The sequence below is a fragment of the Methanolapillus ohkumae genome, from assembly GCF_032594355.1.
In the GTDB taxonomy this organism is placed as follows: Archaea; Halobacteriota; Methanosarcinia; order Methanosarcinales; family Methanosarcinaceae; genus Methanolapillus; species Methanolapillus ohkumae.
On record NZ_CP131061.1, the window covers coordinates 346,029 to 461,371 of the forward strand.

Sequence of the window (115,343 nt, forward strand, 5' to 3'; positions counted from 1 at the left end):
CCTCGTCCGGTCGGGAATGTGGTGACCAACAGACCAAAAGGAGTTTTCGTTTGTTGTTCTTAATCGTGGAAACCGGTTCAGGCCCGGAAGGGAGCAGACTTACCGCGAACAACAGTCGCTGAACGGGTTGCGGGGCGGAGAAGAGATTTTGGAAACTGTTTATGGAAAATGCAACAATCCGATGCGTGCTCACCTTTTTTTATTCAAAGGCGACCCAATCAGATCCAATTAGACCCAATCAGAAATAATCAAGATATCAAAAATAATCGAAAATAATCGAAAATGAATGAAAATAATCGAAAATGAATGAAAATCGGCTGTTTTACGGTAAACATTAAATATTTCATCTCTCTTTATAGGGGAGAGGCCTAAAGCCGTATTTTGTTATTTCATTATTTAATTCCTTTTATTGACGGCATCAGTTGTTTTTAAGCCGGCGATTTTTAATTGACGAGATAGCCTAGCTCGGTAGGGCGTAGGATTGCTAATCCTATGTTGCACTGCAACTCGGGGGTTCAAATCCCCCTCTCGTCGTTTTTCTTGTTTTAATTCCTTTTTTTTGTAATTATCTAGTTTTTTGCTTTTTGTATTTGCTTTTTGTATTTGTTTTGTTTTATCCTATGCTGCCGCCGCGCGCGTTATGGCGATACATTTTAATTTTATTCAACAAAAACGGCGGATGGGTTTTTTATTTTTTCCGGAATTGTTCGCAAATTTATAAAATCATGCAAAAATCAATAAAAAAAGCCGGCACCAAAAAGGATGCCGGCCAAATGGTTTTGTTTTTGTTTTTTTAGTTCAATTCTTCTAAGTCTTTCACTTTAACGTACCGGTTGTACAAGTAGACTGCCGGAATCATGGACAATGTGATGAGGGTGGGTAGAATGATCCACGGATCCGACAATTGACAATAGCTTGTATAGAACCAAATGCCGGAAACGACGCCCGCCAAGACAAGTCCGGCCAAAAGGAGCCACCATTTGTTTGCCAAATTGGTTTTGTATTTCTTATACAATAGTCCGCTTTGGACAATCACCAAAACTCCAAGCAAAAGATATGCCCACGTCCAACGGAATGCCGGACAACTGTCATCCGGTGTGTTTGGAATTGTTAAAGTGTAAGAATCTTCGGTCTGTGTCAGCTCAAACTCTTGTGCGGTCCGGACGGTCGAATCATCGCCGACAGTAACCGTAACCGGCTCGTTTAACATTTGATATCCGGCCGGTGCCCGTGTTTCGTAGATTTTGTAAGTGACGCCGTGGGTCAAATAGATTTTTTCGGTGTGCCCCGCGGCGTTGGTTGTGTAAATCATTTTCGGGCTGAAAGAATTGCCGTTTCCGTCACGGATTTCAAACGTTGCTGTCAATTTTTTGGACGCATCGGTTCCATCCACTTTTTCAAGAATCAATTGGGCGCCATCGCTTTCAAAACCTTTCACTTCCGGCGTGGTGTTGTTTTTTGGAATAATTTTGGGATCATCGCCGCCACCGCCGCTGCCATTTCCGCCCGGAGAATCGACCGTGACCATCGCATAGGAGGTTTTAAGAATTCCTTTAGATGGATTATCATAATCCCCAGGTTGTGACGGATAATTTGTCAAGTCCAGGATGGAAACCATATTTATGTAAGTTCCCGGATTATTAAAGTCCGAGTCATAAGTCAACTCAATGAAATCTCCCTGATCAATCCTCAAAACACCACTGGCGTAATTGAATGTACCTGACTTTGCCACATTGGAATCTTCAAGTAAATTGTTGTTGGACTTATTCAAATAGACCGCCGAAGCGCTTGTTCCACCCATAATATCAACAACACGGTCCAACTCTATTGTCGATGGCCTGTTGTTTTCAATCGTAATTCGGTATCTAACACTTCCTCCGTTTTTATCAAAATCAACGCTTTTGATCCAATTACCTTGTTGAATACCAAGGTCGTTAATTTTACAGACTTCTTTTATGATTGAAATCGAATTAATTGAAACAGTCGGTGTATTGAAAGGAACATAATATGTATTTTTAGCAGCGGGGTGGGAATAAATTGACTTTGAACTGTCGCTGGCTTGTGTTCCATGGTCCGGCACAATGAAACTGACATAACTTTTGTTATCAACACCGACGTGAAGGTGACCGCCCTCTAAACCGGAAATCGGATTAATTTGATATTTTATGACATATTTTGTTTTTGATGCAGCTGTTAAGTGTGTCCCAGCCGGCTGTTCTCCGAAATTTATATTTATTTTACCATCTGCATAATCGACGTCTGTTCCTGCAATAGTTGTCAAAACGACTTCCGGAGCTCCATTTATACTAATGTTTGCCGGAATAGCGGTGTTGTATGTGAATTTATTTGTATTAATTTGGTCTTTGATTGTCAAATCATTGACCGGGGCATAGAAGTGAGTGGAAGATTGGACAGTTTGAGCCATCATGTAATCAATCATATTCAAACGCGCTGCATCCGCATTGAAATAATGATCCGGGCTTGTCGGCAATCGGCTGAGATATTTTGCAACATCCATACAACTAGATTCAGGATTATCTTGTGTATTTCTGTTCTTCCCGGGTCCAATATATGTTCCCATATTTTCCGGAAGAATTTCATTCCCGGAGGCGGATCCGTAAGCTAACCATCCGGCATTATAGTTATTAAAACGTGTGTAAGAGACACCGATTCCGAGTGCATAAATTATAGCATTTCCATCCGTGGAATCTTTTATTTTACCAGCCATGTTTTCTGCTGCTTGATGAGCTGTTAAAACTTCATACCTGTTATATCCACTTGTTGGGATCGTTTCGTCCGAATTATAATATCTGCCGGCGTTACCATCCGTCACAAGGATAACAACACGATTTTTTTGTTCGGTGTTTGTTGTAAAATTGGCGTCTGTTTTTAAGAAATTATAAGCTGTTGTCAATCCTCCTTCCGTATTTGTGTCCTTTCCCATCGGAATATCAAGAATAGATTGATTAAAAGTATCCATGCCGCTGATCATGTTGTCAACATCAGCTTTAGTCACACGGTAATACAGATGGTTGTTGTCATTACCAAAAATTGTGCCTTTGCCAGCATTCAAGCTTGATCTAGCCGCTATCAATCCTAAATATGTTTGATTAGATGTTGAACCAATCATATAAGATTTAGGTTCCTGATTCCAAGCCGTATTGTAACTTGTGTCAGGATTGTAACTCCCGGAAGTATACATTTTTGTGTCGTTAAATTCAAAACCACCCGTCGGCAATGGTTTAAAAACATCACGTGCGAAAGGAACAATTGTAATCGAAGACTCTGGGTTTTCAGCCCAAATGGCCTCTGCCGATTTTATAATGGCTTGTTGAGCGTTTCTTAATCGGATGGGCGTATCATCTGTCTGGTCACTCGGCGTGCCGTTATCATCAATATCATCCAACATACTGCTTGTTACATCTAAAACAATAATTACATCCAATCTTGGCGGCGGATTGTAAGTCAATTCAGCCGGAAGAACGTCAACGGTTAATGTAACATTGTATTTGCCGTCGTTTGCCGTGCTTTCCACGACTTCTTTATTGATGGTCACCAAATCTTCAAGTTGTGTTTTTTGGTTATTAGTAATATTTCCATAGTCATTGACGGTAATTACACCGGATGTGACCGGTCCATTCAAATCATATGCGGATGAACCATCCGAGCACGGACCATAGGCCACAACAACGGTGTCATGTCCGTCAACTTTGAGCGAACCTCCAGCAGATGCAAGCGGCGCAGCCAAGAACAATAAAACAAAGAATAAAGCTGTTAATTTGAGTACATTTTTCATAGATTCAACCAATATTGTTTTTTAATAGGTGATAAAGGAAATTTATAATAAACAAATTTAATTTTAAAATGATTCGTATTGAAAACAAATATTCTGACAACGTTAAACATTAGTAGTATATAAAATTATTCAAAATATATTGGTAGATCATCCATATAATTTTACACTTGTAAAATATAAAACGAATAATATAAATAATGCCAAAAAATTAACAACAATTACAGAAATAATCGGTATGAAAAACATACCTGTTTGCCCATAAACCGTACCCAAATAAATAATAGATTTTGAATCCACGAACAATTGGGTGTTTTCTTAGATTAAAATTAATGTAAACTAAAGCTTCTTTAAAATTAAATAACAGTATTTTTGCCGGTTAACAATATATTTCCTGATATTTTTTAATATTTGAAATTCAATGATTACATTTATTAACAATAAAAAAATCAGTATAATTTGAGGTTATAAAAATGGACGCCAAAAATTACGTCGAAACAGTTTTGGAAGATGTCAAACGCCGAAACCCGGGGGAAGTTGAATTTCACAACGCTGTTGCCGAAGTGCTTCACTCGTTAACGCCGGTGTTTGAAAAAAGAAAAGATTTGATGGATGCCGCAATTCTGGAAAGAATTACGGAGCCTGAGCGGGCCATCTCTTTCCGTGTTCCTTGGATGGATGACGCCGGAAAAATCCATGTCAACCGCGGTTTTCGCGTCCAATTTAACGGGGCAATCGGACCCTACAAAGGCGGAATTCGATTCCACCCCTCCGTCAATCAAAGCATCATCAAATTCCTCGGCTTTGAACAAACCTTTAAGAATTCCTTAACCGGCCTTCCCATGGGCGGCGGAAAAGGCGGCTCGGATTTTGACCCGAAAGGAAAGTCGGATGCCGAAGTCATGCGCTTTTGTCAAAGCTTTATGTCCGAACTCTACAAACACATCGGGCCCGATGTGGATGTTCCGGCCGGCGACATCGGAGTCGGCGGGCGTGAAATCGGTTTCATGTACGGCATGTACCGCAAATTATCCAATTCGAGCAGTCAAGGCGTTTTGACCGGAAAAGGTTTGACGTTTGGCGGCAGTCTCGGGCGTACTCCTGCAACCGGCTATGGTCTTCTCTATTTTGCCAATGAAATGTTGGCGGACAAAGGCGAATCCTTCAAAGGAAAGAAGGTCACGATTTCCGGTTCCGGAAATGTGGCCACGTACGCCGTTGAAAAAGCGCAACAAATGGGGGCAACGGTCATCACGTGCAGTGATTCCGCCGGATATATTTATTGCAAAGACGGCGTGGATTTAGAAGGCGTCAAACAAATCAAAGAAGTCGAACGCCTCCGCATTAAAGAATATGTTAAGCATTACGGCGGCGAATATTTCGAAGGCTGCGCCAACATTTGGGATGTCCCATGCGATGTGGCTCTTCCCTGTGCCACCCAAAATGAATTAGATCTCGCGGCCGCAAAAAAATTGATTCAAAACGGCGTCAAATTCGTGGTGGAAGGCGCCAACATGCCTTGCTCCCTCGATGCCATGAAAGCTTTCCAGGAAGCCGGCGTTTACTTCGGACCTGCCAAAGCCGCCAATGCCGGCGGAGTTGCCTGTTCCGGACTTGAAATGACGCAAAACGCGCTTCGATTGAGTTGGTCCTTTGAAGAAGTCGATGAAAAGCTTCAAAACATCATGAAAAACATCTTCAAAAACTCCAAAAAAGCAGCGGAAGAATACGGTTACAAAGACAATCTCGTAGTCGGCGCCAACATCGCCGGTTTTATGAAAGTCGCCACCGCCATGATGGGACAAGGATTAATTTAAAACACGTGTAAAAGCGGAAAAAAGAAGTTTTTTAAGGATTTCTTTTTTTTCGTTTTTTCCCTTTCTTTTTTTATTTTTTTGGTTGGTTACTCTTGGCTTTTCATCCGTTTTTTTCATTTTTTGAAGCGGAGGCACATGCGCACGTTATGGCAGCCGGTTTTTTAAAAAATTGTAAAAAACCGGGGTTGTTTTTTTGTTTTCTTTTTCATTTTTTGTTTGGGAACCATCCTTTTCAAAATCAAAAAAATTTACGGGTGTCGGGTTTTTAAAAAATCCAATCTTTACAACCATTTCGGCCATGGGATGCCAAACAATTTTGCCATGCCGGCGACTTCATCATGAATCGGCCGGTCTGTTTTGAGAAGAATCAGTCCGTACAAAAGACCGCCGGCCGTGAACACAACCAGCAGCCACAAGATATTTGAAATCGGAATAAAATGTTTTACCCCCAGCAAAAACGCACACATAACGAGCGATGCGGCAACCATTTTTCCGGCGGATTTCCAATCGTAAGAGACCGGAATCACTTTTTTAAGCAAAACATAGGACAGAACGGTATTGATGGTCATGGCGATAATCGTCGCAATGGCGGCACCTTCCATTCCATAGATTGGAATGAGAACAATATTAAAAACGGCATTTGATAGAATTCCAACCGCAATCGACATAAACGCAAATTTCGGATGGCTGATCGCGTTGAGACAAATGCCTTGCAAATACATAAAAACCGTCATGATTTGAATAAATGACAGCAAGTAGAGCGAAACCACACCCGGCAAATACGCGTCCCCGTAAAACAAACCGATAAAATCCTGCCCCAATATCAGAAAACTGAAAAAAATCGGGATGGCCAACATGAGCGAAATATTTGTCCCGCCGAGCAAGCCGGCAACAATCTCTTTTGTTTTTCCGGCTTCATTCCAAGCGCTGAATTTCGGGTACAAAACCGCTTTCATGGAAATAGCGGCCAGTCCGGCCAGCATGGAAAACTGATACACGATCCGGTAAATTCCGGCGTTTGTCTCTCCCATGTATTTTCCAATGAAGACCACGTCCATATTTTGATAAACCAAGTAGCAGCTCATCACTAAAAATATCAAAACGGCATACGTCAAAAGACGTGTCAAATTATCTTTTGAAAATTTGGTTAATTTAAACGACACGTAAACTTGGGAAAAAATGGCGGCTGCAATCATTCCGGCCAAAAATCCGCCCATCAACCCAAATGTATGATAGCCCGCCCACACAAACAGGATTTGAAAAAAAGAGCGAATGGCCGTGTTAAGAAGAAGGGACACTTGAAACACATTGACTTTTCCTTCAGCATAAGCGGCGTAGATCCGGCTGTTGTAAAAATAATCGATGAGAAGCGCGGCAACAATCCACCACAAAATTCCTGTTTTCATAATGATGGATTCTGGAAACAAAAGAGATGAAAAAAGCAGCATGCTGACCGATAAAATAAAATAAATCAGGCGCAATACCATGGATGCGGAATAGTATTGATCCTGACTCTTCCCTTCGCTGATGATTTTAACACTTGCTTCTCCAATTCCGCTTTCGGAGAACAGGTAAAAAAGGGCGTTGTAGGAAAAAAACAAAAAATAAACGCCGACAATCGCCGGGTCAACGGTTCGCGTAAAATAAATCGTACTTAAAAATCCGATGGCAGTCAGACCGAATTGGGAAATAAGCGAAACCAGCGTTTGGGTTCGCAAAACATCCGGCTGTTTGCCGGTTTTTCTGAAATTTGAAAAAATATCTGCCGTCTTTGCCATCTCTTTTCAAACGTCCGTGAATGTATTTAACGGTTGGGATTTTTAACATTTCAAAAAATTTAAATTACAAACGCGAATCTGTTTTTTCGGGTGGTACAAGGCAAATAAAAACAGATAAAAATGGATAAAATTAAATAACTTGTATAAATAGTTGCATAGAATTAATTAATCGTTGCATAGAATTTATTAATCGTTGCATAGAATTTATTTATTTCCTGAGGAGCAATTCATTGTTTTTCAATCGATGCAGTCTGATGTAATCATTTTCAAAAAATTGTCGTCATGATCGTATTTTTTATTTTATTTATTTTTAATCACTCTCACATGAGGTTAAAAATTGGTCAGCAATACAGATTCTTCCCCGCAAAAGTCCGATGAAAAGAATCATTCGGCCGGCGCGCAATCCTCGGATTCCTCCGGCTCGAAAGTTTCCAAGTATTTCGGCGATAAAAATTCCGTTTTGACAAGTGTTTTTTACGGAATTTTGGTTTTGATTTCCGCGATTTTGGCATTTTTCATCCGCATTCAGCCAAAAGACGGTGTTTTTTTAAGCAACGGATTCATCCGGTTGGGCGAAAACGATCCTTGGTACCACTGGAGAAACGTAGACTATCTCCTCCACAACTATCCGCACTTGTCTTGGTTTGACCCGGCGACCACCTATCCGTACGGAACCAACCAGGCGTTCGCACCGCTTTTTGACATGATGGCGGGGACCTTCATTAAAATTTTGCAGGCTCTGACCGGAAACACATCCACCGAGTATGCCATGACGATTTTTGCTTACTGGCCCTGTCTCTTGGCGGCGCTTTGTGTGATTGTGATCTACTTTGTCGCAAAAAAAATATTTGACAGCCGATCCGTTGGGCTCTTCTCTGCTTTCTTCGTGGCGATTGCGCCCGGACAATTCTTGTCCCGCAGCATTATCGGATTTAGCGACCACCACGTGGCGGAAGTTCTTTTCAGCACTTTGGCGGTTTTCTTCCTTGTGGTCACGCTTTTAAAAGCAAAAGATAAAATTATCACGTATGACGATTTGAAAAACAAAAAAATCTCTTCAATAAAAACAATTCTTCCGTATGCAGTTTTAACCGGAATTACATTGGGTCTTTATTCCCTTGTTTGGGAAGGCGCTCTTTTGTTTGCGTTTATCATCGGTATTTTCATCACCGTTCAAATGATTACCAACCACATGAAGGGCGAGAGTACCGTTTTTATTGCTCTTACGGGTCTGATCATCTTTGCCATTGACTTTTTAATGGTGATTGTCACCCCGCAAATCGGAGAATACAAATCCCTTCACATGTTGGCGCTCGGCGCCGGCATGTTGGCCATTTTAGTGATGGCGGTTTTGTCTTATGTTTTGGAAAAGAAAAACGTTAAAAGAATTTATTATCCGGCAGTTTTGGCCGGCATCGGCATTGTTGCGGCCGGCATTGGCAGTTTGATTTCCGATTCTGTCAGAAACGCTGTGTTTGGGGTTGTTGGCTTCTTTACAAGAACTGGCGGCGCATTGACAATTGGGGAAGCTTCTCCTTACTTTGGAAATACAATTCCGCCGATCATCTTTACGGCCATGATCGCGATTTTCTTAATTGGGCTTCCGTTTTTGGGAACTTCCGTTTTTCAAAAAGACAAAAACCGGATTTATTTCCTGGTGGGTTGGACGGTCATTTTTACGATTCTGATGATGATTACGGGACAGGATTTCGTTGAACTCTTTACCGGATTCTCGGTTTTCGGCTACATTTGGATCATCGCTCTTCCGATTTTGGCCTACAAAGCGACGCAAGACAACAATATGGAAAAAGTTTTCTTGGTTGTTTGGACCATGGTGATTTTGTGGGCTTTGGTTCAGCAGAACCGGTTTGCTTACTATTTCATTGTTCCGATTACGATTTTAGCGGTTTACCTCTTGTGGGAACTGGCACATTCTTTGAAATTCGACGCGGCGGTCACGTCTTGGAAAAAGGAAATCCTCGGCAAGATAAACGGCACCGCTTCCAAAGAGCAGCCTGTGTCAAAAGCGGAAACCAAAGAAAAGGAGTCCAAGTCCTTTAAACCGGATTCCAAAGCCGCTAAGCAAGCCGCCAAATCCGAAGCGGCACGCCAATACTCCAAACCGAAACAAAAAGCGGAATCCAAACCGTATACCGCAATTGCGATCATGGTTCTTGCCGCTCTGGTTATTTTGGCGCCGACCGCCTATTTGACCGTGCAATACACCGCCGGAACCGGCGGTCCCGACATGTCTTGGATTAACGCAAGTCTGTGGCTGAGTGGCAACACGCCGGCGCCGACTCTTGACCCGTACGGCACCTACACGCAGCCGTTCCAAGATTTGGATGGCGACGGCAAGCAAGATCGTGTTTCTGGATCGGGAATTGAGTTTTATGAAAACCAAGTCAGTACGGTTCCGTTTGATTATCCGGCGGGTTCTTATGGCGTAATTTCGTGGTGGGATTACGGTCACTGGCTGGAAGTGATCGGAAAGCGTATGGTTGATGCCAACCCGTTCCAGTTTGGTGTTGGCGGCCGCCGCGGTAATGTGTCCGATCCGATGATTCCGGGAGCGGCTCCGTTCTTCGTTGCGGAGTCGGAAGCAGACGCGACCATGTATTTGGAAGCGATTGATCCGCGCGACAATATGTCCGGTGCCCGCTACGTCGTGACGGATATTGAAATGGCTTCCGGAATGAGTAAATTCTATGCGATGACAGCTTGGACGCTGGACACTTCCGGATATACGGTGACGATTCCGACAGAAATTGGAAATCAAACCATTATCGGTAGTGACCGGTATTTCAACTCTCACGTTGTTCAATTGCATTTGTTTGACGCTCAGCATTTGAAACAATACCGCATGATTTACGAATCAGGAACGGAATTTACCCGGACGCAGGATCAGGAATCTTTCTACAAGAGCGTTTACAATTTCTTGTATGGCGCAAATGTTCCGGTTCAAAATACGGGTTATGTCAAGATTTTTGAATACGTGAAAGGCGCAACTGTTTCCGGAAACGCGGCTCCGAATTCCACGGTAACCATTTCGGTTCCGATTCAAACCAACCAGGGACGCACCTTCACTTATTCGCAAACCACGACAGTGGACGCAAACGGACACTACGTTTTCACCGTTCCGTATTCGACAACCGGCCCGATTGCCGGCCAGACAAATTTCGCGGTCAAACCAACCGGATCTTACACCGTGTCGCACGATGGTGTCACATCGACCGTGGCGGTCTCCGAGCAAGCAGTTTTGACCGGACAGACGGTCAGTGTGTCTTAAAAATCGTTTTGAAATTGAAAAATATGAAATGAAAAAATATGAAATGGAAAAAAATCGTTTTTCTACTTTTCATTTCATTCCCATTTTCTTTCAATTTTTCAATTTTCATTTCCATTTTCATAATTTTTTCTTTTTTGTGTTCGCGGCGGCATATGCGCGCGTTATGGCGACATATTTTTTAAGATTTTAACAAAAATAATGGTCGGTTTTTTCAAAAAATAAAATCGATGAGATATTTTTTGTAGAAAATAATATTTCGGGTTGAATTTTATTAATTTGCTGCGATTGTCATTGTTTTAGTATTGCTGCCAACTGCCTGCTGCTTTAAGATTGCTGCCGTCCTTCCTACCAATCGATCTATTCATATTAACAATCCGAGAAATTCGAGACGCGAAGCGCGTCTCGAATTTTCGGGAGGGTTTGTGTGAATTGAAATAATAATTGATTGTTGTTTTTTTATTTTTTTTGTTTTTCTTCTTTGAGATATACTTTTTCTTTTGCTTAAAATGAAAAAGTTTATTTTATTTCAGGAAGTTTTAGCCTTCATGATTTGTCAAAAACTTTCCGATTTTCCAAAATCGGAACTTCAAAAACTCATGTCTCGGGGGAACCAGCTTTCCGATGTCGGTCCGACGGTGGACGCCATCTTGAAAAATGTTTTGGAAAACGGAGACTCCGCCATTTTGGCATATGCGGCCCAATTCGACAAGGTGAATCTTTCCGCTCTTCTCGTCACGCAAAAGGAAATCGATGACGCCATATCGAGTTTGTCTCCTGTTTTGCTGTCTCACCTCCAAAAAGCGGCGGACAATATTCGAAAATTTCATGAAGCACAGCTCCCTAAAGAGATTTGGATTGAAAATACGAAAGGAATTCTTCTCGGACAAAAACAGGTTCCGCTTTCCCGGGTCGGCTGCTATGTTCCGGGGGGACGTGCCAGCTATCCGTCTACGGTTTTGATGACGGCAATTCCTGCAAAAGTCGCGGGCGTATCGGAGGTCATTGTCTGCACGCCGGCCCGGGCGGATGGAACTGTTCATCCGCTGACGCTTGCGGCTGTCAAAATCGCCGGCGTCGACAAAGTTTTTAAAACCGGCGGTGCACAGGCAATTGCGGCCATGGCGTACGGGACGCAGAGCATTCCAAAAGTTGACAAAATTGTCGGCCCGGGGAATGTTTTTGTGACGGTTGCCAAAATGAAGGTTCGGGATTTTGCGGAAATTGATTTTCCGGCGGGACCAAGCGAGGTTTTGATTATCGCAGACGATTTCGCGGATCCGAAAATGACGGCGGCAGATATTTTGGCCCAGGCGGAACACGATCCGAATTCCATTTCGGTTTTGGTGACGCCATCGGAGGCGTTTGCAAAAAAAGTGCTTTTGGAACTTGATTCTCAAAAAAAGGCGGCCAAGCGACGGGAAATTATAGATGCGGCACTTCTCCATTCCGCCATTCTTACGGTGGAAAACTTAGACGATTGCGTTGATTTTTCCAATCAATTCGGACCCGAACACCTTCAAATTATGGTGGATCCCAAATCCGAAGACAAAGTTTTATCCAAAATCAAGAATGCCGGATCCGTTTTTGTCGGCAATTACGCACCTGTGCCGGCTGGCGATTACGCGTCGGGAACCAATCACGTGCTTCCGACTTCCGGATATGTTCGCCTCTACTCTGGGTTAAATACCATGCATTTTTTGAAATTGATCACGATTCAAAAAATCAGCAAGGAAGGGCTTTCCAATATCAAAGATACCGTGGTTGCGCTTGCGGAAGAAGAAGGTCTTTTTGAGCACGCTGAAGCGATTAAGAAAAGATTTGATTAATTATTTTGACTAATATTTGAATTGATGAAATGGTTAATGAAATGATTGATGAGATAGTTTGTAAACTTAAAGATTAAAAAAGGTAAACTATAAAACAAAGCATTTCCTTATTATATTCTATCAATTATTATAAAATAAATTTCAATATTTTAAAAGATAAATTAAAACCGGTGATGTTTATGAATTCACAAATGGATTTCAGCAAAGTTTGTACGGCTTTTAAGACCCGGCGGCTTTACGACATGTCTGATGTTCTCATGGACCAGATTTGGCTGAAAAGTCAGCCGGACCGGGTTTTATATGACATGTACCGCGAAGTTCATTTGTCCGGCAAGGATTTGACGCAAATGAAAACGCATGTTTTGCGTTATGATATTACGGTCATTCCGCCGGGAATGCTGGGTCCGGAATACATCAAAACAGCCGGCCACTATCATCCGCCTGTTTCGCATTTGTCGTGCGCTGACGCACCGTCCTATCCGGAAGTTTATCAAGTCATTCACGGGACGGCGACGTATTTGCTTCAAAAGCGGGACTTGTCGGAATTTATTGTGATTGAGGCAAAGGAAGGCGATGTGGTTTTGATTCCGCCGGACTTTGGGCATGTGACGGTCAATACGTCTCTTGAAAAACTGACGATGGCAAACTGGGTCTCGGATGCGTTTGAGTCGGAATACGAGCCGATTCGGGAAAAGGCCGGGCTTTTGTATTATCTCACGGAAGACGGGTTTTGCAAAAACAAGAATTATGAGCAGTTTCCGGAAATCGCGGTCAAGAAGCCCAAAAGTTATCCGGAATTTGAGCTTTTCTCCGGCGTTGATATGTACGGGCTTGCCTGTGATTTAGATAAATTGGAATTTCTCCGCCATCCGGAAAAATTCATGGATGCTTTTCGGCGGCCTTTTTATGAATCGGCCGTTTGAATCCTTTTTTAAAAATATAATTTTTTTAAAAAAATCATTTTTTAATTTTTTTCAGCGGATTTATTTTAAGAAATCCTTCCCGCCGATGCTTTTTGTGTGTTTTCTAAAAAAGATATTTCCATAGCGAATCGACCGGTATCCGAACCGGAGGGTGTTGGAGCTGAGAACATAAAAGTCGGTGAGAATCGTTTTTAAAAGTGGAAACCGGCTTGTGGTTTGAATCAAAAATCTTGTCAAAAAGCCAATCTCAGAAATCAGATAACGAAATTCTGAGATAATCATCGCCGGATGAATGAGTGTGAAATGTTTCACTTCCGCGGCAAACATGAATACGGCACCGAATAAGACAGAAATTCCGCAAAAAAGAGCCATGCAGACGTCTGTTAAGTAATACCTTCGGGTACCGTCGGAATGAAACCTTTTTAAGTTAACCATGTTCTTCACCTTCGTTTTTGGAATTTTTTTGAACTATTCTTAATTGCAATTCACGGTATATATTCTCTTCTATTATACTCTCTATATTCTATATATTTTAGCCGGCCGCATCTGTTTATTGTTTCCTGTTTTTCTGCATCTGTTTTTTAAAAAATACAGTTGCTTTCTTGTTTTCCGGTTTTTCTGCATCTGCCGCCACTTGCATTGTTGTCTATTTTGCAATTTTTCAATTTTGCAGCAACTGTTGCCAACACAATCTTTCCATATGCGATATTCCGAGAAATTCGGACGCGGTGCGCGTCCGAATTTTCGGGATGGTTTGCTTGATTGGGATTATAGCAGTTTTGTAATTATTTTTGTTTGCAATTATTTGCAATTGTTTGTAATTATTGTTGTTCGCAGTTGTTTTTCCTTACTGTTGCCGGTTTTGTTGTTTTGCTATCAGATGCATCGCCGCGCGCGTTATGGCGACAAATTTCTGATTCAATCCACAAAAATGACAGGCCGGTTTTTTGAAAAAATAATAAAATAAAATCGAGTAGCTGTTTTTAAAAAATAAATAAAAATAGAAATAATGGAAGGGTTTTGTTTTCATCTTTTAGAAACGTGTTGTTGTCACACGCCCCCCTCCTCTTTTTTTTGGTTATATCTGTTTGGTCAGCTTCTCGTTCATCATTTTCCAAAACGCCGGGCTTTTGATTTTACAAATTTCTTCAATGCCGATGATTTCATATCCCGAAAGGACGGCGTCTCGAACATGCCTTCCAAGCGCGGCTTCTTTGAGAATCTTGTCGGCAATCAATTGCTCGGCAGATTGGTATTTTCGAACAATTTCCGCAACAATAAACTCATTTTTAATTTTTAAGGTAAAAGTATCCGGATGATCTTTGTATTTGTCGTAAAACGATTGTGTATTCTCAACCGCCCAAACCGGCGGGCCGGTTCTTTTCTGAAGCGGCGGCAGTTTTTTGGAGGCAAGCTCAATCAAAAGAACGCAGTTGCCTTCGCTTTCGGCAAAAGCATGTGTGTTCATCACTGTAAAATCATTTGCTGTTAAAATTTCCGCCAGCGAATTTTCCAACCGGAATAATTGCGGGTAGAGGGTGTCATCCGCTTTTTTGGGGGCCGGAAATGTAACGGCCATCCAATCCGTTCCGCGCAAGCTTACGATTTTTTTGAAATCCGTTGGGGAAAGCGGCGGATAATCCGGTTTTGTGAAAAACCCGATGTCCGGATTTTTCATGTAACGTCCGGCCGCGTTGACGAACTGGGAAAATCGGGTAAGGGAAAGTGCGGCGGCAACATTGCGGTTCGGGTCGGTCGGGTCGGTCACAACCAGCGGATCCGAATGTGGCTGACTCTGATGGTTCATCAGGTCAATATTTTCTCCAAAACGCCAATAGGCCGCTTTTTTAAGAACATTTTCAAAGGAACCGTACCGGATAACCAATATTTCCGTCAGGTATCCGGAAAAGCCGCCGTTTCTGACTTCCGAGCCATAAACACCCGTCCCTTTCATAAATTGCTTGAGAAGAAGAACCTCATCCTCCTTTCCTTGGATTCTTTCCTTAATAAATCGGCAGTGAAAAGGCGTCCGGTCGACTGCGGATTTAATTTCGGACGCGCTTTTGACACGGAAACACGGCACCAGATCAATTTCAAACCCATCTTTTCGGATATGGATATACGGGTGCTCCGAATGCCGGTCTTCCCAAGAATTTCCCGTTTTCGCGACTTCCATCAACAATCGGCGGCTTCTTTTTTCCATCTCTTCCCGAGAAACCTCTTCCGGATAAGACACAAAAAGATCAATGTCATGGTTACCGGAAAGCCAAGTGGAACGTTCGGCAGAGCCGACGGAAATCGGAATAACATCGGTTTCGTTGAATTTTTCAGCCGTCCGGCAGACAATCTCTATCAATTCTGATTTAGCCGCTTCCAACCTCTGCTTTTCGGAATCATTCGGCCGGATATTTTGAAGGATCGATTCCCGGATTTTTAAAAAATCCGCCTCCGAAATCGTTTCTTCCGGAACCTTTGTCTTTTTATTCAAAACCATGATTTTTCACAAGCCCGAAAAATGAAGATTTAAAAACAAGTCTAAGAAAAAAATAAATTTAAAAATCATCATTCATTTCATTTGTATTTGAACTATTGGAATAACTTATTTCTATTAATTTTTATTGTCTTTTCTTTGTTTCGACGTCCAAATTGTTCCTATTTTTTTTTTCAGAATCTGTCCGTTTTTGTCTAATTTGTTCAAGTTTATTCTCTTTTTGTCCTATTTTGTCCGAATTTATCCTCTATTTATCCTACTTTGTCCGAAATTATCTTCTATTTGTCCAATTTTATCCAAATTAATCCTCTATTTTATCCTGTTTTGACATTTTTTATGATTCATGCGTTTCTTTCTTATACTTTGAATTCAACATTTTTTTTATCTTTTTCGATTGGCCAAAATAATTGAAAAAAAAGGACTGATATTTTTAAAAACAAAAAAGGAATCCTTGAAAACGATTCTTTTTCCTGTTTCCCCCAGATCCGGCCGGATTTTTTCGGCCGGATTGTCTTTCTCGGCGGCTGGTTTTTTTTAAAAATATTGTTAAATGATTGTCAGATGAATATGGTTGTCAGATGCAAAATGATTCTCAAATGAAAATACACGAATTGAAAAATTTGTTAATTCATCTTGCCACAAATTTGTTATATTCATCTTTGCCACAATTTTGTTATTATTGATATTTTATTGCATTTATTTATTGCATTTATTTATTGCATTTATTTATTGCATTTATTTATTGCATTTATTTATTGCATTTATTTATTGCATTTTTTCAGGAGTTTATTATGGATTATACTGTTTTATACATCATATTATTTTGGCTGATTACAATGACAGCCGTGACCCTTTTGTCGGTCCGTGTCGTTCGGAAATATCCGGTTTACGGATTTATCTTGCTGACCGCTTTTTATGTCACCTACTTGCTCAGCTCACAGGTGATCGCAACTCGCATTTCCGTCTACGATTTTGGAACTTGGTTCGGGTACAGCCTGGTTTTAGCGGCACCAACCGCCGCCATTATTTACCCGTTCATTTCCCAAGTTTTGGACATGATTAATGAAGTGTACGGCAAAAAAAGAGCGGTTGCCGCGATTACGGCCGCCCTCTTGACACAGGTTCTTTACGTTCTCTTCATCGCGATGGCTGTTAAAATTCCGGCCGCGCCGTTTTATGAACTCAACGAGGCCTGGCTTTCCATTTTCGGACTGAGTGTCGGCATCGTCTTCGCCAGCTGGGTTTCCTTTTTGGTCTGCTCGCTTTTAGACACCTACATGTTCTCTTACATCAAGAATAAACTCAGACCCCGGGAATTGGCTTTTAAAGGCGATACCTTTCTCAATCCGTACATTTGGATTCGCTCCCTTCTGACAGACGTCATCAGTTTGGCGGTGGATTCCGTTCTTTTCGTTTTCATCGCGTTTTATATCATCGGCGGAATGCCGTTTGACGTGGTGGCCGGACTTATCATCGGACAACTCATTGTCAAAGTATTGATCGGCGCGGTTGACACACCGTGGTTTGTTCTTTACAAAAAGATGATTCAAGATGCGGATTATTCCGGCGAAATGAAACAAACGGAATAAAAAGACGAAAATAAACAAATAAAAAGACGAAAATAAACGAATAAAATCGAAATAAACGAATAAAATCGAAATAAAAGAAGGTTAAAGAAAATATTTTTCAAAAAGGGTTAAAATTTTTATTTTTAAAACCCCGCCAAAATATTTTCTTTTCCTTTCTTTTTTCTTTTTTAAATGCCATACTTTTTTGGTTTTTTGTGTTACAAAACTGTTTTAAATAAAGGAAATATTCTGGGTTATTTAAGAAAAGTTGAAAATAAAATATCAGTTTGTTTTCTTCGTCTTGTTCATTTTATTCTTATTATTTTATTTTAAATTAACAACCGGAAAAGTCGAAAATGAATCATTCGGAAATACCATGGGCGAAGATTGCGGTTTTTGATCTCAATCATGGCGGGTTTGCCATAGCGGAGCAGCTCTCCAAAAAAGGGATTTACGTGACGGTCTTTGATGTTTACGGAAAAACAAGTGAAGAACAACTGAAATCCGCCTCCGAAAGGTACGGGTTTTCCGTGTCCGGAAAAGTTGAGGATTTGGAAAATCCGGATGGTGCCCCGTTTGAAATCATTTGTTCGCCCATCCATCTCTACGGACAAAACGAATTCTTTAAAAAAGCCGACGAACTCAAAATTCCGATAATCACCCACCACGACATGGTCGGGCGCCTGCTTCACGGAGACAAAAGGTTGGCCGGCAAAAAGTTATTTGAAATCACCGGCGTCCGCGGAAAAACAAGCACGGCAATTCTTTTCGCGCAAATGATTTCCGCCAAAAAAACAGTTTCCCTGCATACCTCCAAAGGACTTTCCATATGGAAAGACGGAAACTTTACCAACATTTGCGACGGCATCAGCATCTCTCCTGCCTATGTTCCTTCGATCCTTGATCTTATTTTTGATGCCGGATACGATCCCGATTTTTTTATTTTTGAAATCTCTTTGGGAAGCACAGGTGCGGAGGATGTGGGCATTCTCACCACGCTGGACCCGGAATATATGGTTTCCGGAAACACGGTCAGTTCGACCGACATCAAAACTCAAATTTTCACCCGGGCCAAAGAAAACGGAACTTTCATTGTCAACTATGATGATTGGGCTAAAATCAAATCCTACATCCGGCAAGACCAAAAAGTAATTATTTTTGACGCGTCCGGAAAAGCCATTTCGGATGGCGCAACAACGGATGCGTTTTTGGACATTTCCAAAGGAAAGGACGGAGCAAGTACGCTTGAAATCGAATCCTCCCGAAACAGTTTGTTTTTCAGCACGCTTCTTAAAGACGGCTATGATGCCGAATCCTATAAAATCGCGTTTGCCGCATCCATTTCAGCGGCGCTCGAATTCGATGTTTCGGAATCCTATATCGCCGACATCATCCGTCAATTTAAGGGAATTAACGGGCGGATGCAGGAATCTCAAAAAGAAGATCGCTTCATCTTGGATAATTCCAATTCCGGTTTGGATATTTATTCCTGTGAATTTGCCATCAAATACATGCTGGGCAAATATTTTGATAAAAAATCGGCGCATTACGATCCCAAAAGAAAACTTATCGTTGTTATCGGCGAAGAAAACAAGACGGTTTGCAGCGGTATGCTTCCTCAAGATATTGACAAATTATTAAATGTTTACAAAAAAGAAATTTCCGAGTCCGTTTTTGTCGGAAGCCGCCTTCATGATTATATGCAGGAAATATGTGCGGTGACTGAAAATCAAGACGGTGAACGCAAGACGGCACCGACGGATTTGGACGAGTCCGGTGATGTTTGTGCGCTTTACGCAGACGATTTTGTTTCAGGTTTTGAAAAAGCGCTTGAGGTTTCTAAAGAAGGAGACGTTATTGTTTTAAACGTCAAATGCTTCCGGTAATAAAATTTAAAATAAAACGAATAAAAATAAAACTAATAAAACGAATAAAAATAAAATGAATAAAAATAAAACTAATAAAACGAATAAAACCTAAATAAAAATCGAGGCAATTGATTAAAAATTAAATTAAAAATCGTTAATAAAAACGATTCGGATTATTCAAAAAAACGGAGGAAAAAAGTGTCCGGTAATAATTCTCTTATTGTTCATCCCCGCCCCAGTTCCATCGTCGCGTCTCTTTATACGCTTCGGGATTTGAATGTGGACGTTGCGATTTTGCACGGCCCGCCGGGTTGTTCCTTTAAGCATGCCCGGCTTTTGGAAGAAGACAGTCTTCATGTTTTGACAAGCGCGATGGATGAAAATGATTTCGTTTTTGGCGGGCAGCAAAAGTTGTCCAAAACCATTGAAAAAGCGGTTGAACTTTTCTCTCCCAAATCCATTGCTTTGGTCGGAACCTGTACCAGCATGATTATCGGAGAAGAACTCAAGGATTCGGCGGCGGTGGTATCCGATGATATTTCCGTTCTTTGCGTAGAAACCCATGCAGGCTACGCCAATAACACATCCGGCGTCATGGCGGTTTTAGAACCGGCGGCGGGTCTTGGCCTCATCAGCGGCGAAGAACTCAAACGCCAGCGGTTTTTGCTTCAAGAAGCCACCAACGTTGAACTCAGAAGCGGCGCCGCAAGCCGCGGGTATTTGGAGCCGTCCCGTGGAGATTTAAAATATAAAGTCGCGGAGCATCTGCTGGATTTGCTCAAATCCGGCAAAAAAGTCATGGGTATTTTAAACGCTAAAAAAGAAACAGCTTACATGTTTGCGGATGAACTCCTGGCGCTTTGGGAAACGGCGCAACTTCTCGGCGTCTCCGATAACGTCGTTTTATTTTCAAATACGGATACGAACTTAGGTCTTCCTCGTGTTCGGGAACATGCGAAAAACATCATGTCGGAATTTCAAAAGCGTGGCGTTGTGATTCATGAAATCATCGGCGGCCTGGATGAATATGCTGTAACGGGCGGTATTGTCGCGGCGCTTATTCATGAAAAATATCCGGATTTTGATGCCGTTTTAATTTCAGGCGTTCCGCACGCACTTTTTATGGAGCCGTTTGCCGGCATGGAAATTATTTCCATAACGAACGGTCCCCGCCAAGTGGCGCCGATGAAAGAAATGGGACACGATTATGTGGTGGTGGAAATTGATTTGCACCCCAAAACACTGGGCATTTCCGCAATCGTCCCCTCTGAATTCGGAGATACGCTCCGGTCAATCTGTGCTGACCAAATGCAAAAGTAATCGGCACAAAAAACAACTTTCATTGAAAAATGAACTTTGGATGAATTTCATAAAGCTTCATCAAAAACGGTCTTTCACTGAAAAAAATGAATCATATTTATTATGCCTGACATTTGTTACTTGTTATTTAATTTGTTATTTATTATGTCTAATGGTTTGTTATTTGTTATTCTTTAATTTTTATGATTTGCTTTTCTTTGAAAAAACGCAAATGATTCAATGCTTTGAGATTTTGAAATGAAAAAAGTGATTGCGATTTATGGAAAAGGCGGAATCGGAAAGTCGAGCACCGCGTCAAACGTGGCGGCCGCCGCCGCACTCCTTGGGAAAAAAGTGTTGCTGATCGGCTGTGACCCTAAAAGCGACTCCTCAATTACGCTTCTTGGCGGGAAACGGATTCCGACGGTTCTTGACCGGCTTAAAGAATCTCCCCATTTGTCCAAAGAAGACGTCATCTTTGAGGGATTCGGCGGCGTTTTATGTATGGAAGTCGGCGGACCTGAGCCGGGTGTCGGCTGTGCCGGCCGTGGCATTATTGTTGCGATTGAGACGCTCAAAAAAATCTATCCGGAGTTTATGGACAACGATTTGATTATCTACGATGTTCCCGGAGATGTCGTATGTGGCGGATTTGTCGCGCCGATTAAAAAAGGATTTGTCAACGAAGTTTATGTTTTAACATCGGGCGAATACATGCCGCTTTATGCCGCAAACAACATTTGCCGTGGTTTTTCCCGAATCGGAATGGAACTTGGCGGCGTGATTTGCAATTCCAGAAACGCGGACCGCGAGCGGGAACTTGTGGAAGAGTTTTCACAAAAAATCGGGAGCCGGCTGATTGGTTATATCCCTAAAGATCCGGTCGTTCAGGCGTGTGAGCGGGATGGCTTTTCCGTTCTGGAAAAAGCTCCTGATTCCAAAATCGCAAGCGTTTACCGGCAATTGGCTCACGATTTGATCGGAAATTCGGAGCGGGTCAAAGCAACGCCGCTGGATGATGACCAATTGCGCATGCTGTCTAAAAAATACAGCGAATGAATGTATGTACGGAATCTTTTTTTGATTGTGACAATTCAGAAATCCAAATTCAAATTAAAATACCGCCAACCGTTTTACCGAAATATTTTAAAATTGCTGCCCTAACGCGCGGGCGGCGTAGCCGACAAAACAAACAAATAAAGGCAATAAGCAGATATTAAACAGTAAACAAACGAAAAAACAGACAATAAACAAACGAAAAAACAGACAATAAACAAACGAAAAAATAAAACAAATAAAAAATAGAACAAATGAAAAACATAAATAAAACGTTTTATAAAAAAATTCAGTGAACAGGAGGAAAATACAGTGGCATTCAGTTCAAAATCCGATTCAAAATCCGGCGGTCCTTCGGAATTGGTTCCGCGAATACTTATTTCAGCCGACCGGTCATCGTCCGGAAAAACCACCGTTTCCATGGGAATCATGGCGGTTTTAAAAGATGCGGGCTACACGGTCCAGCCGTTTAAAGTAGCGTTGGATTATATCGATCCGGAATACCACACGGCAATTACCGGCCGGCGCTCTCGGAATTTAGACGGGTATTTGATGAATCCGGATGAAATCATCGATGTATTTTCCCATGCGTGTACCTCTTTTGAAAAGGACGGCAAAGGTGCGGACATTGCCATCATTGAAGGTGTCCGTGGTCTTTTTGAAGGGCTTGACGCTTTTTCCGACATTGGAAGCACGGCTCAAATTTCTAAAATTTTAAAATGTCCGGTCATCTTGGTCATTAACGCTAAAAGCATGACACGTTCCTGCGCCGCTCTTGTTTCCGGTTTTTCAACGTTTGATCCGGATGTGAATTTGGCCGGTGTCATTCTCAACAATATCGGAAGCAAACGGCATGCAGAAAAAGCGGTCGCAGCGATTGAATCCGCCACAAAAATTCCGGTCATCGGTGTGGTTTACCGCGACCCAAATATGGGTTTTTCCATGCGGGAACTTGGGTTGATTCCGATTCCGGAGGGACGCAAATGCCATTTCGGATTTATGGACAAAATGTCCAAAATCAAAGAAAACATCGCCAAGGATGTCAACATGGACCGGCTGGTTGAAATTGCGAAAACCGCCGGCTCGATTTCTTCCAAATCCGTTCTGTTTGAAAATGGAAATGAAAATGGAAATGAAAATAAAGATGAAAATAAAAGTGAAAAACAAGTTGCGGGTAACACTTTCGCTTACCGCCCAAGAATTGGGATTGCCTGCGATGAAGCTTTTAATTTTTATTATCCGGACAACATTGATCTTTTGATTTCGGCCGGTGCGAGAATTGTTCCGTTCAGCCCGCTGGCCGACGCTCAAATTCCGGAGGTTGACGCTTTATACATCGGCGGCGGAACACCTGAAATTTTCGCGGCCCGGCTTTCGGACAACAAATCCATGAGAGCATCCATCAAATCCGCGTCTGATTCCGGAATGCCAATTTTCGGAGAATCCGCCGGCATGAATTATTTATCTCGCTCCATTACGATTAAAAGCAATACCGGTTGCGACAACCATTTTGAAATGGTCGGCGCCTTTAAAGCCCGAACCGTCTATGGAAGCGGAAAACGAATCGTCACTTACACAAACGGGGTTTTTGAAAAAGACACGCCAATTGGAAAATCCGGTGAAAATTTTCTGGCGCATGAATTTCATCATTCCGTTTTGGAGGATTTGCCCAAAAATACGGACTTTGCTATTTCAATCACGCGCGGGGTCGGAATCTCCGGTAAAAAAGATGGCATAATGGTCAATAACACGATCGGCACATATGTCCACTATCATGGGGTCTCTTACAAACAGTTTGCCAAAAACTTTGTCCAAAGCGCACGGCTTTACCACGAAAGCAAAAACTCAAATCTTTAAAAGTCCATCCCTATCATTACCATCATTATTTATCTTACTCTTACTGTCAATTACTATTTTACCATCATTTACCATCATTATCATTCGATGGAATAAACCAGGGTGTTTGATTGAAAGCGAAAATCCAAGGAAATTATGTTGTTCTGGGGCCGGAAGCCGTTGTGGCTTTTTACCAGTCCGGATACATCGGGCGTCCCAAAGACGGAGCCCTTTACCTCCGGTTCGTAGAGGCTGCCTACCTTTTGTACCGGAATAAAATCGAGGTTTTCAAGGACAAACGACAACTTGATTTTGATTCTTTTTTAAAATTCGCGGCGCTTTCCGAGGATTTTTTTGAATTAAAATACATTGTCTACAAAGACCTCAAAGAACGTGGCTATTATATTCAGTCGGCAGCAACAGATTTTCGTGTGTATCCGCGCGGCGGCTCTCCCGGAAAAACGCCGGCGAAATGCTTTGTTTATGTACAGTCGGAACGCATTGACCTGCCTTTTTCGGCATTGATCCAAAATTTGAACAACGCGCAAAATGTGCACAAGGAATTCATTTTGGCGGTGGTGGACGAGGAAAGCGACATCACATTTTTTGAAATCAAGCGGCCTGATGCGAAAAACAGTTTTTACGGGAAAATGTCTTATTCCGTTCCGGATTTTAAGTCGGATGAATCCATCGAATCTTCTCCGCCTCTTTTTCCTTCTCTTCCGGTACAGGCCGTTCTTCAAAAGGCGCGGGTGGTTATTTCCGATGGCGTAGCGTCAAAAATATTGTATCAAAAGGCATTTTTTGGAAAAATGCTGGATGAGGAACGTCTTCAATTATCATTGGTGGAGGCGCTTTATTTGCTAAAGCAAAACGTGATTGAAATTTCGGATTTGGAATCCAAAATGATGTCGGAAGATGGTTTTATTCAGCACGCGATTTTGATTGAGCCGGATTTCATGAAAAAATATGTTATCTATCATGATTTAAAAGAAAGAAACTATGTCCCCAAAACCGGTTTTAAATTCGGAACGCATTTTCGTGTTTATCAAAAAGTGGAATCCTTGGACAAAATTCCGCACTCCGAGTTTTTGCTTCATGTGATTTCTTCGGATCATCCATTTAAAATGCCGATGACATCCGGTGCAATTCGTTTGGCCAACAGCGTTCATAAAAGAATGATTTACGCGGCCGACACCGGTCGAAAAATTGAGTATATTGAGTTTGAAAGAATCAAGATGTGATCTTATGCCGCAGCGTCTGCTTCCAATTGGTTTTTCATGGGTGATTTTTGGGTGATTTGTCATGTTTACGGCGGTGGCGGTTGATATTTCGGGACGGCATAAAATCAACATCGGTTATTATCCGGTGTGTTCAGCGGTTTCCGTTTTAATGACGCCGTCCGGGGTTGAAAAAGTTCATGAGATTCAATCCGGCGCATTTTTGTTGGATTATGCGCCGGAGCTTTCCGACATTGTTTTTATGATTGAGAAAACGGTCTCCAAAATCAAAGAAAAGGGACCACTGATTGTGGAGCGCGGGGATTTGTTTAATACCGATATCCGGCTGTGCCAGCCGCTTTTTTCATCCGAGCTCCGGTTTCCGGAATCTATTGGAGACAAAAAAGCGATGGATTTGGCGCACCATGTTTCTTTAAGCACGCGCAACATTTTGATGAAAGAATTGGGCATTGACATCAGCCCGGTCTCGAATAAATAAAAAATTATGAAAAATAAAAAATTATGAAAAATGAAAATGAAAAATGAAAAATGAAAAAATTATGAATAATGAAATAAGAGTGAAATAAAAATTATTGAACCGGGGGAAAAATCATGTCAAAAGATCAAAAATCCAGCTCTGTCATATTGGTTATGCGGATTTCCCCCGATTCAAATCCGGTCTCAGTTTCCCGCAAAATGGATGAATTTGTCGAGCTTGCGAAGGCACTTGATTACAAAGTGTCGGACACGGTCGTTCAGGAGCGCCATCCGGACCGCAAATATAATGTCGGCAGTGGAAAAGCACGTGAAGTGGCTATTCTTGCCCGGGATTTGTCGGCGTCACAAGTTATTTTTTATGACCCGCTTTCCACCTCTCAGATTTACAACCTGTCCAAATTATGCAATGAAGCCGGTGCCACCTGCCGTGTCATTGACCGGTTTCAATTGATTCTGGATATTTTTGCGCAGCGGGCAACGACGCATCGTTCCAAATTGCAAGTAGAACTCGCGCGTCTGCGGTACGAACTTCCAAGTGCGAAAATGTTGATTTCCCTCTCTAAAAAAGAAGAGCGGGCCGGTTGGGGTGGTCTTGGAGATTACGAAGACTCGTATGAGCAAGACGTTAAAAAACGAATTTCTCGGATTGAGACCGAGTTGTCCAAAGCGGATTTGGAAGAGGATGCCCGCCGCCTTTACCGTCACAAACGCGGGTTTTTTATGCTTTCGCTTGCCGGCTACACAAATGCCGGAAAAAGTACACTTTTTAATGCGCTCGTTGATGAAAATACGGAATCCAAAGACATGTTTTTTACGACGCTTATCCCCAAAACCCGGGCGCTTGAATTCGGCAAGCGAAAAGTGCTTCTCACCGACACGGTCGGCTTTATTGAAGACTTGCCGCACTTTTTGGTGGACGCGTTTCGGTCAACTTTGGAAGGCATCTATTTTTCCGACATCATTCTTCTGGTGGTCGATTTCAGCGAGCCGGCCGGTCACATCCGGGACAAACTCGTCACGTGCCATGAGACGCTTTTTGAAAAAGGAACGTCAACGATTGTGACGGTTCTCAACAAATCCGAATTGGTCTCCTCTAAAGAACGGAATCAAAAAATGGATGAATTATTTCATTTAATCCCAAATCCGGTTTTTATTTCCGCCAAAGAAAAAACGGGGCTGGATGATCTTCTTCTTGAAATTGAAAAAAATTTGCCGCCGCTGTATGTCAAGACGGTGTCGCTTCCAAACAGCAAAGTCGGAGCGTCCGCCCTGTCTTGGTTTTATGAAAACGGGATTGTGGATGAAATCCTTTACGGGAAATATATGACGTTTGATTTTTGCGCGACAGAAGACGTCATGGCGAAAACGGATGACATTTTAAGAAAAGCGGAAAAAATATGATTTCTCCCGGGCTGCCTTTTTCCACGGTCGAATTCTATTGTTCCTTCAATTTTATTTGCTTTTCCTTGTTCTTATTTCAAAGGACATTTCAATCTCTGCGCCAAGCGACAATTTCTCTTTTGAGCGCACTTTTGCGGGCAGGGCGATGAAATGTGTTCCATTCCCCATCGGCAATAGTGATGTCGGCCAGCTCGAATTGCCCACTTTGGCGGTCACCGCGATTAGTCCCCGATCCGCGAGATGTTCAAGCGGCTTGCTTAAACCGATCGGAACAAGAACATAGTACCAACCTTTTTCTCGTTCAAAGAGTTCAGCCTTTGCAACAAATGTATTTTCCATGTCCTTCTCCATTATTTTTTCGCAAAGTTCTTCCAAATTCCAATTTTTTCTCATTTCACAAAATATCTTTTTTGTTAGAAGGATATATAAATGTTATTCAACATTAGGACCCGGCAAAAAATCATCAAAATGTCTCTAAAAATCAATAAAAAAGGGGACTTCCTGCCACGGAAAAGTCCCCTCAGTTTTTATTTCTCGTTCACACACGAGTTTTTATTTTTTCGTTTTTGGTCACACAATTTTTCTATCTGTCTTTCAAAGGGATAAACCCGGGAAAGGATAAACATGAATTGAATTTTACATGAATTGAATTTTACATGAATACGGAAATTCACATAAAATCAGATGAATCAGTCCATGAAGTGAATCGGGCGCTTAAATATGATAAATTCGCCGCAGACGGAGGCGAATTGCCATCCTTGGGCAGCATATGTGTTGATTTGGCTCACCAGGTCGAGTTCGTCGACGACATCCATTTCATATTCATAATCCAGCAAGCTTTCATAATTTTTATTTTTTGGATGCTTTTTATGTTTTTGGTATTCGGTATTTCCTATTTCAAAAAAACCCGCTTCGGTTTCAAGGGACATGTGAAATCACCTCTTTGGTTCTTCTTCTTTCTTTTAAGAACAATCCTTCCTACGCAACACTGGGATATAAATGTCAAATAAGCGGGGTGAAAGTATTAAGGAAATATTTTTTAAACGAAAATGTTTTTAACAAAATGTTTTTCAACAAATTCTTCCCAAGAAAATATATAATTCCAAGTCCAATTTCGTGACATGCTTAAATTTGATTTGCATGTGCATTCTCAATATTCCCGGGATTCCAAAGCGCCGCTCAAAGACATTTTGCGGACCGCGTGGGGAAAAGGATTGGACGGAATCGCGATTTGCGACCATGACGCTATAGAGGGCGGTCAAAAAGCCCAAAAGATGGTACAATCATCTTCCCGCCGCGATGATTTTTTGGTCATTCCCGGAATTGAAGTCAGCACCTCCAAAGGCCATATGCTGGTGCTGGGCGTTTCTGAAATGATTCCGGCCGGGATGACGCCGGAAGAGACAGCCGACTACGCGCGGGATTTGGGCGCGTTGTCCATTTTAGCGCACCCTTTTCGAAAAAGCGCTCATGGAATCGGTTACATTGACGGAATCGGGGCGGACGCCGTTGAAACATTTAATTCCAAAAGCTTTTTTAACGGCGCGAACCTTCGTGCCCAAAAAGAAGCGGACCGGCTGAATTTGCCCAAGACCGGTGGCAGTGATGCGCACATTGCCGAATTGGTCGGGTGCGGGTACACGGAAATCGATGCCGGTGAAAATACAATGGAGGCCGTATTTCAAGCGATTCTTCACAAAAAAACAAATCCGTGCGGACAATTAACGCCGCATTCGGTGGTGGCCCGCCAAATGGGAAAAAACGTCATCCGACGGACAAAAAACATTCTGAAAGGGAATTTCGGAGAACAATAAATAATTAAATTTTGACCTGAATTATTTTGATTCATCATTTCGTTTGGAGCAATTTTTCAATGAACTCTGTGCCTTCTTCTCTCAAAATTATACACACGGCAGACACGCATCTCGGATACCGCCAATACCAAAGCGATATTCGCCGAAATGATTTTTTTGAATCCTTTTCCGATGTCATCAGGGAAGCTGTCAAAATGAAGGTGGGCGCCGTCATTCATGCCGGGGATTTATTTGATTCCCGAAATCCGTCTCTTGAAGATTTGGTGAAAACGATTGCGATTCTTCAAAAGTTAAAGGAAGCTGAAATCCCATTTTTGGGAATTGTCGGAAACCATGAAGGAAAACAAAATACACAATGGCTGGATCTTTTTGAAAGTATGGGGCTGGGTGTTCGCCTTTCTCACCACCCGTATGTTTTGCAAAAAAACGGTATTTCCGCAACCATTTATGGAATAGACAACCTGTCACAGCCGAGGCTAAACGCATTTGATTTTTCCGTTTTTGAGTCGGCGGAAAATGAATCGACCGGGGAGGATTCCGGTTCCGATTCCGGTTCCAGTTCCGGTTCCGATTCCGATTCCTGTTCCGGTTCCGGTTCCGATTCCTGTTCCGATTCCGATTCCGATTCCGGTTCTGATTCCGGTTCTGATTCCGGTTCGATTTCGATATCCGTGAAAAATTATAATCTTTTGGTGCTTCACCAGCTTCTCCACCCGATTTTGCCCGCGCAGCCGATGTCCTGCGATGATTTTTTGGATAATATTCCGATTCCGTTTGATGCGGTTTTGCTTGGCGACAATCACAAATACGAATGCATTCGATACAAAAACGCATGGATCACCTATCCGGGAAGCACGGAAAGGTGCAGCGCATCGGAAGAAGAGCCGCGCTCTTTTAATTTGCTGACGCTGGATCCTTCCGAACTGGCCGTCACGCGGTATGCCGTTTCCACACGTGAATTCTTAACCATATCCGTTCCATATGACGCATCGGAAAATTATGTGGAGGCCATTTACGCCAAAATTGACGAATATTCTCTCAAAATTCCGAATGCTGTTGTTTTTGTGGAGTTGTCGGGCATCAAAAAAACCCTGATTTCGATGAGCGAAATTGAGGAATATGTTTTGGAAAAAGGCGCGCTGGTTGTCAAAGTCGGAGACAAACGGGACCGGTATGAAGAAGAATCGAAACGCGAAATCGACATTACTTTTCAAGACCCGGACGAAATTATCGGACTTTCCCTCCGGCGGCTCAATTTAACAGGCGCCGGCTATCTTTTGGACGATATCATCCGAAACCGGGACGTTTCCAAATCCAATGTGGACGAAGAGTCGGAAAACGGTTTGCGCGAATATTTGGAGCGGATGGATTTCTCATCCGAAATTCGCCGGGAGACCCTCTCGATTCCGAAAATTTTAGAGAACATGAACGGGTTGGATGAATCCAAAAAATCGATGGTCATATCCGAATCGGGCGATCCGGACAAAAACGGTGATCTGACGCATGATATGCCTGAAAAGACAGGGGATTCGGCCGGTGAAAACAGGGTGGCCGGTGCAGATAAGGTTGAATCTGAAATTTTTGTATCCTCAAAATCCGGGCCGGATTCTTCTTCCAAGCCTGCGGCAATGACAAAACCAAAATCCCGACCCAATGAAAAAGAATCGGAAAAAGAAACGAATCAATCGGAAAAGGAAACAAAAAAGGAAAAAAAGGCGGATCCAAAGCCGAAACAATATACTTTGGGCGACAGGTTCGGCTGAGGAGGAATTCAAGATGAAATTTAAGTCATTGCATGTGGAAAATATCCGCAGCTACAAATCGCTGGATCTTGATTTTAAGGATGGCGTGACGGTCATTTCCGGCGTGAACGGAAGCGGAAAGTCCAGTATTTTAGAAGCTTGTTTTATCGGTCTTTTCGGAACCGGTGTTCTTTTGGGGACAAATCTGCTCATTCAAGACATGATTCGAAAGGGCAGCACCACTGCGGAAATCGTTTTGGATTTTGAGCACAAAGAGAATCATTACCGGATTGAACAACAATTCAAAGTTCAAAAAACGGGGGCAGCAAGTGTTTTTAAATCCATTCTTTATAAAAACGGGGAAATTATCGCGGAGCAGGCCAAAAAAACATACGCGGCACTTTGTGAATTGCTCAACATGGATGAAAAAAATTTCCAAAATTGCGCTTACATCCGGCAGGGTGACATTGATGCTTTAATTAACGCAAAACCCAAAGAGCGCCAGCAAATGATTGATGATTTGCTTCAATTGGGAAAATTGGAAGAATATCGCGAGCGGACAAACATTTCTAAAATCGCTGTCAATCGGCTTGTTCGTTTGGAGAGTGCCCGGCAAAAGGAAATGCAGCAAAAGATTGCGGAGATGCGGAGCCGAAATTTGCACGCGTCCGTCAATGACCGCCGAGATACCTTAAAAGGTATCAATTCGGCCCTCTCGGATTTGAATCAGCAAAAAGAGCTTGCCGGACAGGAACGCGTTTTGTTGGATTCCAAAATGCAAGAATTTGAACAAAATGAAAAAGAGCTGTCGTTGCTCTCTCAAGATTTGGCGGAATTAGATTCCGCTCACAGAGCCGTTGCGGCAAATAAAGACAAAACGCTTGCGGAAATTTCCGGTGTTGAAAAAAAAATCGGAGAAATACGGAGTGATCGCACTTCTGTTCAGTCGGAAATTGTTCAAAAAACGGGACAATCAATGGCAAGTTCGGAAGAATTCTTTTCAGATTTACCGTCTCTGTTGTTGGAATTTAAACGTGAGGAAAAAGCGGCGTATGAACGGTTGGCGCTTATTTTAAAAGAGTTGGATTTAATTTCGGCGGAAAAAGGGAGTTTGCAAAATCAAATCTTGGAAAAAGAAACCGAATTCAAATATCAAAAAGCAAAAATCGAAGCCGTTCGGAAGGAAATTTCAGACCGGGAACAAAAAACAAATTCAAAAAATTTGGCGGTCGAATCCGGTTTTTCAAAAGCTCAAATTGAAAAAGACGCGTTTTTATCCATTTTTGAAAATCTTTTGGATGAATTCAAAAAATCAGACGAGCCCGCGCCGGAAATTTCCGGACTCGCCGAAGAAATCTCATTTTGTTTCGGATTGGTTCGGGCGCAGGATTTGCCGATTCCATCAGACGACGAATTATGGAAAAATTTGATTTCCGATATGGAAAAATTGGAAAATTTCATTCTTCAAAAATCCAAAGAAATCATGAAGCGTCAAACGGACATTGAGGCGGAAAAAGCACAAATCGAGGGGGAACTCGGCGAAAAGAAAAAACGTATTTTAGAAACCTCTCAGGAAATTCAAAAACTGGAAGAGGAACACAAAAACATCGAATCCGGTATTTTTTTTGAATCCAAAAATTTGGAAAAAATATTAAAGTCCGTTTCCGATTTTCGTTTTATTCAAACCGAACTTCAAAACAAAAGAAACGATCGGATCAGAAAATGTCCGGCATTTGGGCAGATTGTTCCGAAATCGCGGTTAGATTTTCTTGAAGTTGAGCCGGCTGATGTTGAAAAAACATATGATTTTGTTTTAAGTGAGCGGGAAAATTCGGTCTCTCAAAAAACGCAGTTGATGACGGAAAAATCCGAAATTGAAAAAGCGGTCGCGCAAAAAGAAGAGCTTTTCAAATCCGGCAAATGTCCGACTTGCGGGCAGGATGTTTCTCGGTTGGGGGGGGATGGCGGCAGTTTCAGTCATTTGCATGCAACTGAAGATGAATTAAAACGATTGGGGGACATTTCTCACGCTCTTTCTCAAATCAGCGGAAAGGATGAGGAAATTCGCTCCGCTCTTACGATTTTAAAGGAAATCAAGGAGTTGGATGTCCGGCTCGAAGAAATCAAATCTAAAAGGATGACGGCGGCGGCGGAAGAGAGAGGAAAGCAGGAAATGATTGAGAAAAGCCGGCGGGATTTGGCGGAAAATGAAAAGAGGCGGGTGGAAAAAGCGGCGCAAAATATGGAAAACAATATTTTTTGTGACACGCGTCAAAAAGATTTTGAATCTTTCCAAAAGCGGCTCTTTGCATTAAAATCAGAATCAGATGCATGGAATTTAAAAACAAGTCAATTGACGGCGCATCAAAAGAATTTTGTGTCGCTGGCTCATGAAATTCTTCGAAATTATGCCGACCTTGAAAATTCTAAAAAAATGAGTGTGGAATTAGAAACGCGAAAAAGTGATCTTGAAACGTCTTTGTCTGATTTGGATTTGAAGACGGAATCGCTGCGCAAAAACATGGCGGAAATTTCAGCAAAAGAAGAGAAAATCCGGCCGGAAAAACAGTTCAAGGAAGCAGAACTTGCGCAACAGACGTTTCTTCTTCAAAAAGCGGAACGGTTGGTCTCTTTATCTTTGGAGGAAGACAAAGCCAAAACACAGTTGTTTGGGTTGTCGGAAAAAATCAAATCTGATGATGCGTTGGCCGACCAATACCGGCGCCAGATTTCCGACAAAAGAATCAAAACGGATCAATTGTCTTTGAAAAATCGGGAACTTGCGAATTTTTCGGGGGCTTTGATGGCGTCGAAAATTTTGGAAAACACGGAAAAAACCGCGCAAATTTGTTCCAAAATCGAGTCGTGGGAATCGAGTCGAAATGTTCTTTTGGAGCAAATCGGCATGCTTCAAAACGAAATTGCGCAAATGGGTGAGTTGGAAGAGGAATCCAAAATCCTTCGCAACAAAATCGGATTTTTGGCGCTCGTGCTTGAAGATGTGACGGCGCTGGAAGAGATGTATCTTCAAATCCGGTCCGACATGCGTTCTAAAAACATTGAGGCGCTTGACATTTTGCTCAACGATATGTTTGATTTTATTTACGCGAACAACGCGTATTCGCATTTGGAATTGGATGCGGATTACAATTTAAAAGTGTATGAGAAGGATGGATCGGTCTTAGAGCCCAAACAGCTCAGCGGCGGCGAGCGCGCGATTTTCAATCTGGCGCTTCGATGTGCGATTTACCGTCTTTTGTCGCTTGGATTTGGAGAAGATAATCATGGAAAACTATCGCTTCCACCACTCATTTTTGACGAACCGACCGTCTTTTTGGACAGCGGGCATGTCGCGCAACTGATCAAATTGGTGGAGCGGATGAAAGAAGAAGGCGTCGGACAAATTATTGTGGTTTCCCATGACGAATCGCTCATTGATTCGGCGGACCAAAATTTCCGGATTGAAAAAGACCCGCTGACCAACGCGTCGGAACGAATTGTTGATGAAACGGTTGGGGCGTAATTAGTAAAATTACCAGTAGATGGAATAGTTCAGCAGTTTTTCGACTTGGTCGCCTAAATCCTCTTTAAAAAATGAGAAATCGACCACGTGGTAATTGTCCGGCAAATTTTCCGTAATTTCGCTGATGAATCCGAACCAATAAACAACAAGGCCGGTTCCGTAAATTTCGGAATATTCTAAAAATTGGTTCTTTTCATAGTGTTTGTGTTCGGCCATGTCCCCGAAAAGTGCTTTGCTTTCCACCCAATGAATTTCGTGGCCGGATATTCGGATGGGTTTTTTAAGAACGAAGTCCGGGGTTTTTCCGGGACCGCTCGCGCGTATTTCATCTTCGCAGAGGAATTCGCATTCTTTTAATTTCAGCCATCCGGATATGATTTCCTCGCCGGCTTTTCCTTTGATTTCCTGCATTTTGTGTGCCCGGGGCGAAAAATAGTAATCCGCGTCAAGCGCTTCTAAAAGTTCACTCCGGATTCGGGGATTTTGAATTCCGGTCGGATTTTTGTAAAAAGCGGCGATTTGTTTTTTGTTGTAGCCGTTTTTTTTCAAAATCACGGACATGACCAATGTCGGCGGATAACCGCATTTTTTTGCCAAATCCAAAAAAGTTTCTCCGGCTTTCCAGCAGGCGACGAATTCGTTTTCTTTTTCGTTGAACTGCCGGTAGGACCGTTTGACGAGTGTGACAACCTTTTGATTCAATATGGTCGATAAAACGCCGGCCGGAATCTCGTATTTTTGAGAAAGCAAAAGGACGTCTTCATGGTCGGTCAAGGCGTTGTAACAGGTTTTGTAAAGTTTAGAATCCATAAGCGTTCGTCCGTTGTTTAAATAAATCGTTTTAAGATATGAAAAAGATTTTATTGATTTTTGTCTCTTCTGACGTGATTCTTATTCCTGCATTTTTAAATTCATTATTCCCTGCATTTTTAAATTCATTATTCCCTGCATTTTTAAATTCATTATTCTTATGATTTTTATAATTCTTATGATTTTTATAATTTTTATAATTTTAAACCATTTGTCATTTTTATAATATTTAAAATTATTTTGAATCTTTTTCAAAAATCGTTTATTTTTCTGAAATTATTAATACAACTATAATAAATATGGGTAAAAATATTCTTCAATTACTTTTTTTGGAGTTGTTATGTTTTCATCTGTCATTTCGAATAGATCCGGCCGGTTTTATGAATTAGACGTGCTGCGTGGTTTTTCCGTTGTTTTGATGATTCTTTATCATTTCTTTTACGATTTGGATTATTTCGGGATTTTTCCGCTGCCCACTTGGTTTTGGCCGCAGCAATTTCATGGCTTTCCAATTACGGATTTATTTGTTCTCATCGCGGGAATTTCTCTCACGCTTTCGGTTGCGCATTCCGCATCTTCTTCTGCATCTTCTTCTGCATCTTCTTCTGCATCAGTATCTGCATCTTCTTCCGCATCTTCTTCTGCATCAGTATCTGCATCTGCATCAGCATCAGCATCCAATTTTGTTTCCCATACGGTTTCCAATTCCGCTTTCAATTCCAAAAAAATAATGCGCAAATTGGTTCGCCGTGGTCTTAAAATCTTTTCAGTCGGTCTTCTGATTACGGTGGTTACTTGGATTTATCCGCATGACGGATTTGTGGTTTTTGGGATTTTGCATATGATCGGCATTTCAACCATTCTATCTATTCCGTTTTTAATTTACCTGCGGCAATCCGAAAGCCGGTTCAAATTGATTGTTCCCCTCTTTTTCGGAATTGTTGCGCTTCTTCTCGGACAGGTGGTTCAAAAAATTCATGGTCCGATTTGGCTGGCGCCGCTGGGTATTCATCCGTATGACTTTTATTCTTTGGATTACGAGCCGCTTTTTCCTTGGTTTGGCGCCATTCTCATCGGAATTGCTATCGGTGTTTGGGCTTATCCGCAGGGAAAAAGAAGATTTTCTGTTCCAAAAAAAATGCCCCGGATTTTAATTCCATTGTCAGTGGCTGGACAGAATTCTCTTTTAATTTATCTGATTCATCAACCGCTCATTCTTTTTATTTTGTATTTGGTTGGAAGCGTGGATTTATGGGTTTTGATCGGTTTATTCTGATTTTGTATTTTCCGGATTTTGAAAAAAATTCCGGCAATTTTTATGAGTGATAAGGTTTGTGATTTTGTGAAATTAAAAACGTTTAAAAGGAATCAGCGATTATCTTCTCCAACTCAAAATTTTCAAAATCAAAATCAGTTTCAATTTCAAGAAGATGGGGAAAAATTCGAATGTATTCCAAAGAACTGGCGAAAATGGGCGTGGTTTTATTTCGCCTGCAAAACGAATCCGGCGGCTTAAAGCCGCACCTTTTCGTCCGGTTCAAATCCAAATCCGGCGCGTTGGTGACATTTGCGGTGGACACGACTCGCCTGTCTTCTTCTTTGGAGCAGCCGGATGCTTATTTGATTACACATGCGCATTCCGACCACTACGGAAAATCCGCCATGCTTTCCCCGCTTTCCTGGTGCTCCGCACAGACCGCCAAAGCGCTGGAAATTCGGTATGAAAAAGAATATCGGGGAAACACATTTGTTTTGGGCGAATCCTTTTGTGTGTCGGATGTTTTGGTGCAGACGTTTCCGGTCTTTCACACGGCAGGCGCCACCGCCTTTTATTGGGAAAATGAACTTGGGGTCCGTATTTTGGTGACGGGCGATGTCAAAGACGCGAAATGCCTTCCGCCTTGCGATCTTCTCATTACGGAAGCGAGTTATGGCGACCCCGAAGATCTGGGTTGCTATTTCTCCGACGATATCGGCGGCTTAAAAGACGCGGTGATGTCCAATATCGGCAAAAACGATATCGCTTTTGGGGCTTATGAATTCGGGAAAGCCCAAAAAGCGGTTTCCCTTCTTCGGGAAATCGGATACAACGGACCAATCGCGATGAATGAAAAAACCCTTCTTTTGACGGAACAATTTTTAGACGGTGCCGGAGAATTGGTTTTGTATTCCAAAAAAATGGAAATAACCTGTGGCATGGATCTGCATTCAGAATTTTCCCAAAACAGCGTTTCCATCGTCCCGCCACATATTTTGCCGGAACTCAAAGTCAGCACTCAGAAATATGTTTTGACTTGCCGGACCGACTATCCGTTCCAAAATATCCGTCTCAGCGACCACTTGGATGTCAACGGACTGACCCGGATGGTTCAAGACTTGGACCCCAAAATTACGGTTGTTTACCATCCCAACGATAGCATGCGGACGAAAAAATTTGCAGCGCATCTTCAAAAAAATGGATTTTCGGCTCTGTCTTTGCAAGATTTGAAAAATATTGTCGGAAATAAAAAACAAAGCCGGTCTGAAAACGCGAACGGAACCGAAAAAAGACAAAAAGTTGCGCAAGATGTTGTCCCGGAAAATAAATCGGAAGCAAAACGCCAAGCCGTTTGAAAACATTTATAAATCTGTCTTTTATTCTATTCTCCCAAATCAGATACTAAATCAGATACTAAATCAGATACTAAATCAGATACTAAATCAGATACTAAATCAGATACTAAATCAGATACCAAATCCCTTTTATCTAAATCTCTTTATACTTCATTTGTAATCTATCATCAATCATTCAAATATCCATAAATTTACAAATTATTTGTGTTTTCATTTTTTAGTTTCATTTAAATTGCAATATCCAATTCGTTGATGGGAAAATTATGTCTAAAAATGTCAAAAAAGAAGACTCCAAATCCGAAAAACCGGAACATGTGGATGCTGAGCCGGTTGCGCAAATGCCGGACGCATCTAAACCCGGAGCCAAACCGGAAAAAACGCCGGAAGAAAAAAAGCGCATGTATTATGAAAATTTGACAAAGACGCTGGTTGCCACATTTTTTGGAATCGTTTGCGGTGTCATTTGCTACGTGGCTTTTGGGACGGCGGAAGAAGTGTTTTGGGCTTTCGTTTTGATTGTTGTTTTGGTCGTGACTTACTACCTTCAAAGACGTCTCATTTTCCCGCTTGTGAAACTGGACATGAAATCCATCACCGGAAAAGAATGGATCGGAATTCAATTTCTGGTTCTGCTTTATTGTTTGGTGACATGGACCATTCTTTTAAATGTTCAAATTCTTTGAGGAATGCCGGCGAAAGCCGACATCTTTTTTATTTTATTCAAGAATGGCGGCTGTCATGTATAATCTTTTTATGTTTCGGACAAATGTCCTTTTCAACTTTCAACGTTTAATTTTCAACAATTCAACTTTCAACGTTTAATTTTCAACAATTCAACTTTTCAATGATTTAATTTTCAATCATTTTTCAGTTTAATAAAATATAATTCAGATTTGCTTTTTTTGGGAAACGATTATGAGAATAGCAATTTTAAATAAAGATAAATGCCAGCCGCGCCAATGCAGTCAGGAATGCTACAAATATTGTCCGCGGGTCCGAACCGGGGACGAGACGATTCTTTTTGGGGAAGATCAAAAAGCCATTATTTCGGAGGCGCTTTGTTCCGGCTGCGGCATCTGTGTCAAAAAATGCCAGTTCGGCGCGATTATGATTATCGGTCTTCCGGAATCTTTGGAACATCCGACACACCGGTACGGACAAAACGGTTTTACGCTTTTTGGCCTTCCGGTTCCGCAAAAAGGAAAAGTGACCGGTATTTTGGGTCCGAACGGGATTGGAAAATCGACGTCGGTACAAATTCTGTCCGGAACGCTCATTCCCAACTTCGGAGAGAAAAAAGGGGACTGGGACTCGGTTTTAAAGCATTATGCCGGAACGGCGCTTTACGATTATTTCAAAGTGGCGGCATCAGGGAACTTGAAAGTTTCTCAAAAACCGCAATATGTTGACTTGATCCCGAAGGCTTTTAAAGGAAAAGCGGTCGACCTCTTGGAAAAAGCCAACACAAGCGGCAATCTGGACAAATTGGTGGAACGCTTGGACATGAAAGATATTTTGGACCGCGACATCAAAGCGCTCAGTGGCGGCGAACTTCAAAAAGTCGCGATTGCGGCGTGCGCGGCCAAAGAAGCCGACTTCTATTTCTTTGACGAAATCAGTCCATATTTGGACATTTACCAACGCATCAATGCAGCCCGCTTGATTCAGGAAATGGCGAAAGAAATGGGAAAAGCGGTCTTGGTCGTCGAACACGATTTGGCGATTTTGGATATGCTTGCCGACACCGTGCATGTCGCTTACGGTCAAGCCGGCGGCTATGGTGTCATGACACTTCCAAAAACCGTTCGGGTTGGCATTAACCAATACATTAAGGGGTATTTGCCGGAAGAAAATATGCGGATTCGAGATGAAGCCATCCGGTTTGAAACGCATCCGCCGGTCGAGGGTCCGGATATCAAAACGATTTTGTCGTATGATTCGTTTTCCAAGGCTTTTGAGAATGTTTTCTCTTTGGAAGCCAAAGGCGGAAGTATTAAGGAAGGTGAAGTTCTTGGAATTGTGGGTCCAAACGGTACGGGAAAATCGACGTTTGTCAAAATTTTGGCCGGTGAAATTGAGCCGGATGCCGGCGAAGTCGGGATTGATGTGAAAATTTCGTACAAGCCGCAATATATCAAAGCGGATATGCCGGTTCGGGTGCGTGATTTTTTAATGGGAATCGCCGGAAATTTCGGGTCCAGTTTCTATGAGGTTGAAATTGCCCGTCCGCTTCAGTTGGCACCGCTTTATGACAGCCTTCTTACGGATTTGAGCGGCGGCGAACTTCAGCGTGTCGCGATTGCCGCCTGTTTGAGCCGCAACGCCGACTTTTACATTTTAGATGAGCCAAGTGCGCATTTAGATGTGGAGCAGCGGGCAATTGTCACCCGTGTCATCAGCCGGTTTGCAGAAAGCAACAGCAAGACGGCTATGGTGGTGGACCATGACATTTACATGATTGACATGATCAGCCAGCGGTTAATTGTTTTTGAGGGGGAGCCGTCCAAAAAGGGTTTTGCCAATGCGCCGACGACAATGAAAAAAGGAATGAACAAATTCCTGTCGAATTTGAACATCACTTTCCGGCGTGATGAGGAAACAAAGCGGCCGCGTGTGAATAATTATGATTCCCGGCTGGACCGTGAGCAAAAGGAAAAAGGAGAATATTATTACGCCGAAACTTAAATTTCGGCTTCTTTTCTTCATCTTTTTCATTTTTCATCTTTTTCGTTTTTCGTTTTTTATTTTTTCATTTCTTTTTGCGTGGGTCGTGCGCGCGCGTTATAGCTGCTGATTTTAATGGATAGAATCAAAAGCCGCGGGTTGCTTTTTGTATTTTATTTGTATTCATTCACCTCAGTTTTTATTTTGTTTTGGTCATTTCATTTCTCATTTTCTTTTTCTATCCTCACAAACCATCCCGAAAATTCGGACGCGTATCCGCATCCGAATTTCTCGGAATTGTTATTATGGATAGATAGGTTGGTAGAAAATACAGTCGCAGACCGTAAAATTAGAACAGAATGCATCCATTTTAAAACAGTGAACAGTTGCAGCAATGCTAAAACTGTAAACAGTTTCAGCAATGCTAAAAACGGTTTTGTTGTTTTGTTGTTTTGAAATCCGCCGCCGCACGCGTTATCGCAGCAATTTTTTTAAAAAATTCAACAAAAACGGGGAACGGTTTTTGTTTATTTTGTTTATTTTTTAGTCTTGTCTCAATTTTTGTTTTTCCGGTTTTTCAATCCCAAATTATATTTAAGTTGAAATTCATCTGAATGAGCATGCCTGATGTTTTAATCAAAAATGTTCGCCTTCTTTTGGATCACGTTTTAACGCCGGCCGAAATCTTAATCGAGGACGGCAGAGTTATCGGAATTTCCAAGGAATTTCGGGTCTCCAACTTAAATGAAACAATCGACGGTAAAAATGCGATTGCGATCCCGGCCGGAATTGACGCGCACGTTCATTTCCGGGATCCGGGGATGACTTACAAAGAAAGCTGGTATACGGGATCATGCTCGGCAGCGGCCGGCGGGATTGCCACGGTTTTGGAGCACCCGAATACTTTGCCCCCCGTCATTGATAAATCCGGATTTAATGAAAAACTTAAACAGGCACGGAAAAAATCCGTTATTGATTTTGGAATCAACGGCGGTGTCACAAATAATCTGGAAAAACTTTCGGAACTTTGGGACTTGGGCGCGGCTTGCTTTGGCGAAATTTTCATGGCGGAATCGACCGGCGGTTTAAATATTGATGAAAAAACGCTTGGAAGCGCACTTTCTAAAATTGGAAAACTCGGAGCGGTGGCGGCCATTCATGCCGAAGATGATGCGTTGCGGCTTTTAAACGAAGCTCTGCTTCTTCATGATCAATCCGATGACGTTCATTCCCGAATCCGTCCAAATGAATGCGAAGAAATCGCTGTCCGAAAATGTCTTGCCATTAACGCGTCAGGGGCGGTTCCGGCAAATCTTCATTTCTGTCACATCAGTACCCCGGAAGCTGTTTCTTTAATTGAAGCAGAGCGGACAAAATTAAAACTTCAAAATCCGTTTAAAAATGAAAGCGAAAAAACCGGAAATGCCGAAAAAATTGGAAATACCGAAAACGAAAAAAATAAAAAAGGCAGTTCTTCCAAAAATGAATCGGTTTCAACTTCGTCTCAGGTTTCTCTTCCGACTCTTCGACGGATAACATGTGAAGTAACGCCGCATCATCTTTTTTTATCGACGAAGGATTGCGGCCGGCTTAAGACCTTTGGAAAAATGAATCCACCGCTACGGGATTCCAAGAGCGCTTCTTTGATGATGAACGCTTTAAATTCCGGTATGATTAATGCGGTCGCATCCGACCACGCGCCGCACCGAAGTTATGAAAAAGAAACAGCGATGAAAGCGGCGCCTTCCGGAGTTCCCGGCGTTGAAACACTCATGCCGCTTTTGCTTGCGGCGGTCCGGAAAAACATGCTTTCCTTGGAACGCATGGTTGAAGTGACCAGCCGGAATCCGGCCCGTATTTTTGATTTGGAACGGGTGGGAAAAGGATTTTTAAAGTCCGGGTTTGATGCGGATATTTTATTGTTCCATCCCAAAGAAATAACAACGATCAAAGCGAAAAACTTGCACTCCCGGTGTGAATGGACACCTTATGAAGGAATGGATGGCATTTTCCCGGTGATGACATTGTCACGCGGAGATGTGGTGTGGGACGGGCAGCAAATCATTGTGAAAAAAGGGCATGGAAAATTCCTGGCGGGCGCCGGAAAAAAAGAAGACGGGTCGGATTTGGAAGATTGGGGTGATGCGGAAGAAGATGAGGAAGAAGAGGAATGATTTTTTAAAAATCCTCTTCATCTTGTTCCAAGTCGGGATCAATATATTCAATGGAATCCATTTGGGCCCGGATTAAATCATCATGCTTCTTTTCAAGGAAACTGTAAACTGTTCCATGATTCACGCCATTGACAAGCATGTCGATGGCCGTTCGAATAATTGTCGTTTGTTCTGGAAACCCGATAACGCTGACGGTTTTTCCGTAAACCGAGATTTTGACATTGATCAATCTTTCTGCAATTTCCCGGGTTTTTCCTTCCCGCCCGATGATTCGTCCTTTGAGCCGTTCCATTTCTTTTGGCGTGTTGGCCGCTTCTGATAAATCAATGACATCCAGCATTAAAAAATCTTCATTAAATAATTCCAGTGCTTTTTCGGGAGAAAATCCGCGGGCAATCGCCTTGATGACTTCGATGGCACGCATGGATAAAACGGCATCCTCTTCTGATTTTATTTCCACGCGCCCGTCTTCTCCGTCGATTTCAAGAGTGACTTTTGCAGCGGTTTCAATTTGTTTTTTTGTCACGCCGCCGGGGCCGATAATCACAGCCACCCGGTCTTTCGGAACTTTGATAAATTGTGTCATTTTTTCTTCCTTTGAGTTTTGTATTCCAAATATTTTTGATAATTTCTGATTCATCATTCCAGGTAAATCATTTTAGGTAATTATTTTTGAAATTATTTTTGATAATTATTTTAGGTCATTTCTGTAAATTCTTCTTGGTTTTCGTTTTTGAGTTCTTTTTCAAATAACTCATCCGATTCATTTTTTTGTTTTATTTTTTCCAGAATGGTTTTTGAATCCTCGGAAATTCCGTATTTTTTAAAGAACCGACGAATGTTTTCAATGTCTCTGGATAAAAATTCGCGCGCATTGGGATGGTCCAGTGTAACGGCTTGTCCGACATCAATGATGATTGGTTCCGGTATCAAGCCGGTGGTATTTTTTTCATCTTTGGCGGAAAACTTTTCGTTTTCACTTTTGTTTTCTTCCGTTTCATCCTGATGAGGGTCGATGAGAATATTGTATTCACTCAAATCGGCATGTACTAAATGAGCCCGGACATAAAGCCGCCGCATGTATTCGATAATTTGCCGGTAAACGGGCAAGGCTTCATTGTCGTCCAGCGCAAAATCCTTTAAAATCGGAAGTGGGTTTCCGTCTTTTCCCAAAAATTCCATCACAAGCACGTTTCGGTCGTTGACAATCGGCCGCGGAACCCGGATCCCAGCCTTTTTTGCCCGAATCAGGTTTTGGGATTCTTTTTTCGTCCACGCAAAAACAATATCCTTTCGGCTGTGCCGGATATTTGTAAACCGCGGGTCTTTGAGAATGTATGGGTCCATAGATTTGAATGTGCCTGACGCCAGCCGGTATATTTTTACGGCAACTTCGCCTTCGTTACCTTTTGCATAAAATACGTTGGCTTCTTTTCCGGTACTGATTGAGCCGCCCATTTCCGTGATGTAGCCTTTGTTCGATAAGGTGTAGAGTAATTTCAAAGTGGGGACATCAAAGACGTTTTCTTCGACTTTCAGAAAGGATGAATCTTTCTTAAAAGTCCGGTTTTTGTCTCTTTTGTCTTCGATTTTTTTCATCTGCTTATCGATTCTTTTTTGACTCATTGGAAAACCGGCTTTGAATTTTTGAATGATTTTTGAATTTAAAAACTTCGTTTTTTAAATTTAAATAATGTTTTTTTCAGCTTTTTCACGCCGGAATTTTAAGTCACCGCAATTGAATTGGTGACAACGATTGCCGGATTTTTTGGTTTGAAAATTATTAGAAAAGAAATGATAAAATATGATAAACCAAGGTCAAGTCCAAGATTAATTATTTTATCAATTTCGGAGGTCATTGTTGAAATATTTCAGAAAAATAAATCAATTGTTTTTCAAACAATTGATCTTTCTAAAAAACACATTCAAATAGGGTTTTATTTCTCTGGTTGGTGTTTTTTTCAAATTATGCTCATTATACTCTTTTTAAAAAGGTTCTTTTTTAAATCATGTTTTTTTCAAATCATGTTCTTAAAAATCCTTTTTTATCCAGCCAATCCACTTGTGGGCGGGTGTATTTCCAAATAATATCCGCCTTTTCATCTTGAAAATCCCACGGAACCGCAATAACAACGTCGCCTTCATGGATCCAAATCTTCTTTTTCATGGAACCCGGAATTCTTCCCATCCGGACAACACCATCCATACATCTTAATTTTAAGTGGTTGGCACCCAGAAGGCTTTCGACAATGGCTAATACTTCTCGATCTTCTTTTCTGGGGACTCTGACTCGGATAACTTGTTCCGTGTCAGGGGCGGGTGCTCCTCTTTTGGTGTTTTTATTGGCATTATTGTTGCCGGATCCCCGGTTACCTGAATTATTGTTTGTCATCATGTTTTATCGTTTCTTTCTTTTATTTCTAAAAAATTCGTTCGTGAAAAGGAATTGCAATTTATCGCAAAATAGGTACGCATACAAAATGTATGCAAATTATGATATTTATGATTAATACCGATTAGATGCATGCAAATAAAATTGACTAATGAGGTGGATTGTGTTTTTATAATTTTTTCACAACTTGCCTAAAATATTATTTAGTTTTTGTGGTAATAACATCGTTTTTCTGTTTAAATGTTGTGATGTTTGTCCGATTTGTTCTTACATTTATTTTTCAGTTCTTCTCTTCTTTTTTATGATTTTAACAGACTGTTCTAAAAATGAGTCGGAGAGGCTGAATTTGAATATTTTTGAATATTTTGAAAATGAATTTGGCCAATTGGATTAAGAATTATTGAATAATTTGAATATAAATTTGAGTAAATTTGAAAAAGTTCAAAAAATGGAATTTGAATGGATCGAAAAAAACAAGCAGAAAACTCAAATATGATCTAAACTTTCCTTCAAATTCGTTTGAATTTCGTTCGAAAATTCAATTGTAAGGTTATAGAAAAATAGCAAAAAAAGGATTCCCTCAAAATCTTTATATACAAATTGTGTCTTGTTATGTCCCGCTCAACCGGCATCTTAAGTATGAAACTTTGATGTTGTGAGTTTTTCAATTGATAGTTTTTTATCAATTTTGTTATCCTTTGTTATAATTGACTTTTTTGTTGAAAAGATGTTGATTTTTGACAATTTTTAAGTTTTTTTAAAAAACTTTTATTTTGTTCAATTGAGTCAAAATCGTTATATACAAAATCATCATTATAATGAATTCCGCGCAAATTTTTCAAAAATTTGTGTGATTTCCAATCATTAATAATGAGGTCCGGAGTTTTTTCCGTGACTGATATGTGACCTGATGTTTCGGTAAACTCTGACGGTGGTTTTTGAAAACAAAATTCTTAACCACGCGAAAAGTGTGAAATCGAAAAACATCAACAAAATGTGTACTGCAAGTGAATGCAAATCTTAAAAAGAAGGGAGTTTTTTGCATTTTGAAAAATTTGATTTCAAGCAACCGCTTGAGAAAGTATTTGACAAAATGACAGCAAAAAAGCTCAACTTGTTTTTGGTTGTTTTCTCTTGACCAATTTCGTTTTGTTTTTCCCAAAAACTAAAATTAAAATAAAAGCTTGTGCAGGCAAAATAAATTGATTGCCGTAATAATTCCGGTTGATTCTGCCGGAGGTTACTGCTATCGGTGTTTGACTAAGCCATGCGAGTCAAATGTCGCAAGACATGGCGTAATGCTCAGTAACACGTGGATAACCTGCCCTCAGATCCGGCATAACCTCGGGAAACTGAGGATAATTCCGGATAACCCTCATTTGCTGGAACTGCTTTGAGGGTGAAAGAATTTCGTCTGAGGATGGGTCTGCGGCCTATCAGGTTGTAGCGGGTGTAACGTACCCGCTAGCCGACAACGGGTACGGGTTGTGAGAGCAAGAGCCCGGAGATGGATTCTGAGACATGAATCCAGGCCCTACGGGGCGCAGCAGGCGCGAAAACTTTACAATGCAGGAAACTGTGATAAGGAGACACCGAGTGCTCGCATCAAATGCGGGCTGTCCACTTACTTAAGTCGTAAGTGTTAGCAAGGGCCGGGCAAGACCGGTGCCAGCCGCCGCGGTAATACCGGTGGCCCGAGTGGTAGCCGCTTTTATTGGGTCTAAAGGGTCCGTAGCCTGTCCGGACAGTCCGTTGGGAAATCCGAATGCTCAACATTCGGGCTATCAGCGGATACTTCCGGACTCGGGATCGGGGGAGGTAAGGGGTACTACAGGGGTAGGAGTGAAATCTTGTAATCCTTGTGGGACCACCTGTGGCGAAGGCGCCTTACCAAAACGAGTCCGACGGTGAGGGACGAAAGCTGGGGGCACGAACCGGATTAGATACCCGGGTAGTCCCAGCCGTAAACGATGTTCGCTAGGTGTCAGGCATGGCGTGACTATGTCTGGTGCCGAAGGGAAGCCGTGAAGCGAACCACCTGGGAAGTACGGCCGCAAGGCTGAAACTTAAAGAAATTGGCGGGGGAGCACCACAACGGGTGGAGCCTGCGGTTTAATTGGACTCAACGCCGGAAAACTCACCAGGAGAGACAGCAATATGTAGGTCAAGCTGAAGACTTTACCTGAATCGCTGAGAGGAGGTGCATGGTCGTCGCCAGTTCGTACTGTGAAGCATCCTGTTAAGTCAGGCAACGAGCGAGACCCGTGCCTACAGTTACCAGCGGCATCTTCGGATGGCCGGGGACTCTGTAGGGACCGCCGGTGCTAAACCGGAGGAAGGTGCGGGCTACGGTAGATCAGTATGCCCCGAATCTCTTGGGCTACACGCGGGCTACAATGGACGGGACAATGGGCCACTACCCCGAAAGGGGATGTTAATCTCATAAACCCGTTCTTAGTTCGGATCGAGGGTTGAAACCCACCCTCGTGAAGCTGGAATCCGTAGTAATCGCGTTTCAACATAGCGCGGTGAATACGTCCCTGCTCCTTGCACACACCGCCCGTCAAACCACCCGAGTGAGGTATGGGTGAGGGTATGGACATTCGTGCCGTATTCGAACCTGAATTTTGCAAGGGGGGTTAAGTCGTAACAAGGTAGCCGTAGGGGAATCTGCGGCTGGATCACCTCCTAAGAACAAAAACACCGTCAGATGCCGAAAAAACATCAGGTCACAAAAAATAAAATTACTCCAATTACTCGAAAAAAAGCGGGTCTAAGCCCCCCAAAAATGGGTCAAAAGCCCGCAAAAATCAACAGGGGCTTGTAGATCAGCTGGAAGATCGCTCCCTTTGCAAGGGAGAGGCCTGGGGTTCAAATCCCCACAAGTCCATTTTTTCGGGTTAAAACCGGAAATAAAATTCCAAAATAATGAATCGGAAATAAAATTCCAAAAAAGGAAAAACCGTTTTAAAATATGTTTTAAAAAACATGACCTATGTTTCTTAAAATTAAAAATTCGGTTTTAGAGGTTCGATTCCTCTGATAAAGTTAAAATGCACCCCGTGAAATTTCGCGGGGGAAGGACGGATGAAAGGCACAAAAGCCAATTGCTTTTCGCGTGAAGTCATGTAAAGGATTGAGACATAAACGACAATTTTTCGTGGTTCTTTGATTTTTTAAAATAAATTTGAGAGCCCTTTTTGTTCAATGCTGACAAAAAATGAGAGAAATTGTCCGGGAAAAATCTTTGAATAAAATTCTGACCAAATTTTAAAATTTGTGATGGTTTTGTTTTAAAGAATTAAACTTGGTTATATCAGACGCCTACTGAAAAAGTCGGTTTGTTTGGTGTAACGCCAACAGGTGGATGGCTGGGCTCAAGGGCTGATGAAGGACGTGCCAAGCTGCGAAAAGCTCAGGGTAGGCGCAAGGAGCCGATGAACCTGAGATTTCCGAATGGGAATCCCAATACATCAGTATTGACCAGTCATGGTCGGGAACGCCCCGAATTGAAACATCTTAGTAGGGGCAGGAAGAGAAATCAACAAGAGATGCCGTTAGTAAAGGCGATTGAAACCGGCAGAGTTCAAACTGAATCCGTTTTAGGAATAAGACGGAGATGTGGTTTACGGACGGCCTTATTTTTCCAATGTTATTCAGCCAAACTTGCCTGAAACGGCAGACCATAGAGTGTGATAGTCACGTCGGTGTCGAATAAAAGGAAAAAGGCCTGTTCCTGAGTAGCGTGGGTCGGAAATCTCGCGCGAATATGGGGGACACCAATCTCCAAAACTAAATACCTCTTGAGTCCGATAGCGAATTAGTAGGGTGACCGAACGCTGAAAAGTACCCCGAGAAGGGAGGTAAAAAGTGCCTGAAACCTGTTGGCTATGGAACGATATGGCGTGAAAGGATCTTTCTTGCGAAGGAGGAAGCCGTGAGGCTTTAGTACGTGCAAGACTGCCGGCGTCATATCTTACGTTTTGAAGAACGGGCCAGGGAGTTTATCTTGGTGGCGACGGCTAATTAATTTGTTTAAGAAGCCAAAGCGAAAGCAACATGTGCGCAATCGTAAGATGAGGCACGGCGTATACAAGTGCGCGGAGTCACCGGGATAAGACCCGAAGCCGGGCGATCTAGGCGTGGGCAGGTTGAAGCGTAGCGAAAGCCGCGTGGAGGACCGCAAGTGGTATTGATCTGCAAATCATTCACGTGACCCACGTCTCGGAGTGAAATGCTAATCTAGCCCGGCATCCGCTGGTTCCCTCCGAAACATGTCGCAGCATGACCTGACCTGAGGTCGTTGGTGGAGTAGAGCACTGATTGGGGAATCCGGGGAAGAAATTCTTCGCTCCCCTGTCAAACTCCAAACCCACCCACACCGTAGACGGTCGGAGTCCGCACTGCTGGGGTAAGCTTGTAGTGCGTAAGGGAGACAACCCTGCCCATGGTTAAGGTCCCGAAGTGTCGGCTCAGTGTAAACACTAAAGGGCGTCCCAAGCCCAAAACAGCTGGAAGGTTAGCTTAGAAGCAGCTACCCTTTAAAGAGTTCGTAACAGATCACCAGTCGAGGTTTGGGGCCCCGAAAATTGACGGGGCTTAAGCCGACCACCGATACCATGGAGTACCGTTTAGGTAATCTTGTAGGAGGGCGTTGCGTTCGGGCAGAAGCGGGGCCGTGAGGTCCCGTGGACCGTTCGCAAACGAAAATCCTGGTAATAGTAGCAGCATAGTCAAGTGAAAATCTTGACCGCCGAAGGGGCCAGGTTTCCTCGGCAATGATCATCAGCCGAGGGTTAGTCGGTCCTAAGGTGCACCGTAACACGAGTGCATCGAATTGGGAAACAGGTTAATATTCCTGTACCTTTGACAAATATATCCTGACGCTTAAGGGCAGGCCGGGCGGCGTTGTCGCGCCGTCTAATCATCTAAACTTATGGAGAGCCGTCATGGCGAGAAGTGAGCGAATATGTTATGGCGAAAGCCGGCTGCACCCATGAGCCCGTGAAAAGGGTGTCAAATGACCGTACCAAGATCTGACACAGGTGCCCCTAGCTGAAAAGGCTTAGGCGTGACGGAGTAATTCGGTTTAGGGAATTCGGCAAATTAGCTCCGTAACTTCGGGAGAAGGAGTGCCTGCTGTGAAGACAGCAGGTCGCAGTGACCAGGGAGCTCCAACTGTCTAATATCAACATAGGAGATCGCAAACCCGTAAGGGTGAGTACGATCTCTGAATCCTGCTCAGTGCAGGTACCTCAACCTCCGGTTCAACGGAACGAAGGGCCTGTAAACAGCGGGGGTAACTATGACCCTCTTAAGGTAGCGTAGTACCTTGTCGCTTAATTGGCGACTTGCATGAATGGATCAATGAGAGCTCTACTGTCCCAAACCGGAATCCGGTGAAGCTTACTTTCATGTGCACAGTCATGAGACTTCCGGGGGGAAGTGAAGACCCCATGGAGCTTTACTGCAGCCTGTCGCTGAATTGTGATTTCGAATGTACAGTGTAGGTAGGAGGCGTCGAAGCGTGTGCGCCAGCATACGTGGAGCCGAAAGTGGGACACTACCCTTTTGGAATTACGATTCTCACTCTCTTACGAGAGGACCCCGATTGGTGGGCAGTTTGCCTGGGGCGGGACGCCCTTGAAAAGATATCGAGGGTGCGCAATGGTTGACTCAAGTGGGTCGGAAACTCACTGAAGAGTGCAAGAGCATAAGTCAGCCTGACGTTATTCCGCACAACAAGGAATGACGAGACGAAAGTCGGTTCTAGCGAACTTTTGAGCCCGCTTGGTGCGGGCCAAAAACTACAGAAAAGTTACCCTGGGGATAATTGTGTCGTTGCCGGCAAGAGTACATATCGACCCGGCAGCTTGCTACTTCGATGTCGGTTCTTTCCATCCTGGCTGTGCAGCAGCAGCCAAGGGTGAGGTTGTTCGCCTATTAAAGGAGATCGTGAGCTGGGTTTAGACCGTCGTGAGACAGGTTGGTTACTATCTACCGGAAGTGCCCGATGTCTGAGGGTAAGTTGCTTTTAGTACGAGAGGAACAGAGCAACGGCGCCACTGGTCTACCTGTTGTCTGACAAGGCACCGCAGGGCAGCTACGCGCCAATGAATAAGAGCTGAACGCATCTAAGCTCGAAATCACACTCAAAAAGAGACATCAATAAGGACACTCATAAAAGATGAGGTCAATAGAAACGGGATGTAAGCATCAAGGCAACGAGGTGTTCAGTCCGCGTTTACTAATTGTCCGTACCGGCAAACCGAGTTTTTCAGGCGATATCTGAAAATATGACCAAGGCAATTAAAAATAAAAATAGTTCCCGAAAAATAACAGTTTCAATCCAAATACATGACATTCATGCCAAAACGTTTAAATCCGTTTTATTCATTAATCCATTCCACTTAAAGCGAGGTCTTTGGCGGCCATAGCGGCGGGGAAACTCCTGTACCCATACCGAACACAGAAGATAAGCCCGCCGGCGTTCTTTACTGTACTGAAGTGTGCGAGCCTTCGGGAAATACTGATCGCTGCCAAAGGCCTTTCTTTATCTTTAATTCAACTTTTTCATTTTTTTATCAATGAATGCTTTCTCTTCTATTTTTTATCAATAAATTTCCTCTCTCTATTTTTCTCTGATTTCTGAGATTTTTCCGTTTCTCTTTTTTTGTGCTTATTCGTCCGGACGGGCGGCGCCGGGAAGGGGATCGGTCCGTTTTTGAAAGGACTTTTTCAGGAAGAAATTCTTGGGCATTTTTCCAGTTCACATGGATTCATTTTTTAATTTTTTGATTCATATGCGAAAACGGGGGCATTTTTTAATTCTTAGGCTATGTGCAAGTGTTTGGGATGAACTCTTTCTATCAATCTTATTTTTACACAAAGCATAACGCCATTTCAGACGCATGGCGTCTGAAATGGCGGAGATTCAATAGAATGAAAGCAGCAATAGATTGGACAAAAATGAAAATGATGTCAACAAGAGACCAAAAAATTTGAAATTTGGGTTGAATGCCGCAGTAGATCTAAAAAATTAAAAAATAGTGAGATACAACATCAAATCAAAAAATGTATGATTATGAAACTTAAATTAAAAGCGGTAATTTTCAACAAAAGACGGACCACAATTTCCTATTTTACATTCGTAAACCGTTCCAAATTTTTTGAATGTTTTTAATATATTCTCTTCCGCTTCTGTTTTCATATTTTCTTTTTCATCATTTTTGAAATCTTTCGCCATCGCAAAAACCGTATTTCCAAGCATGGCTTGAGCGGCAAAACCCATATTTTCATCTACAGACTCAATGATTTTTTTGGCCTCCTCACTCAAAAGACCCGCTTTGTTTGTAAAGTTCAAAGATTCTCTCATGAACGATTCAATCGTCATTTCTTTTTTAAAATTCGTCAAAGCCTCTTTTCCGGCAGCGTTAATTGTCTGAACATATTTCGGACTGGAAATAATTTCTTTTGTAGAAAGCTCTCCCAAAACCAAACAAAAAACTTTTTTTTCCGGAATTGGAATTGAATGAAAATCTCCAAAAAAAGAGCCGCCTGGTTTTTCCCGAAGCACAAGGCCGCCCAAAGATTCTCCGGCAACGTCTCCCAGCCCACTTTTGTTTTGAACCTCCGCGATGTGTGCAATTTCCATCAAATCTCGCTCCAATAAATCCAATTTTAAAGCATCATTGACGGCCCAAGCAGTTCCAAGGGCACCGGCTGCGGAAATTCCAAAACCACATCCCGGCGGAAAATCGCTTTTTCCGGAAATTGTATAATGAAACGTCCGCCCATATTTCTTTTCAGTGATTTTTGACAACTCGGAAACAACCGATAAAATTGTCTCTCCTCTTCCTTTTTTTCCGTTTAGGAATATATCCACGTCCGGGTCGTCAACTTTTGCATCCCAACCGATCTTTTTCTCTTTCACATCGGCAACATCTACGATTGTTAAGAGACCTTTGTCCAAAGCAATTCCACACCCGATAGATCCTTTTTGGTGGGGGTTTGAATGATCACAAGTCTGGAAAAAACCGGTGATATGTCCCGGGCAGAAAACCGTTTTTGATCTGACATTATGCATAAACTGCCATCCGTTTCTATTTTTATTTTTTAATAAATCGTCCCTTCATTAAAACCGGTTTTTTGTATCGGCCGGACTTTTGAGATTTTGGGTTGAGTTTGCCGTCTTTGAAATTTACTTTATCATCAAAGTCCAAATCATCGCAGCTGGATTTTTTATTGCCGCGATTGGAATTGTATTCTTTGCGATTGATCTGATTTTCCCCACTCCAAACATTATCTTCTCCGCTGTCAAAATTTGATTCGGGGTCGCTAAAATCGGGTCTCATCCCGTTTGGAATTAATTCTTCACCGGCGGTATTATCTTTAAAATGATCTGTCTGATGATCTGTCTTATCATTTTTTTCTTTTTTTGGAATGTCATGAACGCCTGCGATATAATTTAAGATATCGTCTGCGATTTTTTCTTTGGACCCTGAAATCGGTATCCATTGGATGATTATATCTTTGAAAACCAAAAAAACATCATTGTCATCGGTTCCCATCCCCCTTTCTTTTACATCGTTCGCAATCACGCAATCTGCGATTCCCTCATTGATTTTTTGAGCGGCCGATTCAATTAACTTTTCAAAAGAAATGCCGGATTCCGCCTTAAACGCGGCAACAAACAAGTCCGGATCCGCACGCTTCGCTTCTTCGATTAATTTTTTGGTCGGATAAAGCGATAAAATCAGTTCATTTTGTCCCGACTTTATTTTTCCCGGATTTTTTCGGGTGGAGTAATCCGAAATTGCCGCCGCGCTGATTAAAATATTATTTTGACGGCTTTTGTTGCTTTTATTGTTTTTGTTGATTTCTTCAATCTTCTCAACGACGGCTTTTGTCATATCTTTTGCACTTTCGACATAAATCTCATTCAGGTGCGGAAGCGTCAAACCAAGTTTATTTCGGTGGAATAAATAAACTTCAGCGCCTTTCTCGTATGCGGAAAAAGCAAGGGCGGTTCCAGTTTTTCCGGAAGCGCGGTTTGTTAAAATTCGAATCGGGTCCACACTTTCGGCAGTTGAACCTGATGTAATCAATATATTTTTTCCAAATAATAATGGGGAATCTGTCTGTTCCAAATCGTTTGGTCCCCAATCGTTTGGTCCCCGATCGGATGGATCAAATACGGCAGGCTGATTTAAAAACCGTTTGACGCGGTGAATAATTTCATCATTTGTCGCGATTTTTGCAACTCCTTCTTCTATTCTTGGACCCACAATTTCAATACCCCACGACTCTAATATTTTTAAGTTCTCTGTCACTTTCGGGTGGTGGTACATGGATTCATGCATCGCAGGAACAATCATCACTTTTTTCCTTTCCCCGATGGCGGTTGTTGCAAAGGTGGTGACCGGTGTGTCATCCACTCCGGCGGCAATTTTAGAAATTGTGTTAGCTGTCGCCGGTGCAATCAACAGCAAGTCCGCACGCCCAAACGACCCGAAAAACTCAACATGTTCTACCCGCCCGGAGAGCTTGGTTATGACCGCATTTCCGGTTGCGTAATGCAACGCGTTTGGATGAATGATCTGAGCAGCAGCCTCGGTCATGACGGCAAAAACTTCCGCGCCGTTTCGAATCAATTCCCGCGCCAAAGTGACAACCGACACGGCAGCAATGCTTCCGGTCACACCGATGACAATTGTTTTTCCGGACAAAGATTTTCCTTTGGTTTCGAAAATCCAACGAGTCGGATGAGTATTTGAATTTTGAGAATGAGGCTGACATTGATGATTTTGATTGGAATTGTCCATATCCGTCACATTTTGATTTGAAACTTATTTGCTATTTCGTATGAAGCTATTTGAAAATTAAATGATAAACTTTAAAATAAAAATACAGATTGAAAAAGCTGTAATTGAAAATATAAATTGAAAGCCATAAAATGCAGATTGAAATCTATAAGATTGTCAATATAGATTGTAAATGCAGATTAAAAAATATTAATTTTTGATATGGTATTTTTCCATAATAACATTAATCATAAATACATTTAACCCATTCCACCCCAAAAGTAAAAAGATATTGAATCAATATTTTTAGGATATTTTTATGGCAAGAAATCAAAAAGATTTTTATTATCAACAGGCCCAAAAGGAAGGCTACCGCTCCCGGGCTTCTTACAAATTAAAACAGATTAACGACCGGGCGCAAATCATCAAGCGTGGTGACACAATTGTCGACTTAGGCGCAGCTCCGGGCGGTTGGCTTCAAGTCGCCAAAGAACTCTCCGGCGGACGTATTTTAGGCGTTGATCTTCAAGGAATTAAGGAAATCGAAGGGGTTTCCACAATCAAGGGCGACATTACGGCAAAGGAAACCATTGACAAAATTTTGGATTTTGCCGGAAAAGGTGGGGTGGATGTCGTATTGTGTGACGCGGCTCCGAATCTTTCCGGAAATTGGGTGCTTGACCACGCGCGTGGGATTGCGCTCAATCAAGCGGCATTTGAATGTGCCAAAAAAATCCTCAAGCCTAAAGGCATTTTTGTTGTGAAAGTGTTCCAAGGGGATTTGTTTAAAGATTTTTTTGACGCGGTCGGGAACGAATTTGTTTATGTCAAAGCATATTCTCCGCAAGCGTCACGTTCAACCAGTGCTGAAATTTATGTGATTGCCAAGCGATTTTTGACGGCTCCGGTGAGAAAAAATGATGTCTGTGCCGTAACGATCACGGAAACAGGGGAGTCTGGTGACGGAATCGCCTATTTGGAAAACTTCGTCATTTTCGTTCGCGGGGCGCAGGTCGGCGATATCGTCAAAGTCAAAATTGAAGATGTCAAACCGAATTTCGCGTTTGCGGATGTTTTAGAAAAATTGGAGGTTTTGCCGGAAAATCCTTATGTGAAACGGTCAACTTTAAAAAAGCCGGACCTTCCGGTGATTGAATCGAATGAAAAACCCCGTGTTCAAAGAACGCGGGACCGAAGTTTGGATATTGACAATTACATTCCGCCCAAAGAAAACCATAAAGAAGATGACGGAAATGATGAATTCGATGAATTCGATTGATAAAATAAAGTCCGGGATTTTTTTGGAAAACAATTATGGAAGTTGTTAACATGGAGTTTTGTGTTTTTTTGAATTTCAACGGTAATTGCCGGGACGCATTGAATTATTATGCCGGAATTTTTGGTGTTGAGATTTTGGACGTTTTAACTTACGGAGACATGGAGCCCGCCGATGAGGCAGCTGCTTCATTTTTACCAGATCATGTGAAAAATTATATTGCTTATTCCGAACTTCATATTTTCGGCAACCGATTATGTTTTTCTGACATTCCTCCCGAGGAATGTCTGGCGGTTGGAAACAATGTCTGCATCGCTGTAATGAGTCAGGATCCGGATGAAATCATGAAGCTGTATGATAAATTAAAGGTCGGCGCAACGATTCAAATGGAATTGGCGGAGACGGTTTGGAGCAAAGGGTACGCTGAACTGACCGACAAATTTGGAATTCATTGGAAACTCAATCTGTGTTGTCAATAATGTTTATTTTTTTATTTTTGATAGCGCTGCGCTTAAAACAAGAAGGAGTCCCGCAAAAAATAGAATGACACTGACAACCATTACAATAAATTTTAAAAAAAGAAATTCCGGATAAAAATATGAGTCGGAATTGTTTCCCCAAAAACTAATCAGTAACGGAAACGCACCCGAAATTATGATGAAAATGAGTCCGGCGGACAATAATTCAACTGCCGACATTTTATGAAATGAAAGAGCCATGATTTTTCCTGAGTATTTATTATATTTCGCATTTTATAAAAATATATTGTATTTGGTTTTTATCATTTTTATTTTTGATGATTTGTTTTATCATTTCCCTTTTTGATAATTTTATTTTTGATTTGATATTTTATTTTGATGTTATTTCATTTTTCTATTCTGTTCAAACTTCCAAAAATTCGGACGCGGACCGCGTCCGAATTTTTTGGAGTTGTTATGAATAGATATGTTGGTAGAGTTAGATTGCAGCTGCGCAAAATTATAAAACAGATTGCAGCTGCGCAAAATTAGAAAACTGATTGCAGCAGTGCAAAATTATAAAACAGATTGCAGTAGTCCAAAATTATAAAACAGATTGCAGCAGTCCAAAATTGGAAAACAGATTGCAGCAGCGCAAAATTAGAAAACAGATTGCAGCAGCGCAAAATTGTAAAATGGATTGCAGTCCAAAATTATAAAACAGATTGCAACAGCGCAAAATTGTAAAATGGATTGCAGCAGTCTAAAATTGGAAAACAGATTGCAGCAAATATAATAAATGCATCTGCCGCCAAAAATAATCATTTCATTCATTATGAATCTCCGCAAAAATCAGACGCAAAGCGTCTGATTTTGCGGGATGGTTTGCTTGTCTTCTTCAAATGATGTTGCTACAGCTCTTTTTTGTATTTATTTGGTGTTGATTGTTATTGCTCTTTTTTTGCATTTTTTGTGTTTTTTACATTTTTTGCATTTTTTGTTGCTGCTCATTCTTATTTTATTTTTTTCAAATCAATTTTTCAATTTCTTTTTTAATCTTTTCCGCTTCGGCTTTCGGGTCTTTTGCCCCATAAATACTTCTTCCAACAATAACCCAGTCGGCGCCGGCTTTAATTGTGTCGGCCGCACTTCCGCCTTGAGCGCCGACACCGGGAGAAATAATTTTTAAATCTTTTCCAATGACGGCTCTTAATTCTTTTACCCGCTCCGGACGCGTTGCCGGGGCAACAATTCCAAAAGCGCCCGCTTTTTTCGCAAGCGCCGCGATTTCTTTGGAGACGGCATCCGTAAAGAAATAATCGCCACCGGGATGGCTCATTTCGGCCACGACAAAAACCTTCCTTTGGAATTCATTTGCTGTTTTGACACATTCCATAAGGCTGTCCGATCCGGTAAATCCTTGAACGATAACCGCATCGCAGCCGGCGGAAAAGACATGTTCGCAAATAAGGCGGTCGGTGTTGGGAATGTCCGCGACTTTAAAATCAGCAATGACCGGTGCGATTTTTGACAAATCTTTCGCGATGGAAAGACCGGTCCCAAGAACCAGCGGATATCCGATTTTGATGGCATCCACGAATCCGGCGACTTCTTTTGAAATCAAAAGCGCCTCCTCCTTTTTGGTCACATCCAGCGCAAGAATGACACCGGTTTTTCTGTGAATTTCAGACATTTTGTTCACTCCGGTTTGTGTTTTTCATGATTTCCATGTTTTTCATGATTTCCGGTATTCTCTTTTTGTTTTTTAAGCCGTGCGCGGGACGCGCCGACCATCAATGGAAATGTTATGGTCGCGTCGGAATAAACCGTTACAAGACGGGATTTGGAACCCACTTTTCCCCACGAAATCGCTTCTTCCAAAGTCGCGCCCGAGAGGCCGCCCGTTTGCGGCGTGTCCATTGTCAATTGAATCGCGTAGTCAAAATCCCGCGGTGTGACCAACATGGATTGAAAAATGAAATTCTTCGGGACGCCGCCACCGATGAAAACCGCACCCGCTTTTTCCGCTTCCCAGCAAATGTCCATGAATGCATGCATGTCCGCCAGCGCGTCAACCACTAACGGATTCGTTTCTTTGTAAAGCCAAGCCTGAAGACCGATGACGGAATCCGGAAACGCCGGACAATAAATTGGAACATTCATGTCATAAGCCGCCCGCAGAATCGAATCCGGATTATCTATATTTTTTCCGATATTTTTCATAAATCCGGCGATGGAAACCGGTTTTTCCGCCGGCAAATCCGCAATGATTTCTTGCATAAATCCTTCAAATTCCTCAAAATGATGGTCCGGCAAAAAAACATCGTAGATGCGGTCGATTCCTTCATCGTGAAGCTTGACGTCGTTGGATTGGTCGGAACCTTTATAATGCGGCATGTAAAGGCCTTCCAAGGCATCATGAACCATGTTGGCGCCGGTCGTCACCAACACATTAATGTGGCCATCCCGAATGAGGTCGGCAACGATTTTGCGCATGCCAGCCGGAACCATCGCGCCGGCCAGTCCTAAAAATTTGACCGTTTTTTTGTCGGATAACATTTCCGTGTAAATGTCGACCGCTTCCGCAATTCTCCGGGCGCCAAAGGCGCAGCCGGACAAGGCGGTGACAAATTCATCCAAATCCATTTCCCCCGAAATGTCGGCGGGAACAACCGGTTTTGTCAGTTTCTGACATCCTTCCGTCACCTGTACCATAATTTTTCCTCTGTTTATTTGAAAATGAAATAATTCTAAAAAATGATTTGAACAAAAAAGAACGTGAGAAGGAAAAGAATACCTTTCTATTTACATTTTATCACATATTTTCATCCACTCTTTATAAGAAAAAATGATATTTTTGTTGAAATTACATTGCCGGAAAAAGGTACGTACGCAAGGTTCCACAACAATGTTGCAGAAATCTTTAAACAAATTTTTGATGCAAAATAGAGAAAAATTGGGAAATCAGATCGAAAAAATTGGAATAAATTGAAAAAAATCGGAGAGAATAAAATATAGAAAAAATTGGATAAATAGAAAAAAATCGGAAAGAATAAAAAATAGAAAAAAGTTGGAAAAATTGTTGGGTTACAGTTTTCCATCCGCTAAATCGGCGACAATTTGAGTGACTTGCTCGGCGGATAAGGCAACATCGGTTTCATTTAAGAGTTTTCCGTTTTTGAAATATTTAAAAGCCGGAGCCGCCCGAATGCCGTACCGTTTGGTGATATCAATGTTGTCCATGGCTTCAATCCGGACAAAAGTGACTTTCTTGCCGTATTTCTCTGAAAGCTCTTCAAAAACAGGTTTCATACGCTGGCAGTGGGTACATGTGGTCATGTAAAACATGCCGATGACCGGCTTATCGGAGGATTCAATGATCGAGTCCCAGGTTTTTGTTGTTGCTTCCGTAATATTGTTTGCCATTTTCTTTCACCTTTTGAAGTATTGCATTGAAAAGTATTACAATTTGATTTTTAAAATATTTTATTGAATGATTTTATGTTTGTGTTTATGATTTTTAATTTTTTAAAAATTTTCGATGGATTCGATTTTGCTTATTTCTGAAATGTTCGCTTGTGTTTATTCATTTATTTTTATTTCAAGAAGGTCATCTCATTTAAACCAACCGACCATAAAAACTTAATCCTATATTAATATATAAAATATTATATAATTACGTTTTGGCTTATTGCAAACCGGGATGTTCTTTGTGCCGACTGTCCCTTTAATTTTGGTTTGTTTCTACAAACATGTTTATATAGAAAGGGTTAATTGACATATACGTTCATTACATTTAATTGATTTTTTAAGAGAAAAATCCAATAGATGTAAAATCGGGAAAAAAGTGAATCGCAAATAAAAATTGCTGGTTTACATTTATCCGTTCAAAAACAAAAAACAACATTTAACCAAAAACGACTAAACCTAAAAACCTTAAAAAAACACTAAAAACGAACAAAAAATAAAAAACGAAAATTGGAAAAAATTGATTTTTTCCACACTTCAAAACCAAATTCTTCAAATTTTGACTTTTATTTTTTCCGTATTTTTGAGCAAACCTGAAAAGATGTCAGAAATAAAATTCTATACACGGGGACTTTGCGGTATAATCTTTCCGTGTCTATACGGGCGGAAATGAAAAAAACGTGTGAATAAAAACGTTCATCATTACCGGTTCGATCAATAAAAAGGAGATTCACATCCATGCTCAATATGTTTAAAGCGAAAACCGTCGCCGTTATCGGCGCATCGGACACCAAAGGAAAAATTGGACACGACGTTTTGAAAAACTTAGTTAACCTTTTTCCGGGAAAAGTTATTCCAATCAACACAGGCGCCAGCGAAGTCATGGGCCTGAAAGCTTATCCGACTGTTTCGGCCTGTCCCGATAAAGTGGACATGGCGGTCTTTTGTATTCCGTCCAAATTCGTGTTGGAAGCCGCGGAAGACTGCGGAAAATCGGGTGTCAAAAGTGTTATCGTTATTTCCGCCGGATTTAAGGAAGTCAATTCTTCCGGTGCCGAAATGGAAAAGCAGCTCGCAGCCGCTTGCAAAAAATACAATATGGAACTGGTCGGTCCCAACTGTCTTGGAATCATTGACACACATGCAAAACTCAACGGATCATTTGCTAAAATGATGGCGATCACTGGCGATATCGCATTTATGTCCCAATCCGGCGCCATTATGACGGCCATGTTAGACTGGGCAGATGCCCGCAACGTCGGATTTTCGCGTGTCGTGAGTCTTGGAAACAAAGCCGGTGTCAATGAAAAAGATTGCCTGGAAGATTTCGCCGACGACCCAAATACCAAAGTGATTGCCGCCTATCTGGAAGAAATTGTTGACGGTCCCGCCTTTATGGAATCCGCCAAAATCGCTTGTAAGAAAAAACCCATCGTTCTCATTAAATCCGGAACGACCGATGCCGGCTCTGCCGCCGTTTCCTCGCACACCGGATCCATCGCGGGCGCCGATCAGGCGTACACCTCCGCATTCAAGCAGGCCGGAATCATTCGTGCAAAAGCACTTGATGAAATGATGAACTACAGCTTGGCATTTTCCGCATGCCCGCTTCCGAAAGGAAGAAACATTGCTATTATTACCAATGCCGGCGGTCCCGGAATTATGGCAACGGATGCGGTTATCAACAACAGCATGCAAATGGCTAAATTAAAAGACGCGAATTATCAAAAATTAAAATCGGCTTTGCCGGAAGCGGCCAGTGCCAAAAATCCGATTGATGTTCTTGGCGACGCCAAACCGGATCGCTACGGTCTTGCGTTGGACACGGCTCTGGAAGACGATAACGTGGACGGAATTATTTTCCTGGTCACGCCACAGTCTGTCACGGAAGTTGAGAACACCGCCCAATTGGTCATCGACCGGTTCAAGTCGGCAAAAAAACCGATTCTTTGTGTCTTCTTCGGCGGCACTTTGATGGCGCCCGGCGAAAAAATGCTTCAAAAGGTCGGCATTCCGAACTACACTTATCCGGAAGCGGCCATTGAAACCATGCGTGCCCTTTGTGATTACGCGGACATTTTAAAGACGGAATTCAAAAAGCCGGAAATTGTCAAAGTGGACAAAGAAAAGGTCAAGACGCTCATGAAAAAGCAAACCGACAACAAAGACTTTGTTTTGGGCTTGGAGTCGATTGACATTTTGGAAGCCTACGGTCTTCCGCTTGTCGGAAATGAAGAAGCGGCAACGGTCGATGAGGCAATCAAGGCCGCCGAAAAAATGGGCTATCCGGTTGTGATGAAAATCGTGTCTCCGGACATTACCCACAAATCGGATGCCGGCGGAATTCGGTTGAATCTGAAGAACAAAGAAGACATTAAAGATGCGTACGCGAAAATGATGGTGGATGTAAAAAAACACGTTCCGCATGCCAAAATCGAAGGCGTCCAAATTCAGCAGATGCTCATCGGCGGCAATGAAATCATTATCGGAATGATTCGTGATCCGACATTTGGTCCGTTGGTCATGTTCGGTCTCGGCGGAATTTATGTCGAAATTTTAAAAGACGTATCGTTTGCTGTCGCACCCTTAAACCGGGATGAAGCGGAAAAACTCATCCGGTCCATCAAGACGTTTAAGATTTTCGAAGGTGCCCGCGGTGCAAAACCGGTGGACATTAATGTTTTGATTGATGCCGTGATGAAAGTTTCGCAACTGGTCGTCGACTTCCCGGAAATCAATGAGTTTGAAATCAACCCGATGAAAGTCATGGATGACGGCGTTACAACCTATGCGATTGACATGCGGATTATGTTGAATGAAAAATGTTTTAACAAATAATCGCAGCTCATGGAAAAAGGGCATTTAAAAAAGAAATGAAGGAAAAGATTTCATTCGAAGTCTTTCCTTCTCGTTTTATTTTTCGTTTTTTATTTTTCGCTTTTTAATTCGTTTTAATTTTATTGTTTTTATTTTTATTCGTTTTTGTTTTTATTCGTTTTTTATTCATTTTTTATTCGTTTAGGTCATTTGTTTTCGTTTTTATTCGTTTTTCTTGATCCCGAATTTTGTTATTTATTCCGTTATTCTTGTTTTTGTTTCGTTATTCCTGTTTTTGTTTTGTATTCCTATTTTTTTTCGTTATTTTTATTTTGCCTGCGTTTGTTTTTTCATTCGATTTTTTTTCAATTCTTCTTTTCATTTGAATTTTATGCTGTTCCCAAAGCCGTCTGTGGTCGAACTTCTGATCGGTTTGGTCGGTTTGACCGCTTTATCCGGAAGAATCGGCAGGTTTTCCGCTGAGTCCGGATGGGTTGGAAGTTTTGTGAATTGAACGGATGGATGAGTCTGTTCCACTTCTTGAACATTGTTTTTGGATGCCGAGAAGTAGAAAAGAAGCAAAAAAATCATGAGAATCAGAATTGCCGAAATGATGCAATCTTTGGTTTTTCGGTTATCGGATGGTCTTTTTTTGGATACTTGTTTTATTTGAGGTTGAATTCGACCTTGGTTATTTGACAAAATAAATCCCCAATAAAGAGAATTCGCTGGGTATTTAAAAAATAATCGTAATATATTATTTGTTGAATAATTAATAGCGGTGGGACTTATAAAAATTCAATTAATTAAACCGGATTTATAAATCCGACAGTTCAAAATTATGCGGACATGTCTTCGAACGGAATTTGAAAAACAAAATGTGTTGAAATGAAAAATTGTAAAGATAAGAAAATAAAAAAATAAAAAAGTAAAAAATAAGAAAATAAAAAAGTAAAAAATAAGAAAATAAAAAAGTAAAAAATAAGAAAATAAAAAAGTAAAAAATAAATGAAAATTCAATCTCCGCTTTTATCGGCAAAATTAAAAAATTACTGCCATAACGCGCGCGGCAAATGCATCCGGAAAAAGAACCAAAAAAGGAAAAGGGGAAAGGAATTGTTAAAAACAATTCCTTTTTTCAACTTATGACGTTACGGCCCAAGCCGGCGGATTTTCCGGATAGGTCGATTCATCTTGCCAATTCAAAACCGGCAATGGATAGGCGGTGTTCCCCATTTTCCAGACCGTGTCGGTTGACCCGAAATTCCATTTGAGGGTATCGTTGTAGAAAACTTGGGTGAGTGCAGTTGGTTTGTTGACGTTCATGCCATTCATTCCTCCTTCTGTGAAAGTTCCGGTTCCGTTTTTCGTCATGCCATCGTAGGCATAATGATCAGAAATGGTATTAGTACCGGAACCGATGCCATAAACTCTTCCAACCGGATTTGTTCCGGCTTCAATATTTTTGTTTAGAGCAATGCTATGATCTAAACTACTGTTACTCACCTTTCCTATAAGTCCGCCGATTCCTGAAAATGATCCCGTGGAAATTGTTATGTTTCCGGCCGCATAACAATTTTCAACAGAACCATTCGTCAAGTTTCCAACCAAACCGCCGGAGTCATTTTGACCGCTAATGTTTCCTGTGGCATAACTGTTATTGATTTTGATTTTATTGGTTATGTCGCCTGATGCCAATCCGACTAATCCGCCTGTGTTATTTCTATTGCCGATTACATTTCCGGTCGCAAAGGAATTGTTGATAGAAGCTTTATTGGTTGCAAATCCTACAAGGCCTCCTACCAGGCTCATATATGAAGAAGGCTGATTGATTGCAATTGCTGATTCAACGCTTCTGACACTTGAGCCGGATTTATTGATCGTGGAATTATCCAAAGACCCAACCAATCCTCCTACATACCTTCCGCCTTTGACAGATGTTCCGTTTGCGAAAGAATTTGTAACACAGGAATTTGTCATATTTCCGACAAGACCACCTGCACCGGTTGTTGTCACTGCGGCCGCAACATCTTTCTCCATGACAGTTGAGCTTGAATAAGATGCATTGATAGTTGAGTTTGTCATGTTCCCGACAAGACCGCCGAAAGCAGTATTAAATGATTCAACTTTGCCGCTTGAATTGGAATTTTCGATTGTTGAGTTATTCATGCGGCCAACCAATCCACCAATACAGTTATTGCCGTAAACACTTCCTGTTGAGTTTGAATTGTTTACGCTTGAATTCTCCATTCTACCGGCAAGACCGCCGATGCTGGCGTTTCCTAGTACAGACCCGGCCGAGTTGGAATTGTTAATCATTGACTTATTGATCCAACCGGAAAAACCGCCAATGTTGTTGTTATTTGTTACTGATGTATTGATATTTGTAATATTTCCGGCAGCATTGGAGTTATTAATACTCGAGTTGTCCACCCATCCCGCAAAGCTTCCGATTTCTGATGTACTGGTTGCACTCAAAGATAAATCAATATCTCCCGCGGATGAAGAATTATTAATATTTGAGTTGTTCATCCATCCCGCAAAACCCCCAATGTATTGGGTTGTTCCATACATGCTGAGGTTGACTTTTGAGGTAGTAGCCGAATTATCCACAGTAGTATTATTGATTTTTCCAAGCAGCCCGCCTGCCCACTGGTATCCTTCAACATTTCCGGAAGAAGAAGAATTATTAATTTTTGTGCCTTCAGAATGTCCGACTAAACCCCCATTTTCGAGATAACCAAAAACATTCACATTTGAAACGGAATCATTGATAAAAGAATTGGCATCGGTATAACCGACTAAACCACCGGAATAATTGGCCTCAATGCTTCCGCTTGTGTGGATATTTTCAATTTTTTCATCCTTTGAATAGCTTGTTAGAGCTCCTGCAAAAGAATTTCCGCTGACTTCTATATTTTCAATATCCAAGTTTTTAATTGTTCCAGTTTCAATTGATCCAAATAAGCCGATTGCATTTTTTCCGGAACGAATGGAGAAATCCGAAAGTGTTTTGGGTTGGCCGGAAACAGGTGTGCTGTAGAATGTTCCTTTAAACGGATTTTGGATACATGTTGATATTGTGCCATCTTGATTTCCGCCAATCGGAATCCATCCGGTTTCTTTGCTGTTGACTTCCAACTCTCCGCGGTTAAATGGATTATTCGTTGCGTTGTTCCACTCTGCCGGAAAATTAATGTCTTCGGTCAATTCAAAATATTTTCCGCTGGCATTGTCTCCGTTATCTTCCGTGTAATACCGCAGCGCATCCAATTGGACAATATTTGTAATTTCAAAGGGGTCCGCTTGTGTGCCGGTTCCGGACTCAAACGGATAGTGAGCATTGCTGGCGGTATTTGTCACACCGTCAAAAAGGAATGAATAACTGTACGTATCTAAACTGCCCATGCTTCCCAATTGCGTTCCTGTTTCTCGGATGGAAACAAGATATTGGTCGGCGGCAGCATCAAAAACATTGATGTCTCCGCTGCCCAGGGAAACTGTTCCATTATCGTCCGAATTGTTCAAATTTTCATAGTAAACGGACACATTGTTTTCCATCGAGTCCGCCGTTATATCGGCCGTTACAATTACACGGAGCGTCTTTGCATCATCTTGATTGTAGTCGAAAAGTTCGACTTGGGTGATCGGAAATACAGCCGGAGGCGTTGTATTGTTACCGGTTCCATTTCCCCCCGGGGTCACATGAACCGGAGGAACCGGGTTGGAAGCGGCCGGAAGCTCAAAACTGGGTGCTGAAGATGTTGCATTCTCTTTGTCACAAATACATGCATTCTCTGCATTTTGATTGAACCAAATAAACCAGGCTGTAAATGTCAAGAGAAGGAGAAGGATAATAAGTATCAATAGGATTCGTCTTTTTGCAGTGTGTGATGTCATAACGGATCTGTTTTATTCATTTTCCATTTCAATATTAAATTTCATACAAAATATTTTAATTCATTTATAGATATATCTTTATTATTTTTCTTTATTATTATATCTTTAAACTATTGTCCTATATGGGTAATTCATATATATAATTTTTTTCTATTAAAAAAATAGTTTTATTGGTAATTATTATGAATACTATGTTCTCTGCATTTTTCTGAAAAAAACAAAAATAAAACAGAAAAAACCAAAAATTAAGAGACTCAATCACAAAAATGAAAAATTGATAAAAAATAATCAAAACTTATCTTCAATCAAGAAGTGCATAATTTCATGACTTCCAAAGGAGTCATGAAATTTAAACACTTTCTTGGCCTGTTATTCAGCCACTCTTCTAATTCTTTCACTTGTTTTATTGAAATCAATGAAAAATTTGTACTTTTAGGGAATATTCTTCTAATTATCCCGATCGTGTTTTCCACCGTTCCTTTTTCCCAACTGGAATAGGTATGACAGAAATAAGTATCAATATCCAACTCATCCTTCAATCTCATATGAGCAGCATTCTCTGTCCCATTATCGAAAGTGATTGTTTTTCTGAATGCCGGATCCAGTTGTTTTAAAGTAGCAATCGCCTTTTCCATCATTTCATGAGCAGATTTATCATTCAACAAATTAATCCAGGTATATCGCGTAACCCGATCCACAATTACCTGAAGGCATGATTTAGATTTTTGTGACCCCAAAGTGTCAATTTCAAAATCGCCCACTCTGATTCTGAGATTTACAAACTCGGGTCTATCCTCAATTGAAACTCTGTTTGATATCTTTCCTTCATGCTTTTTTGATTCCTTTCCTCTTTTCCTTCTGATTCGATGATGTCTTGGCAGATACTGAATTAATTCTTTCCCGACAGAATAGATGTATCGATAAATTGATTCATAATTGGTCTTGAGATTTGGATAATCCATGGATATTCTTTTAGCAATTTGTTCCGGCGTCCATCGGTTTTTCAATTTTTCATGAACGTACCGGCGAATATATCTATCCTTCAATATTTCCTTCTTTGCAGCATCATACTTTCGTTTTTCGCTTCTTTTATGTGCTTGGAGAGGATTATAGCACACATCATTATGTGGTGGTTGATTCCGCTTTAATTCCCGGGAAACAGTTGATTGTGAACAGCCAATCACGGTTGCAATCTGAGTTTGAGTACATTTCTATGATTTGTACATTCCAATGTCTATTCGTTGTTCTAATTCTAGGTGCGAATATTTTTTATCTTTCAATGTGTTTTGCATCATGGGTGCTTTCCTCTTCTTTTTGTGCAAGAATTAGATAAGTTAAGCACCCACATTATTTTTTCGGAGATTATGCACTTCTCCATTGAATGTGGGAAAACAAATTGATGTAAATAAAAAAGAAAAACAGAAAGGAATTGTTTTTTAGAAATTCCTTTCTTCATATTTTTTTTCAACTTATGGCGTTACGGCCCAAGCCGGCGGATTTTCCGGATAAGTAGATTCATCTTGCCAATTCAAAACCGGTAATGGATAGTCGGAATTTCCCATTTTCCAGACCGTGTCGGTTGACCCGAAATTCCATTTGAGGGTATCGTTGTAGAAAACTTGGGTGAGTGCAGTTGGTTTGTTGACGTTCATGCCATTCATTCCTCCTTCTGTGAAAGTTCCGGTTCCGTTTTTCGTCATGCCATCGTAGGCATAATGATCAGAAATGGTATTAGTACCGGAACCGATGCCATAAACTCTTCCAACCGGATTTGTTCCGGCTTCAATATTTTTGTTTAGAGCAATGCTATGATCTAAATTACTGTTACTCACACTTCCTATAAGTCCGCCAATTCCTGAAAATGATCCCGTGGAAGTCGTCACGTTTCCGGTTGCATAACTATTCACAACAAAACCATTCGTCAAGTTTCCGACCAATCCTCCTGAATCATTTTTGCCGCTAACGTTTCCAGTTGCAAATGAATTGTTAATGGAAGTTTGACTGGTTGCAAATCCGATAAGTCCGCCGACATTATCTTCATTCCCATAAATATTGCCGGTTGAATATGAACGAATCACTTGGGTTTGGCTGGATGATTCTCCAATTAAACCGCCGTATTTGGCTTTCTCGGATGAGTTACTGATTCCGTTAATGTTGACAGAGGATGACGAATTAACGATTGTTGTATTGTTTAATTTTCCTCCGATCCCTCCGGCTGTTGACAAAAGCGAGCCCGGATTGGAGGCGGTGGATATATTTCCAAAAGCCGTGCAGTTTTCAATATGATAATTTTTATAATATACCTTTCCGACAAGTCCTCCGACATTTTTTCCTTTGTCTACGACAATTTCAATTTCGGCACTTGAATTTTTAATCGTTGTGCCTTGATCGGCTATAAATCCAACCAAGCCACCGATATTTTGGCTTATCTCGACATCTTGGGCGAATGATATATTTCCTTTATAATGGCAGTTGTCCATTGTTCCATTCGGAATCAAGTCTTTTCCAATAATCCCCCCTACCCCTCCGGTTGGATTAATATGAGAAGATATGAACAGGTCTCCCGTTGCATGAGATAATTCGATTGAATAATTGGATCCGCTCTGTATTAATCCGATCAATCCTCCCGTATTATTCCATCCTTCTATATTTCCGGTATGGGTAGAGTTATTCATTTTGATATTTTCGCCTAGGGCTGCCCCGACAAGTCCGCCCGTCGAATCAAAACCTTTTAGGGTTCCGATATGATTTGAATTGTCAATGTTTACATTCGTCATTACTCCGACCAAACCGCCGGTACCACTCGTATTAGTCCCTGCCAATCTTTCGGAAACGATATTTGTTGTTGAGTTGGAATGGTTGATTTGAGAGTTAGACGCCGAACCGATAAGTCCGCCTGTCGCATAATTCGTTGTTGTGATTGTTCCGCTGACATTTGAATTCTCTATCTTTGAATGGTTGACATATCCGACAAGTCCCCCCACACGCGTAAATCCGTTCAATGTCAGCGCGGTCACATCCACATTTGTTATATTTATATAGTTGGCATGCCCGCTGAGCGCTCCTACATACGACGAGCGGGTCGTGACATTATTCATGGTCAAATGATTGATTTTCAAATTTTTTATTTCAGTTCTTTGGGTGTCATTTCCGCCGACGGAGCCGAAAAGCCCCTCGCTGAAGGCGTCGGATTTTATGATGAAATTAGACAACGTTTTATTATTTCCATTCAAGTTTCCACGAAACGCATTGGTATCATTGTTTACCGGTGATGCACCTTTATTTCCTCCGATTGAAATCCATCCGTTTCCGTTAGATAAGGCCCGATTGTGAGCATTTCCTGTGTTGTTGTTCCATTCGGTCGGGAAACTGATATTTTCAACGATTTCGAAATATTTTCCGGATCCATTGGTGGTGGTGTAATACCGAAGCGCATCCAATTGAACAATGTTTTTAATTTCAAATGGGGTTGCTTGTGCGCCGGTTCCGGACTCAAACGGATAGTGAACATCGCTTGTGGTATTTGTCTCGTTGTCATAGAAAATGACATAGCTGTATGTGTTTAAATCGCCGACATTCTCTAAAGGCGTACCCGGTTTTTTAATGGATATGAGATATTGCTTATTTACCGGGTTGTAACTTACGACGTTTGTGCTATCGATTTGAACGGTTCCGTTCTCGTTCTCATTGTTCAAATTCGTATAGCGGACAGATAAATTATTTTTTATGGAATCTATATTCGCATCCGCAGTTACAATGACTCGGAGCGTCTTTTGCTCGTCTTGATTGTAATCAAAGAGCGTTGCATTTGTAATAATCGTGGTCGATGGATTTCCGCCACTTTCGGGCGTGCCTTCGGGAATGACTTTAATTGGGGGAGTCGTGTTATTTGCCGGCTTTGGAACCGGGTCAAATCCGGAAGCAGATGTTTTTACACTTTGTACGTCGCAAACACAGGTGATTTCTTTATTCTGGTTGAGCCAAACAAACCAGGCGGCAAACGTCAAGAGAAGCAAGAGGATAATGAATATTGATAAGATTCGTTTTCTTGTGTGGTTGGATGTCATAATATCTTGTTTTTGTTTCATTTTTTGTTCATTTTTTTCGTTTTTATGTAATTATTTAAATAAAAATAATAATAAAAATAAAAATAATAAATTTCAATATAAATATCTCATAAATATAATTATTTCCACTTTATTATTATTATGTTTTTAAACAACTCGTCTATACATCTTATTTACTATATATACTATTTTGCTATTCAAATCATAAATTTATTAGTAATAATTATTAATTCATTTGTTTCTTTGAAATCTTCTAAAAAACAATAGCAATAGATAGAATAAAACCAAAAAAATAGAATCAAAACTCAGAATAAATTTGATAAATTAAAATAAAAATAAAAAGAAGAAGAAAAAGAAAAAAAGGAAGAAGAAAAAGAAGAAGAAAAAGAAAAAAGAAGAAAAAAGAAGAAAAAGAAATTATTTTTTGAACAGTTCCTTTCCTCTCCCTTTCATTCAAACATTTTTTAGTTCATCCAAGCCGGCGGATTTTTCGGATAGGTCGATTCATCTTGCCAACTCAAAACCGGCAATGGATAGGCGGTGTTTCCCATTTTCCAGACCGGACCGGTTGGCCCGAAATTCCATGTGAGAGTTCCACTATAGAATGCCTGAGTTTTCGCATTGGCGGCGGAAACATCAGAACCATCTCTTCCGGATGAGGTTTTATCCGAAAATTGAGATATTGTTCCGGTCATTCCTTCGTAGGCATAGTTGTTTGTCAAAACAATCCCGGAGCCGGTTGCTTTTAAATCATAGATCCGGTGTGTGTTTGATCCGTTGATGGCTGTATTTAATGCAACACAGTTTTCAAGGGTTGTGTTGTTTCCGATCGATCCGACCAATCCGGCTTGCATGTTTGTTGCACTGACGTTTCCGGAAGCATAGCTATTTTTAATGGCTGCCGGCCGAGTTCCACTTGAATCCTGTTCCTTCATTTCTCCCACAAGACCGCCGACAAATGTTTTTCCGATAATGTTTCCCGTGGCATAAGAATCTTGAATCGTATCTCCGGCGGAAGCGCCGATGAGACCGCCGACATTATCTTCATTCCCATAAATATTGCCGGTTGAATATGAACGAATCACTTGGGTTTGGCTGGATGATTCTCCGATTAGACCGCCATATTTGGCTTTCTCAGATGAGTTACTGATTCCGTTAATGTTGACAGAGGATGACGAATTAACGATTGTTGTATTGTTTAATTTTCCTCCGATCCCTCCGGCTGTTGACAAAAGCGAGTCTGGATTGGAGGTGGTGGATATATTTCCAAAAGCCGTGCAGTTTTCAATATGATAATTTTTATAAAATGCATGTCCGACAAGTCCTCCGACATTTTTTCCTTTGTCTACGACAATTTCAATTTCGGCACTTGAATTTTTAATCGTTGTGTTTTGATCGGCTATAAATCCAACCAAGCCACCGATATTTTGGCTTATTTCGACATCTTGGGCGAATGATATATTTCCTTTATAATGGCAGTTGTCCATTGTTCCATTCGGAATCAAGTCTTTTCCAATAATCCCACCTACCCCTCCGGTTGGATTAATATGAGAAGATATGAACAGGTCTCCCGTTGCATGAGATAATCCGATTGAATAATTGGATCCGCTCTGTATTAATCCGATCAATCCTCCCGTATTATTCCATCCTTCTATATTTCCGGTATGGGTGGAGTTATTCATTTTGATATTTTCGCCTAGGGCTGCCCCGACAAGTCCGCCCGTCGAATCAAAACCTTTTAGGGTTCCGATATGATTTGAATTGTCAATGTTTACATTCGTCATTACTCCGACCAAACCGCCGGTACCACTCGTATTAGTCCCTGTCAATCTTTCGGAAACGATATTTGTTGTTGAGTTGGAATGGTTGATTTGAGAGTTAGACGCCGAACCGATAAGTCCGCCCGTCGCATAATTCGTTGTTGTGATTGTTCCGCTGACATTTGAATTCTCTATCTTTGAATGGTTGACATATCCGACAAGTCCCCCCACACGCGTAAATCCGTTCAATGTCAGTGCGGTCACATCCACATTTGTTATATTTATATAGTTGGCATGCCCGCTGAGCGCTCCTACATACGACGAGCTGGTCGTGACATTATTCATGGTCAAATGATTGATTTTCAAATTTTTTATTTCAGTTCTTTGGGTGTCATTTCCGCCGACGGAGCCGAAAAGCCCCTCGCTGAAGGCGTCGGATTTTATGATGAAATTAGACAACGTTTTATTATTTCCATTCAAGTTTCCACGAAACGCGTTGGTATCATTATTTACCGGTGATGCACCTTTATTTCCTCCGATTGAAATCCATCCGTTTCCGTTAGATAAGGCCCGATTGTGAGCATTTCCTGTGTTGTTGTTCCATTCGGTCGGGAAACTGATATTTTCAACGATTTCGAAATATTTTCCGGATCCATTGGTGGTGGTGTAATACCGAAGCGCATCCAATTGAACAATGTCTTGAATCACAAACGGATCCGACTCTAAGCCTGTTCCGCGGTCGAAGGGGTAAGAAGAGCCTCCGGACATCCCTTCTTCGCCAAATACTAAGAAGTACCGATAGGTATTTGGACTGCCGACGGTATTTAACGGAGTCGCTATCGGAGGACCGGTCGGGTCGGTCACATTTAGAGTGATGTTTGGAATGGAGACCAAATATGTTCCTTGAGGACCATATGTGCCATTAATATTTGAAAGGGGAATCCGGATAACATATTCCCCCAACTTTTCTTCCGTGATATTGTTCCAATCCGGAATATTATCCGGGTCCGCATAAAATGCATACAAGCTATCCGTAATTATGAAATTCGGATTATTCATTGTTAAAATAAGTCGGAGCGTCTTTTGTCCGTCTTGGTTGTAATCAAAGAGGGTTGTACTTGCGATAATCGGCGTCGGTGAATTTCCGCCATCTTTCGGCGTTACTTTAATCGGAGGAGGGGTGTTATTTTTTGGTTTTGGAATTGGGTTGGGTTCCGGCATGGGCGTTTTTACACATTGAATGTCACAAATGCCGGTGACTTCTTCATTCAGGTTGAACCGATGAAATCCGACGGTAATCGTCAAAAGAAGTAAAAGGATAATCATTATCCCCAGAATCTGTATTTTTGTGCGGTCGGATGTCATAAGAGATCTTGTTTTTATTCATTTTTTGTTTGATATTCTAATTAAAATAATATAAATATTATATCTTATATTTTAATATTTTAATATTTTTATAATTTTTGATAATTTGATAATAAATGCAACCCATTATATATACTATTCTTCCGAGGTTGGATGGGTCTCTTTTTTTCGATCGGAGATTGCCCGCTTGGCAATGACTCGCTATCCGACCGGATTTGCTCGAAAGAAGGAGGGGTGTTTGACACACAGACACATTCCATTTCTTCTACACTTTTCTGAGACATGCCGCAAAGAGATAACAATAAAAAAATCAATAAAAACAGGATCGCTGAAAGAATATAATCTCGATATCTTCTATTTTTTGGCACGGGTTGACCGGATTTTAAATTTTTAACCGGTGTTTTGTCTTGGAAGTGAATTGAAATAATTATCCCCGCATTTGAATTTTCTTAACGGCAAAATTTTAATATATTTTTAAAGAAATATTATTATGGGGAACCAAGTATAAAAAAATGATTTTATAATCTCAAAATAATATATATTAAAACTAAATGAAAATAAAAACAAAATAAAAATGAAAATAAAAACAAAATAAAAATGAAAGTAAAAATGAAAATAAAAATGAAAGTAAAAATGAAAATAAAAATGAAAGTAAAAATGAAAATAAAAATGAAAGTAAAAATGAAAATAAAAACAAAAGTAAAAACGAAAGTAAAAATGAAAATAAAAACAAAAATAATGAAAAATCAGAATAAAATAAAAAACCAGAATAAAGTGAATATCGGGGGATTGAAAAAATAGAATTAAAAAAGAAAAAGAAAGGAATTGTTTTGAACAATTCTTTTCTTCACTGTTTTTTAATTTAAGGTGTTAAAGCCATGCCGGTGGATTTGTCGGATAAGCCGTTTCATCTTGCCAAGTCAAAACCGGCAATGGGTAGGTGATATCTCCCATTTTCCATGTCGGATCCAGTCCAAAACTCCACTGGAGTTTTGTGTTGTAAAACGCCATGCTTTTTGCGGTATCTTTGCTGATATTTTCACCATCTTTTTCATTGACGATGGCATTCAATGAAAGTCCGCCGGTTCGAACCATGTTTTCATAGGCATAGTTACCCGAAAATGAATTTCCATTTCCTTGCACATTTCCGTAAATTCGGCTGACATTTTTATCGAATCCGGTATCCACTTTTACAATCGAATTCAATGCGACACAGTTTTGGATGGAACCATTTTCATTGACTTGTCCGGCAATCCCGCCGATGTAATTTATTGTTCCATTAATGTCTCCGGTTGCGTAACACTTGCTGATATTGTTGTAAACTTCTGTATAAGTGGTGGAATTGGCATAAGCATAACCAACAATTCCACCTGTGTAATTTGTTCCGCTTACCTTTCCGGTTGAATAACAATTTAAGATCTCATTTTTTGTATCCGAAGACGCGTTTAGTGTCATGTTTCCGACAATTCCGCCTGTGCAATTTTTTCCGGCTACATCTCCGGCCGAATAACTTTTTTCAATGGTTGAATTTGTTATCATGCCGGCTAAGCCCCCCACACTGTAGGATGTTCCGGAAACATCTCCGGCCGAATAACTTTTTTCAATGGTTGAATTTGTCATTACCCCCGCAATTCCTCCAATGTTATATAAACCATCTATGGTTCCTTCAAAATAAAAATTATCCACCGTTGAATTATTAAGTTCACCGACGCCTCCGCTGGTATTTCGGTTTGTTCCATTCACCTCCGCCCAGGCTTTTGAGTCTTTTATGGTGGAATTATTTGAAGTTCCGGCAAAACCTCCAAGGCGCATGCCGCCACTTATTTCTCCTCTTGCGGTTGAGTTTTCAATGATTGAATTTGTCACACTTCCGGCAAAAATTCCTCCATTTTGATTCACCACAATGACTACATATGAATTTGAATTTTTAATATTTCCGTTGGAAATACTGTTCGCAATTCCTCCGGCACCCGCGGTTGAAGTAATCATTCCTCTGTAATTTGAATCCGTAATATTTCCTTCAAGCGTTCCGACTAATCCTCCAATGCCATTTCCTTTAACGTCCATCATTGAAGATGATTTTTCGATTTCGATTTTGGATCCATTTCCGACAAGGCCGCCAACGCGTTCGGCGCTGCTATTCACAAGCCCGTCACTCTTATTTCCTGTAAAAAAACCGTTGAGCAGTCCATTCGCATGGATATCGATGTGTCCCTTCATTTTCTCTCCGGAATCAGTCGTATTGATATTTCCTTCCAAAACGGCATTCATCGTTCCATTGATTTTTCCGGTCCATGTTCCGTCTACGAGAGCATTTGAAAAATCTTGGTTTATAAATTCATTTTTAGGGATGCCATTCACGGTTCCGTTAAATTTTCCATTCATTTTTCCATTCACGGTTCCGTTGAATTTTCCATCATAGCTTCCATTGAATTCCCCGTCTATTTTTCCAATTACTCTCCCGTCCATGGTTCCGTCAAAAGAGCCGTTGAGTTCTTTGAAGTATTTACCATTTATCGATTCATCTGTTACTGATTTTTTCCCTGGAATCGCATGAGAATTAAATATTGTGGACTGATTGATAAACGTGCCCGAAATTCCTCCGATACTATGGGTGTTCGAACTGACATTTCCTGTAAAGGTCGAATTATTGATGTGAACGGAGTCAGATGCTTTTCCGGTCAATCCTCCGGTCGACACACCAACCGCGGTGATATTTCCAACGGCATGAGAGGATTCAATCGTTGCGTTATGGAAACTACCGGCAAGACCGCCGACTTCAAAACCAGTATCTTTCCCGGAAACATTTCCGGTGAAATTGGATTGTTTTATGCTCAGATTCTTTGAATAACCGACAATTCCTCCGATATCGCTTTTATTTCCTATAATCTCTGCCTGAATTTGAATATTCTCCGCCGCCGAATCAATCGGCTCTGCCTTTCCGACAAGTCCGCCGACGAATGTCCCTCCTTTAACGGTTGAGTTTTTCACGAGGATATTGGTAAAATTCGTCTCAAGACTGTATCCGGCAAGTGTGCCGATATAACTCATATTGTTCAGGTCGGTTCCGTCAATGGTCATATTATCCAGAACTAAATTCTGAATGGTTGAGCCGTTTGTTCCGCCAAATAATCCGCCATTGTTTGAAGAAATCGTATTGTTGTTACTGGGGGTTGAATGGAAATTCAAAAGTGTATGGTTTTGTCCATCCAAGTTTCCCTGAAATAAGCGGCTGTTTTCATGATCAAATGATAAAGTTGCATCTCCTTTCTGTTTTGCAACGCCGATGGAAACCCATCCTTTTTCCGGGTCAATCGGGGATAATCCTCGGTTGTGAGGGGTGGCTCCGCCGTTGGTTCCCATGTTCCAGTCGTTTGGAAGCGTCATGGTTTGACTCAGGATAAAATACCGTCCGCTTGCGTTATTTCCGCTCTCCCCTGTATAATATCGAAGAGCATCCAGCTGGACAATGTTTTGAAGGACAAAAGGATTATTAGACGCCCCGGTTCCAGATTCAAACGGATAGTGAGCCCCTCTGGAAACTCCTTCCTGAATGTCAATATAAATTTTAAAATTAAAATTATTAAAATCTTTGATATTGTTCAGCGGGTCATTTGGATGGCTGTCGTTTGGATGAATGGATACCAAATATTTTCCATTGGCCGCATCAAAATCCGTAAAGTCCGCGGACATTCTGCCGGTAAAATCCGAGTTGAGCTGGTTGTATTGAGCAAATACCGTTGAGAAAGTTTTCTTGGGGTCATCCATGGTTAAAATAACACGAAGTGTGTTGTCATTATCATAATTGTAATCATAAAGTTCCAAGGAAGCGATCTCCGGAATCGAACGTTCCCCGTCTCCTCCCGGAAGAACCGGGACCGATGGGGGTGTTGACGGTGTGGATGAAGACGGTGGCGAAACCGTGTATTCAAATCCGGAACTCCGGTTGGAGGAGGTATCGCACACACATCGGATTTCCTTATTTCCTCCAAATCCGGAATATAGCATAAAAAGAAGCAAGAGAAGAAGTAAAATAATAATCAATGCCAATATCCGGTTTTTTGTTTTTTGATCTTTTGTTTTTTGAGATTGTACTTTTGAATCCATATTATTACCTGTAAATTATTATATCTATAATATACTAAAATCTAACCTATATTTTTGTTTGGGTAGTTATAAAAAGTTTTCCATATAATATTTTACAAACATTTAATGAACTCCTATGAAAATAATGGTCGAAATTAAAAAAGTAAATCCCTGTGTTTCTGCCGGCAAAAATCATTGTAAACGGAGTCGGAATATATTTATAGTTTACATTCTTCAGAATGTTTCAAATTTTGCAGCTCCTTTTTCTTCTTTCATTGCCTACGGCAATGACAGGAAAAGAAAAGACAAAATAGACGAAAAATTTAAAAAACATTTTGTCGAAAAATAATATCTCTAATAAACATTTCATAGCTTCATAAATTATTTTCATAATATAACTTATAACTTCCAAATCATTACTCACAATTATTTATACAAAAAGAGGAGGCTTATTTTCTATGGCCGTAAAAATTACAGAAACCGTTCTTCGAGATGCGCATCAATCTTTAATCGCGACCCGAATGAGAACACGCGACATGCTTGACGTTGTTGAAAAATTGGATCAAGTCGGATATTATTCCCTGGAAATGTGGGGTGGAGCCACATTTGACACCTGTATCCGTTACTTAAACGAGGATCCTTGGCAGCGCTTGCGGGACATCAAATCCCGGATGAAAAAAACACCGGCTCAAATGCTTCTTCGTGGGCAAAACCTTGTCGGATATCGCCATTATCCGGATGACGTCGTCCGTCGCTTTGTCGGAAAAGCATACGAAAACGGAATTGATATCTTCAGAATCTTTGACGCGGTGAATGATTTTAGAAATATTCAGTCCTCCGTCACCGCCGCGAAATCTGCCGGCGCACATGTTCAGGGAACGGTCTGCTATACCATCAGCCCCGTTCACACCACGGAAACATTTGTCCAAATGGCAAAAACATTGGAAGAAATGGGCTCCGATTCCATTTGCATCAAAGATATGGCCGGCCTGATGTCTCCAGCCGCGGCATCCGCGATTGTCGCCGGCATGAAGGAAGAAGTTTCCATCCCGATTTGCCTTCACTCCCACTGTACATCCGGCATGGCGCCGATTACCTATTATGCGGCGGTTTTGGCCGGTGTTGATATTATTGACACCGCGGTCTCTCCGTTTGGGTGGGGAAGTTCCCAACCGCCGACGGAAGCCCTGATCGCGTCGCTTGCAAAAACGCCGTACGATACCGGTATTAATCTGGAAAAATTCAAGGAAATCACGCCGTTTTTCAAAAATGTCAAAGAAAAATACGCGACAATCTGCGACCCGATTTCGGAGACGATTGACACCAACGTTTTGTTGTACCAAATTCCGGGCGGCATGCTGTCTAACTTGGTTTCTCAGTTAAAAGAGCAAAACGCATTGGACAAGTATGAAGCGGTTTTGGCGGAAATGCCCAAAGTCCGGGCGGAACTCGGATACCCGCCGCTCGTCACCCCGACCAGTCAGATTGTCGGAACACAAGCGGTTTTGAATGTGATTATGGGCGAACGTTACAAAGTCATTCCCAAAGAAGTTAAGGATTATGTGCGCGGATATTACGGAAAAACCCCGGCACCGATTTCGGAAGAAATGATTTCCCGTGTGATTGAAGGTGAACGCCCAATTACGGTTCGTCCGGCGGATTTGCTCAAACCGGAATATGATAAGATGAAAAAGGAAGCTGAAAGCTTAGGCATCGCCAAATCGGAAGAAGACATCTTGACTTATATTCTCTATCCCGCGATTGCGCCCAAATTCCTCAAAGGCGAAGCGGTGGAAGAAGAATTGATCTGTGACTGTAAAATTCCGGCAGCCGTTGAATATTTTGGAATTCCGACCGAGTTTCGCGTGGAAGTGGATGGCAATGTCTTTGACATCAAAGTGGAACCCAAAGAGCCGTCGGGAAAAGGAAACGGATCTGCTTCCGCCGGCAGCGGTAAATCAAAACCGGCAGCTGACGGCAAAGCCTCCAAGGCAGGGCATCCGGGAGCGGTTTGCAGTTCCATGCAAGGCATGATTTTGTCCATCAAAACAAAAGTCGGAGATCACGTCTCAGAGGGAAGTCCGATTTGTGTGATTGAAGCCATGAAGATGGAAAATGCGGTCGGTGCACCGAGAAGCGGAACGGTGAAAGAAATCATTGTCGCTGAGGGTGATACGGTTTCTAATGGCGACGTTTTGATGATTATTGAGTAAACCGGAGGATTATTCTGTGTTTCAAAAAATATTGGTCGCCAACCGCGGTGAAATCGCGATTCGTGTCATGAGAGCTTGCCGTGAACTGGACATTAAGTCCGGTGCCATTTATTCGGAAGCCGACAACAAGGCATTGTTTGCGATGTATGCCGATGAAGCAAGTCCGGTCGGACCGGCTCCGGCTTCTCAAAGCTACCTCAACATCGAAAAAATTATCCAAATCGCAAAGCAAACCGGTTGTGATGCGGTTCACCCGGGCTACGGGTTTTTGTCCGAAAATGCCAAATTCGCGAGACGGTGCGAGGAAGAAGGAATTGTTTTTATCGGTCCGCCGGCGCATGTGATTGAAAAATTAGGCAGCAAAATTGAATCCCGAAAAATTGCAAAGAAAGCGGGCATTCCGACGGTTCCGGGGACGGAAGACGCGGTGACCGATGTCAAAGAAGCGATTGCGGTCGCAAAAGAAATCGGCTATCCGGTTCTCATCAAAGCGTCGGCCGGAGGTGGCGGAATTGGCATGCGTGTGGTCAACAGCGAAAGTGAATTCAAAGACGCGCTTGAAACGACGATGCGATTGGCCGGGTCGGCTTTTGGGGATTCGTCGGTTTTTATTGAAAAATACATTTTAAATCCAAGACACATTGAAATTCAAATTCTGGCCGACAAATACGGTCATATTATCCATTTGGGCGACCGGGAATGTTCCATTCAGCGCCGCCACCAAAAACTTATCGAGGAATCGCCGTCTCCGATTATGACGCCGGAGCTTCGAAAAAAGATGGGGGACGCGGCCGTTGCTGCCGCCAAAGTGGCCGGCTATGAAAATGCCGGGACGGTGGAATTCATTTATTCCAACGGTCAATTTTATTTCTTGGAGGTTAACACCCGGCTTCAAGTGGAACATGGCATTACGGAGCTTGTCACCGGTTTGGATTTGGTCAAGCATCAAATTCGGATCGCGCAAGGAATGCCACTTGAATTAAAGCAGGAAGATATTCAAATCCGCGGTCATGCGATTGAATGCCGTCTCAATGCCGAAGACCCGCTCAACGATTTTGCGCCGTCTCCCGGAAAAATCAAGCGTTATCGCTCGTCCGGCGGTCCGGGTATTCGAGTGGACAGTGGTGTTCACGTCGGGTATACGATTTCTCCGTATTACGATTCGATGATTTCAAAGCTGTGTGCTTATGGACAAGACCGCGATGAAGCGATTGCTCGTATGAAACGCGCGCTTTATGAATATGTGGTGGTTGGCGTAACCACAAACATCCCGTTCCATAAAGCGGTGATGGAAAACCCGGAATTTGCCAAAGGAAATTTATCCACCAAATTTATTGACAACAATAACATCGTGGATGCGGTTCGGGATGTTCTTCTTCGGGATTCCGCGAAGGGAGCAACGCTTGCATCCGCGCTGGACAATGATGAAGTGGTGATTGCTGCCATTTCAGCGGCGGTCAGCACCTACATTTCCAACATTGCGGAAATCGAATCCGGAAAAAAATCTAAAAAGAAATAACAAATGAAAAAGTGAAAAATAAAAATGATTTCCATCATTTCAAATGTTTTGGAACAATCATTTTTATTTGCCCTCTTTTTCTTGAATTGTTTATTTTATTCAATACATAATTATATAAATATGCACGCGGATTTCAGTTTATTAATAATTTTATCAAATTTTTATTGAGTTTATTTGATTTAGTTTAAGGAATTTTTGAATCACATTCTAAAATGATATTTCAAATCATTACTTAAATGATATTTCAAATCATTACTTAAATGATATTTTAATTGTTAAAATCATATTTTAAAGTCATACCTTTAAATCCTGTTAAATCATATTTCCAAATTATATTATATCTCATTAAAAAATCAAAAGGAAGTTTTCGGATGAAAAGCAAAAGGGCTGAAATTATCAACGCTTTTAAGGCGGCTGACGGAAAAACGATCTCCGGCGAAGACTTAGGAGACCAGCTCGGCATTTCAAGGACCATGGTGTGCAAATACATCAAAGGTCTCCGGGAGGATGGTTATGAAATTCAATCCTCTCCTAAAAAAGGGTATACGTTAAAGTCGGTTCCAAAGCTTCTTTATCCGGAAGAAATTCTTTCCGGCCTGAATACCACGCTTTTTGGAAAAAATATTCATTATTATGATGAAGCGGGATCATCCAACGATATTGCCAAAAAGCTGGCGCCTGTGGTGGAAGAGGGAACGATTATCGTTGTGGAGCAGCAAACCGGTGGTCGGGGCCGGCTCGGACGGAAATGGGCGTCTCCCAAAGGCGGTATTTGGTTTTCCATCATTTTAAAACCGAAAGTGGCGCTCAGCGCCGCATCCCGTCTGACGCTGACGGTTGGGCTGAGTGTGACCAACACGTTGATTCAGTATGGAATTCCGGCCCGGATCAAGTGGCCCAATGATGTTTTAATTAACGGCAAAAAGGTTTGCGGGATTTTAACGGAAGTGGAAGCGGAAATTGATACCATCGAATTCGTAATTATCGGTGTCGGAATCAATGCCAACATGAGTTTAAAGGATATTCCGGAAGACCTTCGGGAGAATTCGACCACGCTTCGGGACGAAATCGGAAAAAGTATTGACCGGGTGGATTTTTTGCAGAAATTATTGCATGAAATGGAACAGCAATACATTCGGTTTAACACACAGCCGTTTGGGGAAATTTTAAGCGACATTGTTTCGTTGTCGGACACGGTGGGACGGGATGTCAAAGTCACCATGCCGAATCGGATTGTCGAAGGAAAAGTGGTCGGCATTTCAAAATCCGGCGCGCTTCTTTTAAAAAAGGAAGATGGGGAAGTGGAAGAAATTATTGCCGGTCGGTGTATTTATTCCAAAAAATAAGGAACTCATAAAACCGAGGATGAAATGACTCAAAAATATGGCCGCCGTTTTTTCTTTTTAAGCCTGTCTTTTTTCGTTTTATTCTCTTCTTTATTTTCTCTTTTTTGTTTTGCATCTCCTGCGATTGCGGCGGATTCGGAAGGGACGGTGATAATTCGGGACAACATCGGAAATTATACACATTTGGACGTCTTGGAATCCCGGAGCTATTTTTTGATGAATGAGGGCGATGTTGAAAAGTTTAAGGAAGGGTACGAACTTCATTTGGTTGGGTCGGGCTCAGGCGATAATGTTTTAGTGGAGCTTCGAAATACGGATGGCCCGGCTCCGAAATACATTACCAGCGTCATGATGAAAGACGGGGATTACTTTTACTGTTCCCGCCTCTTAAACGGGGAATATTATTTGGTGTTATCCTTTAAGCTGGACAAATCTTACCTCAACAGCACCGGGGTCATTTCCGGATTTTCCATGCTGAATCAGTATCAAGATCCATACTATTTTGAAAAAACAGATACCGGCTGGTTTGTCAAAGTGACGAATTCCCCAAATCCCATTTTGCCGGACAATCCTTTGCCGGTAAAAGATAACGGATCCGGGCCGGATATTTCCGGGGGGTCAAGTACCATGATTTTGATTTTGGCGAGCGTGGCGGCGGTTCTTATCATTGCGACGTTAACTTTTCGAAAAATTATTCCAAAAAAGTAACAAAAATAAAGTAACAAAAAAGTAACAAAAATAAAGTAACAAAAAGTAACAAAAATAAAGTAACAAAAATAAAAATAAAAAAACAGGTGTTTCTGTCAAAAGACAGAAAAACACTATTTCCTAAAAAAAGTCGGACCGTTATTTTTTGACGGACACGACCAATTTCTTTTTTGTCACCGGCTCTAATCTTTTCCAGGAGATGACGGAATCTTCTTCCAAAATGAATTCCTCCGCCCTCTTGTCAATGAGTTTTCCGTTGACCTCGTAAATGAAATATCCTTCTTCGCCGTCCGCCGAAACAATAAAGTTCCGACCGCCTATGTTTTTGACTTCAACAATCGACACACGCCGGAAGGCGTCCATGAGCGTGGTTCCTTTTTCAACTTCCAATTTTTTAACCGGCGCGAAAGAGTCGAAAGCTTTGTTGAAACTGTTTTTTTTGAGGCTCAAGACGTGTGTTTTTCCAAAAACTTTGCGTTCGACAAGGCCCGCATCTTCTAAAATTTTAATGTGCTTGGACGCGACCGGGACGGAAATGCCGAGTTCGCGCGCAATGGATGAAATATGGCGGCTGTCTTCGGAAATCATTTGAATCATGCGTTGGCGCATTTCACTGGAAATTGCGGAAAACACTTGTGCGCTTTCATGAATGCGTTTTTGGTCAAAATGATTCAAAAAGGATTCATCAAATTCCAAGAAATCTTCGTCTTCTTCTCTTTTTTCCACTTTTGGTTTTTTGGACATCGTTTTTGTTTCTTTTGTTTCGTTAGCCTTAGAGACTTTGGATTTTGTCATAGTCATGCATATATTCTAATCCTAAATAAGAGTTGTTATTTAAAAAGGTTAATTTTGTAAACATCCGGTTTTTAGGGTCCGGTCGTTTTTTAATTCTTACAACAAAGATTTTTAAGAAATGAGCAAGTTAATTAGAGAAACAGAATCGTAAAAAACAAATGAAATACGATAAATAGAATTCAAATGCAATAAATACAATTACAAATTCAATAACAGTTACAATGCTAAATGCAATTACAGCAATTTAAAAACTAAAAAATTGTAAAAAACAAAAAGAAACGAAGCTTTGTGTGATTTTTATGCTTTCTCAAAAAACCGATTCTTTCTTTCGTTCATCTTTTCATTTATCGGTCGTCGTTCTTTTGACCGGTTTTTGCTTGATGATGCTCTCTGCCGGCGCTTTAGCGGACCCATACGCCATTGACCATGCAGACGTTACAGTGACTGTTGATGAATCCGGCCTCACCCACGTTCATGAAAAAATTTATTTTACCAATTACGGGCAGGATTACAACGAAGTGTACCGGCTGGTGTATACCAATTCGGACATTTATATTAAAAACGCGACCGGGTACATTGAGGGATATCCGGAAGCACCGTTTCGAACGGCCAACGTGAGCGAAGGGGTCGAACTGATTGTCTCTCTCCCAAAACCAAATCCGGAAAAAGTTGTTTTGGTTTTGTCGTACGATTACTACGGCGGCATTAATGTTTACAATGATGTTACCGAATTCAATTTCATGCTTTGGGGAAACAATTGGGGAATGCCACTGGACAGTTTAAACGGAACGATGACGATTGCCGGCGTGAAAAACGCGTCCCTTCAATCGGACGAAAATCCGAATGGAACCGTCTATGTTTGGAATCACCCGTCGTCTTACACAACTTTTGAAAACGTCAGTTTTGTCAAAAGCGTAACGAATGAAACTATAACGAATGCAGCCTCAACGATTCAATACAAAGTTCAGGCCAAAGACATTCCGGCTTACACTTGGTATGATGCCCGTGTCATTTATCCGAGAATGGAAAATCCGGACGGTTCGATTGTTTCCGTTCGCCATGAAGAAATGCTGACCAAAGTCATCCATGAGGAAAATGAGTGGGTGCAATCCGAAATCGCTTTTGAAAAAAAGCTTGCGCGTCAGGAAGTTTATTCTTACTTCTTGGTCTTTGTCCAGCTTTTCATCCTTTTAATCGGGATTGCCACACCGTTTTATATTTACAGAAAATATGGGCGGGAACCCAAAGTGGATTATACGGCTCTTTATGAGCGGGAACTTCCGACGGATACAAAGCCGGCGGTGGTCAACGCGATTATTGCCGGTCACGGGAAACCGACGATGGACGCTTTTGTCTCAACGATTATGAGTTTGATTGACAACGATTATATTTCCGTTCATGAAACAACACGCAAAGACTGGAAGCGGTCGGACGTAAAGGACATTTTGTTGAAATTTGAAAAACAGGCCGATGGGCGCCTTGAAAGTTATGAACGGGATGTCTACAACTTTTTGTACGATCGGGCGGATGGCGGGCAAATCGAGTGGACAAAATTCCAAAAGAAACTTGGGGAAAACGATGCGTTTTACAATTTTCTGAATCGCTGGAATACGAAAATTGAAAAACTTGCCGACTTTTCCGCGTATTTTGACACCTCCGGAAATAATAAAATCAGTTCGGGGGGGGTTATCCTTTTTATTTGTTCCGTTGTGATGTTTTTCGGCAGCGAAATTTTGGCGCCGTCTTTTTACCATCCGGCGACGTATTTCACAAAGTTTTTGTGTTTTGTCAGCGGGATGCTTGCCATCGTTTTATTGATTTACCCGCGTATCTTTAAAAAATCCATGGGACGCTGGACCAAAGATGGCCGGGTCTTTTATTTGAAGTGGAAAAACTTTGAGAAATATCTGACGGATTATTCCATGATTGAAAAGTATCCGCCATCGTCGGTTATTATTTGGGACCACTATTTGGTGTACGCGATGGCGCTTGGGGTAGCCGACCAAGCTCTTAAAAATATGAATTTGTCGGTCCCAACCGCGACTATGTCGGACAGCCGCCTGGGTATGATTTATTACTATCCGATTTTCTATACCGGAATGGGTCACGCATATTCAGCGTCCACGCCACAGAGCAGCAACAGTGGCGGCGGTGGCGGAATGGGCGGATTTGGCGGCGGCGGAATCGGCGGTGGATTTGGCGGCGGTGGCGGCGGATTCCGGTAAGTCGGTCCCCAAAATTTAAAAATAATACATTCATTTTGATTCAATCAGGAATCCGAGTCCAAAATAAAAATCGAAAAAGAATAGGGCAGACAACAAAAATAAGCAAAATCAAAAAAAACTAAACAAAATAAAAAATTAAGCAACAGAAAATTAAGCAAAATAAAAAATTAAGCAAAATAAAAAATTAAGCAACAGAAAAATTAAGCAAAATAGAAAATAAACAAAAAAATCGGTGATAAAAATGATTGGAATGCTTATCGGATTTATTATTCTCCTTCTTATTGTGGGGATTGTCATTGCTTTTGTTGTGATGTACAACAATTTGGTTAAAGCGCGCAACTTTGTGGAAAATGCGTGGGCGCAAATTGATGTTCAGCTCAAGCGGCGCTCGGATTTAATCCCGAATTTGGTGGAGACCGTGAAAGGGTATGCCGGACACGAAAAACAATTGCTTGAAAATGTGACCGCCGCTCGTTCGGCCGTGATGAAAGCGACGACACCGCACGAAAAAGCGGAGGCGTCCAACATGTTGTCAAGCACCTTAAAGAGTTTGTTTGCCGTTGCGGAAAACTATCCGGCGCTGAAAGCCAATGAAAATTTTCGGGATCTTCAAAACCAGCTGACGGAAACGGAAAACAAAATCGCGTACACACGCCAATTTTACAATGATACGGTGACCAAATACAACAACACAATCCAAACCATTCCGACCAATATCGTTGCCAAACTGGGCGGCTTTACCAAAAAAGAGCTCTTTGAGGCAACGGATGCGGAAAAAAGTGTTCCGAAAGTTTCATTTTCATAAAGGTTGAAAATATCAAATACAAAAAAATTGCGCAATGAAAAGCCATGCGGCAAAACACTGTGCAACAAAACATATTTTTTTAAAAAAACGTGCAAATCCTCCCGAAAATTCGGACGCGTATCGCGTCCGAATTTTTCGGATTGTTATGAGAATGAATATATTGTTGAAAAATCCCGCAGCAGCGCTGAAAAACCGTAAACAGATTGCAGCAATGCCGGAAATTTGTAAACAGATTGCAGCAATGCCGGAAATTTGTAAACAGATTGCAGCAATGCCGGAAATTTGTAAACAGATTGCAGCAATGCCGGAAATTTGTAAACAGATTGCAGCAATGTTGGAAATTTGTAAACAGATTGCAACAATGTTGGAAATTTGTAAACAGATTGCAGCAATGCCGGAAGTAATAAATCGCTGCGTCAAACGATAAAATTAACCGGATTTGCGGCTTTAAACTCATCTTAAAAAGCCGCCCCGTTTCTGTTTTGTCGAATTATTCTAAAAAAAGGGTTGCTGCCCGCGAAAACCGGCTGTAAAATAAAAAAAGAGAATTTGCAACAATCCGAAAAAACAGGACCGTTGCAAAAATGTTGCAAAAAATTTATTTATTTATTTATTTATTTTCTTTAAAGGCTTATTCAATGTAAATCGCCGGCCGCATCGGTTCCGCAAACCGGGATTTGTTTTCCGGGTCATATGCGGTTTTAGCATCCATTTCGGCGGCGCCGAAAATTTCAATGGCACATCCCGTTTCTTTTTCCAAAAACGGTCTTGCTTCCTCTAAGATCTTTTTCTCATCCAAATTTGTTTCCAAATACTTTACAACGACATCGACCGAAGATCCACGAATGTCGCCGGCAACTTTTTGGATGTATTTTTGAGCGTCTTTGCCGCGGGTTTTGATGCTTTCCTCTTCCATGCAAATTTTAATCAATTTTCCCATGTCGAATTTGGCGCTATCGGCGGCGGCCATTTCAGCCATATCCGTTGCTTTTTCCAAAACCTTCAGTTTCCAGGCCGGGGTGGTGTACAAATAAATTTTCTTGGGCTTGATTTTTGCCACACGAATGATTTCTTCAATATCGGATAAGGTCTTTACAACAATGTCTTCGGCAACTTCCGCGGATTCATTCACGAATTCTGTTTTTTCGATCGGATAGGGCGCAAAAGCAATGGACTTCGCATGTCCCAGGCGGCTCCAAATCTCCTCGCAAATGTGTGGAGTAAACGGCGCCATTAATTTCGTCCATGTTTCGACGACGTCCACCAAACACCGTTCTCCGCCCCGTTTGTGGTACCATTTAATGTCATTGTAAATCAGGAAAAAGGCATTTTGAATGGCTTCTCGCGTGTGAATTTCATCCAAGGATTTATTGATCTCTCGAATATATTTTTGAATCCGGCTCTCAATCCATCGGTCAATGTGATTCAAATCCCCGGTTGGAATTGTACAGCCGCTTTCGATAATTTGATTGGAAAACGTGTAAAACCGTCCGACTTGAGATTTGGCGGCTTCAATACCTTCCCGCTTCCAGTCGGCATCTTGCATTTGCTCGGAGGTTGATAAAATATACATTCGGGTAACGTCGGCGCCATATTCATCCACGGCTTGCTTAAGCGTCAGAAGCGGGCCTTTGGATTTACTCATTTTTTGTCCTTCCAATGATACAAATCCGTTTACAGCAATTGCTTTTGGCCATTTGGATTCGTCAAACAGCGCCACGTGGTGGAACAAAAAGAACAACAGGTGGTTTGGCACCAAATCTTTTCCGGATGAGCGTAAATCCACCGGATACCAGTAATTGAATTCTTTTTGGATTTGGTCCAAAAAGGGTTCGGAAATTCCGATGTTTGCAGCCACTTCTTTTACCTTTCCGATTCCGAAAAAAACACAATTGAAAAATTCGGGTGTCAGCATGTCCATGGTGAGTGTTCCGGCATTTATGTGGCGGGAAATCGTATAATATGCCATGTAAATGGTGGAGTCTCCCAACGATTCAATCAGCCATTGCGGATCGCACGGCAATTTCGTGCCCAAGCCTTTGGTCCGGGCACAAGCCTTGTCTTTGAGCCAATCGATTTTATTTTCAAAATCCGCCCGAATCTCCGGTGGGATAATTTCCATTTGAGACAGGCACTTGTAGACTTGGTCTTTCCATTCCACATTGGAGTAATTCAAAAACCATTGTCCCTTGACCATGTTGACGACACACATGGTTCCGCACCGGCATTGAACCGGTTCGCTGAACTCGTAAAAAATATCTCCGATTCCTTGAGCGATAAAATCTTGCGTCAATCGATCCTTAATTTTAGAAACCGGCATGCCTTTGTATTTTCCCGTGATGTCTTTGAGGGTTCCGCCATGGAATTCGCGTCGGTATATTATTTTGGTTGCTTCTTCCGCTTTCGGATCTTTTTGGTCGGCAACACACAATTCCGCAATGGCGTCCGCTGCCGGGAATTCGCTGTATTCCGGCACATCAATGACCGCGATTGGTCGGATGTCTCGGACATTTTCCGAAATGTTGTATTCCGACAAATCTTTGTCATACAAATCGCGCAGTGCCAGCAGGTCGTATGGAGCATGCGCGGGAACACTCATCACAACGCCGCTTCCGTTGTTTCCCCGGACAAACGAGGCCGGAAGAATGACAATAGTGTTGTCGGTCGACGGGTTTTTAAGTTTGAGGCCGATCAGCTCTTTTGCGTTGCATTTTTCCAAAAATTCAACGGTCCAATCGGTAAACTTAAGTTTATTGTATGCTTCTTTGCTGACCACCCAAAATTCTTCCAATTCATCCTTCTCCACACGAATCTTGACATATTCGATATTTGGGTTTAGCCACAGGTTGGTGACACCGTAAACGGTTTCCGGACGCAGGGTCGCGCACGGGAAAATCAGGTCTTTGTAGCGGAATTTAATCAGCGTATAATCGACAATGGTTGCTTCTTCTCCGCGCAAAATGTCGTGGTCTTCCACCGGATTGTTGTCGTGCGGACACCATTTGACGGGGTGGGAGCCTTTGCTGATGAGACCTTTGTCATAAAGAACCGTGTATTGCCACTCAATAAATTTTTGAAACGCAGGGTCCATCGTTGTGAATTTTCGCCGCCAATCGATCGAATAGCCGATAATTTTCATCGCGTTTTCCGCTTCAACCTTAAAATAATCCACGATTTTTTCCGGCTCATCCAGGGTTGGTAGAATATCTTTGGGAATTTGATGATATTTAGAATAAACGTCAAGGGTCTGTGCGTCACGGTCACGAATCAGATCCGCAAGCCCGACAATCGGGGTTCCGGTCACGTGAAAGCCCATCGGATAAAGAACATGGAAACCTTGCATGCGTTTGTAGCGGGCGACAACGTCTCCGATGGTGAATGTCCGAGTGTGCCCGGCATGTAAATTTCCGTTTAAATAGGGGAACGGGATGGTGATAAAATATTTTTCTTTTCCAAAATCCGGATCCGCCTCAAAAATTTTATTTTTTTGCCACGTATCCTGCCATTTTTTTTCGGTTTCTAAGATGTTATATTCTTCCTGCATAATCCTTCTCCGTTCCTGTTTTCTTCCTCTGTTTTTAGGAGGCTTATGAGAAAATGGCTTTTCTCAAAGCTTCAATGGTTGGCTCAACGGTGACCGGTTCAATGCAAACGCTGATCACTTCTTCGGGGTCTTTGAGCAAGTGTCCGGTGGTCACACAGACGACGGTTTCATCTTTGGAGATGATGCCCATGTCCACCAATTTTTTAAGTCCGGCAACGGAGGTTGCGCTGGCGGGTTCCACTCCGATTCCTTCAAGTTGGGCCAAATCTTTTTGGGCTTGAACAAGTTCGTCATCGGTGACGGATTCGGCGGTTCCGCTGGATTCCCGAATGGCGGCCAATGCTTTTCGGGCGTTGACCGGATCTCCGATGCGAATGGCGGTGGCGATGGTTTCCGGATTCTTTTCCGGTGTAATATCTTTCGCACCGGATTTTATGGCTTTAACAATCGGACAAGCGCCGGCGGTTTGAATTCCGGTCATTTTTGGCCGACGGTCTGTGATTCCAAGGGTTACGAATTCTTTAAATCCTTTGTTAATGGCGGTGATGTTTCCGGCGTTTCCGACCGGCAAAACAACACGGTCCGGAACAGTAAAACCGAGTTGGTCGACAATTTCAAAAGCAATGGTTTTTTGTCCTTCCAGCCGGTACGGGTTAATCGAATTCAACAAATAGATGGGTTCTTGGTCGCACAATTCCCGGACTAAGAGGAGAGCGTCATCGAAATTTCCTTTAATCATAATGACTTTGGCGCCGTGCATGAGGGCTTGTCCGATTTTTCCAAGGGCGACTTTTCCGGCCGGCAAAAGAACAACGGACGGAATTCCGGCTTTGGCACCGTAAATGGCGAGTGCGGCGGAAGTGTTTCCGGTGGATGCGCAAGCCACGGTTTTCATGCCGAGTTCGATGGCTTTTGAGACGCCGACGGTCATACCGCGGTCTTTAAAGGATCCGGTCGGATTCATTCCTTCATGTTTTACGTAAAGTTCCCGAATGCCGATTTTTTTGGCGAGCCGGTCGCATTTGTAAAGCGGCGTTCCGCCTTCCCGGATGCTGACAGGCTCAATGCCGACTGGCAATAAGTCTTTGTATTTCCAAACGGAGGGTGCTTCGTTTTTGAGTTTATTCATATCCATGTTCTTTTTGATTTCATTGTAATCATAAATGACATCCAAAAGCCCATTGCATTTTTTACAGGTGTAAATAATCTCGGTTTTTTCAAATTCGGCACCGCATTCGATGCATTTTAAATAGTATTTCATTTTTGCCGGCTCCTTTTCTTGTGAATGAATCGTTGGAATGATATAAGTTTTATTTTGTATTTTTTTATTTATTGTTATCTGTCTCTTTTGAAGAAATAGGGATTTTAGAACAGTTTTATGGATTATTAAGGTTGTGATTTCCTGACTCGTTTTTTATTTACTTTGGCAGGGAAATAGTCAAGGTATTGGTTTTTTCAATTGTTGTAACCTGTTACCTATATTTTTTCAGTCGTGTAATTTGTTGCCCATTTTTTCAATTATTATAACTTGTTGCCTATTTTTTTCAATAGTTGCCTATTCTATTCATTTTTATAAAATTAATACGTCAAAACCTTTATATATTTCTCATCTCTCTTAGGTGTCCCTTCAATTCTATGAATTGCAAGGTAAAAATGGTTCATTCACTTTTCAACAAGTCCGCCAAAAATTGTGCCTGATTTGTTTTAATTTGTTTGATTCGTTACGTTTGAAGAGTTCTGCGAAAACCTTTAAATATCACAAAGCTCTTTGAAGTATCTCTTGCGTTGCGAGATTTTGCGAAGCAAAATCGCAAAGCATGGAAATAACAATTATCCAATTAATAATGAGGTCCGGAGTTTTTTCCGTGACTGATATGTGACCTGATGTTTCGGTAAACTCTGACGGTGGTTTTTGAAAACAAAATTCTTAACCACGCGAAAAGTGTGAAATCGAAAAACATCAACAAAATGTGTACTGCAAGTGAATGCAAATCTTAAAAAGAAGGGAGTTTTTTGCATTTTGAAAAATTTGATTTCAAGCAACCGCTTGAGAAAGTATTTGACAAAATGACAGCAAAAAAGCTCAACTTGTTTTTGGTTGTTTTCTCTTGACCAATTTCGTTTTGTTTTTCCCAAAAACTAAAATTAAAATAAAAGCTTGTGCAGGCAAAATAAATTGATTGCCGTAATAATTCCGGTTGATTCTGCCGGAGGTTACTGCTATCGGTGTTTGACTAAGCCATGCGAGTCAAATGTCGCAAGACATGGCGTAATGCTCAGTAACACGTGGATAACCTGCCCTCAGATCCGGCATAACCTCGGGAAACTGAGGATAATTCCGGATAACCCTCATTTGCTGGAACTGCTTTGAGGGTGAAAGAATTTCGTCTGAGGATGGGTCTGCGGCCTATCAGGTTGTAGCGGGTGTAACGTACCCGCTAGCCGACAACGGGTACGGGTTGTGAGAGCAAGAGCCCGGAGATGGATTCTGAGACATGAATCCAGGCCCTACGGGGCGCAGCAGGCGCGAAAACTTTACAATGCAGGAAACTGTGATAAGGAGACACCGAGTGCTCGCATCAAATGCGGGCTGTCCACTTACTTAAGTCGTAAGTGTTAGCAAGGGCCGGGCAAGACCGGTGCCAGCCGCCGCGGTAATACCGGTGGCCCGAGTGGTAGCCGCTTTTATTGGGTCTAAAGGGTCCGTAGCCTGTCCGGACAGTCCGTTGGGAAATCCGAATGCTCAACATTCGGGCTATCAGCGGATACTTCCGGACTCGGGATCGGGGGAGGTAAGGGGTACTACAGGGGTAGGAGTGAAATCTTGTAATCCTTGTGGGACCACCTGTGGCGAAGGCGCCTTACCAAAACGAGTCCGACGGTGAGGGACGAAAGCTGGGGGCACGAACCGGATTAGATACCCGGGTAGTCCCAGCCGTAAACGATGTTCGCTAGGTGTCAGGCATGGCGTGACTATGTCTGGTGCCGAAGGGAAGCCGTGAAGCGAACCACCTGGGAAGTACGGCCGCAAGGCTGAAACTTAAAGAAATTGGCGGGGGAGCACCACAACGGGTGGAGCCTGCGGTTTAATTGGACTCAACGCCGGAAAACTCACCAGGAGAGACAGCAATATGTAGGTCAAGCTGAAGACTTTACCTGAATCGCTGAGAGGAGGTGCATGGTCGTCGCCAGTTCGTACTGTGAAGCATCCTGTTAAGTCAGGCAACGAGCGAGACCCGTGCCTACAGTTACCAGCGGCATCTTCGGATGGCCGGGGACTCTGTAGGGACCGCCGGTGCTAAACCGGAGGAAGGTGCGGGCTACGGTAGATCAGTATGCCCCGAATCTCTTGGGCTACACGCGGGCTACAATGGACGGGACAATGGGCCACTACCCCGAAAGGGGATGTTAATCTCATAAACCCGTTCTTAGTTCGGATCGAGGGTTGAAACCCACCCTCGTGAAGCTGGAATCCGTAGTAATCGCGTTTCAACATAGCGCGGTGAATACGTCCCTGCTCCTTGCACACACCGCCCGTCAAACCACCCGAGTGAGGTATGGGTGAGGGTATGGACATTCGTGCCGTATTCGAACCTGAATTTTGCAAGGGGGGTTAAGTCGTAACAAGGTAGCCGTAGGGGAATCTGCGGCTGGATCACCTCCTAAGAACAAAAACACCGTCAGATGCCGAAAAAACATCAGGTCACAAAAAATAAAATTACTCCAATTACTCGAAAAAAAGCGGGTCTAAGCCCCCCAAAAATGGGTCAAAAGCCCGCAAAAATCAACAGGGGCTTGTAGATCAGCTGGAAGATCGCTCCCTTTGCAAGGGAGAGGCCTGGGGTTCAAATCCCCACAAGTCCATTTTTTCGGGTTAAAACCGGAAATAAAATTCCAAAATAATGAATCGGAAATAAAATTCCAAAAAAGGAAAAACCGTTTTAAAATATGTTTTAAAAAACATGACCTATGTTTCTTAAAATTAAAAATTCGGTTTTAGAGGTTCGATTCCTCTGATAAAGTTAAAATGCACCCCGTGAAATTTCGCGGGGGAAGGACGGATGAAAGGCACAAAAGCCAATTGCTTTTCGCGTGAAGTCATGTAAAGGATTGAGACATAAACGACAATTTTTCGTGGTTCTTTGATTTTTTAAAATAAATTTGAGAGCCCTTTTTGTTCAATGCTGACAAAAAATGAGAGAAATTGTCCGGGAAAAATCTTTGAATAAAATTCTGACCAAATTTTAAAATTTGTGATGGTTTTGTTTTAAAGAATTAAACTTGGTTATATCAGACGCCTACTGAAAAAGTCGGTTTGTTTGGTGTAACGCCAACAGGTGGATGGCTGGGCTCAAGGGCTGATGAAGGACGTGCCAAGCTGCGAAAAGCTCAGGGTAGGCGCAAGGAGCCGATGAACCTGAGATTTCCGAATGGGAATCCCAATACATCAGTATTGACCAGTCATGGTCGGGAACGCCCCGAATTGAAACATCTTAGTAGGGGCAGGAAGAGAAATCAACAAGAGATGCCGTTAGTAAAGGCGATTGAAACCGGCAGAGTTCAAACTGAATCCGTTTTAGGAATAAGACGGAGATGTGGTTTACGGACGGCCTTATTTTTCCAATGTTATTCAGCCAAACTTGCCTGAAACGGCAGACCATAGAGTGTGATAGTCACGTCGGCGTCGAATAAAAGGAAAAAGGCCTGTTCCTGAGTAGCGTGGGTCGGAAATCTCGCGCGAATATGGGGGACACCAATCTCCAAAACTAAATACCTCTTGAGTCCGATAGCGAATTAGTAGGGTGACCGAACGCTGAAAAGTACCCCGAGAAGGGAGGTAAAAAGTGCCTGAAACCTGTTGGCTATGGAACGATATGGCGTGAAAGGATCTTTCTTGCGAAGGAGGAAGCCGTGAGGCTTTAGTACGTGCAAGACTGCCGGCGTCATATCTTACGTTTTGAAGAACGGGCCAGGGAGTTTATCTTGGTGGCGACGGCTAATTAATTTGTTTAAGAAGCCAAAGCGAAAGCAACATGTGCGCAATCGTAAGATGAGGCACGGCGTATACAAGTGCGCGGAGTCACCGGGATAAGACCCGAAGCCGGGCGATCTAGGCGTGGGCAGGTTGAAGCGTAGCGAAAGCCGCGTGGAGGACCGCAAGTGGTATTGATCTGCAAATCATTCACGTGACCCACGTCTCGGAGTGAAATGCTAATCTAGCCCGGCATCCGCTGGTTCCCTCCGAAACATGTCGCAGCATGACCTGACCTGAGGTCGTTGGTGGAGTAGAGCACTGATTGGGGAATCCGGGGAAGAAATTCTTCGCTCCCCTGTCAAACTCCAAACCCACCCACACCGTAGACGGTCGGAGTCCGCACTGCTGGGGTAAGCTTGTAGTGCGTAAGGGAGACAACCCTGCCCATGGTTAAGGTCCCGAAGTGTCGGCTCAGTGTAAACACTAAAGGGCGTCCCAAGCCCAAAACAGCTGGAAGGTTAGCTTAGAAGCAGCTACCCTTTAAAGAGTTCGTAACAGATCACCAGTCGAGGTTTGGGGCCCCGAAAATTGACGGGGCTTAAGCCGACCACCGATACCATGGAGTACCGTTTAGGTAATCTTGTAGGAGGGCGTTGCGTTCGGGCAGAAGCGGGGCCGTGAGGTCCCGTGGACCGTTCGCAAACGAAAATCCTGGTAATAGTAGCAGCATAGTCAAGTGAAAATCTTGACCGCCGAAGGGGCCAGGTTTCCTCGGCAATGATCATCAGCCGAGGGTTAGTCGGTCCTAAGGTGCACCGTAACACGAGTGCATCGAATTGGGAAACAGGTTAATATTCCTGTACCTTTGACAAATATATCCTGACGCTTAAGGGCAGGCCGGGCGGCGTTGTCGCGCCGTCTAATCATCTAAACTTATGGAGAGCCGTCATGGCGAGAAGTGAGCGAATATGTTATGGCGAAAGCCGGCTGCACCCATGAGCCCGTGAAAAGGGTGTCAAATGACCGTACCAAGATCTGACACAGGTGCCCCTAGCTGAAAAGGCTTAGGCGTGACGGAGTAATTCGGTTTAGGGAATTCGGCAAATTAGCTCCGTAACTTCGGGAGAAGGAGTGCCTGCTGTGAAGACAGCAGGTCGCAGTGACCAGGGAGCTCCAACTGTCTAATATCAACATAGGAGATCGCAAACCCGTAAGGGTGAGTACGATCTCTGAATCCTGCTCAGTGCAGGTACCTCAACCTCCGGTTCAACGGAACGAAGGGCCTGTAAACAGCGGGGGTAACTATGACCCTCTTAAGGTAGCGTAGTACCTTGTCGCTTAATTGGCGACTTGCATGAATGGATCAATGAGAGCTCTACTGTCCCAAACCGGAATCCGGTGAAGCTTACTTTCATGTGCACAGTCATGAGACTTCCGGGGGGAAGTGAAGACCCCATGGAGCTTTACTGCAGCCTGTCGCTGAATTGTGATTTCGAATGTACAGTGTAGGTAGGAGGCGTCGAAGCGTGTGCGCCAGCATACGTGGAGCCGAAAGTGGGACACTACCCTTTTGGAATTACGATTCTCACTCTCTTACGAGAGGACCCCGATTGGTGGGCAGTTTGCCTGGGGCGGGACGCCCTTGAAAAGATATCGAGGGTGCGCAATGGTTGACTCAAGTGGGTCGGAAACTCACTGAAGAGTGCAAGAGCATAAGTCAGCCTGACGTTATTCCGCACAACAAGGAATGACGAGACGAAAGTCGGTTCTAGCGAACTTTTGAGCCCGCTTGGTGCGGGCCAAAAACTACAGAAAAGTTACCCTGGGGATAATTGTGTCGTTGCCGGCAAGAGTACATATCGACCCGGCAGCTTGCTACTTCGATGTCGGTTCTTTCCATCCTGGCTGTGCAGCAGCAGCCAAGGGTGAGGTTGTTCGCCTATTAAAGGAGATCGTGAGCTGGGTTTAGACCGTCGTGAGACAGGTTGGTTACTATCTACCGGAAGTGCCCGATGTCTGAGGGTAAGTTGCTTTTAGTACGAGAGGAACAGAGCAACGGCGCCACTGGTCTACCTGTTGTCTGACAAGGCACCGCAGGGCAGCTACGCGCCAATGAATAAGAGCTGAACGCATCTAAGCTCGAAATCACACTCAAAAAGAGACATCAATAAGGACACTCATAAAAGATGAGGTCAATAGAAACGGGATGTAAGCATCAAGGCAACGAGGTGTTCAGTCCGCGTTTACTAATTGTCCGTACCGGCAAACCGAGTTTTTCAGGCGATATCTGAAAATATGACCAAGGCAATTAAAAATAAAAATAGTTCCCGAAAAATAATAGTTTCAATCCAAATACATGACATTCATGCCAAAACGTTTAAATCCGTTTTATTCATTAATCCATTCCACTTAAAGCGAGGTCTTTGGCGGCCATAGCGGCGGGGAAACTCCTGTACCCATACCGAACACAGAAGATAAGCCCGCCGGCGTTCTTTACTGTACTGAAGTGTGCGAGCCTTCGGGAAATACTGATCGCTGCCAAAGGCCTTTCTTTATCTTTAATTCAACTTTTTCATTTTTTTATCAATGAATGCTTTCTCTTCTATTTTTTATCAATAAATTTCCTCTCTCTATTTTTCTCTGATTTCTGAGATTTTTCCGTTTCTCTTTTTTTGTGCTTATTCGTCCGGACGGGCGGCGCCGGGAAGGGGATCGGTCCGTTTTTGAAAGGACTTTTTCAGGAAGAAATTCTTGGGCATTTTTCCAGTTCACATGGATTCATTTTTTAATTTTTTGATTCATATGCGAAAACGGGGGGCATTTTTTAATTCTTAGGCTATGTGCAAGTGTTTGGGATGAACTCTCTCTATCAATCTTATTTTTACACAAAGCATAACGCCATTTCAGACGCATGGCGTCTGAAATGGCGGAGATTCAATAGAATGAAAGCAGCAATAGATTGGACAAAAATGAAAATGATGTCGCAAGCAAGAGGAAACTAAAATAAGTGCATCCATAATATTTCGCATGTAAAATAAGAATCAAATAAAAGAAAAGTGAAAAGAATATAAAAGAAAAAAGAAAGAAAATAAAAAAATCTAAAAAGAAGGGCATCCATAAAAAAGTGAAAAGAAAATGAAAAAGCCTTTTTCTCTTCTCTTTTTTCTTATGGTTGGGTTGGTTTTAATTTTTGCTGATTATTTTTCAAAATTTCAATTATTCTATTCATTCCGTCCTCGTTTTTGCAGGTATTTGTCAAAATAACCGCCTTTGGATTGATTTGAGATACACTCTCTTGAATCATGTTTTTAGTTGCGGGATCAATCAAATCCGTTTTATTCAATACAACCACTTCAGATACTTGAATTTGGTCAAATGCCATTTTTTTCTTTTCTTTGACATTTTTAAAGAAGCGGGCACAATCTACAAACGTAATCAGCGGTGCAAAATCAAAACCATCCATTTCATCTAAACCGCTTCCGCAGGCTTTGGTCGCCGCCAGGTTTAATTCTTCCCGAACAACAAGCGGCGATACATTTTCTTTCGGCTCAATGAATAAAATTTCCGGATGGGCTTTCTCAATCAATTGCGCAACCGACGTCGTAATCGCCGCCTTTAAATTACACGTTACACAGGCCATAGTCACTTCCTGCGTTTTCACATCATAATTCAAAAGATCGCCCTCCATCTCAATTTCGCCAACTTCGTTGATGAGAACGGCGACTTTTTTTCCGGCTTTTGCAAAATATTTTCCCAAGGATTGAATAGCGGTTGTCTTTCCGCTTCCTAAAAAACCACCGATAATTATTATTTTCATGCTGCATGCTTCTTATTTTTAATTTTTGATTTTTCAACAAGTTTTATTTTTTCTTTTTCTTCTTTATTCATTTTTATTTCATTTAATCTTTTCATTACCGCATATTTTAAATAAAAGAAAAGCCACTAGTTCAATCCTCAAATTACATCATTGTGCCAACGTGGCAGAGCGGCTATGCGTTCGCCTGCAGAGCGAATATATTTCGGTTCGAATCCGGACGTTGGCTTGAGAACAAAACGAATAAACGGCGCCGAAAGGCGCCGTTTGTTTTTAATTCTTCTGTTTTATTTCATTTTTTTAAAGAATTAAAAAAGATTAGAAGAGGGCTTTTTTATTCAACCTTCTTCAATTCATTTCTTGCATTTTTCTTTTTCTCATTATCTTTTTTGTTTTTTTATTTTTTGATTTCTTTTTACTCTTTCTCGTTACCGATCACGTTTTCTTAGTTTTTTAATCCGGGATCTTTGGGTTTTAAGTTATAATATGCGTATACGGCTGCCGCGACAATCAGGATGAAGATTGCGATAGATGTCGGAATCTTTTTCCCATACGTACTCCATTTGGTTTTAGAATTCACCGAAGAATTATCCTCACTTTCCTGATTTGCTGCGCTTGGCAAACTTGTGCTTGATTCAGATATATTGCTTCCAAATTCATTTTCTTTACCATTTTCCGGAGTTGTATTATTTTTGGAATCATCCGACGGATCATTTTCGGTCATTTCTTCTAAAACCGTATCAAAAACAGCGGCTTTTCCAAACCCGCCGCTTGAACTTATCTCTTCAATGTCAATGATGACATCATCGTCACCTATGCCGCCGCCCTCTCCCAACGTCTCAATAATTCTGGCCTCTTCATGAAGGATGAGTTCTATATTTTCGGGATCGACGAAATCTTCAATGAAATAAGTTCCGGGCGGAACGTATATTTTGTTTCCTCCATTGAAGTTGGTTTTTCCCAAAATCCCGCTTAAAATTTGACCGCTTTCTTCGGCACCATTGGTTGGATTCAATATGTGATATTTTTTCACAATCAGCTTCCCCGAATTCCAAATCCCGTTATCGTTTGAAATCAAAATAGAGTCGTTCAAAATATCAATTCCGGCCGGCCCGTTTACATTTTCAAGAACCAAATCTGTCGTATTAGTCAAATTATATTCTTCTAAGATAATCATCAGTTCTTCGGAATTAACCACTCCGGTAAAATTAACCTTGTCCGTTCCGATATCCGCATCATTTCCAAACTCTTGATTGTTGACATTTATTCCTCCCCATGAGTTATTTTCAGTCGTTCCGGTGACTGTTAAGTTAATTCCTTGGGCAATTGTAATCCCAAAGCCGCCATTGTCTTTCGCCGTTAAGTTTGTAAAAGAAGAATCTACGACACGATTGAAGTCAAACGCCGTTTTTACCATGTTGATGGCGGTGACATTATCAAAAATAAGTCCTGAGGTCGTTCGCGCTCGAAATCCGTAGTCTGCAATTCCGTTTCCATCCAAGGTGACATTTTTAATGACTGTATTGTTTCCGGTAATCTGAAAACCATTACTTTTAGAGGTTAATTGAATGACTGGCACCTCTCCGGGGATGTTTGTCACAGTGATTCCATCTCTACTGATTAGATATTGAGAAATAGTGTATGTTCCATTGACAAGATAAATCGTTGAGCCGGCAAGGGCTTTTGTCAACGTCTCATTCAATAATTCCATATTTTCAATTCGAATATGGTCGGATTCGTCGGGAGTCCAGCCACTTAAATCCTCATTCGCTGAAATAATATAGGGATTTTCCGGGCTCCCGTCTCCATCAAGAGCAGCAGCCGTTTCGGTTAATATCAAAATGGTCAACCAAAATAAAAAAGCGAATCTTATTCGTTTTTTTGTCATATCCAATTCTCCGTTTTGTCATTCGTTCATTTTTATTTTCATCATTTATTTTTATCAAATTATTTTAAAAAAAATCACAAGCTAATTATGGAGCCTGCTAATCTCAAAAACAAAATATAGATTCAAAAATATATATAATTAATTTAATAGTATTTATTGTATAGTCTGTATATTTATAATAGCTTTGTATCGTCAGATTATTTTTAAAAATCGGCAAATGATTATGAAAAAAAAGATATGTAAAAAATAAATGCAAAAATGATGGCAAAAATAAATGCAAAAATGGTGGCAAAAATGATGGCAAAAATAAATGCAAAAATAAATGCAAAAATGATGGCAAAAATAAATGTAAAAATAAATGCAAAAATAATGTAAAATTTATTGTAAAAATATTAGAAAATGATGTAGAATAAATCCTCTTAACTCATCTTGACCCTTAAAAAATAATGAATAAAATATAATAAATAAAAACTGAAAAATGTAAAAAACTGTAAATTTTTAAAAAATAGAAAAAGGAAAAGGGAATCAAAATCCCCTTTTTCCGTTACATTTTGGTTATGGGTTTTTGGGTTTGTAGACGTAATAGTAGTAATATCCGCCTGCTGCCGCAATGATGACCACGGCACCAACCGCAATTATCCACCAGTATTGATCCCACCAGCTTTCGGAACCACTGGGAGTTGATGTGTTATTTGTGTTACTTGTGTTGTTGGTTGTGTTCGACATGTTTGTTGGTGGAACCGTATTGTTTGTGGTGTTGTTCGCCGGCGTCATGTTAGACGTGTTGGTCGGAGCGGTGTCTAAAACCGTCGCCTGTCCGAATCCGCCGCCTGAACTGCCGCTGCTTTGAGTCGGTGTCACGGTGACACCTTCTTCCGTAATGATGACGCCTTCTCCCGGGGTTAATGTGCCGACAATGGTTGGGTTACCGGTGCCGACTAATGTCACGTTAGACGACACAGTCACATTTCCGACATTGTACGTTCCTGGCGGAAGGTCGATTTCATTTCCGTCGAGGGATTCATTTAAAATATCACTTAAAATTTGGCCGTTTTGGTCGGCGGAATTGCTTTGGTTGAGCAGATACAATTTTGCAAATATAGGCGGTGTCGAACTGTCAATTCCGGTTGGGTCCATATTTGAAACAATGATGGATTCGCTGGGAATGTCCACGCCGGTCGGTCCGGTCAAATTCGAGCGCACCAGATTCGGAAGCGTTGTATTGTATTCTTCAACGATGACCGGAAGTCCTTCCATTGGGATGATGCCTGAGACATTGATTGCAGTAATTCCGATATTATCGGCGTCTCCGAATTCCTTATTGTTGATGTTAAGTCCACCCCACGTGTTGTTTTCCGTGGTTCCGGAAACCGTTACATTTGAACCCTGAGTTATTGTAATCCCAAAACCGCCATTGTTTCGGGCGGTTAAGTTTGTGAATGAAGAATCGGTGTTTCGGCTGATATCAAATGCGGTTTTGACCATGTTGATTGCAGTGACATTATCAAATGTTGTGTTGACCGTGTGCTGGATTCTAAATCCATAGTTGGCAACATTCGTTCCGTCTAATGTGACATTTTTGATGGTTGTGTTATTCCTTTGAATTTTAAAACCGTCAGTTGCAGCGGTTAATTGAATAATCGGAAGGGCCATGGAGTCAGCATTGGTGACCGTCAATCCGTCCTGGGTGTTGATCACATACTGATTAGCTAGGTAGTTTCCGGAAACTAAAAGAATGGTGGTGTTCACGGCAGAGGCATTCAAAACCTCATCCAATAATATAAAATTTTCCACCCGAATAAAATCTCCATCCATCTGGGTCCACGAAGATAAATCCGTATCGGACACTTCAACAACATAAGGATCTCCGGAAGTTCCCGTTCCGCTGAACGCAACGGCTGTTCCGAGCAGTGCGATAAACGTTAAGAGTAAAAGTAAAAAAATAGTTGTCATCCGTCTTTTTGTCAAATTATTCCTCCTATCGAAAACTTTTGAATTATATCTTTAATTTTATATTTATGACATAATTCAGCTCCAAAATATTATAATTTAAAATATATATAGTTATTCAAATAAAATATATATACGGCTTTTTCGACATTTAAAGCGTAATTTTTTTGGTTTTAAATAGAATTGAGAAACAACAGCAACAGACTTAATTTATAAACGGTAACGGTAGACTAAAACAAAACAATGCGGCAGCAAAATTGCAAATATAGGAGCAGATCGCAGCAAACTAAAAAGTAAGCAGTGTGGCAAATTAAAACCGTAAGCAGTGCGGCAAACTAAAAAGTAAGCAGTGTGGCAAATTAAAACCGTAAGCAGTGCGGCAAACTAAAAAGTAAGCAGTGCGGCAAACTAAAACTGTAAGCAGTGCGGCAAACTAAAAAGTAAGCAGTGCGGCAAACTAAAAAGTAAGCAGTGTGGCAAATTAAAACCGTAAGCAGTGCGGCAAACTAAAAAGTAAGCAGTGCGGCAAACTAAAAAGTAAGCAGTGTGGCAAATTAAAACCGTAAGCAGTGCGGCAAACTAAAACTGTAAGCAGTGCGGCAAACTAAAAAGTAAGCAGTGCGGCAAACTAAAAAGTAAGCAGTGTGGCAAATTAAAACCGTAAGCAGTGCGGCAAACTAAAAAGTAAGCAGTGTGGCAAATTAAAACCGTAAGCAGTGCGGCAAACTAAAAAGTAAGCAGTGCGGCAAATTAAAACCGTAAGCAGTGTGGCAAACTGTAACAATTCCGCAGTCATGCATTTTACCATCTATCTTTTCATAACAATCCGAGAAATTCGGACGCGGTACGCGTCCGAATTTTCGGGAGGGCTTACTTGGATGGAAGAATAGGAATTGTTTTCAATTTTTTTGCGACCGGGGGGAGCATTCTCAAAGTGAATTTGGTGGTAAGTGGTTTCCCTGCCTTTTGAAAAATTCCGAAGCGCAGCGGAGGAATTTTTGCGTCCGAATTTTCGAGGGGGCTTGCATATTTTTTTGAGGTTGTTTTTTCAGGTTTGCATTTTTTAAGGTGGCCATCGGTTCATATTTTTTAAAAACCCGGTCCATTTTTTTGAGTGATTTTAAAAAATATGTTGCCATAACGCGCGCGGCGACAAACGTACAAAAAGCAAAAGAAAATAAAAGAATAAAGAAAAAAAAGAATAAATGAAAATAAACGAAAAAAAGAATAAAAGAAAAGATTTTAAGAAGCTAAAGACAAAATGGCTTCCGCTAAATCTCCGTTGGAGGCTTTCAAAGCCTCACGGGCTTTTTCTTCAGAAACGCCGGTTTGCTCGCAAACGAGCCGGATATCCTCTTCCGTAATCGCAAGGGCTTTGGGAACTTTTTTCACGTTTCCGTTGATTTGATATGTGTCGACTCCCTGAGCTCTCATTATAGATACTGACGGGTTTTCAATAATAATGTCGCCATCTGTTGTTTTAATAATCACTTGTTCGGCATTTTCAATTTCAACCATGTCAATGCCAAGCTGTTTCATCATTCCCTGCATCTTTTTGGGGTTCATACCGCGGCCCATTCCCGGAAACATATTTCAAACCTCTTTTTCTCTTCAAAACATCTTAAATAATTTAAATAAAATTTTTTAAAATAGAATAAAAACGTGATTGATTAATTTTGTCTAAAATATAAAAGCCATTCGCTTTTCTTGAAAAATAATACTAATGAAATTGTAAAAAATGAAGTCGTAAAAATAATGAAATTGTAACAAATGAAAACTAAATATGTAAAAAAGGGAAAAAAGCGGAAAAAAAATATTTCTTTTTCCGTTTTTTCTTTTTCATTTTCGTCTTTTTATGTTTTTTAATTAATGGCAGCCGGCGCAACCGCCGCCGCATTTGAGCGCGGACGGGTCTTCGATAATGAATCCGGTTCCCATCTCATTGTCAATGTAATCAATCACTAAATTTTCAATGGTGGTTTCGAGTTCACTTTCGTAGACAAAGTTCACACCGTTAATGATTGCGGTTTTGTCATCTTTTCCGATTTCATTGTCCAATGACAATCCGTAGGATGGTCCGCTGCATCCGAGACCGGCGATAAAAACACGCAGGTAATGATCTTTTTTATTTTGCTCTTCCAAAACCCCGTTTAAAGCCGTAATTGCTTCATCTGTTATCGTAATCATAATTTAACCTCTACTGTTTATTTTATAATATGTTTTCTATTTTATAAGTCCCTTAATCTTCTTGCGGATATAAAATGTTTCCGACGTTTGGCACGCATAGATTCGCTGCTTTTCAATTTATTTAATTATTTATTTGATTATTTTAGTTTTAAATTTTCTATTTGTTATATTTCATCATAGGTGATTTAACTTTTTTTAAATCAGTAAAACAAGTTAACGCATGAAATAGGATATAAACCTTTCAGCGCCAACTTTTTCTTTGCATTTTAATCTCATGGGCAGATTAAACAAATTCGGCACCGTCATCGGCCGGATTTGTCAATTGTTGGGAATTGTAGGCGTTGATTTCGATACAATCCTTTTTTCCCTTGACTTCCCAAACGGATGCGAAAACTTGAGTGATTTTGATGTCAAAATCCTTTTCCAGCGGCTTAAATGTTTTGTTTTGATAAATCACGGATTGAGCATCGGTGTTGTTTGTTTTCACTTGTTTTGTGTTTTCCAAAATGAGTTTTTCCAAAATTTTGGCACGGATTTCTTCTTTTGTCACTTTCGCTTGCTTTAAAACATAATCAATGTCGGGAATTTCCGTCTGCTCGCTGATTTCCCCCAGTTCAATAGAATCCTCAAATCCAGTCACCGCATTGTAAATTCCATCTCCCGACGCCGCCATTTTGATGTGTTCGGTTCCCATTTTACGGTCCACCGCCAGAGTATAGGAATATTTCCAGTACGGTACAAATTTCAAAATCACATCTTTAACTTCACCGAATGTGGATTTTCCGATGGCGACCGCCCGCTCAATCGGCATGTTTAAGCGTGACGCCCGAACCGCGATGATCTCTGTCCGCAGGGTTTTGAATTTATCATCAACCGGCACTGTTTCTTTGGGTTTTGTTTCCGGCTTTTTGGGTTCGGCAATAATATATTCCGAAGCTTCCGGCTTTGTTTCCGGTCTTGTCTCTTGCTTTGAAACTTTTATCTCTTCTCTTTCTTTTTCTTCCTCGATTCCCGCCAAAAATGAACTTGGAAATCCGCTGACATCAGCCGACACATATTTTTTTTCCGCCGGTGAAAAAATATCGGTTTCAGAGTCCTCAAATTCCGGTTTTACAGGACTGTTCGGATTTTTGGAGTGAGCAAAGGCACTGATGGGGTCAAAATTTTTTTTTTGGTCCACCATAGATTCAATACAATAGCTGCCGACAATCATCTCTAAAGTTTCCCGGCTCAAATTGGTCACCATGAACGCGCCCACTTTTTTTGCCAGCTCATCCCGATCCCAAATGACAACACCGGTGTCCTGTGCATATCTTTGAACGGTTTCATCGCCGCCTTTAATTCTTTTGGTCGTGATGTACAAGCTGTTTTTTCCATTGGACTGCTGCGTAAACCGCTCCAAAGTATCCAGATTTCCGTCCATATCACATTTGACCCAAATTTCATAATCCTGCCGTTTTCCGACAATGTCACAAAAGGCGCCCTCTTCTGTTTTATACCCATATGATCTAAACATTTCGACCAAAAGTTGAACAAGTTCCTGCTTCATGTTATCTGTATCCGTTATCAAAAAATTAAGTTTAATTTGTTATAACTTGAATATAATATTATCGAATCTAATATTCTCAAATCCGCTTTAATAGGTTTCGTTTGCAAATACATTACGGAGATGTTATATATTTTGAATTGATACAATTCTCATTCATTCCCGCACGGATTTATAAAAAATTTTAACCTAAAAAACAAGTCCGGTCGAGTGAAAATTGAATATTTATCGAGGATTATTTATCGAGGATTATTTATCACGGAATATTTATCGAGGATTATTTATAGAGGAATATTTGTCGAGGTCTTCTTATGCTTGAATTTTTAGAAACTCCGATTCCTTATACGGATTTAGTTGTTGCAGATTTTGTGTTTGCGCTTATTGTTTTGATTGCGGGTTTCATTATTGCCCGTGTCATTATCAGCATCTTTAAAAGGTCGGCCGGAAAAACCCGGCTGCCGGAATTAATTGTTGCGCTTTTGGTTCAATTGCTGACGATTCTTTTGTATGTCGGTATTTTACTGGCGGTTGTGAGTACGCTTGGCGTTTCCGTCAGTTCCGTAATTTTGGGACTTTCGGCAGTAATCGGTCTCATTTTGGGGTTTGGCCTTCAAGACACTTTGAACAATTTGGCGGCCGGCATTTGGATTGCGGTTTTGGGACCCTTTAAAGTCAACGACAACGTGACCATCGCCGGACAAAACGGCGCGGTGAAAACCATCGGTATTATGGCCACAGAATTGGTGACGGCAGACAATGTTTTCATTATGATCCCAAATAAAATGATTTGGAACAGTCCGATTATCAATGCCACCAAGCTTCCAACCCGTCGCTTTGATTTGACCATGACATTTAAATTGGTCAACAATTCCGAAGGAACCATAAAGGCGGTCATGGATGTTCTCAACAAAAATCCGGCAATATTGAAAATTCCGGAGCCGAAGATTTACATTTCCAATATTACCGACGCTTCCGTCGACCTTCAAATTAGAGCATGGGTTTCTTACGAAAATTATGCGACGATTGTCAACATTTTAAAAGAAGAATTGTTGATCGAATTTGAATAATTCTGTAAATTAAAAAAAGTAAAAACAAAGATGAACAAGATCATCTTTGTTTTTCGTATTTTTTATTTTTCATATTTTTATTTTTCATATTTTTATTTTTCATATTTTTATTTTTCGTGTTTTTGTTTTTTCTTCGTTCTTTTTTTGTTTTTTTTGACGCCACTCGGAATGCGTTATGGCGACACATTTTTTGAAAAAGTAATCAAAAAACAGCGAGTCGGTTTTTCCATCACCTTCATTAATTATAAATAGGGTGATTTCACCATTAAGGTCTAATCTTGTATGAAATTACGCTTTTGATTAAAAAGGAGTCTGTAAATGTCGGAAATAAAAGAAAAAAACGCACCGTATCCGGTCATCAACGCACTGGAATGCAAATCGTGCGGAAGGTGTGTTTTTGATTGCCCGAAAGGGGTTTTAAAAATCGGGACGGTTCTTAACGCACGCGGATACGCGCCGGTCGTGTATGCCGGCACCGGTTGCATCGGATGCGCGAACTGCTATTACACCTGTCCGGAACCGCTTGCGATTGAAGTTCACATTCCCGCAAAAACAAAAACGGAGGCTTAAAATGACTGTTCAATTGATTAAAGGAAACACCGCCGTCGTTATCGGGGCCATGTATGCCGGCTGTGACTGCTATTTTGGATACCCGATCACACCCGCCAGCGAAATTTTGCATGAGGCCTCCAAATATTTCCCCATGGCCGGCCGCAAATTCGTGCAGGCCGAATCCGAAGAAGCCGCAATCAACATGGTTTACGGCGCCGCCGCCACAGGACACCGCGTCATGACGGCGTCATCCGGTCCCGGAATGAGTTTGAAACAAGAAGGAATTTCCTATCTTGCCGGCGCGGAATTGCCTTGCGTGATTGTAGACATTCAGCGGGCCGGTCCCGGTCTTGGAAATATCGGACCCGAACAAGCCGACTACAACCAAATTGTCAAAGGCGGCGGACATGGGAACTACAAAAATATTGTTCTGGCACCGAATTCCGTCCAAGAAATGTGCGATCTCACCATAAAAGGATTTGATTTGGCATTTAAATACAGAAATCCGGTTATTGTTCTGGCCGATGGAGTTTTGGGACAAATGATGGAACCGCTCGTTTTCCCCAAAAATGCGACCATGCCGGAAATTGACAATACGTGGGCTGTTTCCGGGAACCGTGAAACAAAAAAGAACCTGGTGACTTCCATTTTCCTTGATTTTGACCAGCTGGAAGCGTTTAACAACAAACTCATGAAAAAGTATCAAACCGTTTGTGAAAACGAACCGCTGTACGAAGAATATCATACAGAAGACGCCGACATTATTTTGGTGTCCTATGGAATCAGCAGCCGGATCTCAAAAAGCGCAGTTGATCTCGCCCGACAAAATGGAATCAAAGCCGGTCTGTTCCGCCCGATTACGCTCTTTCCCTTCCCGGAAAAAAGGCTCAATGAAATCGCAGATCGGGAATGCACGTTTTTGGCGGTGGAAATGAGTTCCGGGCAAATGCGGGATGATGTGATGCTGGCCATTCGGTGCAAGCGCGATGTGGAACTTGCGAACCGGATGGGCGGAAACATCATCGAAATTGAAAAATTGATTCAAAAAATCAAAGAAATTAATCAAAAACAAAAAACCGCAAAAACAACAACCGGAACAACAACCGGAACAACAATAGGAACAACAACAGGAACAACAAAAAAGCCGGAGGAAAAATAATGGCTGGAGAAATCGTAAATACCCCTCATGTTTCGAAAACCGCAATAAGTGCCGAAAAAGTCTTTAAAAAACCGGCCAGCATGAATGATATCTTTAAACGAAAAGGTGGCGCCGCTCCGACGGCAACCCATTACTGTCCGGGATGCGGACACGGCGTCATTCACAAACTCATCGGAGAAGCCATCGACAACTTGGAAATTCAAGACCGCTGCGTTCTCATCAGCCCGGTCGGTTGCTCTGTTTTCGCGTACTACTATTTTGATTTTGGAAACATTCAAACCGCACACGGTCGGGCACCCGCGGTTGGAACCGGAATTTCCCGGGCACAAGACAATACGGTCGTGATTTCCTATCAGGGAGACGGTGATTTGGCGTCCATCGGACTCAATGAAACCATTCAGGCCGCCAACCGCGGTGAAAAAATGGTGGTTTTTTTCGTGAACAACACCGTTTACGGAATGACCGGCGGGCAGATGGCGCCGACAACGTTGATTGGCGAAAAAACCGTGACGTGTCAAGATGGGCGCGACCCGAATTTTTCCGGCTATCCGCTTCACATGTGTGAAATTCTGAGTAACCTTCAGGCTCCTGTATTTATTGAGCGCGTGTCGGTGTCCGATGCCAAACACATCAAAAAAGCAAAAATCGCGATTAAAAAAGCGCTTGAAATTCAGCGCGACGGCAAAGGATACGCTTTTGTTGAAATCCTCTCCGGCTGCCCGAACAACTTAAAACAAGACGCGAAACTTTCCGTGGAATTCATCAATGAGCAGATGGAAAAAGAGTATCCGCTCGGTAATTTCCGTGACCGTTCCGCTGACACGTGTCCGATGATTCGTCCGGACAGCGACTTTTCCACGCAAAAGTTGTTGGAAATCTTTGGGACATCCGATGCCGCTGATACAAAAACAGATTCGTCCGATTTTGAAAATTGTGCCGTAAAAATTGCTGGTTTTGGCGGACAGGGTGTTTTATCGATGGGAATTATTATGGCGGAGGCCGGGTGTGCCGGCGGGAAAAACGTGTCGTGGTATCCGTCGTACGGACCCGAGCAGCGTGGCGGAACATCCAACTGTTCCGTTGTTTTGTCCAAAACACCGATCGGATCCCCGGTGGTGTATGAGCCCGACATTTTAGTGGCGCTTAACCGCCCGTCGCTGGACAAATTCGCAAAAAGCGTCAAATCCGGGGGATATTTGCTTTACGATTCCTCCATCACCGGCTTTGAACCGCCAAAAGGCGTTACGGTCATTGAGGTTCCCGCTCTTGAAATCGCAACGGCCGGCGGCTCTCAAAAAGCGGTCAACACCGCGATGCTGGGGGTCATTATGGAAATCGGAACAACCGGACTTTCAAAGATGGATTTTGAAAACGCTGTCCGTTCCGCATTTTCCGACAAACCGAAACTGGTGGATTTGAACTTAAATGTTTTAAAAGCCGGTGCCCGCTGGGCAAAAGAGAATTTGAAAAAATAATTCGTATTCAATTATTAAGATAACAATAATTGAATATGAAAAAAGAAATGTTGGAAAAACAATATTGAAATGACCGGTATTGAAAAAAAAGTTTTAAAATTCCGCTTTATGCGGAATTTTTTTATACCGAATTTGGATTAAAACGCTCATCCACCGTATCTTTGGATTAAAACGCTCATCCACCGCATCTTTGGACAAACGCTCATTAATCGTATCTTTGGAAAAACCGCACATCAGATAAAAGTTGACCGCATTGAAAAATCGTGAATTTTATGACCACCCAAAAGAAAGCCGATCTTCTTATGTTTTTGGTCGTCTTTTTTTGGGGTTTGTCTTACCTTTTTACAAAAGCGGGTATTGAGGCTCTTCCGATTTTTAATTTTATCGCGCTTCGGTTTGGCTTAGGGTTTATTGTCGCAGCCCTTGTCTTTTCCAAACATTTTTTTAAAATCAATTCCAAAACCATCCGGTGCGGTGTTATTTTAGGATTTTTGCTTTTCCTGACGCTGGCCGGCGTCAACTACGGCATCCAACACACCACTATTTCTAATGTCGGATTTTTGGGAAGTTTGACGGTCATTTTTGTCCCGATTTTTTCCTCCCTCATCTACAAAAAAATTCCGGAAAAAAAGATTATTATTGCCAGCATTTTCGCAACGGTCGGAATCGCTCTCATGACTTTGGAAGGCAGCCTAGGCGTCGGCATCGGCGATTTGATTTGCGTCCTTGCGGCGGTCGTCTATTCCTTCCATATTTTGATTTCCAAGCGGTTTGTGGACAGCGACGGCGTTGATTCTCTTAATTTGGGAATTATTCAGCTCGGGTTCACATCCATTTTCGGGCTTGTTTTGTCTTTGCTTTTGGAGGACCCGTTTATCCCAACGGAAATAAATTTGTGGGTTCCGATCATCTTTTTGGGACTTTTTTGCAGCGCGTTTGGTTTTGTCGCGCAAACTGTCGCTCAAAAATACACCACGCCATCCCATATCGGACTTATTTTTGCGTTGGAACCGGTTTTTGCCGCCATATTCGCGTACTTTTTTGCGGGAGAACATCTCCTTCCGATTCAATATGCCGGTGCGGCAGTTGTTTTTTTCAGCGTGATTTTTGCGGAACTGATGCCGGATAAAAAGAAAAAACCGGGGGAATCGGACGAGATTCATGTTTAAATTGTCTGCTCTGTTATGACGGAAAAATAAACATTAAATAAACGAAAGAGCAATAAAGCACGAAAGATATTTTACAAAAAAATAGAAAATTATAAAGAGGAGTCATATGTTTCTTGAAATTGTTACGGCGGTCGTTGTCGGCCTTTGGATTATGCTTCCTGCGTATTTGCCCAATTCTTTTGCCGCTCTTCTCGGAGGCGGGCGCCCGATTGACGGCGGAAAAAAATTAAAAGACGGGCGCCGGATTTTAGGTGACGGAAAAACCTGGCGCGGGTTTTTTGCGGGAACTTTTTTGGGATTCTTGGTCGGAATCATTGAAATTTTCCTTCTCAAAATGGGATTTAATTTCTTTGGGATCGCCCTTCCGGGTTTTTCCGCAACCGGAATTCCGGACGCTTTGGACTTGTCCGCCTGCGTCGCGATTTTGTCGCTTGCGGTCGGCGCGCTTCTCGGCGACATGGCTTTTAGTTTTATCAAAAGACGGATTGGAATGCCGCGCGGGTCATCTTTTCCAATTGTGGACCAATACGATTTCCTCATCGGCGCGTTTTTGTTGACTATGCTGACGTCTTGGACTTGGTTCTTTGAAACGCTGGCGCTTTGGCCGCTCATTGCGGTTTTAATCATTACGCCGGTTTTGCATTTGGGGACAAATATTATCGGATATAAACTTGGAATAAAAAATGAGCCGTGGTAAGGAGAATTCTTTGATTTTTAAAACAAATTCAACAAAACAATCCGGCTCAAAATCGGTCGATTTTGACCGGATTTAAAACGATTTTATCCATCCTTTTTCCATTTTTTCTTTTTTTCTTCCTTTTTTCTTCCTTTTTCCATTTTTCCTTTTTTCTTCCTTTTTCCTTTTTTCCTTTTTTCCTTTTTTTCTTCCTTTTTCCATTTTTCCTTTTTCCTTTTTTTTCTTTGTAAAAACCGCAAATAACGATTTGAGAATACCTTATTCAATTAATTTTTCCGGAAAATATTTGAGAGATGCGAAATTCAAAGTAAACAATTTTTATTGATTTAAAACTATTTTGAATATTTTTTAACTCAGAATGATTGGAATAAAATAATAATCTTATTTACAACATGCAATGCCATCAATATTATACTCATATATACAATATAATATTAAAAAACAAAAATTTATTATCATTCAATCAATTATACTTTATTAAAATTAAAAAAACGAAAATACATATATAATACTAAAATTATATTTCATTGTCTTCCGGATTTCTTCCTTTTGCCGGCCGGGAAGTTGCCGTAGCGCTGAAATGGGGCACGCTATTGGTAAACTATTAACCTTTATGGAGGAAAAAAAATGATTTCTAAAAAAACATGCACCTCAGCAATAATCGGTATCTTGCTGGCTACAGTTCTTTTGTTCGCCTCTCCGGCTTTGGCGGAGGATAATGTGTCAACCAATGATGAAAGCATAACGTCTATGAAAAACCCCTTTTACTGGGTGATTCTCGGCATCATTGGGGCCATTGTAACAATCATAATCATGGCTGGTTACGTATGGTATGACATTCGGTATGATAAATTGCTTTAAAAAACAATCAATTTTAGAAATTTAAACCGGCCGGGTTCGGCCGGTCAACCTGTTTCACCCCCCTTGGATCCTTTTTCCGATAACGATTAGGCTATCGGAAAAATAGAATCCTCGAGTTTGTTTTGATTCTTATTCTTTTGATTTCTATTCAATTTTGATTCTTATTCTTTTGATTTCTATTCAATTTTGATTCTTATTCTTTTGATTTCTATTCAATTTTGATTTTTATTTATTTTTCAATTCTCAGACTCCTTTTTTCCGGTACCCGTAAAAAACGGCTCCAATCAACAAAATAACAAGAGCGATAGCAATGGCGCTGGATGATGAAACCGACGGATTGGAAATAAAGTCCCTCACTGCCGAAGCCGTACTTCCGATGGATTGAGAAATCATTTCGTAGCCGGTTACTTGAGATACCCCTGCTGGTGTACTGTCTTTTCCATAGCCGGATCCCGAATTTTCAGATTCCGTCAAAGACGTGGCATTGGAGGTGTTGTCTGACGTGTTGTTTTCACTCGAATTGACGATTTTGGCGGTTCCGGTTCCGGAGCCGGATGATTGGGCGGAACTCGGGTTCAATGATGGGTTGTAGCTTTTGTCAAGCGCGATGTTGACCGTATCCACATATTCCCGTTTCATTTCCTCCGGCAAATCAAGGGCCATTAACCCGTTCATAATCCGGTTGTTGAAATTCATATTGCTGCACGTGTGGTGGCAGCAAACGACACCATTCAGGACCGTTTGTTGAACATATTCCTGCTGCAATTGCTTAAGCTGGTCGGCGGTCGGTTCCCACTGACCGTTGTAAGCGGCATTCAGAAGGCTGCCAACCATGGATTGGTAGGCGTACGGATTGGACGATTTCAGGAAATCGGAAACCCCCTGATTGGTCGAATCATTGACATAAATGTCATTGAGTTTTGACCAAGTATCGCCGGTGACTAAACCCGGCATCGTCATATCCCAAACTCCCAGCGCGCCAAACATTTCTTCCATGTGTGTTGTTCCGGCGTATCCGGAATTCATCATGCCTTCAATCCATTTCGGGTTAAAAGCTCTCGAATTCAATTCGGCGTTGAGGAATTCTCCCAAAGATTCAACACCTTCTCCGCCATTTCTTTGGTTGTTGATGTACATGTCCGCATTTCCGCCGGATTTTGTAATGGCCGCCGCAAGACCGCCAAAGTAAGACGCCACCATCGGATGGTCCAAAAGTCCGTAAACGTTGGAACTTCTGGAGAAAACACCCATCTCCACCTTTTTCAGATTCTGCGTCAAAACTTCCGGCACCGGAATGCCCCATTGTGTGACAACTTTGCCATCGACACGCAAGTCATTTCCATCTTTATCGTACGTCAGGTTGACGCCGTAAGCATAACTCATTCGTTCGATGTAGAGGTCAGCGGCCGTTGTTGTATTTTCAAGATCGCTTCCGGCCAAATTTTCAATTCCG

71 protein-coding genes, 4 tRNA genes, 6 rRNA genes, 1 other RNA gene and 2 pseudogenes (2 of these 84 cut by a window edge) are annotated in these 115,343 nt (G+C 41.8%); 50 read left to right on the plus strand and 34 right to left on the minus strand.

Features of this window, described 5'->3' with window-relative positions:
- An RNA gene (gene ffs / locus MsAm2_RS01420) (signal recognition particle sRNA) lies at positions 1–195 on the plus strand; it begins 119 nt to the left of the window's first position.
- 254 nt (positions 196–449) lie between these two features.
- A tRNA-Ser gene (locus MsAm2_RS01425) sits at positions 450–534 on the plus strand.
- Positions 535–793: 259 nt separating this feature from the next.
- On the opposite strand, the gene MsAm2_RS01430 is transcribed toward MsAm2_RS01425, so the two are convergent.
- Positions 794–3,796 carry a SpaA isopeptide-forming pilin-related protein gene (locus MsAm2_RS01430; protein ID WP_338098047.1) on the minus strand — a complete coding sequence of 1,001 codons (3,003 nt, stop codon included), beginning with the start codon at positions 3,794–3,796 and terminating at the stop codon, positions 794–796.
- Between the two features lie 470 nt (positions 3,797–4,266).
- Here MsAm2_RS01430 and gdhA point away from each other — a divergent pair, with 470 nt between their 5' ends.
- Positions 4,267–5,610, plus strand: coding sequence for an NADP-specific glutamate dehydrogenase (gdhA, locus tag MsAm2_RS01435; protein ID WP_338098048.1), 1,344 nt, complete (start codon positions 4,267–4,269; stop codon positions 5,608–5,610).
- Positions 5,611–5,891: 281 nt separating this feature from the next.
- On the opposite strand, the gene MsAm2_RS01440 is transcribed toward gdhA, so the two are convergent.
- Positions 5,892–7,388, minus strand: a complete 1,497-nt coding sequence (locus MsAm2_RS01440) for a flippase (RefSeq protein WP_338098049.1) — start codon at positions 7,386–7,388, stop codon at positions 5,892–5,894.
- Between the two features lie 337 nt (positions 7,389–7,725).
- On the opposite strand from MsAm2_RS01440, the gene MsAm2_RS01445 reads away from it, so the two are divergent.
- The 3 genes from MsAm2_RS01445 to MsAm2_RS01455 all read left to right on the plus strand — a co-directional run bounded on the left by MsAm2_RS01445 (position 7,726) and on the right by MsAm2_RS01455 (position 13,426).
- Positions 7,726–10,677 (plus strand): STT3 domain-containing protein, encoded by a 2,952-nt coding sequence (locus MsAm2_RS01445; protein ID WP_338098050.1) that lies wholly within the window; start codon positions 7,726–7,728, stop codon positions 10,675–10,677.
- A gap of 545 nt (positions 10,678–11,222) precedes the next feature.
- Positions 11,223–12,503 (plus strand): histidinol dehydrogenase, encoded by a 1,281-nt coding sequence (hisD, locus tag MsAm2_RS01450; RefSeq protein WP_338098051.1) that lies wholly within the window; start codon positions 11,223–11,225, stop codon positions 12,501–12,503.
- 179 nt (positions 12,504–12,682) lie between these two features.
- A complete protein-coding gene (locus MsAm2_RS01455; protein ID WP_338098052.1) occupies positions 12,683–13,426 on the plus strand; it encodes a glucose-6-phosphate isomerase family protein in 744 nt (247 codons plus the stop codon).
- A 60-nt stretch (positions 13,427–13,486) separates the two neighbouring features.
- On the opposite strand, the gene MsAm2_RS01460 is transcribed toward MsAm2_RS01455, so the two are convergent.
- Both MsAm2_RS01460 and cca read right to left on the minus strand, forming a co-directional pair.
- A complete protein-coding gene (locus tag MsAm2_RS01460; protein WP_338098053.1) occupies positions 13,487–13,861 on the minus strand; it encodes a hypothetical protein in 375 nt (124 codons plus the stop codon).
- A gap of 643 nt (positions 13,862–14,504) precedes the next feature.
- Positions 14,505–15,920, minus strand: coding sequence for a CCA tRNA nucleotidyltransferase (gene cca, locus MsAm2_RS01465; protein WP_338098054.1), 1,416 nt, complete (start codon positions 15,918–15,920; stop codon positions 14,505–14,507).
- A gap of 788 nt (positions 15,921–16,708) precedes the next feature.
- Here cca and MsAm2_RS01470 point away from each other — a divergent pair.
- The 8 genes from MsAm2_RS01470 (at position 16,709) to hflX (ending at position 26,663) form a co-directional block, all read left to right on the plus strand.
- The gene (locus MsAm2_RS01470; RefSeq protein ID WP_338098055.1) at positions 16,709–17,506 is read left to right on the plus strand and encodes a queuosine precursor transporter; all 798 of its coding nucleotides are present in this window, start codon (positions 16,709–16,711) and stop codon (positions 17,504–17,506) included.
- Between the two features lie 335 nt (positions 17,507–17,841).
- Positions 17,842–19,371, plus strand: coding sequence for a coenzyme F430 synthase (gene cfbE / locus MsAm2_RS01475; protein WP_338098056.1), 1,530 nt, complete (start codon positions 17,842–17,844; stop codon positions 19,369–19,371).
- A 180-nt stretch (positions 19,372–19,551) separates the two neighbouring features.
- A complete protein-coding gene (gene cfbD, locus MsAm2_RS01480; protein WP_338098057.1) occupies positions 19,552–20,673 on the plus strand; it encodes a Ni-sirohydrochlorin a,c-diamide reductive cyclase catalytic subunit in 1,122 nt (373 codons plus the stop codon).
- A gap of 237 nt (positions 20,674–20,910) precedes the next feature.
- Positions 20,911–21,711 carry a nucleotide-binding protein gene (locus tag MsAm2_RS01485; protein WP_338098058.1) on the plus strand — a complete coding sequence of 267 codons (801 nt, stop codon included), beginning with the start codon at positions 20,911–20,913 and terminating at the stop codon, positions 21,709–21,711.
- 309 nt (positions 21,712–22,020) lie between these two features.
- A complete protein-coding gene (cfbB, locus tag MsAm2_RS01490) occupies positions 22,021–23,565 on the plus strand; it encodes a Ni-sirohydrochlorin a,c-diamide synthase (RefSeq protein ID WP_338098059.1) in 1,545 nt (514 codons plus the stop codon).
- A 110-nt stretch (positions 23,566–23,675) separates the two neighbouring features.
- Complete coding sequence (endA, locus tag MsAm2_RS01495) at positions 23,676–24,788, plus strand: tRNA-intron lyase (protein WP_338098060.1); 1,113 nt, start codon at positions 23,676–23,678, stop codon at positions 24,786–24,788.
- 61 nt (positions 24,789–24,849) lie between these two features.
- On the plus strand, positions 24,850–25,263 hold the full coding sequence (locus tag MsAm2_RS01500; RefSeq protein ID WP_338098061.1) for a DUF2209 family protein: 414 nt from the start codon (positions 24,850–24,852) through the stop codon (positions 25,261–25,263).
- Between the two features lie 113 nt (positions 25,264–25,376).
- Positions 25,377–26,663, plus strand: coding sequence for a GTPase HflX (gene hflX, locus MsAm2_RS01505; RefSeq protein ID WP_338098062.1), 1,287 nt, complete (start codon positions 25,377–25,379; stop codon positions 26,661–26,663).
- A 51-nt stretch (positions 26,664–26,714) separates the two neighbouring features.
- On the opposite strand, the gene MsAm2_RS01510 is transcribed toward hflX, so the two are convergent.
- Both MsAm2_RS01510 and MsAm2_RS01515 read right to left on the minus strand, forming a co-directional pair.
- The gene (locus MsAm2_RS01510) at positions 26,715–27,056 is read right to left on the minus strand and encodes a DUF1905 domain-containing protein (protein ID WP_338098063.1); all 342 of its coding nucleotides are present in this window, start codon (positions 27,054–27,056) and stop codon (positions 26,715–26,717) included.
- A gap of 296 nt (positions 27,057–27,352) precedes the next feature.
- Positions 27,353–27,592 (minus strand): hypothetical protein, encoded by a 240-nt coding sequence (locus MsAm2_RS01515; protein WP_338098064.1) that lies wholly within the window; start codon positions 27,590–27,592, stop codon positions 27,353–27,355.
- 192 nt (positions 27,593–27,784) lie between these two features.
- On the opposite strand from MsAm2_RS01515, the gene MsAm2_RS01520 reads away from it, so the two are divergent.
- Genes MsAm2_RS01520 through MsAm2_RS01530 form a run of 3 tightly spaced genes read left to right on the plus strand, consistent with a single transcriptional unit; the run spans position 27,785 to position 33,742 of the window.
- The gene (locus MsAm2_RS01520) at positions 27,785–28,477 is read left to right on the plus strand and encodes a PHP domain-containing protein (RefSeq protein ID WP_338098065.1); all 693 of its coding nucleotides are present in this window, start codon (positions 27,785–27,787) and stop codon (positions 28,475–28,477) included.
- Positions 28,478–28,536: 59 nt separating this feature from the next.
- The gene (locus MsAm2_RS01525) at positions 28,537–30,240 is read left to right on the plus strand and encodes a metallophosphoesterase (protein WP_338098066.1); all 1,704 of its coding nucleotides are present in this window, start codon (positions 28,537–28,539) and stop codon (positions 30,238–30,240) included.
- Between the two features lie 13 nt (positions 30,241–30,253).
- Positions 30,254–33,742: an AAA family ATPase gene (locus tag MsAm2_RS01530; RefSeq protein ID WP_338098067.1), complete on the plus strand. Its 3,489-nt coding sequence runs from the start codon at positions 30,254–30,256 to the stop codon at positions 33,740–33,742.
- A gap of 9 nt (positions 33,743–33,751) precedes the next feature.
- On the opposite strand, the gene MsAm2_RS01535 is transcribed toward MsAm2_RS01530, so the two are convergent.
- A complete protein-coding gene (locus MsAm2_RS01535) occupies positions 33,752–34,552 on the minus strand; it encodes a C15orf41 family protein (RefSeq protein WP_338098068.1) in 801 nt (266 codons plus the stop codon).
- 340 nt (positions 34,553–34,892) lie between these two features.
- Here MsAm2_RS01535 and MsAm2_RS01540 point away from each other — a divergent pair, with 340 nt between their 5' ends.
- From MsAm2_RS01540 to MsAm2_RS01560, 5 genes are all read left to right on the plus strand, one after another.
- The gene (locus tag MsAm2_RS01540) at positions 34,893–35,828 is read left to right on the plus strand and encodes a heparan-alpha-glucosaminide N-acetyltransferase (RefSeq protein WP_338098069.1); all 936 of its coding nucleotides are present in this window, start codon (positions 34,893–34,895) and stop codon (positions 35,826–35,828) included.
- Between the two features lie 170 nt (positions 35,829–35,998).
- Positions 35,999–37,165 carry an MBL fold metallo-hydrolase gene (locus MsAm2_RS01545; RefSeq protein ID WP_338098070.1) on the plus strand — a complete coding sequence of 389 codons (1,167 nt, stop codon included), beginning with the start codon at positions 35,999–36,001 and terminating at the stop codon, positions 37,163–37,165.
- Positions 37,166–37,428: 263 nt separating this feature from the next.
- Positions 37,429–37,848, plus strand: a complete 420-nt coding sequence (locus tag MsAm2_RS01550) for an EMC6-like membrane protein (protein ID WP_338098071.1) — start codon at positions 37,429–37,431, stop codon at positions 37,846–37,848.
- 232 nt (positions 37,849–38,080) lie between these two features.
- Positions 38,081–39,850, plus strand: coding sequence for a ribosome biogenesis/translation initiation ATPase RLI (locus MsAm2_RS01555; RefSeq protein ID WP_338098072.1), 1,770 nt, complete (start codon positions 38,081–38,083; stop codon positions 39,848–39,850).
- A 599-nt stretch (positions 39,851–40,449) separates the two neighbouring features.
- Positions 40,450–42,003: a dihydroorotase gene (locus MsAm2_RS01560; RefSeq protein WP_420846980.1), complete on the plus strand. Its 1,554-nt coding sequence runs from the start codon at positions 40,450–40,452 to the stop codon at positions 42,001–42,003.
- 4 nt (positions 42,004–42,007) lie between these two features.
- On the opposite strand, the gene MsAm2_RS01565 is transcribed toward MsAm2_RS01560, so the two are convergent.
- From MsAm2_RS01565 to eif1A, 3 genes are all read right to left on the minus strand, one after another.
- The gene (locus MsAm2_RS01565; protein WP_338098074.1) at positions 42,008–42,589 is read right to left on the minus strand and encodes a KH domain-containing protein; all 582 of its coding nucleotides are present in this window, start codon (positions 42,587–42,589) and stop codon (positions 42,008–42,010) included.
- Positions 42,590–42,699: 110 nt separating this feature from the next.
- Complete coding sequence (locus MsAm2_RS01570; protein ID WP_338098075.1) at positions 42,700–43,629, minus strand: serine protein kinase RIO; 930 nt, start codon at positions 43,627–43,629, stop codon at positions 42,700–42,702.
- A 397-nt stretch (positions 43,630–44,026) separates the two neighbouring features.
- Positions 44,027–44,395, minus strand: a complete 369-nt coding sequence (gene eif1A / locus MsAm2_RS01575) for a translation initiation factor eIF-1A (protein ID WP_338098484.1) — start codon at positions 44,393–44,395, stop codon at positions 44,027–44,029.
- A 1,217-nt stretch (positions 44,396–45,612) separates the two neighbouring features.
- Here eif1A and MsAm2_RS01580 point away from each other — a divergent pair.
- The 4 genes from MsAm2_RS01580 (at position 45,613) to rrf (MsAm2_RS01595) (ending at position 50,940) form a co-directional block, all read left to right on the plus strand.
- Positions 45,613–47,085: ribosomal RNA gene (locus MsAm2_RS01580) — 16S ribosomal RNA — on the plus strand.
- A 127-nt stretch (positions 47,086–47,212) separates the two neighbouring features.
- Positions 47,213–47,285 (plus strand) — tRNA-Ala (locus MsAm2_RS01585).
- Positions 47,286–47,732: 447 nt separating this feature from the next.
- Positions 47,733–50,666: ribosomal RNA gene (locus MsAm2_RS01590) — 23S ribosomal RNA — on the plus strand.
- 152 nt (positions 50,667–50,818) lie between these two features.
- Positions 50,819–50,940 (plus strand): 5S ribosomal RNA (gene rrf / locus MsAm2_RS01595).
- The 16S, 23S and 5S rRNA genes sit together here with 1 tRNA gene alongside, the layout of an rRNA operon.
- Positions 50,941–51,491: 551 nt before the next feature.
- Here the strand turns inward: rrf (MsAm2_RS01595) and MsAm2_RS01600 are convergent.
- Both MsAm2_RS01600 and MsAm2_RS01605 read right to left on the minus strand, forming a co-directional pair.
- Positions 51,492–52,481 (minus strand): pantoate kinase, encoded by a 990-nt coding sequence (locus MsAm2_RS01600; protein ID WP_338098076.1) that lies wholly within the window; start codon positions 52,479–52,481, stop codon positions 51,492–51,494.
- 22 nt (positions 52,482–52,503) lie between these two features.
- Positions 52,504–54,123 carry a phosphopantothenoylcysteine decarboxylase domain-containing protein gene (locus MsAm2_RS01605; protein ID WP_338098077.1) on the minus strand — a complete coding sequence of 540 codons (1,620 nt, stop codon included), beginning with the start codon at positions 54,121–54,123 and terminating at the stop codon, positions 52,504–52,506.
- Between the two features lie 394 nt (positions 54,124–54,517).
- Between MsAm2_RS01605 and MsAm2_RS01610 the strand changes: the two are divergent.
- Together MsAm2_RS01610 and MsAm2_RS01615 are read left to right on the plus strand one after the other, a co-directional pair.
- A pseudogene (locus tag MsAm2_RS01610) lies at positions 54,518–55,288 on the plus strand (23S rRNA (uridine(2552)-2'-O)-methyltransferase); the annotation flags it as partial.
- A 224-nt stretch (positions 55,289–55,512) separates the two neighbouring features.
- Positions 55,513–55,953 (plus strand): VOC family protein, encoded by a 441-nt coding sequence (locus MsAm2_RS01615; RefSeq protein WP_338098078.1) that lies wholly within the window; start codon positions 55,513–55,515, stop codon positions 55,951–55,953.
- A gap of 1,006 nt (positions 55,954–56,959) precedes the next feature.
- Here MsAm2_RS01615 and pyrF read toward each other — a convergent pair.
- From pyrF to MsAm2_RS01630, 4 genes are all read right to left on the minus strand, one after another.
- Positions 56,960–57,616 (minus strand): orotidine-5'-phosphate decarboxylase, encoded by a 657-nt coding sequence (gene pyrF / locus MsAm2_RS01620; protein WP_338098485.1) that lies wholly within the window; start codon positions 57,614–57,616, stop codon positions 56,960–56,962.
- Between the two features lie 14 nt (positions 57,617–57,630).
- On the minus strand, positions 57,631–58,647 hold the full coding sequence (locus MsAm2_RS01625) for a deoxyhypusine synthase (protein ID WP_338098079.1): 1,017 nt from the start codon (positions 58,645–58,647) through the stop codon (positions 57,631–57,633).
- A 90-nt stretch (positions 58,648–58,737) separates the two neighbouring features.
- Positions 58,738–58,836 (minus strand): hypothetical protein, encoded by a 99-nt coding sequence (locus tag MsAm2_RS08340; RefSeq protein WP_420846972.1) that lies wholly within the window; start codon positions 58,834–58,836, stop codon positions 58,738–58,740.
- 183 nt (positions 58,837–59,019) lie between these two features.
- Positions 59,020–59,358 carry a thioredoxin family protein gene (locus tag MsAm2_RS01630; RefSeq protein WP_338098080.1) on the minus strand — a complete coding sequence of 113 codons (339 nt, stop codon included), beginning with the start codon at positions 59,356–59,358 and terminating at the stop codon, positions 59,020–59,022.
- Positions 59,359–60,138: 780 nt separating this feature from the next.
- Between MsAm2_RS01630 and acs the strand changes: the two genes are divergently transcribed.
- Positions 60,139–62,238, plus strand: coding sequence for an acetate--CoA ligase alpha subunit (gene acs, locus MsAm2_RS01635; RefSeq protein WP_338098081.1), 2,100 nt, complete (start codon positions 60,139–60,141; stop codon positions 62,236–62,238).
- A 357-nt stretch (positions 62,239–62,595) separates the two neighbouring features.
- Here acs and MsAm2_RS01640 read toward each other — a convergent pair whose 3' ends face one another.
- From MsAm2_RS01640 to MsAm2_RS01660, 5 genes are all read right to left on the minus strand, one after another.
- Positions 62,596–62,919 carry a hypothetical protein gene (locus MsAm2_RS01640; RefSeq protein ID WP_338098082.1) on the minus strand — a complete coding sequence of 108 codons (324 nt, stop codon included), beginning with the start codon at positions 62,917–62,919 and terminating at the stop codon, positions 62,596–62,598.
- 441 nt (positions 62,920–63,360) lie between these two features.
- A complete protein-coding gene (locus MsAm2_RS01645) occupies positions 63,361–66,084 on the minus strand; it encodes a GLUG motif-containing protein (protein WP_338098083.1) in 2,724 nt (907 codons plus the stop codon).
- Between the two features lie 338 nt (positions 66,085–66,422).
- Positions 66,423–67,301, minus strand: coding sequence for an IS30 family transposase (locus MsAm2_RS01650; protein WP_420846959.1), 879 nt, complete (start codon positions 67,299–67,301; stop codon positions 66,423–66,425).
- 285 nt (positions 67,302–67,586) lie between these two features.
- Positions 67,587–70,205 carry a GLUG motif-containing protein gene (locus tag MsAm2_RS01655; protein WP_338098084.1) on the minus strand — a complete coding sequence of 873 codons (2,619 nt, stop codon included), beginning with the start codon at positions 70,203–70,205 and terminating at the stop codon, positions 67,587–67,589.
- 443 nt (positions 70,206–70,648) lie between these two features.
- A complete protein-coding gene (locus MsAm2_RS01660) occupies positions 70,649–73,309 on the minus strand; it encodes a GLUG motif-containing protein (protein ID WP_338098085.1) in 2,661 nt (886 codons plus the stop codon).
- A 597-nt stretch (positions 73,310–73,906) separates the two neighbouring features.
- Here MsAm2_RS01660 and MsAm2_RS01665 point away from each other — a divergent pair.
- Positions 73,907–74,110: a hypothetical protein gene (locus MsAm2_RS01665; protein WP_338098086.1), complete on the plus strand. Its 204-nt coding sequence runs from the start codon at positions 73,907–73,909 to the stop codon at positions 74,108–74,110.
- A 69-nt stretch (positions 74,111–74,179) separates the two neighbouring features.
- On the opposite strand, the gene MsAm2_RS01670 is transcribed toward MsAm2_RS01665, so the two are convergent.
- A complete protein-coding gene (locus tag MsAm2_RS01670) occupies positions 74,180–77,416 on the minus strand; it encodes a beta strand repeat-containing protein (protein ID WP_338098087.1) in 3,237 nt (1,078 codons plus the stop codon).
- Positions 77,417–77,853: 437 nt separating this feature from the next.
- On the opposite strand from MsAm2_RS01670, the gene oadA reads away from it, so the two are divergent.
- From oadA to MsAm2_RS01690, 4 genes are all read left to right on the plus strand, one after another.
- A complete protein-coding gene (gene oadA, locus MsAm2_RS01675; RefSeq protein WP_338098088.1) occupies positions 77,854–79,608 on the plus strand; it encodes a sodium-extruding oxaloacetate decarboxylase subunit alpha in 1,755 nt (584 codons plus the stop codon).
- 16 nt (positions 79,609–79,624) lie between these two features.
- The gene (locus MsAm2_RS01680) at positions 79,625–81,127 is read left to right on the plus strand and encodes an acetyl-CoA carboxylase biotin carboxylase subunit (protein WP_338098089.1); all 1,503 of its coding nucleotides are present in this window, start codon (positions 79,625–79,627) and stop codon (positions 81,125–81,127) included.
- Positions 81,128–81,498: 371 nt separating this feature from the next.
- The gene (locus tag MsAm2_RS01685) at positions 81,499–82,473 is read left to right on the plus strand and encodes a biotin--[acetyl-CoA-carboxylase] ligase (RefSeq protein ID WP_338098090.1); all 975 of its coding nucleotides are present in this window, start codon (positions 81,499–81,501) and stop codon (positions 82,471–82,473) included.
- Between the two features lie 24 nt (positions 82,474–82,497).
- Positions 82,498–83,181: a hypothetical protein gene (locus MsAm2_RS01690; RefSeq protein ID WP_338098091.1), complete on the plus strand. Its 684-nt coding sequence runs from the start codon at positions 82,498–82,500 to the stop codon at positions 83,179–83,181.
- 138 nt (positions 83,182–83,319) lie between these two features.
- On the opposite strand, the gene MsAm2_RS01695 is transcribed toward MsAm2_RS01690, so the two are convergent.
- A complete protein-coding gene (locus MsAm2_RS01695) occupies positions 83,320–83,982 on the minus strand; it encodes an ArsR family transcriptional regulator (protein WP_338098092.1) in 663 nt (220 codons plus the stop codon).
- Between the two features lie 293 nt (positions 83,983–84,275).
- Between MsAm2_RS01695 and MsAm2_RS01700 the strand changes: the two genes are divergently transcribed.
- The 3 genes from MsAm2_RS01700 to MsAm2_RS01710 all read left to right on the plus strand — a co-directional run bounded on the left by MsAm2_RS01700 (position 84,276) and on the right by MsAm2_RS01710 (position 87,433).
- Entirely contained in the window at positions 84,276–86,201 is a 1,926-nt protein-coding gene (locus MsAm2_RS01700) for a DUF2207 domain-containing protein (RefSeq protein WP_338098093.1), read from the plus strand.
- Positions 86,202–86,442: 241 nt separating this feature from the next.
- The gene (locus MsAm2_RS01705; RefSeq protein ID WP_338098094.1) at positions 86,443–87,006 is read left to right on the plus strand and encodes a LemA family protein; all 564 of its coding nucleotides are present in this window, start codon (positions 86,443–86,445) and stop codon (positions 87,004–87,006) included.
- Positions 87,007–87,151: 145 nt separating this feature from the next.
- Complete coding sequence (locus MsAm2_RS01710; RefSeq protein ID WP_338098095.1) at positions 87,152–87,433, plus strand: hypothetical protein; 282 nt, start codon at positions 87,152–87,154, stop codon at positions 87,431–87,433.
- A gap of 204 nt (positions 87,434–87,637) precedes the next feature.
- On the opposite strand, the gene leuS is transcribed toward MsAm2_RS01710, so the two are convergent.
- Together leuS and thrC are read right to left on the minus strand one after the other, a co-directional pair.
- Positions 87,638–90,550: a leucine--tRNA ligase gene (gene leuS / locus MsAm2_RS01715; RefSeq protein ID WP_338098096.1), complete on the minus strand. Its 2,913-nt coding sequence runs from the start codon at positions 90,548–90,550 to the stop codon at positions 87,638–87,640.
- A 43-nt stretch (positions 90,551–90,593) separates the two neighbouring features.
- Positions 90,594–91,811 carry a threonine synthase gene (thrC, locus tag MsAm2_RS01720; protein ID WP_338098097.1) on the minus strand — a complete coding sequence of 406 codons (1,218 nt, stop codon included), beginning with the start codon at positions 91,809–91,811 and terminating at the stop codon, positions 90,594–90,596.
- A gap of 930 nt (positions 91,812–92,741) precedes the next feature.
- Between thrC and MsAm2_RS01725 the strand changes: the two genes are divergently transcribed.
- The 4 genes from MsAm2_RS01725 to rrf (MsAm2_RS01740) all read left to right on the plus strand — a co-directional run bounded on the left by MsAm2_RS01725 (position 92,742) and on the right by rrf (MsAm2_RS01740) (position 98,069).
- Positions 92,742–94,214, plus strand: a 16S ribosomal RNA gene (locus MsAm2_RS01725).
- 127 nt (positions 94,215–94,341) lie between these two features.
- Positions 94,342–94,414 (plus strand) — tRNA-Ala (locus tag MsAm2_RS01730).
- A gap of 447 nt (positions 94,415–94,861) precedes the next feature.
- Positions 94,862–97,795 (plus strand): 23S ribosomal RNA (locus MsAm2_RS01735).
- Between the two features lie 152 nt (positions 97,796–97,947).
- Positions 97,948–98,069 (plus strand): 5S ribosomal RNA (gene rrf, locus MsAm2_RS01740).
- Between the two features lie 622 nt (positions 98,070–98,691).
- Here rrf (MsAm2_RS01740) and MsAm2_RS01745 read toward each other — a convergent pair.
- Positions 98,692–99,342 carry a GTP-binding protein gene (locus MsAm2_RS01745; RefSeq protein WP_338098098.1) on the minus strand — a complete coding sequence of 217 codons (651 nt, stop codon included), beginning with the start codon at positions 99,340–99,342 and terminating at the stop codon, positions 98,692–98,694.
- Between the two features lie 154 nt (positions 99,343–99,496).
- On the opposite strand from MsAm2_RS01745, the gene MsAm2_RS01750 reads away from it, so the two are divergent.
- Positions 99,497–99,568, plus strand: a tRNA-Cys gene (locus MsAm2_RS01750).
- A gap of 216 nt (positions 99,569–99,784) precedes the next feature.
- Here the strand turns inward: MsAm2_RS01750 and MsAm2_RS01755 are convergent.
- Positions 99,785–101,179 carry a right-handed parallel beta-helix repeat-containing protein gene (locus tag MsAm2_RS01755; protein ID WP_338098099.1) on the minus strand — a complete coding sequence of 465 codons (1,395 nt, stop codon included), beginning with the start codon at positions 101,177–101,179 and terminating at the stop codon, positions 99,785–99,787.
- 603 nt (positions 101,180–101,782) lie between these two features.
- Positions 101,783–103,195 (minus strand): right-handed parallel beta-helix repeat-containing protein, encoded by a 1,413-nt coding sequence (locus tag MsAm2_RS01760; protein ID WP_338098100.1) that lies wholly within the window; start codon positions 103,193–103,195, stop codon positions 101,783–101,785.
- Between the two features lie 722 nt (positions 103,196–103,917).
- Between MsAm2_RS01760 and MsAm2_RS01765 the strand changes: the two genes are divergently transcribed.
- Positions 103,918–104,067 carry a hypothetical protein gene (locus MsAm2_RS01765; protein ID WP_338098101.1) on the plus strand — a complete coding sequence of 50 codons (150 nt, stop codon included), beginning with the start codon at positions 103,918–103,920 and terminating at the stop codon, positions 104,065–104,067.
- Between the two features lie 352 nt (positions 104,068–104,419).
- On the opposite strand, the gene MsAm2_RS01770 is transcribed toward MsAm2_RS01765, so the two are convergent.
- The 3 genes from MsAm2_RS01770 to MsAm2_RS01780 form a co-directional block, all read right to left on the minus strand.
- Positions 104,420–104,767 carry a nascent polypeptide-associated complex protein gene (locus tag MsAm2_RS01770; protein ID WP_338098102.1) on the minus strand — a complete coding sequence of 116 codons (348 nt, stop codon included), beginning with the start codon at positions 104,765–104,767 and terminating at the stop codon, positions 104,420–104,422.
- A 276-nt stretch (positions 104,768–105,043) separates the two neighbouring features.
- Positions 105,044–105,364: a HesB/IscA family protein gene (locus tag MsAm2_RS01775; RefSeq protein ID WP_338098103.1), complete on the minus strand. Its 321-nt coding sequence runs from the start codon at positions 105,362–105,364 to the stop codon at positions 105,044–105,046.
- 283 nt (positions 105,365–105,647) lie between these two features.
- Positions 105,648–106,913 (minus strand): hypothetical protein, encoded by a 1,266-nt coding sequence (locus tag MsAm2_RS01780; RefSeq protein ID WP_338098104.1) that lies wholly within the window; start codon positions 106,911–106,913, stop codon positions 105,648–105,650.
- 308 nt (positions 106,914–107,221) lie between these two features.
- On the opposite strand from MsAm2_RS01780, the gene MsAm2_RS01785 reads away from it, so the two are divergent.
- From MsAm2_RS01785 to MsAm2_RS01800, 4 genes and pseudogenes are all read left to right on the plus strand, one after another.
- Positions 107,222–107,977, plus strand: coding sequence for a mechanosensitive ion channel family protein (locus tag MsAm2_RS01785; RefSeq protein WP_338098105.1), 756 nt, complete (start codon positions 107,222–107,224; stop codon positions 107,975–107,977).
- A gap of 318 nt (positions 107,978–108,295) precedes the next feature.
- Entirely contained in the window at positions 108,296–108,547 is a 252-nt protein-coding gene (locus MsAm2_RS01790; protein WP_338098106.1) for a 4Fe-4S dicluster domain-containing protein, read from the plus strand.
- 1 nt (position 108,548) lies between these two features.
- Positions 108,549–109,589 (plus strand): annotated as a pseudogene (locus MsAm2_RS01795) (3-methyl-2-oxobutanoate dehydrogenase subunit VorB); the annotation flags it as partial.
- A 98-nt stretch (positions 109,590–109,687) separates the two neighbouring features.
- Positions 109,688–111,163, plus strand: a complete 1,476-nt coding sequence (locus MsAm2_RS01800) for a 2-oxoacid:acceptor oxidoreductase family protein (protein ID WP_338098107.1) — start codon at positions 109,688–109,690, stop codon at positions 111,161–111,163.
- A 93-nt stretch (positions 111,164–111,256) separates the two neighbouring features.
- Here MsAm2_RS01800 and MsAm2_RS01805 read toward each other — a convergent pair whose 3' ends face one another.
- On the minus strand, positions 111,257–111,397 hold the full coding sequence (locus MsAm2_RS01805; RefSeq protein ID WP_338098109.1) for a hypothetical protein: 141 nt from the start codon (positions 111,395–111,397) through the stop codon (positions 111,257–111,259).
- A gap of 38 nt (positions 111,398–111,435) precedes the next feature.
- Between MsAm2_RS01805 and MsAm2_RS01810 the strand changes: the two genes are divergently transcribed.
- The gene (locus MsAm2_RS01810; protein ID WP_338098110.1) at positions 111,436–112,332 is read left to right on the plus strand and encodes a DMT family transporter; all 897 of its coding nucleotides are present in this window, start codon (positions 111,436–111,438) and stop codon (positions 112,330–112,332) included.
- Between the two features lie 106 nt (positions 112,333–112,438).
- Positions 112,439–113,029 carry a CDP-2,3-bis-(O-geranylgeranyl)-sn-glycerol synthase gene (locus tag MsAm2_RS01815; protein ID WP_338098111.1) on the plus strand — a complete coding sequence of 197 codons (591 nt, stop codon included), beginning with the start codon at positions 112,439–112,441 and terminating at the stop codon, positions 113,027–113,029.
- Between the two features lie 72 nt (positions 113,030–113,101).
- On the opposite strand, the gene MsAm2_RS01820 is transcribed toward MsAm2_RS01815, so the two are convergent.
- On the minus strand, positions 113,102–113,230 hold the full coding sequence (locus MsAm2_RS01820) for a hypothetical protein (protein ID WP_338098112.1): 129 nt from the start codon (positions 113,228–113,230) through the stop codon (positions 113,102–113,104).
- A 468-nt stretch (positions 113,231–113,698) separates the two neighbouring features.
- Between MsAm2_RS01820 and MsAm2_RS01825 the strand changes: the two genes are divergently transcribed.
- Positions 113,699–113,890 carry a hypothetical protein gene (locus MsAm2_RS01825; RefSeq protein ID WP_338098113.1) on the plus strand — a complete coding sequence of 64 codons (192 nt, stop codon included), beginning with the start codon at positions 113,699–113,701 and terminating at the stop codon, positions 113,888–113,890.
- A 243-nt stretch (positions 113,891–114,133) separates the two neighbouring features.
- On the opposite strand, the gene MsAm2_RS01830 is transcribed toward MsAm2_RS01825, so the two are convergent.
- Positions 114,134–115,343, minus strand: the 3' end of a protein-coding gene (locus MsAm2_RS01830; protein ID WP_338098114.1) for a cobaltochelatase subunit CobN. It continues 2,957 nt past the right edge of the window; 1,210 of the gene's 4,167 nt are visible here — the last part of the coding sequence; the start codon falls outside the window, past its right edge — the gene reads right to left on this strand; it ends in the stop codon at positions 114,134–114,136.

Excerpts from the sequence above, each read along its gene's own strand:
- MsAm2_RS01545 (WP_338098070.1), top strand. The coding sequence starts at position 35,999 with ATGTATTCCAAAGAACTGGCGAAAATGGGCGTGGTTTTATTTCGCCTG.
- MsAm2_RS01485 (WP_338098058.1), top strand. The coding sequence starts at position 20,911 with ATGAAAAAAGTGATTGCGATTTATGGAAAAGGCGGAATCGGAAAGTCG.
- MsAm2_RS01625 (WP_338098079.1), bottom strand. The coding sequence starts at position 58,647 with ATGGTACAGGTGACGGAAGGATGTCAGAAACTGACAAAACCGGTTGTT.
- MsAm2_RS01440 (WP_338098049.1), bottom strand. The coding sequence starts at position 7,388 with ATGGCAAAGACGGCAGATATTTTTTCAAATTTCAGAAAAACCGGCAAA.
- MsAm2_RS01655 (WP_338098084.1), bottom strand. The coding sequence starts at position 70,205 with ATGAAACAAAAACAAGATATTATGACATCCAACCACACAAGAAAACGA.
- MsAm2_RS01550 (WP_338098071.1), top strand. The coding sequence starts at position 37,429 with ATGTCTAAAAATGTCAAAAAAGAAGACTCCAAATCCGAAAAACCGGAA.
- eif1A (WP_338098484.1), bottom strand. The coding sequence starts at position 44,395 with ATGACAAACAATAATTCAGGTAACCGGGGATCCGGCAACAATAATGCC.
- MsAm2_RS01695 (WP_338098092.1), bottom strand. The coding sequence starts at position 83,982 with ATGACTATGACAAAATCCAAAGTCTCTAAGGCTAACGAAACAAAAGAA.
- MsAm2_RS01810 (WP_338098110.1), top strand. The coding sequence starts at position 111,436 with ATGACCACCCAAAAGAAAGCCGATCTTCTTATGTTTTTGGTCGTCTTT.
- MsAm2_RS01535 (WP_338098068.1), bottom strand. The coding sequence starts at position 34,552 with ATGGATTCTAAACTTTACAAAACCTGTTACAACGCCTTGACCGACCAT.
- MsAm2_RS01770 (WP_338098102.1), bottom strand. The coding sequence starts at position 104,767 with ATGTTTCCGGGAATGGGCCGCGGTATGAACCCCAAAAAGATGCAGGGA.
- MsAm2_RS01470 (WP_338098055.1), top strand. The coding sequence starts at position 16,709 with ATGGATTATACTGTTTTATACATCATATTATTTTGGCTGATTACAATG.
- MsAm2_RS01600 (WP_338098076.1), bottom strand. The coding sequence starts at position 52,481 with ATGCATAATGTCAGATCAAAAACGGTTTTCTGCCCGGGACATATCACC.
- MsAm2_RS01515 (WP_338098064.1), bottom strand. The coding sequence starts at position 27,592 with ATGTCCCTTGAAACCGAAGCGGGTTTTTTTGAAATAGGAAATACCGAA.
- hflX (WP_338098062.1), top strand. The coding sequence starts at position 25,377 with ATGTCAAAAGATCAAAAATCCAGCTCTGTCATATTGGTTATGCGGATT.
- MsAm2_RS01780 (WP_338098104.1), bottom strand. The coding sequence starts at position 106,913 with ATGAAGCAGGAACTTGTTCAACTTTTGGTCGAAATGTTTAGATCATAT.
- MsAm2_RS01455 (WP_338098052.1), top strand. The coding sequence starts at position 12,683 with ATGAATTCACAAATGGATTTCAGCAAAGTTTGTACGGCTTTTAAGACC.
- oadA (WP_338098088.1), top strand. The coding sequence starts at position 77,854 with ATGGCCGTAAAAATTACAGAAACCGTTCTTCGAGATGCGCATCAATCT.
- MsAm2_RS01790 (WP_338098106.1), top strand. The coding sequence starts at position 108,296 with ATGTCGGAAATAAAAGAAAAAAACGCACCGTATCCGGTCATCAACGCA.
- leuS (WP_338098096.1), bottom strand. The coding sequence starts at position 90,550 with ATGCAGGAAGAATATAACATCTTAGAAACCGAAAAAAAATGGCAGGAT.
- MsAm2_RS01745 (WP_338098098.1), bottom strand. The coding sequence starts at position 99,342 with ATGAAAATAATAATTATCGGTGGTTTTTTAGGAAGCGGAAAGACAACC.
- MsAm2_RS01815 (WP_338098111.1), top strand. The coding sequence starts at position 112,439 with ATGTTTCTTGAAATTGTTACGGCGGTCGTTGTCGGCCTTTGGATTATG.
- MsAm2_RS01460 (WP_338098053.1), bottom strand. The coding sequence starts at position 13,861 with ATGGTTAACTTAAAAAGGTTTCATTCCGACGGTACCCGAAGGTATTAC.
- MsAm2_RS01690 (WP_338098091.1), top strand. The coding sequence starts at position 82,498 with ATGACTCAAAAATATGGCCGCCGTTTTTTCTTTTTAAGCCTGTCTTTT.
- MsAm2_RS01710 (WP_338098095.1), top strand. The coding sequence starts at position 87,152 with ATGAGAATGAATATATTGTTGAAAAATCCCGCAGCAGCGCTGAAAAAC.
- MsAm2_RS01785 (WP_338098105.1), top strand. The coding sequence starts at position 107,222 with ATGCTTGAATTTTTAGAAACTCCGATTCCTTATACGGATTTAGTTGTT.
- MsAm2_RS01660 (WP_338098085.1), bottom strand. The coding sequence starts at position 73,309 with ATGACATCCGACCGCACAAAAATACAGATTCTGGGGATAATGATTATC.
- MsAm2_RS01525 (WP_338098066.1), top strand. The coding sequence starts at position 28,537 with ATGAACTCTGTGCCTTCTTCTCTCAAAATTATACACACGGCAGACACG.
- MsAm2_RS01615 (WP_338098078.1), top strand. The coding sequence starts at position 55,513 with ATGGAAGTTGTTAACATGGAGTTTTGTGTTTTTTTGAATTTCAACGGT.
- MsAm2_RS01670 (WP_338098087.1), bottom strand. The coding sequence starts at position 77,416 with ATGGATTCAAAAGTACAATCTCAAAAAACAAAAGATCAAAAAACAAAA.
- acs (WP_338098081.1), top strand. The coding sequence starts at position 60,139 with ATGCTCAATATGTTTAAAGCGAAAACCGTCGCCGTTATCGGCGCATCG.
- MsAm2_RS01510 (WP_338098063.1), bottom strand. The coding sequence starts at position 27,056 with ATGAGAAAAAATTGGAATTTGGAAGAACTTTGCGAAAAAATAATGGAG.
- MsAm2_RS01570 (WP_338098075.1), bottom strand. The coding sequence starts at position 43,629 with ATGAGTCAAAAAAGAATCGATAAGCAGATGAAAAAAATCGAAGACAAA.
- thrC (WP_338098097.1), bottom strand. The coding sequence starts at position 91,811 with ATGAAATACTATTTAAAATGCATCGAATGCGGTGCCGAATTTGAAAAA.
- MsAm2_RS01705 (WP_338098094.1), top strand. The coding sequence starts at position 86,443 with ATGATTGGAATGCTTATCGGATTTATTATTCTCCTTCTTATTGTGGGG.
- MsAm2_RS01530 (WP_338098067.1), top strand. The coding sequence starts at position 30,254 with ATGAAATTTAAGTCATTGCATGTGGAAAATATCCGCAGCTACAAATCG.
- MsAm2_RS01775 (WP_338098103.1), bottom strand. The coding sequence starts at position 105,364 with ATGATTACGATAACAGATGAAGCAATTACGGCTTTAAACGGGGTTTTG.
- MsAm2_RS01685 (WP_338098090.1), top strand. The coding sequence starts at position 81,499 with ATGAAAAGCAAAAGGGCTGAAATTATCAACGCTTTTAAGGCGGCTGAC.
- MsAm2_RS01800 (WP_338098107.1), top strand. The coding sequence starts at position 109,688 with ATGGCTGGAGAAATCGTAAATACCCCTCATGTTTCGAAAACCGCAATA.
- MsAm2_RS01430 (WP_338098047.1), bottom strand. The coding sequence starts at position 3,796 with ATGAAAAATGTACTCAAATTAACAGCTTTATTCTTTGTTTTATTGTTC.
- cca (WP_338098054.1), bottom strand. The coding sequence starts at position 15,920 with ATGGTTTTGAATAAAAAGACAAAGGTTCCGGAAGAAACGATTTCGGAG.
- MsAm2_RS01665 (WP_338098086.1), top strand. The coding sequence starts at position 73,907 with ATGAAAGTAAAAATGAAAATAAAAATGAAAGTAAAAATGAAAATAAAA.
- MsAm2_RS01560 (WP_420846980.1), top strand. The coding sequence starts at position 40,450 with ATGCCTGATGTTTTAATCAAAAATGTTCGCCTTCTTTTGGATCACGTT.
- MsAm2_RS01555 (WP_338098072.1), top strand. The coding sequence starts at position 38,081 with ATGAGAATAGCAATTTTAAATAAAGATAAATGCCAGCCGCGCCAATGC.
- MsAm2_RS01630 (WP_338098080.1), bottom strand. The coding sequence starts at position 59,358 with ATGGCAAACAATATTACGGAAGCAACAACAAAAACCTGGGACTCGATC.
- cfbE (WP_338098056.1), top strand. The coding sequence starts at position 17,842 with ATGAATCATTCGGAAATACCATGGGCGAAGATTGCGGTTTTTGATCTC.
- MsAm2_RS01805 (WP_338098109.1), bottom strand. The coding sequence starts at position 111,397 with ATGTGCGGTTTTTCCAAAGATACGATTAATGAGCGTTTGTCCAAAGAT.
- MsAm2_RS01700 (WP_338098093.1), top strand. The coding sequence starts at position 84,276 with ATGCTTTCTCAAAAAACCGATTCTTTCTTTCGTTCATCTTTTCATTTA.
- MsAm2_RS01540 (WP_338098069.1), top strand. The coding sequence starts at position 34,893 with ATGTTTTCATCTGTCATTTCGAATAGATCCGGCCGGTTTTATGAATTA.
- MsAm2_RS01565 (WP_338098074.1), bottom strand. The coding sequence starts at position 42,589 with ATGACACAATTTATCAAAGTTCCGAAAGACCGGGTGGCTGTGATTATC.
- MsAm2_RS01820 (WP_338098112.1), bottom strand. The coding sequence starts at position 113,230 with ATGGAAAAAGGAAGAAAAAAAGGAAAAAAGGAAAAAAGGAAAAAGGAA.
- hisD (WP_338098051.1), top strand. The coding sequence starts at position 11,223 with ATGATTTGTCAAAAACTTTCCGATTTTCCAAAATCGGAACTTCAAAAA.
- MsAm2_RS01500 (WP_338098061.1), top strand. The coding sequence starts at position 24,850 with ATGTTTACGGCGGTGGCGGTTGATATTTCGGGACGGCATAAAATCAAC.
- MsAm2_RS01520 (WP_338098065.1), top strand. The coding sequence starts at position 27,785 with ATGCTTAAATTTGATTTGCATGTGCATTCTCAATATTCCCGGGATTCC.
- gdhA (WP_338098048.1), top strand. The coding sequence starts at position 4,267 with ATGGACGCCAAAAATTACGTCGAAACAGTTTTGGAAGATGTCAAACGC.